Annotated in this window: 92 protein-coding genes and 2 pseudogenes (1 of these 94 only partly in view); 42 read left to right on the top strand and 52 right to left on the bottom strand. The window is 41.5% G+C overall.

Annotated elements, in window-relative coordinates:
* Both ACYRY3_RS42490 and ACYRY3_RS42495 read right to left on the bottom strand, forming a co-directional pair.
* On the bottom strand, positions 1–289 hold the 5' portion of the coding sequence (locus ACYRY3_RS42490; RefSeq protein ID WP_460207865.1) for a hypothetical protein. 272 nt of this gene lie to the left of the window's left edge; the window shows 289 of its 561 coding nt (coding positions 1–289); it begins with the start codon at positions 287–289; its stop codon lies beyond the left edge, outside the window.
* 1 nt (position 290) lies between these two features.
* On the bottom strand, positions 291–527 hold the full coding sequence (locus ACYRY3_RS42495; protein ID WP_460208299.1) for a DNA-directed RNA polymerase subunit omega: 237 nt from the start codon (positions 525–527) through the stop codon (positions 291–293).
* 205 nt (positions 528–732) lie between these two features.
* Between ACYRY3_RS42495 and ACYRY3_RS42500 the strand changes: the two genes are divergently transcribed.
* Positions 733–1,155, top strand: coding sequence for a fasciclin domain-containing protein (locus ACYRY3_RS42500; RefSeq protein ID WP_460207866.1), 423 nt, complete (start codon positions 733–735; stop codon positions 1,153–1,155).
* A gap of 190 nt (positions 1,156–1,345) precedes the next feature.
* Here ACYRY3_RS42500 and ACYRY3_RS42505 read toward each other — a convergent pair whose 3' ends face one another.
* The 3 genes from ACYRY3_RS42505 to ACYRY3_RS42515 all read right to left on the bottom strand — a co-directional run bounded on the left by ACYRY3_RS42505 (position 1,346) and on the right by ACYRY3_RS42515 (position 6,271).
* A complete protein-coding gene (locus ACYRY3_RS42505; protein WP_460207867.1) occupies positions 1,346–2,809 on the bottom strand; it encodes a glycoside hydrolase family 13 protein in 1,464 nt (487 codons plus the stop codon).
* Between the two features lie 154 nt (positions 2,810–2,963).
* Positions 2,964–4,706, bottom strand: a complete 1,743-nt coding sequence (locus ACYRY3_RS42510) for a ShlB/FhaC/HecB family hemolysin secretion/activation protein (protein WP_460208300.1) — start codon at positions 4,704–4,706, stop codon at positions 2,964–2,966.
* Positions 4,707–6,100: 1,394 nt separating this feature from the next.
* Positions 6,101–6,271, bottom strand: coding sequence for a hypothetical protein (locus tag ACYRY3_RS42515; protein ID WP_460207868.1), 171 nt, complete (start codon positions 6,269–6,271; stop codon positions 6,101–6,103).
* A gap of 57 nt (positions 6,272–6,328) precedes the next feature.
* On the opposite strand from ACYRY3_RS42515, the gene ACYRY3_RS42520 reads away from it, so the two are divergent.
* A complete protein-coding gene (locus ACYRY3_RS42520; protein WP_460207869.1) occupies positions 6,329–7,621 on the top strand; it encodes an RNA-guided endonuclease InsQ/TnpB family protein in 1,293 nt (430 codons plus the stop codon).
* A gap of 1 nt (position 7,622) precedes the next feature.
* Here ACYRY3_RS42520 and ACYRY3_RS42525 read toward each other — a convergent pair whose 3' ends face one another.
* A complete protein-coding gene (locus tag ACYRY3_RS42525; protein ID WP_460207870.1) occupies positions 7,623–8,675 on the bottom strand; it encodes a metal-dependent hydrolase in 1,053 nt (350 codons plus the stop codon).
* A gap of 991 nt (positions 8,676–9,666) precedes the next feature.
* Between ACYRY3_RS42525 and ACYRY3_RS42530 the strand changes: the two genes are divergently transcribed.
* On the top strand, positions 9,667–9,990 hold the full coding sequence (locus tag ACYRY3_RS42530; RefSeq protein ID WP_460207871.1) for a hypothetical protein: 324 nt from the start codon (positions 9,667–9,669) through the stop codon (positions 9,988–9,990).
* 435 nt (positions 9,991–10,425) lie between these two features.
* Entirely contained in the window at positions 10,426–15,867 is a 5,442-nt protein-coding gene (locus ACYRY3_RS42535) for a beta strand repeat-containing protein (RefSeq protein WP_460207872.1), read from the top strand.
* A 153-nt stretch (positions 15,868–16,020) separates the two neighbouring features.
* Here the strand turns inward: ACYRY3_RS42535 and ACYRY3_RS42540 are convergent.
* Positions 16,021–16,491, bottom strand: a pseudogene (locus tag ACYRY3_RS42540) (Uma2 family endonuclease); the annotation flags it as partial.
* Between the two features lie 79 nt (positions 16,492–16,570).
* Here ACYRY3_RS42540 and ACYRY3_RS42545 point away from each other — a divergent pair.
* Both ACYRY3_RS42545 and ACYRY3_RS42550 read left to right on the top strand, forming a co-directional pair.
* On the top strand, positions 16,571–16,888 hold the full coding sequence (locus ACYRY3_RS42545; RefSeq protein WP_460207873.1) for a hypothetical protein: 318 nt from the start codon (positions 16,571–16,573) through the stop codon (positions 16,886–16,888).
* Positions 16,885–17,262, top strand: coding sequence for a retroviral-like aspartic protease family protein (locus tag ACYRY3_RS42550; RefSeq protein ID WP_460207874.1), 378 nt, complete (start codon positions 16,885–16,887; stop codon positions 17,260–17,262). The genes ACYRY3_RS42545 and ACYRY3_RS42550 overlap by 4 nt, the downstream gene beginning before the upstream one ends.
* A 206-nt stretch (positions 17,263–17,468) precedes the next feature.
* Here the strand turns inward: ACYRY3_RS42550 and ACYRY3_RS42555 are convergent, their stop codons facing one another.
* The 4 genes from ACYRY3_RS42555 to ACYRY3_RS42570 all read right to left on the bottom strand — a co-directional run bounded on the left by ACYRY3_RS42555 (position 17,469) and on the right by ACYRY3_RS42570 (position 19,496).
* Complete coding sequence (locus ACYRY3_RS42555) at positions 17,469–18,290, bottom strand: Uma2 family endonuclease (protein ID WP_460207875.1); 822 nt, start codon at positions 18,288–18,290, stop codon at positions 17,469–17,471.
* Positions 18,291–18,512: 222 nt separating this feature from the next.
* Complete coding sequence (locus ACYRY3_RS42560) at positions 18,513–18,758, bottom strand: hypothetical protein (protein ID WP_460207876.1); 246 nt, start codon at positions 18,756–18,758, stop codon at positions 18,513–18,515.
* Positions 18,755–19,252: a hypothetical protein gene (locus ACYRY3_RS42565; protein WP_460207877.1), complete on the bottom strand. Its 498-nt coding sequence runs from the start codon at positions 19,250–19,252 to the stop codon at positions 18,755–18,757. The genes ACYRY3_RS42560 and ACYRY3_RS42565 overlap by 4 nt, the downstream gene beginning before the upstream one ends.
* Positions 19,253–19,295: 43 nt before the next feature.
* Positions 19,296–19,496, bottom strand: coding sequence for a hypothetical protein (locus ACYRY3_RS42570; RefSeq protein ID WP_460207878.1), 201 nt, complete (start codon positions 19,494–19,496; stop codon positions 19,296–19,298).
* Positions 19,497–20,099: 603 nt separating this feature from the next.
* On the opposite strand from ACYRY3_RS42570, the gene ACYRY3_RS42575 reads away from it, so the two are divergent.
* Entirely contained in the window at positions 20,100–22,808 is a 2,709-nt protein-coding gene (locus ACYRY3_RS42575; RefSeq protein ID WP_460207879.1) for a CHAT domain-containing protein, read from the top strand.
* On the opposite strand, the gene ACYRY3_RS42580 is transcribed toward ACYRY3_RS42575, so the two are convergent.
* Genes ACYRY3_RS42580 through ACYRY3_RS42590 form a run of 3 tightly spaced genes read right to left on the bottom strand, consistent with a single transcriptional unit; the run spans position 22,769 to position 26,223 of the window.
* Positions 22,769–23,545 (bottom strand): DUF928 domain-containing protein, encoded by a 777-nt coding sequence (locus ACYRY3_RS42580; RefSeq protein WP_460207880.1) that lies wholly within the window; start codon positions 23,543–23,545, stop codon positions 22,769–22,771. The two genes, ACYRY3_RS42575 and ACYRY3_RS42580, sit on opposite strands and share 40 nt — an antisense overlap.
* Positions 23,542–25,503: a sensor histidine kinase gene (locus ACYRY3_RS42585; protein ID WP_460207881.1), complete on the bottom strand. Its 1,962-nt coding sequence runs from the start codon at positions 25,501–25,503 to the stop codon at positions 23,542–23,544. The genes ACYRY3_RS42580 and ACYRY3_RS42585 overlap by 4 nt, the downstream gene beginning before the upstream one ends.
* Positions 25,504–25,515: 12 nt before the next feature.
* Positions 25,516–26,223, bottom strand: coding sequence for a response regulator (locus ACYRY3_RS42590; protein ID WP_460207882.1), 708 nt, complete (start codon positions 26,221–26,223; stop codon positions 25,516–25,518).
* 1,185 nt (positions 26,224–27,408) lie between these two features.
* Between ACYRY3_RS42590 and ACYRY3_RS42595 the strand changes: the two genes are divergently transcribed.
* The gene (locus ACYRY3_RS42595) at positions 27,409–29,169 is read left to right on the top strand and encodes a WD40 repeat domain-containing protein (protein WP_460208301.1); all 1,761 of its coding nucleotides are present in this window, start codon (positions 27,409–27,411) and stop codon (positions 29,167–29,169) included.
* 105 nt (positions 29,170–29,274) lie between these two features.
* Here the strand turns inward: ACYRY3_RS42595 and ACYRY3_RS42600 are convergent, their stop codons facing one another.
* The gene (locus tag ACYRY3_RS42600) at positions 29,275–30,021 is read right to left on the bottom strand and encodes a creatininase family protein (RefSeq protein WP_460207883.1); all 747 of its coding nucleotides are present in this window, start codon (positions 30,019–30,021) and stop codon (positions 29,275–29,277) included.
* Between the two features lie 6 nt (positions 30,022–30,027).
* Positions 30,028–30,300 carry a cupin domain-containing protein gene (locus ACYRY3_RS42605; RefSeq protein WP_460207884.1) on the bottom strand — a complete coding sequence of 91 codons (273 nt, stop codon included), beginning with the start codon at positions 30,298–30,300 and terminating at the stop codon, positions 30,028–30,030.
* Between the two features lie 51 nt (positions 30,301–30,351).
* Here ACYRY3_RS42605 and ACYRY3_RS42610 point away from each other — a divergent pair, with 51 nt between their 5' ends.
* The 8 genes from ACYRY3_RS42610 to ACYRY3_RS42645 all read left to right on the top strand — a co-directional run bounded on the left by ACYRY3_RS42610 (position 30,352) and on the right by ACYRY3_RS42645 (position 37,004).
* The gene (locus tag ACYRY3_RS42610) at positions 30,352–30,498 is read left to right on the top strand and encodes a hypothetical protein (RefSeq protein ID WP_460207885.1); all 147 of its coding nucleotides are present in this window, start codon (positions 30,352–30,354) and stop codon (positions 30,496–30,498) included.
* A gap of 179 nt (positions 30,499–30,677) precedes the next feature.
* Positions 30,678–31,358: a response regulator transcription factor gene (locus tag ACYRY3_RS42615; protein WP_460207886.1), complete on the top strand. Its 681-nt coding sequence runs from the start codon at positions 30,678–30,680 to the stop codon at positions 31,356–31,358.
* Between the two features lie 152 nt (positions 31,359–31,510).
* Entirely contained in the window at positions 31,511–32,485 is a 975-nt protein-coding gene (locus tag ACYRY3_RS42620) for a sodium-dependent bicarbonate transport family permease (protein ID WP_460207887.1), read from the top strand.
* A 3-nt stretch (positions 32,486–32,488) separates the two neighbouring features.
* Positions 32,489–33,112 (top strand): P-II family nitrogen regulator, encoded by a 624-nt coding sequence (locus ACYRY3_RS42625; protein ID WP_460207888.1) that lies wholly within the window; start codon positions 32,489–32,491, stop codon positions 33,110–33,112.
* Between the two features lie 49 nt (positions 33,113–33,161).
* Positions 33,162–33,836: a carbonic anhydrase gene (locus tag ACYRY3_RS42630; RefSeq protein WP_460208302.1), complete on the top strand. Its 675-nt coding sequence runs from the start codon at positions 33,162–33,164 to the stop codon at positions 33,834–33,836.
* A 139-nt stretch (positions 33,837–33,975) separates the two neighbouring features.
* On the top strand, positions 33,976–35,361 hold the full coding sequence (locus tag ACYRY3_RS42635; RefSeq protein WP_460207889.1) for a sensor histidine kinase: 1,386 nt from the start codon (positions 33,976–33,978) through the stop codon (positions 35,359–35,361).
* 112 nt (positions 35,362–35,473) lie between these two features.
* Positions 35,474–36,448: a sodium-dependent bicarbonate transport family permease gene (locus ACYRY3_RS42640; RefSeq protein WP_460207890.1), complete on the top strand. Its 975-nt coding sequence runs from the start codon at positions 35,474–35,476 to the stop codon at positions 36,446–36,448.
* A gap of 34 nt (positions 36,449–36,482) precedes the next feature.
* Entirely contained in the window at positions 36,483–37,004 is a 522-nt protein-coding gene (locus ACYRY3_RS42645) for a hypothetical protein (protein WP_460207891.1), read from the top strand.
* Between the two features lie 136 nt (positions 37,005–37,140).
* Here the strand turns inward: ACYRY3_RS42645 and ACYRY3_RS42650 are convergent, their stop codons facing one another.
* The gene (locus tag ACYRY3_RS42650; protein WP_460208303.1) at positions 37,141–37,500 is read right to left on the bottom strand and encodes a Mo-dependent nitrogenase C-terminal domain-containing protein; all 360 of its coding nucleotides are present in this window, start codon (positions 37,498–37,500) and stop codon (positions 37,141–37,143) included.
* A gap of 728 nt (positions 37,501–38,228) precedes the next feature.
* Entirely contained in the window at positions 38,229–39,011 is a 783-nt protein-coding gene (locus tag ACYRY3_RS42655; protein WP_460207892.1) for a Uma2 family endonuclease, read from the bottom strand.
* 129 nt (positions 39,012–39,140) lie between these two features.
* On the opposite strand from ACYRY3_RS42655, the gene ACYRY3_RS42660 reads away from it, so the two are divergent.
* Entirely contained in the window at positions 39,141–39,314 is a 174-nt protein-coding gene (locus tag ACYRY3_RS42660) for a hypothetical protein (protein ID WP_460207893.1), read from the top strand.
* Between the two features lie 539 nt (positions 39,315–39,853).
* Here ACYRY3_RS42660 and ACYRY3_RS42665 read toward each other — a convergent pair.
* A complete protein-coding gene (locus ACYRY3_RS42665) occupies positions 39,854–40,780 on the bottom strand; it encodes a glycosyltransferase family 2 protein (protein ID WP_460207894.1) in 927 nt (308 codons plus the stop codon).
* Between the two features lie 237 nt (positions 40,781–41,017).
* On the opposite strand from ACYRY3_RS42665, the gene ACYRY3_RS42670 reads away from it, so the two are divergent.
* A complete protein-coding gene (locus ACYRY3_RS42670; protein ID WP_460207895.1) occupies positions 41,018–41,170 on the top strand; it encodes a transposase in 153 nt (50 codons plus the stop codon).
* A gap of 561 nt (positions 41,171–41,731) precedes the next feature.
* Here ACYRY3_RS42670 and ACYRY3_RS42675 read toward each other — a convergent pair.
* Positions 41,732–42,331: pseudogene (locus ACYRY3_RS42675) on the bottom strand (TRCF domain-containing protein); the annotation flags it as partial.
* 948 nt (positions 42,332–43,279) lie between these two features.
* Between ACYRY3_RS42675 and ACYRY3_RS42680 the strand changes: the two are divergent.
* The 3 genes from ACYRY3_RS42680 to ACYRY3_RS42690 all read left to right on the top strand — a co-directional run bounded on the left by ACYRY3_RS42680 (position 43,280) and on the right by ACYRY3_RS42690 (position 49,155).
* A complete protein-coding gene (locus tag ACYRY3_RS42680) occupies positions 43,280–43,996 on the top strand; it encodes a hypothetical protein (protein ID WP_460207896.1) in 717 nt (238 codons plus the stop codon).
* Positions 43,997–44,016: 20 nt separating this feature from the next.
* Positions 44,017–45,174 (top strand): patatin-like phospholipase family protein, encoded by a 1,158-nt coding sequence (locus ACYRY3_RS42685; protein WP_460207897.1) that lies wholly within the window; start codon positions 44,017–44,019, stop codon positions 45,172–45,174.
* Between the two features lie 189 nt (positions 45,175–45,363).
* Positions 45,364–49,155: a TIR domain-containing protein gene (locus tag ACYRY3_RS42690; RefSeq protein WP_460207898.1), complete on the top strand. Its 3,792-nt coding sequence runs from the start codon at positions 45,364–45,366 to the stop codon at positions 49,153–49,155.
* 277 nt (positions 49,156–49,432) lie between these two features.
* Here ACYRY3_RS42690 and ACYRY3_RS42695 read toward each other — a convergent pair whose 3' ends face one another.
* The 3 genes from ACYRY3_RS42695 to ACYRY3_RS42705 all read right to left on the bottom strand — a co-directional run bounded on the left by ACYRY3_RS42695 (position 49,433) and on the right by ACYRY3_RS42705 (position 52,503).
* Entirely contained in the window at positions 49,433–50,728 is a 1,296-nt protein-coding gene (locus tag ACYRY3_RS42695) for a hypothetical protein (protein WP_460207899.1), read from the bottom strand.
* 417 nt (positions 50,729–51,145) lie between these two features.
* On the bottom strand, positions 51,146–51,859 hold the full coding sequence (locus tag ACYRY3_RS42700; RefSeq protein ID WP_460207900.1) for a hypothetical protein: 714 nt from the start codon (positions 51,857–51,859) through the stop codon (positions 51,146–51,148).
* Positions 51,860–51,903: 44 nt separating this feature from the next.
* Positions 51,904–52,503, bottom strand: a complete 600-nt coding sequence (locus ACYRY3_RS42705; RefSeq protein ID WP_460207901.1) for a hypothetical protein — start codon at positions 52,501–52,503, stop codon at positions 51,904–51,906.
* A gap of 575 nt (positions 52,504–53,078) precedes the next feature.
* Between ACYRY3_RS42705 and ACYRY3_RS42710 the strand changes: the two genes are divergently transcribed.
* Both ACYRY3_RS42710 and ACYRY3_RS42715 read left to right on the top strand, forming a co-directional pair.
* Positions 53,079–53,435, top strand: a complete 357-nt coding sequence (locus ACYRY3_RS42710) for a hypothetical protein (protein ID WP_460207902.1) — start codon at positions 53,079–53,081, stop codon at positions 53,433–53,435.
* A 118-nt stretch (positions 53,436–53,553) separates the two neighbouring features.
* Positions 53,554–54,825: a sensor histidine kinase gene (locus ACYRY3_RS42715; protein ID WP_460207903.1), complete on the top strand. Its 1,272-nt coding sequence runs from the start codon at positions 53,554–53,556 to the stop codon at positions 54,823–54,825.
* On the opposite strand, the gene ACYRY3_RS42720 is transcribed toward ACYRY3_RS42715, so the two are convergent.
* From ACYRY3_RS42720 to ACYRY3_RS42735, 4 genes are all read right to left on the bottom strand, one after another.
* Positions 54,822–55,526, bottom strand: coding sequence for a diacylglycerol/polyprenol kinase family protein (locus tag ACYRY3_RS42720; RefSeq protein WP_460207904.1), 705 nt, complete (start codon positions 55,524–55,526; stop codon positions 54,822–54,824). The genes ACYRY3_RS42715 and ACYRY3_RS42720 overlap by 4 nt on opposite strands.
* A 1-nt stretch (position 55,527) precedes the next feature.
* Positions 55,528–55,956, bottom strand: coding sequence for a DUF2358 domain-containing protein (locus tag ACYRY3_RS42725; RefSeq protein ID WP_460207905.1), 429 nt, complete (start codon positions 55,954–55,956; stop codon positions 55,528–55,530).
* Positions 55,957–55,971: 15 nt separating this feature from the next.
* Entirely contained in the window at positions 55,972–57,123 is a 1,152-nt protein-coding gene (locus tag ACYRY3_RS42730; protein ID WP_460207906.1) for a glycoside hydrolase family 10 protein, read from the bottom strand.
* 148 nt (positions 57,124–57,271) lie between these two features.
* Positions 57,272–58,087, bottom strand: a complete 816-nt coding sequence (locus ACYRY3_RS42735) for a DUF1206 domain-containing protein (RefSeq protein ID WP_460207907.1) — start codon at positions 58,085–58,087, stop codon at positions 57,272–57,274.
* Positions 58,088–58,499: 412 nt separating this feature from the next.
* Between ACYRY3_RS42735 and ACYRY3_RS42740 the strand changes: the two genes are divergently transcribed.
* The 3 genes from ACYRY3_RS42740 (at position 58,500) to ACYRY3_RS42750 (ending at position 61,488) form a co-directional block, all read left to right on the top strand.
* Entirely contained in the window at positions 58,500–59,363 is an 864-nt protein-coding gene (locus ACYRY3_RS42740; protein WP_460207908.1) for an alpha/beta fold hydrolase, read from the top strand.
* A gap of 611 nt (positions 59,364–59,974) precedes the next feature.
* Positions 59,975–60,433, top strand: coding sequence for a pentapeptide repeat-containing protein (locus ACYRY3_RS42745; protein ID WP_460207909.1), 459 nt, complete (start codon positions 59,975–59,977; stop codon positions 60,431–60,433).
* A gap of 605 nt (positions 60,434–61,038) precedes the next feature.
* Positions 61,039–61,488, top strand: coding sequence for a CAAD domain-containing protein (locus ACYRY3_RS42750; RefSeq protein ID WP_460207910.1), 450 nt, complete (start codon positions 61,039–61,041; stop codon positions 61,486–61,488).
* Positions 61,489–61,578: 90 nt separating this feature from the next.
* Here ACYRY3_RS42750 and ACYRY3_RS42755 read toward each other — a convergent pair whose 3' ends face one another.
* Both ACYRY3_RS42755 and ACYRY3_RS42760 read right to left on the bottom strand, forming a co-directional pair.
* The gene (locus ACYRY3_RS42755; RefSeq protein WP_460208304.1) at positions 61,579–62,592 is read right to left on the bottom strand and encodes an S-layer homology domain-containing protein; all 1,014 of its coding nucleotides are present in this window, start codon (positions 62,590–62,592) and stop codon (positions 61,579–61,581) included.
* A gap of 81 nt (positions 62,593–62,673) precedes the next feature.
* Positions 62,674–66,129: a hybrid sensor histidine kinase/response regulator gene (locus ACYRY3_RS42760; RefSeq protein WP_460207911.1), complete on the bottom strand. Its 3,456-nt coding sequence runs from the start codon at positions 66,127–66,129 to the stop codon at positions 62,674–62,676.
* A 1,001-nt stretch (positions 66,130–67,130) separates the two neighbouring features.
* Between ACYRY3_RS42760 and nifJ the strand changes: the two genes are divergently transcribed.
* Entirely contained in the window at positions 67,131–70,787 is a 3,657-nt protein-coding gene (nifJ, locus tag ACYRY3_RS42765; protein ID WP_460207912.1) for a pyruvate:ferredoxin (flavodoxin) oxidoreductase, read from the top strand.
* Positions 70,788–70,964: 177 nt separating this feature from the next.
* On the opposite strand, the gene ACYRY3_RS42770 is transcribed toward nifJ, so the two are convergent.
* The 8 genes from ACYRY3_RS42770 to ACYRY3_RS42805 form a co-directional block, all read right to left on the bottom strand.
* The gene (locus tag ACYRY3_RS42770; protein WP_460207913.1) at positions 70,965–71,177 is read right to left on the bottom strand and encodes a helix-turn-helix domain-containing protein; all 213 of its coding nucleotides are present in this window, start codon (positions 71,175–71,177) and stop codon (positions 70,965–70,967) included.
* Positions 71,178–71,435: 258 nt separating this feature from the next.
* Positions 71,436–71,597, bottom strand: a complete 162-nt coding sequence (locus ACYRY3_RS42775; RefSeq protein ID WP_460207914.1) for a hypothetical protein — start codon at positions 71,595–71,597, stop codon at positions 71,436–71,438.
* A gap of 812 nt (positions 71,598–72,409) precedes the next feature.
* Positions 72,410–73,732, bottom strand: a complete 1,323-nt coding sequence (locus tag ACYRY3_RS42780; RefSeq protein WP_460207915.1) for a YCF48-related protein — start codon at positions 73,730–73,732, stop codon at positions 72,410–72,412.
* Positions 73,733–73,771: 39 nt separating this feature from the next.
* Complete coding sequence (locus tag ACYRY3_RS42785) at positions 73,772–75,289, bottom strand: ferritin-like domain-containing protein (protein WP_460207916.1); 1,518 nt, start codon at positions 75,287–75,289, stop codon at positions 73,772–73,774.
* A 308-nt stretch (positions 75,290–75,597) separates the two neighbouring features.
* Entirely contained in the window at positions 75,598–77,661 is a 2,064-nt protein-coding gene (locus ACYRY3_RS42790) for a hypothetical protein (RefSeq protein ID WP_460207917.1), read from the bottom strand.
* Positions 77,662–77,682: 21 nt separating this feature from the next.
* On the bottom strand, positions 77,683–77,985 hold the full coding sequence (locus ACYRY3_RS42795) for a hypothetical protein (RefSeq protein WP_460207918.1): 303 nt from the start codon (positions 77,983–77,985) through the stop codon (positions 77,683–77,685).
* A gap of 15 nt (positions 77,986–78,000) precedes the next feature.
* Positions 78,001–78,150 (bottom strand): hypothetical protein, encoded by a 150-nt coding sequence (locus ACYRY3_RS42800; RefSeq protein ID WP_460207919.1) that lies wholly within the window; start codon positions 78,148–78,150, stop codon positions 78,001–78,003.
* 1,091 nt (positions 78,151–79,241) lie between these two features.
* Positions 79,242–79,589, bottom strand: a complete 348-nt coding sequence (locus ACYRY3_RS42805; protein WP_460207920.1) for a translation initiation factor — start codon at positions 79,587–79,589, stop codon at positions 79,242–79,244.
* Between the two features lie 104 nt (positions 79,590–79,693).
* Here ACYRY3_RS42805 and trpB point away from each other — a divergent pair, with 104 nt between their 5' ends.
* The 3 genes from trpB (at position 79,694) to ACYRY3_RS42820 (ending at position 82,455) form a co-directional block, all read left to right on the top strand.
* Positions 79,694–80,935: a tryptophan synthase subunit beta gene (gene trpB / locus ACYRY3_RS42810; RefSeq protein ID WP_460207921.1), complete on the top strand. Its 1,242-nt coding sequence runs from the start codon at positions 79,694–79,696 to the stop codon at positions 80,933–80,935.
* Between the two features lie 223 nt (positions 80,936–81,158).
* Positions 81,159–81,704, top strand: coding sequence for a CAP domain-containing protein (locus ACYRY3_RS42815; protein WP_460207922.1), 546 nt, complete (start codon positions 81,159–81,161; stop codon positions 81,702–81,704).
* Positions 81,705–81,831: 127 nt separating this feature from the next.
* Entirely contained in the window at positions 81,832–82,455 is a 624-nt protein-coding gene (locus ACYRY3_RS42820; protein ID WP_460207923.1) for a ribonuclease H-like domain-containing protein, read from the top strand.
* Between the two features lie 92 nt (positions 82,456–82,547).
* Here ACYRY3_RS42820 and ACYRY3_RS42825 read toward each other — a convergent pair whose 3' ends face one another.
* A complete protein-coding gene (locus tag ACYRY3_RS42825; protein ID WP_460207924.1) occupies positions 82,548–82,997 on the bottom strand; it encodes a rhodanese-like domain-containing protein in 450 nt (149 codons plus the stop codon).
* Positions 82,998–83,878: 881 nt separating this feature from the next.
* Here ACYRY3_RS42825 and ACYRY3_RS42830 point away from each other — a divergent pair.
* Both ACYRY3_RS42830 and ACYRY3_RS42835 read left to right on the top strand, forming a co-directional pair.
* Positions 83,879–86,161: a hypothetical protein gene (locus ACYRY3_RS42830; RefSeq protein WP_460207925.1), complete on the top strand. Its 2,283-nt coding sequence runs from the start codon at positions 83,879–83,881 to the stop codon at positions 86,159–86,161.
* Positions 86,158–86,454: a hypothetical protein gene (locus ACYRY3_RS42835; protein WP_460207926.1), complete on the top strand. Its 297-nt coding sequence runs from the start codon at positions 86,158–86,160 to the stop codon at positions 86,452–86,454. Before ACYRY3_RS42830 ends, ACYRY3_RS42835 begins: the two co-directional genes overlap by 4 nt.
* Positions 86,455–86,653: 199 nt before the next feature.
* Here the strand turns inward: ACYRY3_RS42835 and ACYRY3_RS42840 are convergent, their stop codons facing one another.
* Positions 86,654–87,178, bottom strand: a complete 525-nt coding sequence (locus ACYRY3_RS42840; RefSeq protein WP_460207927.1) for a hypothetical protein — start codon at positions 87,176–87,178, stop codon at positions 86,654–86,656.
* A 113-nt stretch (positions 87,179–87,291) separates the two neighbouring features.
* A complete protein-coding gene (gene pdxA, locus ACYRY3_RS42845) occupies positions 87,292–88,455 on the bottom strand; it encodes a 4-hydroxythreonine-4-phosphate dehydrogenase PdxA (RefSeq protein ID WP_460207928.1) in 1,164 nt (387 codons plus the stop codon).
* 130 nt (positions 88,456–88,585) lie between these two features.
* Here pdxA and petM point away from each other — a divergent pair, with 130 nt between their 5' ends.
* The 6 genes from petM (at position 88,586) to ACYRY3_RS42875 (ending at position 93,173) form a co-directional block, all read left to right on the top strand.
* On the top strand, positions 88,586–88,690 hold the full coding sequence (petM, locus tag ACYRY3_RS42850; protein ID WP_460207929.1) for a cytochrome b6-f complex subunit PetM: 105 nt from the start codon (positions 88,586–88,588) through the stop codon (positions 88,688–88,690).
* A gap of 170 nt (positions 88,691–88,860) precedes the next feature.
* On the top strand, positions 88,861–89,844 hold the full coding sequence (locus ACYRY3_RS42855) for an SDR family oxidoreductase (protein ID WP_460207930.1): 984 nt from the start codon (positions 88,861–88,863) through the stop codon (positions 89,842–89,844).
* A gap of 196 nt (positions 89,845–90,040) precedes the next feature.
* Positions 90,041–90,958 (top strand): NAD(+) kinase, encoded by a 918-nt coding sequence (locus tag ACYRY3_RS42860; RefSeq protein ID WP_460207931.1) that lies wholly within the window; start codon positions 90,041–90,043, stop codon positions 90,956–90,958.
* Positions 90,959–90,977: 19 nt separating this feature from the next.
* Positions 90,978–91,664, top strand: a complete 687-nt coding sequence (gene nblR, locus ACYRY3_RS42865; RefSeq protein WP_460207932.1) for a response regulator transcription factor NblR — start codon at positions 90,978–90,980, stop codon at positions 91,662–91,664.
* Between the two features lie 98 nt (positions 91,665–91,762).
* On the top strand, positions 91,763–92,308 hold the full coding sequence (locus tag ACYRY3_RS42870; protein ID WP_460207933.1) for a DUF192 domain-containing protein: 546 nt from the start codon (positions 91,763–91,765) through the stop codon (positions 92,306–92,308).
* Between the two features lie 673 nt (positions 92,309–92,981).
* Complete coding sequence (locus ACYRY3_RS42875; protein ID WP_460207934.1) at positions 92,982–93,173, top strand: DUF2949 domain-containing protein; 192 nt, start codon at positions 92,982–92,984, stop codon at positions 93,171–93,173.
* A gap of 352 nt (positions 93,174–93,525) precedes the next feature.
* On the opposite strand, the gene ACYRY3_RS42880 is transcribed toward ACYRY3_RS42875, so the two are convergent.
* Together ACYRY3_RS42880 and trpC are read right to left on the bottom strand one after the other, a co-directional pair.
* Positions 93,526–93,777, bottom strand: a complete 252-nt coding sequence (locus tag ACYRY3_RS42880; protein WP_460208305.1) for a DUF5340 domain-containing protein — start codon at positions 93,775–93,777, stop codon at positions 93,526–93,528.
* A gap of 86 nt (positions 93,778–93,863) precedes the next feature.
* A complete protein-coding gene (gene trpC, locus ACYRY3_RS42885; RefSeq protein WP_460207935.1) occupies positions 93,864–94,775 on the bottom strand; it encodes an indole-3-glycerol phosphate synthase TrpC in 912 nt (303 codons plus the stop codon).
* Between the two features lie 75 nt (positions 94,776–94,850).
* Between trpC and ACYRY3_RS42890 the strand changes: the two genes are divergently transcribed.
* Both ACYRY3_RS42890 and ACYRY3_RS42895 read left to right on the top strand, forming a co-directional pair.
* Positions 94,851–95,267 (top strand): DUF1824 family protein, encoded by a 417-nt coding sequence (locus tag ACYRY3_RS42890; RefSeq protein ID WP_460207936.1) that lies wholly within the window; start codon positions 94,851–94,853, stop codon positions 95,265–95,267.
* Between the two features lie 1,070 nt (positions 95,268–96,337).
* The gene (locus tag ACYRY3_RS42895; RefSeq protein ID WP_460207937.1) at positions 96,338–98,269 is read left to right on the top strand and encodes an ABC-F family ATP-binding cassette domain-containing protein; all 1,932 of its coding nucleotides are present in this window, start codon (positions 96,338–96,340) and stop codon (positions 98,267–98,269) included.
* A gap of 69 nt (positions 98,270–98,338) precedes the next feature.
* Here ACYRY3_RS42895 and ACYRY3_RS42900 read toward each other — a convergent pair whose 3' ends face one another.
* The 4 genes from ACYRY3_RS42900 to ACYRY3_RS42915 form a co-directional block, all read right to left on the bottom strand.
* Positions 98,339–98,878, bottom strand: coding sequence for a DOMON-like domain-containing protein (locus ACYRY3_RS42900; RefSeq protein WP_460207938.1), 540 nt, complete (start codon positions 98,876–98,878; stop codon positions 98,339–98,341).
* On the bottom strand, positions 98,875–100,038 hold the full coding sequence (locus ACYRY3_RS42905; protein ID WP_460207939.1) for a phosphotransferase enzyme family protein: 1,164 nt from the start codon (positions 100,036–100,038) through the stop codon (positions 98,875–98,877). Before ACYRY3_RS42905 ends, ACYRY3_RS42900 begins: the two co-directional genes overlap by 4 nt.
* A gap of 130 nt (positions 100,039–100,168) precedes the next feature.
* Positions 100,169–103,045 (bottom strand): beta-phosphoglucomutase, encoded by a 2,877-nt coding sequence (pgmB, locus tag ACYRY3_RS42910; protein ID WP_460207940.1) that lies wholly within the window; start codon positions 103,043–103,045, stop codon positions 100,169–100,171.
* Positions 103,046–103,160: 115 nt separating this feature from the next.
* Positions 103,161–105,575, bottom strand: coding sequence for a sucrose synthase (locus ACYRY3_RS42915; protein ID WP_460207941.1), 2,415 nt, complete (start codon positions 105,573–105,575; stop codon positions 103,161–103,163).
* A 423-nt stretch (positions 105,576–105,998) separates the two neighbouring features.
* Between ACYRY3_RS42915 and ACYRY3_RS42920 the strand changes: the two genes are divergently transcribed.
* Entirely contained in the window at positions 105,999–107,315 is a 1,317-nt protein-coding gene (locus ACYRY3_RS42920; RefSeq protein WP_460207942.1) for a hypothetical protein, read from the top strand.
* A 398-nt stretch (positions 107,316–107,713) separates the two neighbouring features.
* Entirely contained in the window at positions 107,714–109,030 is a 1,317-nt protein-coding gene (locus ACYRY3_RS42925; protein WP_460207943.1) for an HhoA/HhoB/HtrA family serine endopeptidase, read from the top strand.
* A gap of 14 nt (positions 109,031–109,044) precedes the next feature.
* Here the strand turns inward: ACYRY3_RS42925 and ACYRY3_RS42930 are convergent, their stop codons facing one another.
* The 6 genes from ACYRY3_RS42930 to ACYRY3_RS42955 all read right to left on the bottom strand — a co-directional run bounded on the left by ACYRY3_RS42930 (position 109,045) and on the right by ACYRY3_RS42955 (position 115,248).
* Positions 109,045–110,163: an AI-2E family transporter gene (locus tag ACYRY3_RS42930; RefSeq protein ID WP_460207944.1), complete on the bottom strand. Its 1,119-nt coding sequence runs from the start codon at positions 110,161–110,163 to the stop codon at positions 109,045–109,047.
* A 653-nt stretch (positions 110,164–110,816) separates the two neighbouring features.
* The gene (locus ACYRY3_RS42935; protein ID WP_460207945.1) at positions 110,817–112,229 is read right to left on the bottom strand and encodes a sensor histidine kinase; all 1,413 of its coding nucleotides are present in this window, start codon (positions 112,227–112,229) and stop codon (positions 110,817–110,819) included.
* A gap of 55 nt (positions 112,230–112,284) precedes the next feature.
* Positions 112,285–112,668, bottom strand: coding sequence for a response regulator transcription factor (locus ACYRY3_RS42940; protein WP_460207946.1), 384 nt, complete (start codon positions 112,666–112,668; stop codon positions 112,285–112,287).
* Positions 112,669–112,817: 149 nt separating this feature from the next.
* Positions 112,818–113,903 (bottom strand): hypothetical protein, encoded by a 1,086-nt coding sequence (locus ACYRY3_RS42945; RefSeq protein ID WP_460207947.1) that lies wholly within the window; start codon positions 113,901–113,903, stop codon positions 112,818–112,820.
* An 11-nt stretch (positions 113,904–113,914) separates the two neighbouring features.
* Positions 113,915–114,163 carry a hypothetical protein gene (locus tag ACYRY3_RS42950; protein WP_460207948.1) on the bottom strand — a complete coding sequence of 83 codons (249 nt, stop codon included), beginning with the start codon at positions 114,161–114,163 and terminating at the stop codon, positions 113,915–113,917.
* 314 nt (positions 114,164–114,477) lie between these two features.
* Positions 114,478–115,248, bottom strand: coding sequence for a hypothetical protein (locus tag ACYRY3_RS42955; RefSeq protein ID WP_460207949.1), 771 nt, complete (start codon positions 115,246–115,248; stop codon positions 114,478–114,480).
* Between the last annotated feature and the right edge of the window lie 95 nt (positions 115,249–115,343).

Genomic DNA, 115,343 nt, shown 5'->3' on the forward strand with positions numbered 1-115,343 from the left:
AAGTCAGCTTCCAATCCAAGCGAAAATTTGGCGCACGTCCTTTCACATAAAGGTGATATCGAATTAAGCGGCTGACCAAAGTGTTATTTTCGGCTCTTTTGCCAGTCTCTTTGCTTAGGTACTGGTTTTCCCGTGGCAAGTCTGGCACTTGCTTGTAAACGAGCTGCCATGCATCAGTGGCGCTGACCCTTTGAGCAGATACGGGTTGGAAACCTACGCTTAAACTCAAAACAATAGCACTAAATTGCGCGATCGCCCCAACCCAATGACTTCTCCCAACTCGCATCATGTTAGACTTCGCCGATAATTTCTGGTTGAGTCAGTTCATCGGACATCTCAATAATTGCCCGAAGCACTGGTTTCATCATGGCATCATCCGCACTGTCAAAGTCTTCATACCGCCGACGCTTAGCGCGATTTGCCACTTGAACCGTAATGCGATAGCGATTTGAAGCTGCACTAATGAGCTCCTCAGCACGATGCATGATCTGAGATTGAGTTGTCTCGAACTTGGAACGCTTTAGCATAATTCCTGGTTTTTTGGAAGTCATTATCTAAGTTTAGCAGCCGCGATCGGCAGTTATCAGTGAACAATCCCTTAATTATGGCTCTTCATTGGTCACTTTTGACCAAATTTACTTCGCAACACCTCCGTTGATAGAGGCTGAGACATTTTTGTCACTCTATAAATAGTCTGTAATATTACTCTAAAAATTAAGTAAAAGTCATCTCATGCCTAACCTTGTTGAAACTGCTTCTCAAGCCGGAAATTTCAGCAAACTTGTCAAGGCTGTGGAAGCAGCTGGACTGGTAGACACGCTGAACAGTCCCGGTCCCTTTACAGTTTTTGCACCTACTGATGAGGCATTTGCCAAGTTACCACAAGGAACTTTAGATGAGTTACTCAAAGATACCCATAAGCTCAAGAGGATTCTGGCATATCATGTCGCCTCTGGTGATGTTAGGTCTGACGACTTGATTCAAATTGACCATGCAGAAACATTAGAAGGGTCAGTTGTCGGAATCAACGCTACTCAGGGCAAGGTGAAAGTGAATGACGCCAATGTCCTCCAAACCGATATTCTTACCGACAATGGGGTGATTCACGCTATTGATGCAGTGTTAATTCCTACATTTGTTACTAGCGAAGCTTAAGTGATACTCCTCCCTAGCCCTCTGCTTATAGAAGCTTAAGTGATACTCCTCCCTAGCCCAGACCTTGTAAAGGAGAGGGAAATAGAACAGCGATCTTCCCCCCTTTATAAGGGGGGATTAAGGGGGGTAAATCCAACTTGTGTGTATACAGTTACCAAGAAGAGGGAATGAAATCTACAATATTCCCCCCTTAAGCAACGCCAAGAATGCAGCCGGAACGAGCAGGAAGAGTTAAAATAATTTCCTTAGTTTCGCCTTCTACATTCCACTCAAACTCAGCGGTGCCAAACAGCAGCTTGTTAGGTTGGGAACTCAAACTCTTAGCATCTACATTGCCTTTTGTGGGCGCAGTACCGGCATTCACCGCAACAATCAATTCTTCTGTTTCCAAAATCCGCGCAAAGACATAGAGTTCTCCTTGAGAGAACAAAACTTTGTATTCCCCTGTACGCAAACAAGGATAATTATGGCGTAGGGCAATGAGTTGGCGGTGTGTCTCAAAAATTTCTCTGTCCCAATTGGTTTCTAGAGGAAAGCCACGGCGAGAGTCTGGATCTATCGCCCCTGGTAAACCCACTTCATCGCCATAGTAGATACTTGGCGCACCAGGAAAGGTCAGTAACAGTAAAGTTGCTAATTCAACGCTTGGTTTATCACCTCCTGCGATGGTTAGCAATCTTGCTGTATCGTGACTCGCTAGCAAATTCAATTGCGCCAATGCGATTTCCCAAGGGTAAAGTTGCAGGAGATGCTGCATTTTTTCAGCGTACTCTTTGGCAAACAGTGGTGGATGGGGGTCGTAAGAACGTCCTTGTACTTGTTTCAACACTACGCGATCGCCAGCAGTAAAAGCAATTGTTGGCCCTGCAAACAAATAATTCATCACCCCGTCAAACTGGGTACCATCCAACCACTCACGGGCATCATGCCACACTTCACCCACAATATAAGCATCGGGATTAATTGCCTTAACGCGATCGCGAAATTCTTGCCAGAATCCAGGAGTTTTAATCTCAAATGGGACATCCAGACGCCAACCATCAATACCGAATTTAATCCAATATTCGGCAATTTCCATAATGTATTCCCGCACTTCCGGGTTATCATGGTTGAAAACTGGTAGTGCTCGATTGTTAGCCCAACCTTCATAGTTAGCAGGATATTCACCGTTATAAGGAGAAACGGGCCAATCGTGGATTTTGAACCAATTCACCCAAGGGGAATGAGGTCCATTTTCTAAAATATCGTGGAAAAAGAAAAAGCCTCGACTTGCGTGATTAAACACCCCATCCAAAACAACTTTAATATTACGCTCGTGGGCTGCATCTAGCAATTCCTTGAAAGCAGGGTTCCCCCCTAACATTGGGTCAACTTGATAATAATCGTGAGTATGGTAGCGGTGATTGCTTGCTGATTGAAAGATAGGGGTAAAGTAAATAGCATTAATTCCCAGATCCTGTAAATAATCTAACTGTTCCATCACACCCCATAAATCTCCACCCTTGTAACCTTGAAGTGTTGGCATAGCTTCCCATTCCTCCCAAGTGGCATTGCGTAACAGTCGCTTGCGGGGCTGTTTGCTTTTTGCAAAGCGATCTGGGAAAATTTGGTAAAAAACAGCGTGTTTAACCCAATCTGGTGTTTGAATCTGCATAATGACTCTGTATACTTCAACGCAATCCTTGCAGATCCCCGGTACTTGTGACTCACACTTGTGATAGAAAATTCTAATGGATAGTGGTTGGTAGTTAGTAGGTAGTGGTTAGTGGTAGCGTTCCTCGACTGGAGTCCCTGTTCCCCGTTCCCTTTTAAAATGGCTGATAACGCAATGAAAAGTAAAGCCCTTTCTCTTGCAGCGAGTCACCTTGGTTATCAACATCCATTAAAGGGATGCCATAATCCAAACGTAAGTTTAAACTCCGAGATGGTTGCCAAACTAACCCTAAACCCAGACCCGCGATTGTCTTTGGATCGGGATTAGCCCCCCGATTGTTCCAAACTGTACCAATATCGAAAAAAGGTGTTAACTGCAATGCATTGTAGCTAGATATTGGAGGAAAGCGAACTTCTAATGAACCTACTACGCCATTATCAGCAACAAGTTCATTCTGACGATATCCGCGCACTGTATCTAACCCCCCAATACTAAGTTTTTCCAAAGAGAGTAAAGAGTCTCCAGTCAATTGGGCGTTTAGTCGTGCTAGCAGTAAAGTTCTCGGTGATAGCCGGTGTACCCACTGAAATTGCCCCAGCCAGGAAAAAAATTGCCCATCAGTACCCGTATCGTTAATGGTGGCATCAAAAGCACCTATCCCCAGACTAAACTGAGAGCGTGCCGCTAAGACTGTATTGGCATTACGACTCACCCAATCTTGAGAAAATCGAATAACCGTAACTTTTGATTCGCCATTTTCCGGACCTTCTGAAAAGGAATAGGGAATATCATCAAGTATGAAGGTTTGATTTCGCCGCAAATCTAAGGATAAACCAAGCGCAAATTCACTTGCTGGAGACCGATATAAAGGTTGACGAAAATTTACGGAATAGGTTTGAGTTTCGCTTCTAATGTCTAAATCTTGGAAAGCGTCTTCAATAATCCGGCTGTCAGTGTTACTATATCGAAATCCAATAGTACCGTTTAAAGAATTTACAGGGATAGTGTAGTTAATATCGTACAGATTCAGACCTTCTGTTCTGCCATATTCGGCGTTGAAGCGATCGCCAAAACCGAGTACGTTATCATGGGCAATAAATACGCCTCCTTGTACAGAGCCAATACTGGGAGACTGAGTATTATCTATAAAGACTCCAGCGTGAAAGGCTGGCGCTTCTTGGACTCTCACCTGTAATATATTTTGACCGGGGGTGCTACCTGCGGTTAACTCGGCATTCACCCGACTAATAAGAGGATCGAGTTGTAGAAGTTGTAGCCCTTCTTCCAAACGCTTCTGGTTTAAAGGTTTTGAGGTGGCTCTTCGTAAACGCGATCGTACATATCCTGCTCGTAACCTATTCAATCCACTCAATTCGATGTTCTCTAATTCACCTTCAACAACTTGGATTTTCACAAATCCACTGCTGATATCTTGATTGTTTGGCAAAAATGCACCACTCGTAATATAATCATTGTCTATATACAATTGAGTAATAGCAGAACGCAATTGGAGCAATTCCTCAAAAGTTGCTTCTCCCTTCTTTTCCAAAGGTTCGATTAACTTCTTAATTTCGTCTTGTAAAACAGTACTTCCTATCACCTCAATCTTCTTAATAGGAATACGAATGCCCTGTGGAAAAGTAACATCCGGCGATTCTTGGGTAGGAGGAGTTTCAAGATTAGATTCTGGTGCTTGTGTAGGGGGTTCTTGAGGAAAGGGTCTTGGTGATTCGTTTGGTTGAGGAGTTATACGCTCAATTGTTTCAGGGGTTTCTGGTGGTATTGTGACTCCTGGTGGTACAGATTGAGCAAATACAGTGGAAGATAGGCAAACAAAGGTAGAAAGAAATATAGAAACGGACGTTACCAACCTTATATCTTTGCAACAGCCAGCCATTACAATATGCTGTCTTCGTCTTGACCTCAGATGCATGACAATATTATCCAACTGTAGACTCTCCTGTATCACTACCAACACTCTACAAGGAAAGGGACTGGATAGTACATTCGCTATTTCTGCTTAGTTAAGCGCAATTTTGAGAAGCATCGATTGCTGAAAACTGCACCTTAATACGGTTTGGATAAGACCAGAACCCGGATCGGAAACACAAGGTAGAGAGGCGCTGTTTGAAGCGTCTCTACACTCTTAATTTTTTACACATCAACCTGAACTGAACCCTATTGCCTACGGGCTAAGTTTTATGGTTCTTCAGTACTTGTTATTTTAGCATAATAAGTACTGAAGACCCAGTTTTATTAAAGATGGATGATATAAGCTATCAATATCATCATCAATAGAACTGTTAATTTCAAAAGAATTTCCATAATCACCACTTGAACTAGAAAAGTTTTTAGTTGTTAATAGTTGGTCATTGATTCCTTGCATTCCTGAAGATAACCATGCTGCCGATCTAGCAAAATCTGTATTGATACAATTAGATTGTCCTACCTCATATCTTGCACCATTACCTTATTGCAAAAATCAAACCCCAAAAAGCCGATCCCGATCGTAGGTAGGGCTATGCCGCACACTCCCTTATTGAGAAGGTGCAAGATGTCAGCTACCAAATCACAGCATTCTAGTATTGGTTATCTCCTAGCTTAAACTCTATTTGAGCCCCATCAAAATTCTATAAGATTTGTTGGTATATTTGAGATGTAAAGCGATTGGCGAACCCTGTACTTGGTGCTAACAGAAAAGCGATGGATGCAACAACAAGAACAGCTAAAAATTTGCTTTTTATCTTCATAATGACCTTTGTTGAAGTAAAGATTTTATTGCTTAATCTTTAGAAAAGCCAAATATTCAAGAATCTCTAAGATTCTAGTTTTCTTTGGTTTTCAGTCTAATGTTCGTTTGATTATTATCGTAGAGGAAGCTTTTGGCCGTTGCATTTACGGTTTCTGCTAATTAAAGTGCAACTATGGGAAGAAAAGATGGCTGAAAACTGCACTTATATGAATTTATAACTGTAATTACATATAACGATTTTAGATTTTTTAGGTAGGGCAATGTCGCACACCCCCTTATTGAGAAGGTGCAAAATCTCAGCTAAACGATTTTAGTAATTTTGACAAAAGACTAAGAACCGTTCTCATGAGTTAACTTTATTTGTGTCATCCTACTTAGTGTGCTTCCTTGCCCAGAAGTGCTAACCAAAATCAAGAATCCCTTGCTACTAACCACTAGAATTTAGCTTAATCCAAAAGAAGCCCTACATCTGACCGAAGGCAGTGTGGGATGAATTTTGGGCAATGACGAAAGCATCCCCGACCTATGTTAACCGTAGATTAACGCGTTCGGGGGGTGCTTGAGGAATTGCCAAGTTCTTTTGGTTGGGGTAGAGAGTCGATAAATTCTTCTATAACTTGAGTCATCGTTTTATCAACTTCTATAGCGTGACACCGTAATTTGTTTAATCTACGTTCGGAAAGCCGCAAGTTAAAATATTTTTTCTTCATGTCGTTATTTTGTCGTTACAGTGTGCTAGTATAAGTATAGCGAAGGAGGTGATTAGAGTGTTGAAAGCAATTAAAGTAAGACTGTACCCGACAACCGAAGTTGAAGTTGCACTAGCAAAATCTTTTGGTTGCGCTAGATGGTATTGGAACCATGCTTTAAATGCTTGTATTCAGCACTACGAACAAACTGGTAAATTATTATCAATGAAGATTTATAAGGGGATGCTGCCTCAGTTAAAGATTGAGTATCCTTGGTTAAAGACTGATTGCTACTCTTCTGTATTGCAATGTGTTGCCATCAATTTAAATAAGGCATACACAAACTTTTTTGAAGGTAGAGCTAAGTTCCCCAAGTTCAAGTCTAAGCATCACAGACAATCAATTCAGTATCCTCAAAACGTCACCATCATTGAGGACTGCTTAAATATCCCTAAGATTGGCGTAGTTAAAGCAGTTTTTCATAGAGAAATTAAAGGCGTTATCAAGACTGTTACAATCAGCAAAACACCTACAGACAAATACTTTGCGTCTATTCTGTGTGAGACAGAAGCTGCTGAAGGTACTCATTCAGGTCAGCATTCCGATCTTGGCGCTTCGCGTCGAGGAGGAAATGCTGACCCGAAGGGTAATAAAATTCTTGGGATTGACTTGGGGATTAAAGATTTTGCGATTGTCCACGATGGATCGGAAGTTACAAAATATTCAAATCCCAAGCATATTCAAAAGCACGAAAAAAATCTAGCTAGAAAACAACAAAAACTAGCCCGGAAGAAAAAAGGTAGTAAATCTCGTGCAAAAGCTAAAAAACTGGTAGCAAAGGTGTACGAACGTGTATCAAATTCCCGCCAAGATTTTTTACATAAGGTCAGTAAAAAATTGGCTGACGAAAGCAAAGTCATAACAGTTGAAAACCTTAACGTTAAGGGGATGGTACAGAACCGTAAGTTATCTAAATCTATTTCGGATGCTGGATGGGGAATGTTCGTTAATTTCTTAGATTATAAGCTACAGCGTCAAGACGGAAAGCTAATAGAAATTGACAGATTCTTCCCCAGTTCTAAGATGTGTTCAAGTTGCGGTCATCTTAAGTATGAGTTGCCACTAGATGTCAGGGAATGGGATTGCCCATCTTGTAAGACTCATCACGATCGAGATGGGAATGCAGCGTTAAACATCCGGAACGAAGGTATCCGAATACTGAACTCTCAGACTAGTTCTGAAGTCACTGGCGGAGGGAACCCCGTTACTGCTAGGTTAAAGCTGAATAAGACCCGCAAATTGCAAGATTTGAAGGCATCGGCTCATGAAACTAGAAGCCAACACTTACCGCGCAAGCGGAAGTGTGGGTAATTCACAATTTAAGCTCCCTACTTATGGTAACGATCCTTATAAATAATTGACCTGTGACGAATTGATTACCCAATTTCCGAACAACAAACCTAAGGGGTGCAGATTCCAGCTTAATTGACGATTCATTCAACTGAATAAAAGGGAATTGGTGAGGGTCAGGGATAAATTCTAGGTTTTCTGGGTCATCAATTGTTAACTCACCAGTGACAAATATTAGCGTTCTAGGAAGATCAAAACGGGTTAAGGATTCTTTTAAGTTTTCGTCATCCAAGGTTAATGACTCAACATTAGTAATGGCATTCTGACCCACATTAGCAGTAATCCGCTCGGTGACGATCTGACAATCTGGTTCGGTACCTGCTTTGTAAAGTTTGAGATCCCTAGACATGACCAGGAACCCCTGACCCTTTGGCTGGACTAGCAAAAAATCCTCCACAACTTTTCTCAACTCCCTTGGATGAAACCCTTGAATATGGGTAATTATGAGATGCTTTGACCCATGCTGATTATAAAACTGCTCAACTCCAGTGGTATGACCAATCAACCTATTCAAGTGTGTCATCATGCCACCACTAGAGTTGACGCTGATGCTAAACATCAGAATCAACAACAGTATTAACACCACAGCAGACTCAGCTGGGCTGCTAGTTTTGAGTCTAAATTTTCGGTTTCCAGGCCATCCGATTCTCACTTTTAAGGGCCAGAATAACTGACAGCCAGAAACGGTGAAAACGTCAGCGAAGTAGCCGAAGAAATAGCCGATATTCAAGGCATGAATGAAATCTACAGGCACATGAGTTAGTGCAACTACTGAATATGACACTATAGCCAATATACCGGAAGCAAGCAAGCTGTGAGTGGCACCCCTGTGAGGAAGCGTCTGCCTGAGGAAATGTGAAACCGGGAACAATATGCGACCTGCATAACTGGTGCTAATGTCTATGTCTGGAAGAAGCGAGGCAGCTGCACCAATCACAATTAATCTTGCATCAGCAGTGTCAAGAAAAAGACTTGTTGCTGTGGCGCTAATGAGTAAATGAGTAATTCCCATCATATACGATGCTTGTCTTCCTTGGGCAAAACCCTCAATGTATACAAAATCCCTATAAACAATCCTTTACCCGCACCAGTCACGATGTATATGCCAGGGTTATGTGTGAGCTATTCTGCTTACATATTGCACAGATACTCTCCATCCCACAACAATCTGATTGATTTAGACTATGCAAATTAGAAGCGCAACAGCTTACTCAGTGCGAGAAATTTCATGATTCTATATTCACCTTGCTTTACACTATAATCTCTACCATCTGGGGAAAGAGCAACTCTTAATGATGGTTTATGAGAAAACACTGTGCTTCTTCATTGAAAAGCTAAGTTAAATATTTGACAATTGATTTTGACTATAAATTAAGCATGATAGCCACAGAACTCCTATATACTTAGCACCTATACTACCATACTCTTGCTAAGTACGATCTCTCATATCTTGCACCATCACCTTATTGCAAAAATCAAAGCCCAAAAAGCCGATCCCGATCGTAGGTAGGGCTATGCCGCACACCTCCTCCCACAAAGAAGGTGCAAGATGTCAGTTTCCCTAATTATTTATATAAAGCTGAACAAGCCGGGAAAAGAAAGTTTTGTGCTAGCACTCTGCATAATTTGGAAACATCAACAGCACTTTTGGGCTTTCCATCTTGCATAAAAGTTCCCGGTCGATAGTATGCGATCGCCTATACCAGTTCTTTGAGAAATCTAAATTTTGGCTCCAATATATTGGCGTGTCGAGAGTGAAGACTAAAGAGAAATCAAGGAAGTAGTTAACTTAAGACTGAGAAATATTATTAAAATTTTTGAATTTATCCCGAAGGCAATAAATAACCATGTTTATACGTAATATAGCAATCCTAGAAGCATTTGTATAATTCTCTTTTCTTGATGCTCTTGGCGTCTTGGCAGATGATAATTTTTACCTATCAAATAGGGTTGTTATACACTGTTTTAATTTCTTTTGATAAGAATAAAAATTACACTGGGTTGCTATGAAGGATTTTTTGCCAATTCAATTGAGATTTCAAGCTCATATCTTGTTAATCTTAATAACGCTAACATTGCTACCGCTTTTTCTTGGAGCTTTTACACAGGTAAACGCTCAATCGGTTACAGAAGAAGTTGAAGTTCTATCGATTCCACCACAAGAAGCATATTTCATAGAAGATCGGACGCAAGAACCTTTTAATAGCAATGAGCCTACTTCATATCCGGATGAAAAATTGGATGATAACAATATACCACCAATGTATACGCCCAATGAGGTAGAAGAAAATACGGATACTCCTCCCACAAATGCCGATGAATTCAATTGAGCAAATTTGACAAGAAAGTATGTTTAATCAGGAGGGGAAACAAATATAGCAGATAAGTTATCTCTATCTCTTAGCAATAGTTGCTCTGCCATATTCGCTAGTTCATCCACTGCCAAGTCGGCTACTTTATAACTCTCTTTTGTACCGATTGCATTTTCCCTGCAGTAGGTGGTGTGTTAGATTGAAGGAATAAAGTAGGTTGAAATTTCCAGAAGAATTATTTTATAAAGTCTTAAAATAACATGATAATATTTAATTTTCTGGATTGTCAAACCTAAATAGCAAGATTTTAAATTCTCAAAAAGAAAATTCACTATTGTAAAAATTGCCAAACAAGAATTCAAATATGCACTTTTACGCATTCTCTAACAAGCTGTGTCATGGTATTTAATTAGAGCATAAGACTTAAAAAAATATAAAGATTTGTGATGTAGAATGTTACCACATCAGTTATTAGAAAGGGGACGCGATCGCTATTACTGGTTAAGACAAACAATTGGCATTGTAATGGGCATAGGAGCGATCGCAAAGTTGACCGTTGGAATTACAGCTCTCATCAGCCCAGCTTGTGCTCAAAGTAACATAGTACCGGACAATACACTAGGTTCAGAGGCATCCAGAGTCATAGTCAACTTTAATGGTACTTCTAATGAGGTAATTGCAGGTGGAGCGCAACGGGGACAAAATTTATTTCACAGTTTTCAAGAATTTAACATTGGCGAAAATCGAGGCGCTTACTTCTTTGTTTTCGATCCTAGCATCCAGAATATTTTGGCGCGGGTGACGGGAAGTAATCGCTCGGATATTTTAGGTATGTTGGGAACTCGTCAAGTCATTGGCAGTAATCTTGTGGGTTCCAATGCCAACCTATTTTTGATAAATCCCAATGGTATTGTTTTTGGAGAAAACGCTAGTCTAGATGTCGGTGCTTCGTTTATAGCGACAACTGCCAATGGGGTTCAATTTGGAAATCAAGGAAATTTTAGTGCGATAAACCCTCAGACGCCTGGGGTGTTAACGGTAAACCCTTCGGCTTTATTTTTTCACCAGATTAATCAGAATGGGACAATAGAAAATCGAGGATTATTGAGAGTTCGCGATGGCGAGAGTTTATTGCTTGCAGGCGGCAATGTTCGCTTAGATGGAGGTATTTTAGCGGCGTTGGGTGGGCGAATAGAGTTAGGCGGATTAGCAGATACAGGTAGTATAGGCTTAGATTTTGCAAGCCAAGGATTAAAATTACAATTTCCAGAAGTAGTGCAAAAAGCAAATGTTTCTCTGGTTAATAATTCGCTCGTTAATGTTTCGGCTGGTGGCGGTGGAGATGTAGCAATCAACGCTCAAAATTTAGATATTTTGGCGGGGAGCGACATTTTTACAGGAATTGATGGAAGTTTCGGCTCAGCAAATAATCAGGCGGGAGATATTACTATAAATGTTTCAGGCACTGTTAGGCTTGAATCTGATAGTTCTATTCGCAGCGATGTTAGTCCAGGTGAAACAGGTAATGGCGGCAATATAAACATCACATCTGCCTCGTTGTTCGTACTGGGCGATTCAAGTTTGATAAGCAGAACCTCTGGAGTTGGAAATGCTGGTAACATCAACATAAATGCTCGCGATCGCGTTGTATTTAGTGGTGATAACACGACTGTTGATAGTGGTGTCAGGTCAACTGGTAGGGGTGAGGGAGGTGATATCCTCATTTCCACTAATACCTTGGAAATGTCGGATGGCGCTCAATTAATAACTCCTGCACTTGGTGTTGGAAATGCTGGAAATATTGTAATTGAGGCACGCGATCGCATTTCTCTTACGGGTAATAGCGCAACCAACTTCAGCAATACAGCTATTTTTAGCAGTGTAGGGGGAAATGATAACCGACAAGCAGAGGGTCAAGGAGGTGATATTCGTATCTCTACCAATATCCTGGAACTCTCTAATGGTGCTCAAATGGCTTCTAGCACGTTTGGTATCGGCAATGCGGGCAATATCGTAATAGAGGGAGGCGATCGCGTAACATTTAAGGGCGATGATACTGGTGTTTTCAGCCGTGTGGAACAAACTGGCAAAGGAAAGGGAGGCGATATCCGCATCTCTACTAAAATTTTAGAATTATCTGATGATGCAACTCTCAATGCTAGTACCCTTAATTTTGGAGATGCAGGCAATATTTTGCTGGAAGCGCAAGATAGAGCTTCTTTTGATAATGCAAATGTTTTCAACAGTGTATGGGAACCAGCTGCTGGGAAGGGTGGAAATATTAATATCAAAACGGGGAACCTCTCTGTTACTAATAGAGCAGCACTCTCTACCACTACATATGGCAACGGCGATGCAGGAAATATCACGATTGAAGCTAGAGATAACGTTTCTTTAAGTAAGGGGGGGCGTTTGCTTAGTCAAGTAGAGGAAACAGGCATTGGTACGGGTGGAAATATTAGCATTTATACAAACTCCCTATTGTTAAATGTGGGGCAGCTAAATGCAGACACTCAGGGAAAAGGTAATGCAGGGAATATCATTATTAATGCACAGAATACTCTATCAGTAGATTCAGCAATTATTTCTAGCACTGTAGAAGAAACTGGTGATGGTAAAGGGGGAGACATCAGCATCTTCACTAGCTCTTTTAATCTTAAAGATGCAATTTTAACTACTGGTACCCTAGGAAAGGGTAGTGCAGGTAATGTTAGAATTAATGCGCTTAACTCTGTTTTTGTAGATACGGCAAATATTTTTAGCAGCGTGGAAACAGGAGCCACTGGACAGGGGGGAGATATTAATCTCTCTACTGGTACGCTTTCTTTAACAAATGGAGGAAGGTTAACATCTGGAACTTATGGAACGGGTAAGGCTGGCAATGTGATTGTTGAAGCACGCGATCGTGTATTGCTAGATGGTAGCGACCCTGATGAAAAAAATTTCAACAGTGCCATCTTTACGAGTGTGGGGGAAAATGGCATCGGACAAGGGGGAGATATTCGCATTGCCACAAGTATATTTTCTCTAACAAATGGAGCGCAACTGGTTGCTGTTACCAAAGGCAAAGGTAATGCAGGTAATGTTCAAATTCGTGCTACTGATGCTGTGAATATCGCTGGTAGCACTAATACTACTGGTCGTCCCAGTGCAATTTTGGCTTCTACAGAGTCCGATAATTCAGGAGGAAATATTACTGTTGATACTTCTGCTTTCCGCATTGCAGACGGCGCAGTTTTAGATAGTCGCACGATTTTCTCTGGAAATGGGGGTAACATTACTTTCAATACGAACTCTTTGGAGGCTCTTAACGGTGGGCAATTGCAGGCAAGTACTGATGGTAGCGGACAGGCTGGTAAGATAATTGTTAATGCTGACGCTAGCATCACTATTTCTGGTAGCGACCCACTTTTTTCTGAACGTGCAGATCTGTTACCAGATATTGGCTTTCGTTACAATCCCAACAGCGGCTTTTACAATCGTTCTATTGGCTCAGGTATTGCAGGTAACATCGAAGTTAATTCAGATTCTTTTTCTCTATTTAATGGGGGAAAAATTGAAACTAGTACATTTAGAGAAGGACGAGCAGGTAACGTTGCCATTAATGCGAGAAATCGCGTTACAATTGATGGTACAAGCGAAGACGAACGATTTCCTAGCGGTATTTTTAGCGAGATTTTCAATTCTCAAGTAGTGGGTAAAGGTAGCAACATTGCAATTCAAACTGGCTCACTTGCACTAACTAATGGCGCTCAACTAAGAGCTTCTACCTGGGGTCTAGGAAATGCAGGTAATATAACTATCGATGCCAAAAATGGAGTATCTTTTGCTGGAACCAGTAAGAATGGTAACTTGTTGAGTGGTCTATTTAGTACTGTCGAATTAACTGGGGAAGGTGACGGTGGTAATATTAGCATCCAAGCAGGTTCGGTATCAGTAACTAATGGGGCTCAACTTCAAACAGGTACTAGAAACAGAGGTAATGCTGGAAATATTTTGATTAATGGTCGTGATTTTGTTTTGTTTGATGGAATAAACCCAACAGGACAAATTCCTACTTCTGCCTTTACTAGTGTAGAGCGAACAGCAGTAGGTAAAGGTGGGAATATTGAGATAAATACAAGCCGTCTTTCCGTTGATAATGGGGCACAGGTGATTACAAGTAATAACGGTGGAAAAGGTAACGGTGGAAATATTCATATTGATGCAGCATTCCTATCTCTTACAGGGAATTCTCAACTTAGAGCTAGTACTCAAGGGGAAGGAGATGCGGGCAATATTTTTATCAATACTCGCGATCGCATATCATTGGATAAAGGAGCAATTATCTCAAATATTGTTGGCAATGTTTCTAATCCTGGACGTTTTGGTAACGGCAAAGGTGGAATAATTCGCATTGATACTGGTTCGCTATCGGTCGCTAATGGCGGTCAACTTCAAGCTAGTACTTTTGGAACAGGCGATGCTGGCGATATTATTATCAACGCTCGTGAAAACATATCCTTTGACGGCTTCCGAAGCTTTGAAGATAGTAGATTGAACAGTGCGGCTTTCAGTATTGTTGCGAATAATAGTACTGGCAATGGAGGTAATATTCGTGTTAATACAGAATCATTAGCTGTTACTAATGGAGCATTACTTAGCACTACTACCTTTGGACAAGGTAGAGCTGGAAATATTAATATTACTGCTCGAAATCGCATATTTTTGAATGGGAAGAATGATATAAGTGAGTTTTCGAGTGGACTGTATAGTGCAACTTTAAGGAATGCAAACGGACAAGGTGGTTCAATTAGCGTTAACGCTGATGCTTTTCAAATTACTAACGGTGCGGTAGTTAATGCTCAAACCGCCTCTGCTTTTCAAGGCGGTGATGTAACAATTAATTCTAATAGCTTTGAAGCCACCCAAGGCGGACAAATTATTACAACAGCAACTAATCAAGGGCAAGCTGGTAGTATTCGCCTGAATAGCGATCGCGTAATTCTCTCTGGTATTGATCCAACTTATCAACCATCACAGCAAGATAAAACATTTGAGAATCAAGGCGCAGCTAGCGGACTATTTGCCAACACAACCTCAACAGCTTCCGCTCGCGGTGGCAATATTCAAATAAATGCTAGGCAATTAAATGTGAGCGATCGCGCCCAAATCTCTGTTAACAGTCAAGGCAGTGGTGTTGCTGGTGAGATTAATGTTAATGCCAGTAGAGTTGAACTGAGAGACAACGCCAAAATCATCGCTGAAACAACATCCCAAGATGGTGGTAACATTTTCATTGATAATGCAAATTTACTGCTACTACGTCGTGGAAGCCTTGTGTCTGCAACCGCCGGAGAACAGGGCAATGGTGGTAACGTAAATATCAACTCAAAATTTATCATTGCCATTCCCAACGAAGACAGTGATATCAGAGCCAATGCCTTTGAAGGCAATGGTGGGAGAGTTCAAATTAACACTCAAGGAATATTTGGCACGGAATTTCGTTCCCAGGAAACAAAAGAAAGCGATATTACTGCTAGTTCGAGATTTGGTGTTTCTGGCATTATCAATATTAACGCCCCCGACAATAGTTCTATTCAAAACAACCTCGGCAAACTTCCCCAAGACGCCATCGACAGCAATACTCTTATCGCCAATAGTTGCATAGCCCGCAGAAATCAACAACAAAACGGTTCCTTCTTCATCACAGGTTCTGGTGGTTTACCAACACGCCCCGGTGATGCTTCACTTCCTTCCTATTCCACTGGAGATGTGCAACCAGTGTCTAGTGAAGTAGAGTCAACAAAATTACCTACACCAGAACGACCTTGGCAAATTGGCGACCCAATTATCGAACCATCTGGAGTATACCAACTGCCAAATGGGAAGCTTGTGCTTAGTAAAGAATGTTAATTTCTACAAAATTGATAAACAAGATTTAGACGCACTAGGTTGGACGTATGTTGACCAACAGATCGTGCGAACAGCAAGTGGGGATGTAAGATTTACAATCTATATTGATAAAGTTAAATTAGAAACTTACTGAAAGTTTTTTGGATAAAGCTGTTATATTTCATCTGGATTTATCCCCAATTGACGCAAACGCTCTGCTAACTGTTCTACTTTTCTTTTCGCTTCAGTTGCCTCTTGTTGAGCTTGTTGTGCCTCTTGTTTGGCAGCAATTGCTTCTTCGGAGGGTACAGGTATTAATTCACCGGTCTTATTCAACCATCGTAACCACAATCGTGGAATTCCACGAAATGACCCTTCCCACAATCCCAAACTTAAACCTATTTCTGGCATAAGCAAGCGTCCATCCGTCAAACTTATGGATCGATACTCACCATCTACTAAGCGAAATCCTTGAAGTTCATTCGTGTAACGACTAAAGATAACATAGTAAGGAACGTGCAAAATCCACTCATACACGAACCACTTGGTAGGAGGTTTATCGGGTTCGCTTTCAGTTTCTCCCAAATCTTCGTCTTCTGTACCAGAAGATAACAACTCAACCACAACAATCGGATTGACTTTTTCTAGCTAAGTTGAGCGCACTTCTGATAATACTAACGATATAAGAAATATTTAACTTGACACGATATTGTAGATGGAAAATATGAGCCAAATCAAGTCTAGTCGTGTTGTCCGTAGGGGAAGAATATTTCCCGAAATCCAGTGGACTCCTGAACAAGAAGCCGATTGGGAAGCTGATGGAGAAAAACTCTACCAGCGCTGCAAGCCGATTTTTGATAAGGTTAAATCGGAATTAATTGAAACTCACTACAACTGGTATGTTACCGTCGAACCAGAGAGTGGAGAATATTTTGTAGATAAAGATTTGTCAGCAGCTTGGCAGCAGTGTCGTGAAAAGCATCCTGGTAAGATACACCATACTTTCCGAATTAATGAGACTGGAGTTTGCGGTACAGTATGACGATTTCTGGGAAGTTTGGTGATGAGGAGGCGCTACTTTTTGAAATTGATTTGATAGCATCGGATGGATTAGAATTATCAGTTGATGCGATGTTGGATACGGGTTTTTCCGGCTGGTTGGCAATTGATAAACAAGATTTAGACGCACTAGGTTGGACGTATGTTGACCAACAAATCATGCGAACAGCAGGTGGGGATGTAAGATTTAAAATCTATATTGGTAAAGTTAAATTGGATGGTCAAGAATTGGATATTCCCGTTCATGTTGGTAAAGATTTAACTGAAATTTTACTAGGTCGTCAATGGCTCATAAATCGTAGGTTAGTTGTTGATATACCATCTGGTGAATTGACCTTGGGGGATGGTGCGAGTTGATTGTGCTCCTCTTTTTCTCTAGTTGACAAAAAGGCGACCCAATCATCGAAGCGACTGGTGTTTACCACCTGGATAACGGGCAACTCGTAATGAGTCGCGAATGTCACTAATTTGCCTTTTATACAAGCGATCGCTACATTGCTCTCATTTTAAGTAAAGCGATAAGTGAGCGATTACGGCTATACTGCCGAATCCCTATCAAATTGTTACTCCACTTCATCTAAATCTATGCCCAATTGGCGCAAGCGTTCTGCTAATTTTTCTGCTCTTCTTTTTGCTTCATCTGCTTCTTGTTTAGCTTGTTGTGCTTCTTGTTTAGCTTGTTGTGCTTCTTGTCTAGCAGCAGTTGCTTCTTCAGAAGGTTCAGGAATTAATTCACCATTCAAAGTCAACCATCGTAACCATAATCGTGGAATCCCTCGAAATGACCCCTCCCACAATCCCAAACTTAAACCTATCTCTGGCATCAGCAAGCGTCCATCTGTCAAATTCATCGATTGATACTCACTATCTACCAACCGAAATCCTTGAAGTTCATTCGTGTAACGACTAAAGATAACATAATAAGGAACTTGCAAAATCTTTTCATACACGAACCACTTAGTAGGCGGTTTATCAGCCTCACTTTCTCTTTCTCCCAAATCTTCGTCTTCCGTACCGGGAGATAACAACTCAACGACAACAGTGGGATTCACTTTTTCCTGCCAGGTTACATAGCTTAAACGTAAATCTTGCCCTTGATATAAACGTGAGATGCCCACAACACCAAACCAATCGGGACGTTTATACCATTGAGTATGCTGCACATCGTAGTAGAGATTCAGGTCAGCCGCGCTAAAAACTAGTTCTGGACTCCAGTGCAGTGGCATAAAAGTTAACATTAGTAGCAATGGCTGGAAGAAGTGAAATTCGTCTGGCAAACCCGGTTCCTCTGGATTGTCACTTGGTAGACCGTACATTGTCGGTAGTGTTTCGTCTACGGGAACTGGTCGTTGAGATTGAGAAATAAAGCGAGTTGGAGATGTCATAATGTAATCAGAGCGCTACTAGTCAAGAAAATCAAACAAGATGCTGCTCGTGATGTAGAGCAGATATGTTCATTATGACTAATGGTTTGCCTCACAACACTTTTTACTGCTTTACAAACCGATTTCAGCGAATCGCACTAGCCGTTATACTCCGCTTATCGCGCCTCCGGTAGTCCTTGTCAGATGAAAGGGCTCGGATGCTACCGGATTTGATATAACTCCCTAACGACACTCGCGGCTCAAAACTAATTGCCCTGAAGCCAACTTATACACGCCTTGCGGTTCCACAATTGGGTCACCTTTTTGCCACAAATGTGATGCACTATCTCTTGTGACACCACGCACATCGCCTGTGGAATAAGTTGAAATTGAAACATCCCCAGGGCGGTTGGGTAAACCACCAGAACCCGTAATTGTAAAGCTACCTTCGAGTTTGAAATTGCGGGCAATGCAACTATTGGCAATCAATGCATTTGTATCAATGGGGATTTGTGATAACTCGCTGAGATTGTTTTGGACAAAACTGGTATCGGGTGTGCTGATGATTCCAGAAGAAATACCACCACTGGCATTAATATCAACGCGATCGTTTCCATCCAGGGTGTCTGGATTCGTTCCCACAGGGGCAGGTTGATAGTTTTCACCAAAAAAGCATCCACTTGTGCTCCATTAGCAACAAAAAGAGATCCCGCAGTAATTTCAACATTACCTCCTGTACCCACTGCGTTCCCAACCACGTTGCTGAGTGCGCCGCTCAAGATTCGTCCATCTCGACTCGTACCATCAAATCGAACGATGTCGCGGGCTTTGACAATTACATTTCCAGCATTGCCTTGTCCCTCAGTGCTAGCTTCCAATCGTCCTCCGTTAGTTGCAAACAGAGAGCCTGTCGTAACTTCCACATTTCCGCCATCTCCCACAGCACCTTTTACCACCTCGGAAAAAAGCGTACTCGCACGCACTCCATCGGCGCTAGCACCATCTAATGAAACCGTATCGCGAGCATTAACAATGATATTGCCGATCGCTCAAAATCCCTCGAATCAACACATTACGGGTGACAGTGGAACCTTCCTCTCCCAAAGTTGTATCTGGTACAATCTGAGCAACAGCACTCATGTTGCTGACCAAGATTGTTCCTAAAATGGCAAAATAACCTGCTAAATTCTGCCACCAACTCTGAGTCAACCTATCCCTAGTTGTCACAAAATTATCTCCTCGATAACTAAGCGTAAATGGGCTTGTCTAATAATACCTGTATTCTCCATTCATTTACTTTGTGTTTCCTATTCTCTCTGCAGTTAATTAAATCCGTAATCTTTAAAAATCGGCTGATTTTTTGACATATTGCACCTTCTCAATGAGTGGTGGGCAGTGCCCACCCTACCGCTATACCAACTCTTTGTGAGGTTGCACCAAATTTCTTTTCTTTCTTTGTGCCCTTCGCGTCCTATGCGCTGGCACGCACGCTAAGCGCAAAGCGCACGCTCCGCGAACGCTATCGCGGTTCGTTATATAATTCGGCGCATCTTTATACAGAATTGGTATTAACGAGCATCATAAAAAAATTCTTGAAAAGATAATTCACTATTTCTGCCTGTAGATTTGCCAACTCCTGAATACTAGACAGCATAATTTTATTACAGATGTTGCAGTTTTCTGCAATTATTTATGCGTAATTTATTCTTGTTAAAGCTTTTGATACTCTATTAAGCTCGAGCTGTGTAGTTTGTAAAAAAAATTGACCTGATAGTTGTAAACACATAAAAAGCTGGTAATTTATATGTCATCTACTGCTGGAGTAAGCCTGTGCTAAGTTCCTATCGCAAGTCTACTCAAGGTCGATTCCTGGGAACGCTTTTTCTTCTCAGTCTCCTCTTTTGCTTGTCTTTTCCTCACGTTACCCAAAAAGTCACTGCCCAAACTCCCGACGCCAGCCAACTCGTGCAGCAAGGCATTGAGCGATACAAAGCCGGGGACTTTCGAGGCGCGATCGCACCCTGGCAAACAGCTCTAAATTTTTACAAGCAAAGCAACAACCAAAACAACGAAGCGATTGTCAGCGAAAATTTGGCAAGAGCTTATCAACAGTTAGGGGAGAGTGAAGAAGCACTCAGCTATTGGGAACGGGTTGCAAACTACCATCGCACCTCCAAAAACTGGCAACAATATGGGCGAATGCTGACCGAACAGGCACAAACTTATAGTAATTTGGGACAACCAGGGAAAGCGATCGCTTTATTATGTGGTGTACCTGACTCACAATCAAAATCTGACACAAAACCGCAAGAAGAATCAAATTGTTTGCAAGGAAGTGCTTTACAAATTGCCCGCCAGCAAAAAGATAAGCTTGGTGAAGTTGCTGCACTCGGAAGCTTGGGAGAAGCTTACCGTCTTAGGGGTAACTATGATGGCGCAATTAAGTATTTAGAGCATGCAGACAAAATTACCGAACCAGCTTATAAATCCAAAGTACTAAACAGTTTGGGTAATGCCTACTTGAATAAGGCACAACGGGAAAAAATTCGTGCTGATTCTGCACAACAATTGGGTATTTCCAAGGCTAACGAGTTTCAGAAAAATGCGATCGTTTTTTATCAAAAAGCATCGAACTCCTTTCAATCTAGCCTGCGCCTTGCCCACCAGCAAGATGATAAAGTCAGTCAAATGCAGGTACTGCTGAATTTAATCCAACTTGATTACCGTCTTCAAGATGGGAAAAATTCTACCTCCGCGTCCCTGAAATCAACACGGGAAAACTCCCTAACTGAGGCTCACTTACAAGAAGCTTTAGACTTGCTTGATAAATTACCTAATTCTCGAACTAAAATCTATGCCGCAATAGATTTAGCTAATTTACCTGAAAATTCAAAAGATTGGACATCGTCATTAATTCCATGCGCTTCAAAGCGAAGACTATCAGATTCACAAGCGAACTCACTGCTACTAAATGCTGTAAAAACTTCTCAAAGTTTGCAAGATTCTCGTTCTGAATCTTTTGCTTTTGGGTCCCTTGGTCATTTCTATGAATGTCGCCAAGAATACAAGCAGGCTTTAGAAGTCACTCAAAAGGCGTTGTGGTCAGCAGACCAGAAGTTGCAAGCTAGAGATAGTCTGTATTTGTGGGAGTGGCAAACCGGACGAATTTTGAAAGCCCAAGGTAAAGCTTCAGAAGCATTAGCAGCTTACGAACGAGCATACACACTTTTGGAACAAATTCGCAGCGATATTCTTTTAGCAGAGCGAGATTTACAGTTTGATTTTCAAGATGTCATTAAGCCTCTGTATCTAGAATTAGCTCAATTAAGGCTCGAAGAAGCTTCGTTACCATCTCTAGACAAGACCAAGCGCAAAGACCAACTCACTAGCGCACTCCAAACTATTGATTCATTAAAACTGGCAGAACTACAAAACTTCTTTGGCAATGACTGTGTATTAACGGCTATTAATGAAAAAAGTGTAGATGAACTACTAGGAAATAATACTGCCGTCTTTAGTTCTATTATCCTGAACAAAAATATCGCTATCCTGCTCAGTTTACCAAGTGGTGAAAGGAGGCTTGAGTGGGTAAAAGAAAGTCGTGAAAATGTTATAGAAGAAATCAAAAAATTTCGCCAAGGGCTTGAAGCTGAAATACTTAACCTAGTTCAATATAATACCGTTCACGGACAAAAGTTGTATGACTGGTTTATTCGTCCTTTTAAGGAGGATTTAAAGCGAGAACAGATAAAAACACTGGTTTTCGTCCAAGATGGTATTTTACGTACTATTCCGATGGCTGCACTTTATGACAAGGAGCAAAAAAAATTCCTCGTAGAAAATTACGATCTTGCCAACACTCCTAGTTTGAGTCTAACCGCTCCTAAAACACTACATCGTCAAGAAAACCGCGCTTTGATTTTGGGTCTTACCGAACAAGTTGAAGTGGATGGAAAAACCTATCCTGCTCTGTTCAATGTTGATTCAGAAATTACTGTACTGAAAACTAAATTTCCCAACAGCAAGCAGCTTCTTAATGAAGAATTTCATCTGGAAAAATTAAATCAAGAACTCAATAAAACAGTTTATCCGATTGTTCACATCGCCACTCACGCTCAGTTTGGTACCATTCCAGAAGATACCTTTATAGTCACTGGAAATAACGACAAAATCACTATCAATGAGTTAGAAACTCAACTCCGTCAAGTTAATGGTGGCTCTCGTGCGGTAGAGTTATTGGCGCTGACTGCTTGTGAAACAGCTTTGGGAGATGAACGCTCTGCTTTGGGTTTAGCTGGTATTGCCGTGCAAGCTGGGGTGAGAAGCGCTTTAGCAACTTTGTGGTCGGTTTCAGATGAATCGACGCTAAAGTTAATTACCGAGTTTTATGATGGTTTAAAATCAGGCATGAGTAAAGCTCAAGCTTTAAGTACAGCCCAGCGAAAATTAATCCAGGCTAAAAAAATAGAAGATATCAACGACCAATATGATAATCCCGCTTATTGGGCACCTTTCATTATGATTGGAAATTGGCTTTGACGGCTATTAACGATCTGTTTCAAATTGTCGATCCGTTTCTGCATTTCTTGATGTTGAGCAGATGGCAATGTCTTTGTTACATCTGGTTCTTCAAATTTAATCAAGTCTTGGAGGAGAGATGGAACTATCTTTGCTGGTGTCTTCTCCTCAGAAACTTTAAGGGCTTCATCTAAGGAATCATACCATAAGCCTGATTGGGCATATAATTCTGCTTTTTTTGCTCCATCTCTTGTAGCAGAAATTTGTCTTGACAAAGCAGGTTCCATTTCTACCACCTTAAATTCTGCCCTTTCCATTAAGTAACCTTGCGAACACTTAATAGCAACCTGCCAAATGTACTTTTTCCCGACAGTGAGTCCTGGTTGATTCTCTGGTAATGAGTACCTTTTAATTCCAGGAAAACTTTGCACTTGCACTGGTTCACCTATTTGTTTTGATGGTTGGTTATTTGAATCCAACTCATAAAGCCGGAAGTCTACCTGATAAGAATTAGACACAAACCAAGCGAAAGCAGGGTAACGAGAAGCTGTTTCTCCGGTATATTTCTTAGGAGCAAGAATTGTTAAGGGTATCTTATCTTCTGGGCATCCCCTTCCACCTCCTGTTCTAGAAGACTCACTAGGGGGTTTTTGATCGCGGGGGGGAATGTAACCCGCTATAGCTAAGGAAGCAGTAGTTAGAGATAAGCCTAGGACACAGCCAGTTACTAACCAGGGGTTTAGAAGTTGATTTCTCATAAGCTGCGTTGAAAACTTTTTGTTAAAAATCTCAATTTTTTCTGTAAATACGCTTTCAGCTTAAACTTAATAGTTTTGACCCAACTCTTGCTACCTGCAAAGGGCCAAGTTAACTCACATACAGTTCCTTTAGGCGCAGCACTTTCTCGGTTAAAATACCCTTCGAGTTGTTTCGCTAGGTCTTTACTATCTCTTGTTCCTTTACTTTCATAATTGGAACGAATACCCAATCCATTATCTTTAATCTTAAGACTATACCATCCTTGTTGTTTTGTTCCTACAGCAGATAAACGAGTCACTCCTTCAGCGTGTTTGCCAACATTACATAAAGCCTCTTCAAGAAATTGACAAAGTTCTCGCTTGCGTTCAATACTTAAGTATTGCTCCTCAAGGGGCTCAAAGGAGCGTACTTTGACTTTGAGAGTTTGAAAGTAAGGAAGGTTGCGCTCAATTGTACTAGTGTATACTTCATAGAATAGCTCGTGGATTGGGCGCTTTAAATCTATTTTTAAGCCACTCCCCAAACGGAGGCTTTCTTCTATATTCAGAATTTCTCTTGTTAAATATTCACCAATGTCTCTGATTTCTAAGTTAAGTGTTTTTAAGTTATTAAGTAGTTCTTCTTTTGATAAATCACGATTTTGTAAATCTCTTAATAATGCAGCTAAGGTTTGCAATGGTCCATTGTGAATTTCTGTAAATGCCATCTGGATGGTGCGCTGTCGTATAACAATTTGAGATTTCAGCGCTTGGTCATATTGATAGAAAGCTCTCAGAGCAAGATTTATTCCTAAAATTAACAAAATCGGTGTTACAGGAATCCATAATCCCCACAAAAGTAATATATAATAACTTATTGCAATTAAACAAACACTAGTTACACCAACAGCAAACAAATTTTGTCGCGGGGATTGCATCATCAAACCCAAATTAATGGCAATAAAACTCCAGCCCAATATCCATATGTATTCCCACCCGTCTGACAAAGTTTTTATTAATGGTCTTGAATCTACAACAGCACTGATAATTTGACTGACAACATGGGCATGAAATTCCACGCCATAAACTTTGCCGTGAAGTTGTAATCCCGCGATCGCTGAGGTATCGAACAAGTCAGGGGCGCTGATAGTCGTCATCCCAATCATGACAATGCGATCGCGTATCCAGTCTGACTGAAAATTTCCCGTTTTGATATCGTTGAGGGATACTGTTCTAAATCTTTCTTTGCCATTGCGAAAGTTGAGAAGAACTTGAACCCCTCCTGCATCAGCTCCCACATACCCCCCAAAGTTTGGCAAAAAGCGGGGAAGTTCTGTTGCTCCAAACCTCATTGCACGGGTGTCAACTCTCCCATTTGCAAGAGGAATACCTTTCTCGGATAAATAAGCTGCTGCTAAACGCAGAGGAAAAGAAAATTTATAATCATTTGGATTTTGGAGATTCGGTGTCCCAAGAAGAGCACGCCTGCATTTACTATCTCTATCTGGAATGATATCTGAAAAACCAACTTGTTCGGGAGGCAAATCTGGTATTGAGGAAAATTGCCCTGGTGGTAATACTTTTTCAATACCAATAATGTTTTTACTTTTCTTAAGGGCTTCAACGAGTTTAATATGACCGGGTTCAACTGGTATGTTTCTCGTAATATCAAGCCCGATCGCGATCGGTTTGTACTGCTGTAATTTCTCGGTAAGCCCAGCAATGTCTCTATCTGGTATCGGGTGTTTCCCTACACTGTTGATATCAGCTTCATTAATACCAACAATCAATATTCTTTCATCTACAGGTTCATAGGGACGCCAACTGAGAAAGGTATCAAGGGTTATCCACTCTAAAAATTGAAGCCAACCACTGAGACGAGCTATGATGACCAATAAAACTACAAACAGCCCTAACCGTCCTCCCCAACGCCAGATGGTAAATTTATTTCTTAATATCCTCCAAATATCTCGATACATATTATTGGAAACTTAATCAATTAACCCTTCCTCTCTAGCCCGAATTTCAGTTTCAATTCTGATATTCTTGCCATCTCTTTTACAGTCTTCAGGATATACACTCAAAACATCTTGAACCTTAGTCCAGTAATTACGTACCGTGCGTTCAGCCACAACCATTCTGTCGGAGATCGCCTTATCTGTTAATCCTTCTTCAAAAGCTAACCTGAGCAGTTCCAACCACTCTGGTTTAACTTCTATTCTTCTTCCTAAATCTCGCGTGTGGGTTCCTCCCTCAATAGCAAGGTGTATTCGCGTTAACATCTCTTGTTCGGAAAGCCCTTTATCAGCTACAGTGAATCCTCCTTGATGATTGTCTATCTCGTGTCTAATTCGTGCTAAAGCCTTAACGTAACTGCTTTGCACCATAAGATTAAGATTGGGATAGTTTTTCATTAACTTCTGAAGAAGTTGCAAACCCGTATCAATCTGGGCTGTCATCCCTGGCTTTTCCGGAATAGAAAGGTCTACAACCACGAGAGCGGGCTGAGAGTTTGATAACTGATGGATAGCATCTTGTGCTGTTTTAGCTGTGAGGAATTCAGCGGTAGGGTAATATTGTCGCAATATATCAAGGGTTCCACCTAAAATTAACTGGTGGTCATCTATAACAAAAAGTGTTAACTTTGTTCGCTGTGGTAAATCTTGGCTCATCCTCAAATTTTTCAAGTTTGTTGTCATTATTTTCTTTTGCCTAGCCTCGATCGCAACAGTAGATCCAGTATAATCCCTCATAATATCTGTAACTGAACCTTAATTTCACTAATGAATTGTTAAGATGTTTTGACTCAAGACTGTTAGTAGTTAGTGGTTAAATTTAGACAGCAGGAGCGTTCTAGCTACTAACTAGTAACAAATAACCACTAACAGCCTTCTTACAATACGTGTTTCTGATTGTAATGAAGAAATAAAAAGCAGTCCAGGCAGAAAACTGCACATTATCATGCCAAAGTTATCAATCTATTTTGCAGAAATTAAGAATGCAAGCTGAAGGGGGGTTTTTTATTGTTTAATTTAAGTAGAATATTTTGTTATAAAAATCCTACATGATTTATAAAATTGTAACAATGCTCGTTTAAATATCGGTGGTTCGTTTTTAGCCACTACTGCCAGTAGCCTAAAATTTGCAGATGGAACGGAGTTGAATGCAACTGCGCTTGAACGTACCCTCAGGGCGAATTGAACTTGGGAGTGTTGGGCGCATCCATATCAACCCTCTCTTCCAATCAAGGTCTAGACAGGTGGGATACTAGTATCACAAATTACCACAGACTGAGGGCTTGGTGCAAGACTCGCAAACAAAGTAAGAATCAAATTATCCTCCAGATAGTTGCTAAGTACAACAAAGTAGGTGCAAACCTGAGGATGGTTACGAGATCTATCCGCTATCCGGTAATAAAAAGTCAAATCATCAATAATTTAAGCTAAGTTGATTTCTTAACTTAGGGAACATAATTTTAGGCAAAAATGCTTCCTGAGAAACAGTATCTTGTACTTTTAGTTGCTAGAATTGACAACCATTAGATTCTTCTGTGGAGGTAAAACATATGGCACTGGCGTGTATTAGACGATTCCCAATAACAAGACATTTGGTATCTAAGTAAGTGGGTGACATTAAATCTAACTGTATTGGTCGTTATTTGTCCAAAGCCCTTTGCTCTAAACAAATGGCTCTTGACGAATGACGGAGGAAGACCTTCACGAGTGAAATTTATTTGTACCGAGCTACTTACTCTTACAAATGATTGTGTTAAATTAACTACTGGAATTACTGGCTCTTTAAAGAACCAAAGTTGATAAACTAACTAAGCAATTGCCCTGGCATAACATAAGGTAGGTATGCAACACTGCCCCACAGCAATGCAAATGGATTGGATTAGCTTACTCAAATCTCAACAAGCTGATTTCCTTCAACGAGTAAAAAAACCTAAGACTTACGACCTGTCTTTGTTAGAAAGTCAAGTTAAAGGGTGCCATAGTGAAATTATGGCATTTTGGGGCGAACCATTGGCAAAACTGCTGGAGACTGCTCGCCAACAAGCAGAAATTGTTGCCAAAAATCCCCCGCCGACACCGCCTGATTATCCTGACTCTCCTGATTGGGCAATACCTTTCCCAAAATACTTCGAGCAGCAAGCGGAAGATTTCCTCTTTAGGGAGCAAATTGTAGACCGTGTCATGAACGATCGCTTGCGGAAACAAATCAAAAAAGTTCCTCAAGACCCCTTAATTGGAATGGTTCTAGACGACGAAGGCAATTTACGTGGAGAGAGTAAATTTCCTTACAAGCTAGCTGCTAACCCTAAAGTAAGTATTCAAGTTTGTGTTGCTGATGGAGAAAGTTTTAATAGTATAAAAAAAGACAAAGTAAGATGGTCGGTGACTCAAGAAGATTTGAGAAACCATCAACTTATAGTGTTTCTGTGTCTATTTTATCCATTTACGGGTAAAAGAGGTTACGAAAAACAAGCAGTAATTGCAGGTTTTTTGCCCGCAGAACAACTGGAATTGGGCGAGCCAAAAATTTATTTAACCCCAAGTAACTTACTATACGCGGGGGGATTGAGTTGGTATTTGGAATCTCTAGTTGCCAAAAAAGACACAATACGGATACTCGACGATATTGTGATGGCAGAAACAACTCAAACTCTACCACCAGATCATCCCCTCAAAACCGTAGTGGGAGATTGGGAATGCTGGCAAACCCTCAAGGGGCACACCCGAGGAATTAATTGCCTTGCTTTTAGTTACAAAAGTCATCACGGTAACACTTCGCCTTTAGTCGCTAGTGGTAGCCGTGGAGAAACTAAGCTGTGGGATTTAACTAGGGGGGAGTTAGTAGGAACTTTATCAGAATACCCTTGGACTGTATCTGGGTTGGTAGATGAAGTGAATTCCCTCGCGTTCAGCCCAGATGGGCAAACTTTAGTAAGTGGGGGTGCAGACTCTACAATTAAAATTTGGCATACAGGGGCACAAGACCTGATAGATATCCTACACAAGCATAATGGGATGGTGCGGTGCGTTGCCTTTACCCCAGATGGACAAACAATTGCAACTGGGGGAGACGACAGGAAAATTATGTTTTGGGACTTGACACAGCGTCAGGTTGCTACCGCCCTATCTTTAGATGATACTGCTGCCCATTCCCTAGCTTTAAGCCCAGATGGCAGAACTCTCATCACAGGCAGCTACCGCAAAATTAAAGTGTGGCGCATCTTTTTTGAGAGAGAAAGTGCAACTTTTGACTCAGAGTTATTGCACTCGTTTACAGGTCATACCCACATTGTTCGTGCCCTAGCCATAAGTTCAGATGGCAAAATTTTGGTCAGCGGCAGCCGCGATAAAACGATTAAAATCTGGCAGTTAGAAACGGGAGAATTGCTCTGTACCCTTAATGGTCATAGGGATGGGGTCTATGCGATCGCATTAAGCCCCGATGGAAAAATCATTGCCAGTGGCAGTGCTGATAAGACCATCAAATTGTGGCATTTAGAAACAGGTGAACTACTGGGTACATTTACTGGTCATGGTCATACAGTGACAGCAGTTGCCTTCACGTCTTCAGGAGAACTTTTAGTAAGTGGAAGTTTGGATAAGACGATTAAAATTTGGCAGCGGACTTAGAACAAGACATGAGGTTAAGGCTCGCAAACGGATGTAATGGATAAACAATCTGTAGGGCTTACAGGTCAACTATCCAATACATCCGTTACCCATCTACTACCTAGTTCACTCTCCGTTTAAAAACTCCAGATAACCCTGACTCAGTTCCTTCACCGCCAATTCATAAAACTGCTGACCGTGTTCGGGTGTTGCTAAGGCAGGATTTGAACCCATTCTGCCATCTGGGTATCTTTGGCGAAAGTCCGTCGCACCATAAATTTTGTGTCCCCTGCCAACTTCCTCTGAAAGAGGCGCTTCCTTAATCGACTCTGGGTAGACGTATTGAGTAACGGCAACTTCACTTGGCGTTGCATGAGAACCTTCTTGGTCGCCATATAATTCTTTTGCTAGCCTGTAAACCGAACTGCACATAAACCAGTTAGCAATTTGGCATTGCACCTTATGGGCATTGGGAATTTGCAAGTCTTCTAAGTGAGCATAGGTTTCAGAAAAAGCTGCCTTGAGGGTAGCTATATTTCCCCCATGCCCATTAATAAAGTAAAACTTAGTAAAACCAGCTTTCACTAAAGATGTGGTGTAATCTCGCACCAATTGAATCATCGTGCTGGGGCGCAAGCTGATGGTGCCGGGAAAGGCAGTATGATGCAAAGCCATGCCAACGGGAATTGTCGGACCAACCATTGCGTGGGTTGCCTCTCCCACACCTTGGGCGATCGCTTCCGCACAAATCGCATCTGTGCCAATCAATCCTGTGGGTCCGTGTTGCTCGGTGGAACCTATGGGAAAAATCATCCCACGAGACTGCTGTAGATAAGCTTCGACTTCTTGCCAAGTACTTAAATGCAATAACATCTTTCTCTAATCAAAACAATAATGTTTTTTCACGTCGCTTCTAATTTCCCAAATGCAAGACATACCAGCTGGAAAAGTAACTAAATCACCTTTGCCCATTTGCACTGGCTGACCGCTATCAGGAGTAACAATGACATCGCCTTCTAAAAAATAGCAAGTTTCTTGTGTATCGTAACTCCAAGGAAAGGTAGAAGCTTCCTTAGTCCAAATTGACCATTTAAAGACACCTAACTCGTTCAATTCTTCTTGGCTGGGTTGATGCTGAATTTTAATTTCCATTTTTGTCAACTTCCCAAAAGGTGGATATTCAAAACTATAGGGGATGATGCTGTGCTATTCCGTTCTAAGGTTGGCAATAACGTTACAATTGGTTCTGGAGCGTTGGTTGTTGATGTTACTCTAGGCGACGGTATGAAAATACCAGATAATGCAGTGATTACAACGCAAGAACAAGCAGATGCACTGAAATCGGCGTAATTCGAGCAAAATTTCTGTGGTGGGAAGTTATGGCTATTCTCGTTTGAATTTCATAGATTGAAGCAACTTTGGTAGAGATGTTACGTGTAACATCTCTACATGTAGTATAGTTATGAGCTTTTTTAAAGCTAAGTAAAATTTAATACTAGATATAATCTAGAGAAGTAATATAAACTAATATGCGGATTTTACTAGTTGAAGATGAACCAGGGATTGCCCAATTTATTAGTCAGGGTCTTAGAGAAACAGGCTACGCTGTGGATGTTGCTCAAGATGGTGAAGAAGGGAGGGAATACATCTCCTCTGTTGAGTACGACATCATTATCTTGGACATCATGCTCCCAAATATTGACGGTTTAAAGCTATTAGGAGAGTTCCGGAGTCAGAAAGTTCAGACTCCTGTGTTGCTACTGACAGCACGGGATACTGTAGAGGACAGGGTGAAAGGTTTGGATCGAGGAGCTGATGACTATCTAGTCAAACCTTTTGCATTTTCCGAACTCCTTGCACGATTGCGAGCTTTACAACGTCGCCCTCCATTACAATTCGATACTACCCTACAAGTTGGTGATTTAACAATGGATCTTGTGACAAGAGAAGTTCAACGCGCAGGGCGTGTAATTGATTTGAGCCCGTTAGAATTTAAACTCCTAGAATATCTGTTGCGAAATTCCAATTCAGTACTTACCCGAACTCAAATAGGGGAGCATGTCTGGGACTTTGATTTTTACAGTGATTCCAATGTAGTCGATGTATATATCGGTTATCTTAGACGAAAAATAGACCGAGGTTTCGACCAACCACTACTCCATACAGTTAGAGGAGTAGGGTATTGCCTGAAATCTTGTTCGATTAGTTAATATTTCATCGTATGTATATTACTATGTTTACCGTAAATTTACCATTACTTTTTGCCTAAGAAAATTCTTAAATTTTTCTCACTGTTTTCTTAAGAAATGTCAACTAACCTTTAAACAGGTTATCAGAGGTTACATTTCTTAGGAGAAAATTTGTGGATAGCAGTTTAATTCTGTTTAATATTTTGAACCCACCAGTTTTATTCTTCTTTTTAGGAATGCTGGCGGTTTTTTTGAAATCTGACTTGGAAATTCCTCAACCCTTACCTAAGTTATTTTCTCTTTATTTACTTTTGGCAATTGGGTTTAAAGGAGGTTATGAACTAGAAGAAAGTGGGGTAAATTTGCAAATTGCCTTGACTCTCATAGCTGCTATTGTTATGGCTGTCATTGTTCCGATATACACTTTCTTGATTCTCAGACTCAAACTCGATCGTTATAATGCAGCTGCGATCGCAGCTACCTATGGTTCTATTAGTGCAGTCACTTTTATTACAGCAAGTTCGTTCCTGGATAAACTGCATATTTCTCATGGGGGACATATGGTAGCCGCCTTAGCGTTAATGGAATCTCCTGCTATCATCATCGGATTGATTTTAGTCCGATTATTTGCCCAGAAAAAAGAAGGTAACGAGGAGTTTTCTTGGGGAGAAGTGCTGCGAGAGGCTTTCTTAAATGCTTCTGTTTTTCTCTTGGTTGGAAGTCTAATTGTTGGAATCTTAAGAGGAGAAAAAGGTTGGGAAAAGATGCAACCTTTTACTCAAGGTATATTTTATGGTGCTCTCACTTTCTTTTTACTTGACATGGGATTGGTTGCTGCTAAAAGAATTAAGGATTTAAGCAAGACAGGTTCTTTCCTGATTGGCTTTTCTATCTTCATTCCAGTTGCCAATGCTATTCTAGGAATTTTGGTAGCAAAAGTTTTAGGTTTTGGCGAAGGAAATGGGCTTTTATTTGCGGTTTTATGTGCAAGTGCTTCCTATATTGCTGTTCCTGCAGCCATGAGATTAACAGTGCCCGAAGCCAATCCCAGTCTTTACGTTTCTATGGCATTAGCTTTAACTTTCCCTTTCAATATTATTGTGGGAATTCCTCGCTACTTAGAGATTATTAAGGTGCTTGGTGTATAAATCATGCAATTGGTAAACAAATTTGAAATCATTATCAGCACCTTAGAGCTTTATAAAGTGTTAGATATATTAGATTCAGTGAGAATTTCTGAGAACACGGTGATAGAAGATGTTTCAGGTAAAGGCGAGCGCGGTGTAATCTACAACGATTTGGGTCGAGAATATAGCAACAGTTATATTACAACTGTTTGCGCTTGTGAGAAACAAATGCATTATCTTTTAGGCGATATTTTACCTATTCTCAAAAAGATTGGCGGTGTTTGTCTAGTAACTGAGGCTAATTTGGTTTGTTCAGATAAAATATCCGATAACATAAATTTTGCGAGCATTGTTATGCAAGAAGTTAAAAGAGTAGAGATTATTCTCAACAGTTATCACATTGAAGACGCACTCAAAATTTTAGACAGCATCATGGTTTCTGGATATACTGTCCTAAAAAACACCTCTGGTAAAGGTGATAGAGGAATATCAGATTCAGATATAGACTATTCATTTAGCGGTAATTACATCATGACAGTTTGTACTAACGAACGACAATTGAACAATTTGATAGAAAAAATAACACCTCTTCTTAAGAAAGTGGGAGGTGTTTGTCTCGTGACTGATTCTAAGTGGGTTAGTCATTAATTCAATAAGTGTAAAAATTATTATCAACATGGTGAAACAAATGTCAGCAATGGCTATTAAACGTATTATTAGAGGACTGAACGAATTTCAAACGAACTATTTCACTGTTCATCAGGAATTATTTCGTCAGCTATCTCAAGAACAAACTCCTGAAATTCTCTTTATTACTTGTTCTGACTCCCGAATAGATCCAAATTTATTAACTCAAACTAAGCCGGGAGAACTATTTATTATTCGGAATATTGGCAATATCATTCCAGCACATGGAAGTGTCAATAGCAGCGAAGGAGCAGGGATTGAATATGCCGTTGCTGCGTTAAATATAAAGCATATTATTGTTTGCGGTCATTCTCACTGTGGCAGTATGAAAGGTCTCTTGCAACTGAATACTTTGCACGAGGAAATGCCCTTGGTTTACAACTGGTTAAAGCAACATGCAGAGTCTACTCGTCGTCTCTTGCGGGATAACTACAAAGACTACTCTAAAGAAGATTTGTTAAAAATTGCTGTAGAAGAAAATGTTTTAACTCAAATTGAAAACCTTGAAACTTATCCCGTTATTCGCTCAAAATTGCATGGGGGGAAATTATCTCTACACGCCTGGGTTTATGAGATTGAAACAGGAGAAATATTTGCTTATGATGCCAATAGTGGTAAATTTGTTCCTCTCAATTCCGATCCTTTTCCCGTTCCCGATCCTTTAGCTTGTTTGCAACCTAGATAGTTTTTTTAAAAGTAGTGTCATTAGTCCTTTGTCTTAAATAAAAAACGAATGACTAATGACTAAAAACGACTTCAGGAGTTACATTTATTTGTACCGACTTATTTATTGCCTGAAGTCTTGTATTATTAGTTTGATATCTATGTTTTTTCAATTCCGTAAAAGTACCATTAGGACACGCTTGACAGCTTGGTATATATTACTTTTAGGTTGTACGCTAGTCCTTTTCGGTACTTACCTCTATGTTCAATTGGAAAATAGCTTGCTGAGCCAATTAGATACAGCTTTGCAGGTCACCGCATCTGAAACCTTTGCAGAATTAACCGAGAAAAACGGTCATCCAGCCTTTCGGATAACAAAGCAATCTGAAGCTATTACCCGTCAGCTAAGTAATGCTGGCTTCGCTGTACGGTTACTGTCTCCTAGCGGTCAAGTCTGGGATGGCATTGGTAATTACCAAACTATACCATCCGTCATGCCAATAAAATCGGGTTATGTTAACTTGACCGAACACAACAGAATTTGGCGAGTTTACAGTCAACCACTCCCTTTGTCTCCAACACTAGGTTGGTTACAAGTTGCTCAATCTCTCAAACCAATTTCTGAAGCTTCTGAACATCTCCTGACTTTGATGCTTTTAAGTTGTCCTCTAATTTTATTAGTGGCTGGGTTTGGAGGATTATTTCTGGCTGAACGAGCGTTACGTCCTATCGATCGCATTATCCGCACAGCACGGGCAATCGGTCCGAATGATTTTACGCAGCGCATTGGTTATCAAGGTCCATCTGACGAAGTGGGACGGCTAGCTGTTACGATAGACAAGATGTTAGATCGTTTACAAGCCGCGTTTGAGCATGAACGACGATTTACAGCTGATGCATCTCACGAGTTACGCACGCCACTAACCGTTATTAAAGGACGAATTGGCGTTACCCTAAGTCGCTCTCGGACACCGGAAGAATATGAGAGTACCCTCCAAGACTTACAAACAGAGGTCGATCGCCTCATTCGTCTCGCCAATGGGTTGCTTTTTTTGAGTCGCTTAGAGCAGAGCGAACTGACTTATCAAGACAACTTTACTTCTATTGACTTGAGTAGCTTATTAGAAATTCTTGTAGAGCAAATTCAACCTCTAGCGGAAATTAAGAATATTACAATTGTTGCTAAAATTAGTTCTTCTCTTTACGTTAAGGGTTATTCCGACCACTTAACGAGTGTGTTTTTAAATTTGCTGGATAATGCCATTAAGTATACCCCAAATGAGGGTCAGGTTGTGGTGGAAGCACAAAAGGAATTGTTACAGGCTCGAATTGCTGTGACAAACACTGGTAGAGGAATTGAGCCACAGCATTTACCCCTTTTGTTCGATCGCTTCTATCGTATAGAGAGCGATCGCTCTCGCAGTAGCGGAGGATCGGGATTGGGATTGGCGATTGCCAATGAAATTGTTCGTCTGCATCATGGTGAGATTTCTGTCAAGAGCCAACTTAACCACTCCACAACTTTTACCGTAAATTTACCGCTTTGAAACGGAACTCCAATCCTAAGAAAATTCTTAAACTCTTCTCACTATTTTCTTAAGATTTATGAACTAATTTATAGAACAGTTCAGCAAAGTTTGCAACTCTTAGGAAAAAGCAATGGATGGAAGTCTAATCCTATTTAATATTTTAAACCCGCCAGTTCTATTCTTTTTTTTGGGAATGCTGGCGGTTTTTTTGAAATCTGACTTGGAAATTCCTCAACCCTTACCTAAGTTATTTTCCCTGTATTTACTTTTGGCGATTGGGTTTAAAGGAGGTTATGAACTTGCAGAGAGTGGTATGAACTTGCAGATTGCAATAACTCTCATAGCTGCTGTTGTCATGGCTTCAATCGTCCCAGTATATACCTTCTTTATTCTCAGGCTCAAACTTGACCATTACAATGCAGCAGCAATAGCAGCCACCTATGGTTCTATTAGTGCCGTCACTTTTATTACGGCTAGCTCTTTTCTAGAAAAACTTCATATTGCCTATGGGGGACACATGGTTGCTGCATTAGCTCTCATGGAATCTCCCGCTATCATTATCGGCTTAATTCTCGTGAGAGCATTTGCCCCTAAGACACAAGGTGATGAAAAGTTTTCTTGGGGTGAAGTGTTACGAGAAGCTTTCTTAAACGGTTCTGTCTTTCTCTTGGTTGGAAGTCTCATTGTTGGAATGCTTACAGGAGAAAAAGGTTGGGAAAAGTTACAACCCTTCACTCAAGGAATCTTTTATGGTGCTCTCACTTTTTTTCTACTTGATATGGGATTGGTTGCTGCTAGAAGAATTAAAGATTTAAGCAAAACAGGTTCTTTCCTCATTGCTTTTTCCATCTTCATTCCAGTTGCCAATGCTATTCTAGGAACTTTGATGGCAAAAGTTCTAGGCTTTGGGGAAGGAAATGGGCTCTTATTTGCAGTTTTATGTGCAAGTGCTTCCTATATTGCCGTTCCTGCAGCCATGAGATTAACAGTTCCCGAAGCCAATCCCAGTCTTTACGTTTCTATGGCGTTAGCTTTGACTTTTCCCTTCAACATTATTGTTGGAATTCCTCTCTATTTACAAATTCTTAAGCTTGTTGGTGTGTAAGTTACGCAATTTGTTAACTCAATAGAAAATATTTATGAAAGAATTGCAGGCATTTGAAGAAGAGCTAAAGTTTGAAAAATTGTTGAAACGTTCTCCTCAAATGTCCCTAGAAGCCATTGAAGAAAAGGTATCAGAGAAGGCAAATGAGATAGCTGAAGAGTATCAACGGAAAAGTAGTAATGCGATCGCCAACATTTTTGCAGATTTACTCAGTTTAATTGCTTTTGCAGGCGTTGTAGTGACCAACAAAAGAGGGATAGCGGCGGTTAAAACTCTTCTTAATGAGATTATCTACGGTTTGAGTGATAGCGCCAAGGCATTCATTATTATTCTATTCACAGATATTTTTGTAGGGTTCCATTCACCACATGGATGGGAAGTGATTTTAGAGAGTTTAGCAAGTCATCTAGGAGTTCCAGCAGATAGAAATGTTATTTTCCTCTTCATTGCAACATTCCCTGTGATTTTAGACACCATCTTTAAGTATTGGATTTTCCGATATCTGAACCAAATATCACCTTCAGCAGTGGCAACACTTAAAAATATGAATGAGTAAGGAATTTCAAAAATTCAGTTTCACTTTCGTCTGTGAAGGCGGATGAGAGGATGCCAAGCACCTAAAAATGTGAGTTATTCCCCCGATAGTTAATCGCCGACGTTGTCTGCTTTACTAATGTCCCTTTGAGAGCATCCTAGCAGTAGGAACGAATATCTTCACCGCACACATCTGCTAAATAACACAAAGCACGGAAACGCAAACCAACAAACTGGTCATAGAGCGGATTGAGTTTGCACAAAGGAGGAATATGGGCAATTTTACGACCAAAGAACATGATATCCCGTTCAAACGGACATTGAGCGGGGATCGCTTTGGCAATAAATCTTGCCAGTTCTTGATTCTGGATATTCAATGAATCAAGCGATTGACGCAATGGTTGCAGAAAATCAAACTTGGGTTTAGTCAATTGATTGCGATTTGCTATTTGCTCGTTTTCTACAGCAGGACTGACAAAGGCAGAAAAGAAGATACGTTCGTTGTTAGTTTCAAGCATAGTTGTAATCAGCCTCTCCTTAGAGGGATAAAGTAGTCGATGTTTTGTCATTTCCCAAACTACCTTTTGCAGCAGTTCTATTCATGCTTGCTCATAGCAGTATGGCAACACATCGCAGCAGCATTTACATAATTACTTACTGAGTAAATGCTCCAGACAATGTTATTAAAACTTACTGGGGTGTGAAAAACTGTCCAGCTTAATACAAAATTATTAAAACAATCTAAACGAGCTTTTTGAGCTTCTTAAATGCCGATATCGGTTACAGCGCTTTTATACTTAAAAGATAAACGGCTTTTGCTCAAACCAAACAGTACCTTGAGTTGTAAATTCTCCAACAAAATAACCGTTTTGCTCATACTTAGGCTATACTTTACTAGAATTTAGTATCAGGACAACTGATTCTAAGCTATTCCATAACTGGCGAATTGTAAGCTACGTTACAAAATGTAAAGGTATAAATAAATTAGATAAGTAAATATAACCAAGCAAATGTTTTTAAACGGAAAGCGATAAGCAAAGCTTGCTCGCTACGCGAGATCGCTCCTGCTACAAAGCTAACAGACTGAACACAGCGCAAGCAGCCGCTTATATGCATCTGGGAGTGGGAAAGACGATAATATGCGGATAAGAACAGTGGTGACGCTCAGGTAAAAAGGGAGATTTGGTGATGAAGAGGAGTTAATTTTTGAATATTAATGTACAAGTGTAGAAACAAAAATTTGTTCCTACTCTAAGGTATCGGGATCGACACCTAAAGAACGCAGTTTCTCCCTCAACTGTTGTACCTCTAATTCAGCCTGTTCGGCGCGTTGGCGTTCCTGTTCAGCACGTTGACGTTCCTGTTCGGCGCGTTGGCGTTCCTGTTCAGCGCGTTGACGTTGCTGTTCAGCACGTTCCTCAGCTTGTTGTCTTGCTATGACTTCTTGACGTAGCGCTTGTGCCAGTTCATCGGGTAAGAGTAACTTTTCTCCCGTATCCTCGCGATAAAATCCGATCAGCTTATCTTCTACTTGCAAGCGTAACTGTAACGGTTCGCTGCGGCTATCCTCAATCAATTCGTAACTTTCCCCTCGCAGACGATATCCCCTGAGTTTTTCTTCTATCCACTCTCCTTTCGGGTCAAATAACCAGTACTCCTTTACACCAAGTTGTTCGTATAAAGTTTTTTTCAATATTTGGTCAGTGTCTTTTGTTCCTGGTGAGGTCATTTCAAAAATCACACTCGGTACTTGACCTTCTTCCCAAATCTTATAACTGTCACGTCCACCAAGCGGCACATCAAATATTACCATCACATCTGGTGCTACTCTCAATTTGGGAAAACCTTGGGAATAAAACAGAAATTGGTTTCCCAACACGGTTGCTTGACGTGATGCTAAGTACTGTCGCAGAACTTCTAAGGTTGTTAACAACGAATACAGGTGGTCGTAAGTTTCTGCCACAGGTTCTCCATCTGCAGTTGGATAAAAGGGTTCTGTTTGTTGAGCAACTTTTACAATAGCTGTCATGTTTCTTAGTCCCGTTGTGGAACTATTGTAGATTTCTCATCTCATTCAATTTTAGATAAAAAATATATCCTTTGTTTAAAAAATAACAATCACTACAACAGGTGCAAAACTCATTTTTACCTATGTGTTATGAAGATTGCGATCGCTTTTTGTATGGATGGAAGCAATCCGATTCCCATACCTGCGGCATCTCAAGTTTCAATCTCGCAAGCAGGTTTCAGTTATTTGAAAGAAATATTGACCCATCTTGGTACTATAGACGATCGCTTGTTTCAATCCCGCAAGCGGTTTTCATTTGGTTGAAAGTTGCGATCGCACTGTGAACAAGTTTTTGAGCTAGGAGTTTCAATCCCGCAAGCGGGTTTCATTTGTTTGAAAGCTCGAAACAACATCAATCAACTGGTCTGACATCGTTTCTTTCAATCCCGCAACCAAGTTTCATTTGTTTGAAAGGGCAGCCGTGCATGGTAGTTTTCTCAATCGAAACCAGGTATTACTAGATTTAATTTCTGCTTACCAACCTCCCTACTGCTTGGGTCAAACCAAAGCTGGGCATCCGTGCCATCCACTATATGTAAAAAACAGTGTATGTCCCATGCAATTGTTGTCATGACTAAAACGTCTGGGCAGAGCAAAGTGCATACAACATAGACGTTTGTGAATGAAGTGGTAGCGCTAGCCTTTAGGGAGGCTACCTGCGGGAGCATCGCCTGAGTGCCAATAGGTTCATTATTACGTGTTAAAAGTTGAGTTTGCCAATGGCTCTTGTAGGTGGGTTAAATGCCAATGTCTCAAAATTGATATACCATTAAGATTGTTATAATCCATAAATACTAACCAGGTCAGGTAGTACTATGGGATTTGACAATTGACTCAAAAATTTCTTTCGTCTTAGCTCGAAAAGGAATATCTATTAGGATATAGAATAACCACTGTAAAGCAATAGAAAATTGACCGTGTTTGATAAAGACAAGTATGCGCTTTGGTGTTTCTAGTACCTGTTTATAAGGATGCTGATGAATCTGCTTATCAAATTCACTTTTCTTGAAAAGACTTTTGGGTAACAGCAGAACCGCAATTATCAAAGATTTGTAGTACTGGAGAATAGACCCTGACTTTAAGTTTTCATACAGATAATTCAAATCCCCGCCTAATCCTCTCCACATTCTTTCTTTAGAGGGAGCATTGAAGTGGTTTGCTTTCGCATATTCGGCATGAACTATTTTGTAACCATTCTTCTGAATCCTTCGCATGAATTCATGTTCATCACAAGCATAGCTGTTGAAGTATCGCAAATTCGTATCGAAGCGAAAGCGCTTAAAAATAGCTCGCCTGAATGACATAAAACTACCTGTTCCAGAAGTAGATGTTCCTTGAATCCAATCTCCACCGTACTGATAAACACATCCCCAAATAGCCGTGATGTCTGGGTCTCGATCGTAAAGTTTAACGAGCTCGTCAAGGCTATCGGGGAATAAACTAACATCATCATCAGTAAACACGATTATCTCTCCCCTCGCGTGAGCAATACCACGGTTTCTTGAAACGCATAATCCTTTGTTTTTTTCGTTGTGAAGAACATGAAGATTGCCCATTTTCTCCTTATAACTATTCAGCAAGTTCTGTGTATCATCTGTTGAACAGTCATTGACAACAACTATCTCATAATTGGAATAGCTAAGCTTTGCTAGTGCAGGAAGACTACAGTTGCATAAACTAGAAGCCCTGTTATAAGTTGACATGACAACAGACACTAATGGCTTTTCCATATCCTCTTTCCTTTTTCCTCTGTTTCCTAGTTATTCAGTTAAAAAAGCAAGGACGTATTCACCCAGGGCTATTTCATTCTAAATGTAAGAATTTTGTGATATAGTGCGGCGCGTTCACATTAGAGCGCATTTACTCCCATGAGCCAACTAGCGATAATTCGCAAAGAGTAGGAACGTCAAATCATCAAGCCTAGTTATACAGAAGTAAAAACTGAGACACGTTATTACATATCTTCATTGAGTGCAACAGCGCAAGAATTTAGCGCTTGCATCCGAGGATATTGGGGAGTTGAGAATAAAGTCCACGATGTTAGAGATGTCACACAAGGAGAAGATGACTCTAGGATTCGCACTAATCCTCTAACTCAGATTTTTGCTGTGTTCTCGTAACTTTGCCTCAATTTATATCGTTACCAGATGTTTGAAAACACGGCACCATCTCAAAGACTATGCTCGCTTGGTCTAGACACAGTCAAGCAAATTTTTAAAATGAAATAGCCCTGAATCCAATCACCGGATTCGACGATTGCTACCATTTTTTTACCTCAATTCTTACTAATTTGGTACAGATACTGATAGTTATTAATATGTCAACATGGATTAGTTTAATCTAGTTAGCTTTGATCGAGTTCAGTAGTTTTACTGGTTTTTTAAATCTTTACTCGATTTGCTGTTTCAGCCTTAGCATATTTAAGATGGGCCCGAGCTAGAATAAACTGAAATTCAGATATACAAAGTGATAACTTGCTTAAAGCAATTGAGATGGCTATTCCAGCAACGGCAATCGAACAGGCGCTCACCAAAGATACCCCTACGTTTTTCTAAGTTATTATTCATATTTTCTGTAATACTTGCTCACAAGTGGGAAGGCGTGGTGGGCTACGAAACTACGAAATAATCAATGGTGGGCAGTGCCCACCCTACTCCCACAAAGAAGGTGCAAGATGTCAGTTAAGCAAGAACTGCCTCTGGAACTGCGCCCTGCATCTTACCCAAAGCTTCAATCAACATTTGCAATTGTTGATCTGCCTTAACAACTGCTAATCCACGGACTGTGACTTTTCCAGGAGAATAAACAAACCGCGTTTTAAGGTTGTCCGGCAAATTCTCCGCCAATAAATTCCAGCCTGGTTCTTCCATCTGTGTTTCCAAAACGACGTGCTGCTTGTTTTCCGGTTTAATACGACTAAACCCTAAATTCCTTGCTAGTTGTTTCAGTTCCATCACCCGCAATAGTTGAGTTGCTGGTGTAGGAATTGCCCCAAATCGGTCATTCCATTCAGCAGCAATTTGCATTAACTCTTCCTTATTTTTTGCAGATGCCACCGCACGGTAAGCACTCATCTTTTGGTCTAAATCAGTTATGTAATCAGCTGGAATAAAGGCAGTGAGATTGAGGTCAATTTGCGTATCATCAACTTTAGGAATTTCTTGTCCCCTGATTTCACGGATAGCTTCTTCTAGCATTTCCATATATAAATCAAAACCAATTGCTTCCATTTGCCCTGATTGTTCTGCACCCAGCAAGTTACCCACACCGCGAATTTCCATGGGCGGTCAGCAACTGGCTCCGAGGGGAGTCCTGAGGGGGCGAGTTAGCCCCCTCGCGCACCCAGGACGCTACCCGACTACCACTCGCTCACTCCGCCATCACACCAATTCATCTCAAATTTCACCCAGAATTTTTCAAAGGTTGATCCACCACTCGCAACCAACCTGCTTTGCGTCAAATTTTTCTGACCTGATTCGTTTCAAGAGTACTAAAAAGCCCTTCTACCTACTTCAGGTTAGCCCTATCATTCACACCTCAATTTTCTTGAGTCAAAATACTCATTCCCGGCGGCTATATTTTGATCTTCTTTGATGTTGCTTTTTGCCTCAGGATAACATCATAGTTTCAAGCCATCATTTCACGTCCTATACACAGAGCGCCTTGCAGCCCTTGAATTAGTAGTTCATTTGTTCGCATTGAAAGGGCTGGCAGTGCCCACCCTACAAAATCAGAAGCTTTTTAAGCATCATCTTGCCATTGTGGTAAACTCAAAGTTTCAATCATATTGTCTGGGTCTGGTTACAAATCTTTTACTGCTAAGTAATCGTTCCAATGACAGAAAGGAGTTTTACGTATATATCATCAAAATCTGTTACTGTACTGTTTCCAACCCGTAAGATGGCACTGGTAAAAGCATAAAGTGGCAGTATGTGACAGTTTAATTATTAAGTTTTTGCAGTATAGTTGCTGCATAGTTGATGGCAAATAAGTAAATATACGGAAAAAAAGAAATATATAATTTTTACTTTCCGTAAGAAATACTATACCAGACAGCAAGTTGTTGGATTTAAACTGAGTTCTGGAAGGTTGCTAACGCCGATAACGCCTGTTCAAATAGCGTTAACTATGCCAAGTTACTGAGTTTTCCAATCATACATTCCTTCTGCCATCTCCAAATACCTTTAGTGGATATAAATCACTTGATGGAAAAACCCTTTAGGATTGCCATGTCAAACGGACTAATGGCACAAGCCATTCGAGTTCACTTCCCGGAAGACTTGTCCGGTGCTATGGGCGCTCTAGAACTCCATAGCCCGCGTCCTATTCTAGTAGTTGTGGGCGGTGCAAGTAAGATGAGTGAGGCTGACTACCGTCGTGTGAACTCATTATTTGTCAATGTTCTGGCTCCAGTGGCGGAAGAACTTGGTGCGTTTGTCATAGATGGTGGAACGGATTCTGGTGTCATGCAAATGATGGGGAGAGCTCGTGCTCAGACAACAGCGACATTTTCCTTGATTGGTGTAACTCCCGTTGGAAAAGTAGCGCTTCCCAATCAAATCCCCCCAACTGATGCTACACCGTTGGAACCGCACCACACTCACTTTGTGCTAGTTCCTGGTTCTAACTGGGGTGATGAATCGCCTTGGCTGGCGAAGATTGCAACTGTACTGGCAAAGGAAGCACCATCAGTCGCAGTAGTAGTTAATGGCGGGGAAATTACTAGGAAGGATGTCTTAGAGAACTTAAAAACCAATCGACCAGTGCTTGCTATTGCGGGAAGTGGGCGATTAGCTGATACACTGACCGCCGCGCTGCATGGGGACACTACTGATGAGCAGGCGAGAGAGTTAGTTGGTTCTGGGTTGATCCAAGCAATTGACTTGAAGGCGAGTTTTGATAGTGTGACTCAATTGATTAAGTTATATCTTGCACCAGCTATCTAAAAACTAATAAGGAGTTTGATATGTCTATCTACGAAAAAGCGAATAAAAAAACCGGACCCTATAAACTTCTGGCACTTGATGGTGGTGGCATCCGTGGGATGATTTCTCTTGAGGTGTTGGCGAAAATAGAGGATACCTTACGGGAAAGCTTGGGTGCTGACGACAAATTTGTCCTAGCCGATTACTTTGATTATATTGCAGGTACAAGTACGGGTGCCATTATCGCAAGTGCCCTCTCCTTGGGTATGCGTGTAGCACAGATTCAAGAATTTTATCGGGAAAGTGGTGAGAAGATGTTTGATAAGGCATTCATCCTCGAAATCCAGAGAATGATGCGCTATAAATACGGAGATGAAAAGCTCCGTGAAGAACTAAAGAAACAATTTGGAGAAGGCACTACTTTTGGTGACGAGCGTCTGAAAACCCTGTTGATGCTTGTCATGCGAAATGCTACGACAGACTCACCTTGGCCACTTTCCAACAACCCCTATGCAAAGTTTAACGACCCAGACAGCCCAGAATCTAATTTGAAACTTCCTCTTTGGCAGCTTGTCCGGGCAAGTACTGCCGCTCCAACCTTTTTTCAACCAGAGACAATTCGCTTAGGTAACAAGGAGTTTGTCTTTGTCGATGGCGGTGTGACTCCCTATAATAACCCAGCCTTCCAACTCTTCCTGATGGCTACTCTTGAACCCTACAACTTAAAGTGGCCCGCAGGTGAGGACAATATGCTTTTGGTGTCTGTCGGTACTGGTACAACTCCTAATATCGATCCAGAACTGAAAGCCGCCAATATGAACACGTTGTACAATGCTAAGAGCATCCCACTCGCACTTATGCTTGCCAGTCAGACACAACAGGATTTTCTGTGTCGTATTTTCGGTAAGTGTTTATTGGGAGACACTATTGACCAAGAGGTAGGTAACCTGCTGGAGACAAAGGGACCTCTAGAATCAAAGCTTTTCACCTACTTGCGCTATGACGTTGAACTGACTCGTAAGGGATTGGATGAGTTAGGTGGATTGAGCGATCTCAACCCAAAGGATGTCCAGGAAATGGATTCAGTGAAACATATTAGAGAGTTAGAGCGTATAGGAAAGGCTCTCGCCAAAAAAGTACAACCGCAGCACTTTGCTAAGTTTTTGCACGCACAAGCTGCCCTCACCGCAGTTAGTTAACCACGAGCATGTGAGTTTTCCATTTTTATAACATTACTCTCACCCTCTAACCTCGTTTTTCCCTTGGGAGAAGGGAAACAGTTTACCTCTCTGCCAACACGGGATAGAGGGGTGAGGGCTAAAAAAGATTGTATATTCCCAAATTTATTGATTTCTAAATGCTTTTACAGTAATTAGCGCTAGCAGTTAATGAAAAAATTTTTTGATGCTTTCATATCTTACGGACGAGTTGATAGTAAAGCGTTTGCAAAAAAGCTTCAAGCACGCTTGGACGAGTTTGGATTCAGAGTTTGGTTTGACTTCAATGACATTCCCCTAGCTGTAGATTTCCAGAATCAAATTGATGATGGTATCGAAAAGGCAAGTCATTTCTTGTTTATCATTAGCCCCCACTCAGTCAATTCACCCTATTGTCGCAAAGAAATTGAGCTAGCGATTAAGCTCAATAAACGCATTATCCCACTGTTACACGTTATGCAAATTAGCCAGGAAACCTGGCTGCAAAGAAACCCGAATTGTACGGAGCTTGATTGGGAGGCTTACAAGACGAAAGGGTTACATGATAGCTATCAGAATATGCACCCAATAATTCGCAAACTAAACTGGGTGTATTTCCAAGAGGATCAAGACGATTTTGAAAAATCCTTAGGGTATTTAATTGATGTACTCCGCTCTCATACTGATTATATAGAACAGCATACTAGGTTTTTAGCCAAAGCGTTAGAGTGGGAGCGAAATCAAAAACAAACGAACTACTTGTTAGTTGGAGAAGAAAAACAGCAGGCTGAATCTTGGCTGAAAATACGCTTTAAAGATGAGCAACCGCCTTGTATTCCTACCGATTTGCACTGTGAATATATCACCGAAAGTATCAAGAATGGAAATAACTTGATGACGATGGTGTTCCTGTCCTATGCTCATGAGGATAGGGCGGTGATGGAGAGGATTCGCTTGAGTTTGAGGCGAGAGAGCATTACAGTTTGGACGAATACAACAGATATTCAAACTGGGGAAGCTTTTGAAGAAGCGATTAAACGGGGAATTGAACAAGCAGATAATGTGGTTTATCTGCTTTCCCCTGGCTCAGTAAATTCTGCTTACTGTCAGTTTGAATTGAACTATGCTCTGTCGCTTAACAAGCGTATTATTCCCCTAAAGGTGCGAGAAATTGATTCTATGCAGGTACCGTTGGTACTGCGGGAATTGCACCATATCGATCTCACAGATAATATTAAGGAAGAGGATTATTCCCTTGATGAGAGTTATCTTTTAAAAACCATACATGAGGACGCGGCTTATTATAATGAGCAGAAAATTTTATTGACAAAAGCACTAAAATGGGAAAGACAGCACAATAATCCCAGCGTTCTGCTACGGGGGTATAACTTGCGGAGTGCAGAAGCTTGGTTGAAAGTGGCGCAAAAAAGGACGCAGCATCCACCTACAGCATTACAAGAAAAATTCATTACTGAAAGTCTGCAACAACCGCCACTAGAATCTTTAGATGTGTTTATTTCCTATTCCCGCGCTGACTCAGACTTGGCGAGAAAGCTCAATGATGCTTTACAGATGCAGGGGAAAACAACTTGGTTTGACCAAGAAAGTATTGCATCGGGATGTGATTTTCAGGAGGAGATTTATCGCGGAATTAAAACGAGCAGTAACTTTTTATTTCTTCTCTCACCGCGCTCAGTGTGTTCGCCTTACTGTAAGGATGAGGTAGAGTATGCAGCTAAGTTGAATAAACGCTTTGTGACGGTGCTGCATCGCGAGGTGAATTCTGGCGAGTTGCATCCAGAGTTAGCCAAGGTGCAGTGGATTGATTTTAATCAACAAGATTTTAATGCAAATTTTAATCAATTAGTTAGAACCCTCGACACAGATCGCGAACACGTCCACAGCCATAGCAAATGGTCCCAGCGAGCATTAGAGTGGGAACAGAAGGATAAAAGTCATGATTTGTTGTTGCGAGGAAGTGAGTTTGCGATCGCACAAAACTGGTTGCAAGAAACAGAAAAACACAAGAAAAAGCCAGCCCCGACTCAGTTGCAGAAGGTTTTTATTGAGGCGAGTTTAAATGCGATTGAAGCCGCACAGCAAGAAGAAAAACGCCGACAAAGCGAAATGCTGCGTTTACAGTCGGAGAAGGCAAAGGAAGCGGAAGCAAGACTAGCAGAACAGAAAAAAAGTGCCAAACGGCAAAAATTCTTTCTTGTTACTATTAGCATGGCATTAGTAGCTGCTGTTGGCTTTTTTATAAAGGCTGAAGAAGCTCGGCAAGCTCAACTTGACTCTGTAAGTCGATTTTCCTTACAACTTTCGCAGCAACATATTAAGTTTGATGCTCTACTTGAAGCTATTAGGGCAGGGAGCCAACTACAACAATTTCCAAACAACACAAACTCCGAAACTCGAAGTCTGGTTCTAACAGCTTTGCAGGCAGCAGTTTATGACGATAAGTTCACAGAGCACAATCGTTTAACAAAACATCACGGTACAGTCTATAGTGCAGCTTGGAACCGGGACAGTACGAAACTTGTGACAGCGAGCGGAGACAATACAATCAGACTTTGGAGTCAAGATGGTCAACCTATAGGGGTGAGTCAAGATAATAACTATGATATCACTAGCGTCAGTTTTAGTCCTGAGGGGAATGCTATTGTTTCTGGTGACGAGAACGGGACTATTAAACTCTGGAGTCAGAACGGAGAACTTCGCAAAACTTTTAAAGCTCATAAAGGTTCAGTATCGAGCGTAGCTTGGAGCCCTGATGGGAATACTATTCTCTCTGCCAGTAAAGACAAGAGTGTTAAACTCTGGAGTCAGGATGGAGTGTTCCGTCAAATTCTCACTGATTCTGAAAAAGGGCTCTCGATCGCCACTTTTAGCCCCGACGGCAAGACTATTGCAACAGCTAGTAATGATGGCACTATCCGACTTTGGGATCGAGATGCTAAGAAAAGTCGTACCATAAACGTGTGCAAGGATTGTGCTGTTTATAGTCTTAGTTTCAGTCCTGACGGGAAAAATATCGTTTCTGGTTCTGGTAACTCCAAGAAAAACTCTGAGAATACTGTAAAAATCTGGAGTACTCAGGGAAAACCTTACCAAACTATTCCAGTTGGCAAAACTCAAGTTTCGAGCATTGCTTGGAGTCCCGATGGGAATACGATCGCTGTTAACAGCAATTCCAATACTGTAACCCTGTTTACTAAAGAAGGGCAACTCCAGCAAATTCTCTTTGGTCATGAAGGTTCTATCAAGAGCGTCACATTCAGCCCTGACGGCAAGACAATTGTGACTACTAGTGAGGATAATACTGTCAAACTCTGGAGGAAGTCAGGTAAAACATTTAAACGTCTTGAGGTAGATACAACTCAAGTTTCTAATACTCACAAAGCTACTGCTGAGAGTCCTGATGGAAATACCATTGCTTATGTTGGTCAAAACAATAGCATCGAACTCAAGAACTTGAAGGGGGAGACACTTCAAACTCTGAAGGGACATACAAGTAAAATTTCTAGCCTGAGTTTCAGCCCTGACGGTAAAACCTTAGCCTCTGCTAGTTATGACAATACTGTTAAACTCTGGAGGAAAAAAGGCAACCTCTACGAAGACGAAACGGAACCCAAAACCTTGAGCGGGCATAAGGGTGATGTTTTAAGCGTCACTTTTAGCCCGGATGGAAATATTATTGCCTCTGGGAGTAGAGACCATACGGTGAAACTCTGGGACAACGAGGGAGAGCCACTCCAAACTTTAATTGGGCACGATGGGGCAGTCAATAGTCTTAGTTTTAGCCCTGACAGCAAAACCCTGACCTCCATAAGTGATGACGAATTGGCGATTGAATGGAATATACCTTCTTTAGAGCTAGAGCCGTTAATGAAAGATGCTTGCGATCGAGTGTGGAATTATCTGAAGTATAATGCCGCAGATAGCGATCGCGACCTCTGTAAAAACATTAGCAGCCAAAAATGATACTAAGGCTCACCGTGCCATCAAAGAAAAGTTGTACGGTTTTTAGTTAGGTGCAATACACACGGGCGGGCGATCGTTGGCATACGGTTGCTCGCCCTCACGTTGTCTTGATATCACTGCACTGGGTTCAAGTGATAAACGCTACATAAGTACTACTATGAGGGTTGGTACAGCGAGCTAAAAGCCTGGTTACTGCGATCGCAAACAGGCTTTTCAATATGACTTTACTCGTCAGTTGTCTGTGTGCCTTACCAGGCAAGAGGGAGACATTGTACCCTTACCGACGTACTGGTAACTTATCCACTACTTTTATTTTCTCTAGAGGGAACTTATCTAATAGCTCAGAAGCTTTGAATTGCTTTTCAATCACTAGATCCAGAGCCGGCCAAATGTACTCGTAATTGTAAGCATCTGCTTGATGCTTGCTTCCACCAAATTTTCTAAATAGATTGTCACTAAAATAAGTGGTGTCAGTCACTGCCTGATTGTGAACTGCAAATAAACCATTGGCTTTATCTGACAAAGAAAAATATATTTTCTTTTCTTCTGATTCTATGTAATCAAAATTAGATTTTTTGTTAAACAATGAAGGCTTATACCAAACTTTGGGTTTAACTAACTTATCATCGTCCCCGTGCAAAATTGCTACCGGAACATTAATACAATATCCTGTTCTCTTGATATCTACCGCTCCTGTTGTAAACTTAGACTTAAACAATTGTAAAACAAACATAACTGTTTTTGGAATACCTAAACTAGTACTTGGAGCAGGGTCAGCAACAACAATTTGTTTTGGATAAAATTTCGATTTATCTTTAGATTGATTATTGAGATAAGAAATCCAGCTTAGTGATAATAAACCGCCTAAAGAATGACCAAAAAGATAAAAATCAGTTTCTTCTATCTTGAAATTCGAGTCTTTGTGATGTAGCATTTGACAGGCTTCTTCAGTAGATTGAACTGCATTGCCAATCCATTGTAAAGGACTATCGAATAAACTAAATCTAACGGTGCGGATCAATTTAATTAAATGCTTTCCATATTTACGGTCAACAAAATAATATATTGTAGCTATAAGCCCAATAATCAAGGATAGAGCTAGAAAAAATCTTATATTGATTGCTGCCACAGTAATCTTTCTTAAAACTGATTTTACTCTTCCTTTTGAAATCAGTTTATATGTCTCTTCAATAAATTTGATAACTTCTGACAAATCTACTAAATCTTCCTTCTCTGATAACGTTTCATCCGTTTTAACATCATTTGGATAATTGCTCTTTTGGAAGTCAGGAAAGAATACATAATAACCTTTTTTTACTAGCTCTTGGAGATGCTGTTCGTAGAACTTTGGCATACATAAGGCAAAGCCATGCATATAAATTACAGCTTTGGTTTTTCCTTGTTCATCATAATATGGATTATTAGGAACATATAACTGAATAAAATTACTCTTAAGATGACTACCCGAGCGATAAATTTTATAGTTTGGCTTGTCTTCACATTCCCATTGAGATGTTTCTACTAGATAATCTGGAATGATAAGAGCATTGTTTGAGGTGATGGACTCGATCATGATTTGATTTTCCTTTTGAACACAATAATTTTCTTGTTTGAGACGCTATATTCTTAAAAATATAAATTTAGCGTCTACAATATTTTTTACAACCTGCTATTTAATAAGATTAATTCATGGCAAATTATCAACCATAGAGTATAAATACTGAAGTTATTATTTTCAATACATTAATTTGACTGTTGATTAATAGCTCAGGAAGTGATTTGCAATAATGGATTTTTAAGAAATAAATTATCCATTTTCTGGATGAGCGTCTTCGCCCGTTCTGTACGAGTGGTTGCCTAGAAGCACACACCACAAGAAAGTTTGACAGTTTTTTCTATTTGGAGCGATGATTATTGTTTAAATAAAAAAGCCAAACTAGATATGAAAAGTTTGGCTGTCAATTATGCAGATATAAAGTGAATTTGACTGTTAGACTTTATTTGCTAGTAAATTGGTGGAGTCCAAAGAAAAGGATGGTGTAGGTGAAACCGATACATTACTTTCCGTTACCATCAAACTTAGAATCATCAAAAACTCCGATAAAGTAGATGGTAAAGTTCCGAACTGGGACTGAGGAAGCGCATTTCCGAGAAAAGCAACCAGAGTACCTGCGAATAACCAGGGTAATTTGCGTTGAGAACGAACGAAGATTCCAATACCGATAAGCAGCATAAAGAAGGTGATTGCGATAGTTATAATTGGAATTCCAAGATTCGGATCGGTATAACGTACAATTCCTGTAAATTTAGTAAGTTCTAAAGTCGTGCCAATATATCTCCGAATAACATCTAAAATTCCCAGGCAAATAGCTAAAACCCAAGATAAACTCTGTATCATAGGGGTAGCCCAAGTCGCTCCTGCTCGATATGCTAAATTAACTCCAACTACAATCAGCAAAGGTAGAGAAAGGTAGTGAACCAAAAAGCGTATCTTGTTGAGATACAATAATAACTCTCCAGGTTGTAGAAAACTACCAGCAAACAGGACAGTGTTATCGTAGACAAGACTTGCTAACACAATTTGCACTAAAATAATAGCAAGGTTATTAGATTGACGCCACAAACGAATAGACCAACCTAGAAGTACCAAATCGGAAATGGCTAATAGTAAGTGCCCTATGGGATAAATTTGAGAAATCTGCATTTTTTAATCGTTATTAATACTTGACTGAAAAGTTTTCCCAGCTTTTATTGAAGAGATGCCAATTGTTTATCTTGATTTTGTTTGGCTAAGGCTTTAGAGTAAACCAACCAAGTAAAAATTGCTACACCAGCTTCAGTTCCTCCAATATCATGTAGAATGTGGAATAGAGCATTATAGGTTACATCATTCTGTCCAAATTTATCGAGTAAAAAGATAAAACCCAGATTAACTCCTACAGAAAAGAAGGGGAAAAGTAAAATTTTCCAGGTTCTAAGCAATTTATAGCCTCGGTATGTCAAAACAGTAAAAACTAGGGTCAGAGCAATATAAATTGGGGTTTTATAGGTTGAATTATTCTGTTCGTTTCCCAAGAGATATAAAATAGAGATGCCGAGTAAACTGAAAGCAAAAAATACATTCACAAAGTCTGTATATTTTGTAGTTTTCTCAACTAATCCGTCTGCCCACAACGCAAACGCTGAAATTAGAAAGAAGTAGAACATAAAATTCAACATAGCAAATTGGTTCTGGTAATACCAGCATTGAGTTACATGCCAACCAATTTCTGAGGCAATAGAAACCATGATAAAAGATAGTCCCAACTGTGAAGCAAAAATGGCTTTTGCAGACCATCCTAAAATCATTAGACTTTTATAAAAGACCCTCATTGCCAAAGGAACAAGAGCAAACGCAAGAATGTGAGGAACCTATCAAAACTTTTGGGACAGACCACTAGTCTGTGGGGATTCAGCCTAAAAAGCCTGCTAATAAAAGGTTTTGCATAAAATACAGCATAACGATACAGCAGTTAACATCGGGTGTTATAGGTAACAGTTAATGTTAGAATGATGGGAAACAACTTTTGCAACCGGACATGATATTAGGCGATAGGCAACACGTATGCAAGGATGCTTTCATCATTGGCTTATAGTGTAGCGACTTAAAGGGAAAACTCAGCTTACCTAAAACGTATCGACCTATACAAATAAATCTAAACTTCTGTAATAACTTATCTTCAAGCGTGGCAGGGTTAAATTAGCTCAAATTCTTAATAGCACTGTCGCTAGAGTAAAAATCCCGCTGGACGCTGCTTGAGCGGAGTTTGTTGTTGATTGAACGGAGTTTGATAAGTTATCTCTTAAGTTTTTCTTATCTTGCTATTCTTCACTTGCTAGTTCCCTGCCACTTTGAGCAAACTAGATAGAGCACATATTGCTGTTTGGTGTTATCTACAGGATGGCTGGAAGTCTTTGCCGTCAGGGTTGCATTCACCAAAACTCAATTGCTTTTCTTGTGTTTACTGAGCGGACGGTGTGAATTTATCAATATGGAACAACAAATTAAAGCAGAAATTGACCAACTATCCTCAGAGGCGCTAGTTATCTTGCTCTCCCAACTTTTACCTAACTGCATTGTACAGCCCCATGCTTTAGAAGTTAAACAAAATATCGCAGAGGAAGAATTAATTAATCAATTGAAGATAGACATTTCTAATTTGGATGTCGATGGCAAAGCGACGATCGCGAAAATGGTATTGAGACAATTAAAGAATGAAGTACTATTATTACTCCTTTAAGTTTCTTTATACAGAATATATATAGATTAACTCGTGTAATGGAAACATCCTCCTGATTATAGATTTGAACGATATCATTAGCATGATATTCAAATTTAAAGATATAGGAGGCTTTATAGTGGAGTTTTTGAAAAACTTTTTCTCAATAAATTTTATTCCTCACGGACACTGTTACCTTTGGAAACCAGAGTTAGTGTCCTTACACGTACTTTCAGACGTTCTGATTGCCCTTGCCTACTATTCAATCCCACTTACACTTGTATATTTTGTCCGTCAACGAGAAGATGTGCCATTCAAAAGTATTTTTCTCTTGTTTGGAGCCTTCATTGTTTCCTGCGGCACAACACATATTATGGAATTGTGGACCCTTTGGTACCCCATGTACTGGTTATCTGGAACCATCAAAGCCGTAACTGCCCTAGTTTCTTTCTATACTGCCATAACTCTAATACCTCTAGTTCCACAAGCACTTGCTCTTCCCAGCCCCGCCCAACTTGAAGCAGCAAATAAAGCTTTGCAGAAAGAAAATGTTGAACGTCAGAAAGCCGAGCAAGAGTTGCGACGGTACAAAGAACATTTAGAAGAACTTGTACAACAGCGTACCAATGAACTAGAAAAAGCGAACAAACAACTCCAGCAAGAGATTGTTCAACGCCAGCAGTCTCAAGACAAAATGGCAAAATTACTCAAAGAAGTAGAAAGTATAAACAAAGAATTAAATGATTTTGCTTATATAGTTTCTCACGATTTAAAAGCACCACTACGGGGAATTACTACATTATCTCAATGGCTACTAGAAGATTATAGCGATCGCCTCGATAAACAGGGTCAAGAGTTTATTAATCTTCTTATAAATAGAGTTCAAAAAATGCACAATCTTATAGAAGGAATCTTACAATATTCTAGAGTTGCGCGTGTTAAAGAAGAGATTCAACAAATTGATTTAGATCGATTAGTTACCGACGTTATTGAACTGCTCAACCCAAGTAACAATATACAAATAGAGGTAGTCAGTCAATTACCTGTCGTCTATTTTGAAAAAACAAAAATAGAACAGGTTTTTCAAAATTTATTAAGTAATGCCATAAAATTTACAGACAAATCAAAAGGAAAAATTATCATCGAATGCACTGATAATAATCTTTTCTGGCAATTCAGTGTTACCGATAATGGACAGGGAATTGAGGAGCAAAATTTTGACAAAATTTTTCACATCTTTCAAAAACTTTCTTCTCTCGATAACAACTCTGATGGTAGTGGAATTGGACTGGCTTTAGTCAAAAAAATTGTAGAGATGTATGATGGCAAAATTTGGGTAGAATCTGAAGTTGGAAAGGGTAGCACATTCTTTTTTACTTTGAAAAAAGAGCTACAAATCCAAGCAGCCTAAAGGAAATTTGCCACCGTAACAACTGCTACGGGAATTAAGATGTTGTCAACCTCTTTGGGGCTACATCCTTCAGCAACAGTAGCAATTAACGAGAGTAGAAAAATTCTCATAAAATTGAGTTGTTCTGGTAAGAGCAACCAAACAAAAAAGACACTGGCAGCGAAGGCAAACACAAACATCGAAAGGCTACCTTCCAAAGTTTTGTGACTCAAAATCGCGTACTTTATTTTTCCAAATCGAGAACCAACCATTGGCGCTATACCATCACCCCAACCAAGGGTTGCCATTGCGACAATGCCTGGAAAAGTTTTATAGAGTAGTGTACCGCAAAGAGCGCCGACAATCACAAAATAAAGTGGACCTTTGAGGAGTTCGCCCCTATCACCGGTGCGCGTCATGGTTTTAACAGCTTCATCATCTGGGGACGCAAACAGCCCTTTTTGTACAAGAAGAACTATCCACACCACGAAAACTGTCACATTTAAGTATTTTGACCAATGGGTATCATCGTAAAGAAACAAAAAACCGATGAGCGATCCTGCACCAATATGCACAATTTTACGGCTAATATCTTGGGGTAACCCAAACCTAATAACACACAAATTCAGCAGTGCTAGTAACCCAAACACGTAAACAAACGTCAGCACTGTGACTCCCAAATTTTCTAACAAGGGGCTGATATTTAAAGCGAAAGATAACATTTTAAATATCTCCTCCCTTACGAAAAAATTGCCGTAAAATCTCTCCTGGTTTGCGATCCCAAGTGTCAATATGCTCGTATATTAAACCATTTTGATTCAATTTGTAGGTCGAGTAGCCGTTAAAAAAGATTTTAGCTTTCCAAGGTAGGCGCAAAATACCGCGAACAGTCCACTTTGCTAAAATAAGGTCTTGGGCAGAATGTTCCACTTCATGTAAGTCGAAGAAAATTTGCGTAAAGAAGAGTTGGGCGTGAAATCGTAAAGTCCAAAAAATAATGCGATAGTTGAATTTTCCCTTGAATTTATTAACTGGGTCTTGAAAGTAAATATCTTGCGTGTAAATGCTGTAGGAAATATCCTTTTCAAACAATGTCGGCAAATCCCGTTTCAGGGTTTCAATGTTTTGCTCTACTTGCAATTGATATTCCACTCCATCCCCCAAACCCTAAATAAGATTTTTGAGAAAACCCACCAATCTCTGCCAAACAGAAAAAGGTTTCTTGCTCACTTTACCTTGATTTAGCTTAGATAGGGAAGGAAATACCGCAAACTGGGCATAGGGACCAAGCCGCAGTACTTTAGCCAGGGCATTATTGTTTTCTCGCAAACCTTCGTAAAAAAAGAAGACCTCGCCGGAAATACTATGAGTACGATTGTACTCAATTGCTTGTAACAAGTACTCTGGGCTAATCAGATAAGAACCTACTTTCATCAGAATTCCCGGTGCTAACTTTGGCAGTGTGACATCTGTAAACTGCTCGCTGACTAGCCTATCAATAATTCCCCTGTAGGCAGCAAAATCTCGCCGATAGATTTGTGGATGAATTGTATCTAATAAGCCCCTTTCCATCCAAGAGGGAGAATCTTGCAGGTATTCTTTATATGCCCAATCATAAATATTAGGAGCAATAGAGACTACCAGATTGGTATTCACTGCCTTAACTTCCTCGTAGAGGCGGGCTAGAAATTCAGTGAGAAGATTGGCACGCCATCGCAGCCATTGCCCATCTTTGGGATTCTTTGGTGGTTTTTCCCCAAACTGCTGATAGTATTGTTCTACAGTGTTGCGATCGTAACCACCTTCACAAGGCAAAGCAGGCAAGCGATCGTCACCTTGGATACCGTCAACATCATAATTTTTGACGATTTCCAACACTAAATTTAACATGAAACTTTGAACTTCTGGGTCAAAAGCATTCAGCCACTCAAATCCGTTTTTCTGAAGTAATTTGCCGTTACTATCAATGGCAGCCCATTCAGGTTTTTTTGCCAGCAGTAGTCCACCATTTAAGTTGTAGGAACTCGCAAATCCATATTCCAACCAAGGTATAACCTTTAGCCCAACCCGTCGCGCCTCAACAACTACTTCTGCCAAAGGATCGCGACCAGTAAAAAGCGGATTAATTTCTTTACCAAAAGTTTGTCCCATGACTTGACTGGGATACGTTGTCGTTCCTTTCGTCCAAACAACAGGAAAAACAACATTAAATCCTGTTTCAGCAAGGAATTCCATCGCTTCTGCAATATTTTGCTGGGAATGAAAAACTTTGCTATCAGTTGTTGTCAGCCAAACACCTCGTATCTCTGTTTTTGCCATTTATTTCCTGATTGTGTCGGGTGGGCACTAACGGTGTAAGGTGGGCAGTGCCCACCCTACAACAATCGGTAATTTGACAGCACTCAAGGGAGTAGTCGTGAAAATCTGACAGACCTACTAACCACTAACCACTAACCACTAACTACCCTCAACGCGTCATAACCCGACGATACCGCGCCTGAATAACCATGTAAATGCCATACGCAATTAACCCCAGGGCTACAATACCCAAAAGCCAAGGACCGTAGGGTTGCTGTTGTAGTGTTTGCAACGCCCGGTCTAAACCACCTGCTTTACTAGCATCAGACAAAGTGGCTGCTTGAATTAAAAACCAGCCAATAATGCAGAAAACTATACCCCTTGCTAGTAAACCAAATCTAGAAATACCCATGACTAACTTACGTTCTGAATCATCTAATTCAGTTAACTCCAGGTTTCGTCGAAATTTAGCGCTCAAAGCTTCATAAAACTCATAGAAACCTAAACCAATAATGAGTGCCCCCGCAGTTCCAACTAACCACTGACCAAAAGGCTGAGAAAGGAATCGTGCTGTCCAATCTTGTGTAGAATTACTATTACTTCTACTCCCAGAACCAAAGATAATTTGCAAAGCACTCCAAGCCAAACCTGTATATATCAACCCATTAAGCGCATAACCAAATCGTTGTGCCAAACCTTTGGCATCTGTTCCTTTATTTTCCGGGTCTTTGATTGCCTGTACAAACCGCAAAATAACATATCCTATTAACCCAATTGCCACTAAAGCAAGTAACAGTTTACCAAATGGTTGGTTAACAATTTCATGAAGAGCACCTTGAGTATCCGTTGTCCTACCGCCACTACCAAATGCCGCCTGTGCTGCCAATAGCCCAACGATCGCATAAACTACTCCTTTAGAGATATAACCGAATCGAGCTAGTTTCTCAATCCAATTAGAATGATGGCGTATTAGTTGTTGTGTCATACTATTTAAATAGTGTAATTATGGCTAAATATCTACCAAAATTACTTAATAACAACATCTATCAAAAGGAAAAGAAAGAGTTATAAATTAAGCCCCTTCAGTTTAGGACTATATGACAATTCCATCCGTGTAGAGAAGCGTCTACCCTAGTGCTAATAGATTATGGTGGCATTGCCCACCCTACACACTACTGCTACTAGATTGTAATGGGCAGTGTTCACCCTACTGCTACTAGATTGTGGTGGGCAGGGATCACCCTACATACTACATTACTAGAGATTTTTCGAGAATGATTTAGAATCTCTATAAGTGAGTTATTGTTATTTTGAATATATATAATTAAGAAATGTAAACTAGGATTTCGTATTTCAAATTCACACTTTTCACGGTCTATTTGAGTGGAGAAGTTATTATGTATGTTACACAAGAGACTTGGAAGCACGAGTATATTACGACAAATGGAATTAAACTGCACTATGTCACTCAGGGAGAAGGTCCTTTAATGTTGATGCTGCACGGATTTCCTGAGTTTTGGTATTCCTGGCGTCACCAAATTCCAGAATTTGCTAAGGAGTTTAAAGCTGTTGCTCTTGATTTGCGTGGATACAACGACAGTGATAAGCCAACAAATCAGTCAGCTTATGTGATGGATGAATTGGTGAGAGACATTGAGGGAGTTGTTAAGGGGCTGGGATACGAGAAGTGCGTTTTAGTTGGACATGATTGGGGCGGTATTATTGCCTGGAATTTCGCTTATGCTCATCCTGAAATGGTAGAGCGGTTAATTATACTCAATGTTCCTCACCCAGCAAAATTTGGTGAAGGTTTAAGAACCCCCCAACAGTTGCTACGTAGCTCCTATATATTCTTTTTTCAACTTCCTGGGCTACCTGAATTTACAATACAAGCGGCAGATTATCAACTGCTAGAAAATGCGTTTAAAGGGATGGCAGTTAACAAAAATGCTTTCACAAAAGCGGATATTGAGGCTTACAAAAATGCCGCAGCCAAACGTGGTGCCCTAACAGCAATGCTGAACTATTACCGCAATATTTTTCAGCAGAGAATCGTAAACCAGAGTTGGGGTGTTCTGGAAGTTCCAACATTAATGATTTGGGGAGAACAAGATACTGCGCTAGGTAAAGAACTCACCTATGGTACAGAAGCATATGTCAGGGATTTTCAAATCAGATACATTCCTAATAGCAGCCATTGGGTACAGCAGGAACAGCCTGAACTGGTCAGCCAGTATATGCGAGAGTTTTTAGCGGCTTAGAAGCTGATTGTCTGGCGGATAACTTTCCGGTGTCTGTCAGACAGCCTTATCACAAAGTATCTAAAAATCTCTTGCGATCCGGGCTCTTGTAGTCCGGGCTCTTAGGGATGCATACCCCACGTTGAATTTGGTTGCGCTACTTATCTGGAAAAGAGCAGGGCTGGCGTGTAGTTGACTTTGACAACTGCTGATGACGCAGTTTGACATCTGGCACATTATTGGGAATGCAACTCCAGAGCGATATGCAAATATTAATACAACTCTAGCAAGAGTACAGACAAGAAAACCTTGTACATCATTCTACCTAAGATGCAAAAGCAACTGCTGCAGAACACTAAAATTTACGTCTCATAACAGAAATTCATTAACAACCCAAGGCGGAATATGTCGCCGAGCAACAGGTGTTACTATCTTTCACAGTGATGGGTAATAGGGCGCATCAATCGATTAAAACCTCAAATCAAGAGTATTTATTAGCTATCACAGCTTAGACTGATTTACGTCACACCTTATTTGTGGCGTCAATCTATCGCCAGAAATAGTTTTTGCGAAGATAATAGGTTTGTGAGGAGAAAACAGAAGTGACTTGTAATAACAAGGGGGATAAGAATATGAAATTCAAGCTTTTAGGTGTTCTCGCGATCGCCGCGACTCCCCTGCTTGTATCGAGTTCCGTCAACGCAGCTAATCCACAGCACGTACAAAAACTACTGTCTACTGGAGAATGTACCAGTTGTGATTTGAAAGGTGCAAATCTCAGTGGTGCTCATTTGATTGGTGCCGACCTCAGAGATGCAAATCTTGAAGGTGCCAACTTGACAGATGCAAATCTTGAAGGCGCTGACCTAACAGGTGCAAATTTGGCAGGTGCCAATCTAACGTCAGCTTTTGCCACAAACGTTAACTTCAAGAAAGCGAATCTCAATAGAGTCAATTTTGCAGGGGCTAAAATTTACGATTCCAATGTTCATGGGGCGTCAATGAATGACCTCAATATTACCAACGCTGAAATCTTCAACACAGGCATTGGTATTGGGGGGGATTCTGCGGATATTCCTGATTGGAAATAGGCTGACCTCAACATAATGTCCTGTAAGCTTACCGATGGCTGGGATCTTGAAATACTCAACCCTCTGAGTTCGTAGTTACGCTTCAGAACCAAAGCATGACTGCGAACCAGACTTAAGTTATGGTCTCATAATTTACCTTTCCCGGCAAAAAGTATAATAAAATACTTATTTATGGTATAAAAACGAATAAAAATGCCTTAATTGGGAATTACAGCTTAAGATAACTTGAATATCAGGTAAAATCGGCATTTAGGTTTGTATAAATGAGAGGTGAAGCGGTTTTAGTACGATTTGAACTTAAAAGAGTAGGATTGTTGGTAGCTCATACGGTGTGGAACAACCCCAAGCTCAGGATTCTAGTTTCCTTGTAAAACAGGCTCTTGAATACTGACTTCAGTTTCTCCGTTTGAGTAATGACTGCTACTCTCTTTCTATCTTTCTACCCTGTAGTTGATGAACGACTGATGGAAGGGCAATTATGGTAGTAAACAACTAACGCTCTCTTTACCTCCCGAATCAGTTGTGTCGATGCCATTGGTGCATCGCCTAGTCAACAGCCTTTTGGTTGTAACTGTCCGGATAAAAGTAGATTAACTTTGAAAATTATGGAAGCGGAAATGCAACAACCGGAAATTGTGGAAACAAAGTCCTCAGAAACAACAGTGCCAAATATCAGCAACCAAACAGGAACCATAACCAAAGTCCAACCTCCCGTGCAATCTCAAGAGCAATGGCTAAAATATGGAGAACAAGTTTCCAGTATTTTGGCATCATTGCCCGAATACTTGGGCAGCTTTTTCAATAAATACAAACAACCCTTAATCAGCGTTGGTTTAATAGTTGCAGCGATTGTTTCTGTCAGGGTGGTTCTGGCAGTACTCGATGCTCTAAATGATATTCCTTTAGTAGCACCAACTTTTGAGTTGATTGGTATTGGTTATTCTGCTTGGTTTGTCTATCGGTATTTACTGAAAGCTTCAACTAGACAAGAGTTAACTAGCGAAATTGCAACACTCAAGTCACAAGTTGTAGGCAAAGAAACTTTAGAAAGTTAAGAGAAGGATAGTTAGTAGTTAGTGGTTATCAGTTAGTCGCTATTTGTTCTACTAACCACTATCCACTCACTACTAACAGTTTTCAGCCACTTATTGACCTAAAGTCACAACATTTTGAGACTTAACAGGTTGTAACCTTCCCATTTTTACTAAAGCTTGATGAATCATAGCAGCTACCTCAGCACGGGTAGCTTCTTTGTTTGGGGCAAAAAACTTTGCATCAGGATAGTTAACGACAATACTACTTTCAGTAGCAGCCGCTAGCTTGCCAACAGCATATTTAGGAATCTCTTGAGCGTCTTCATAAATACTTAAAACCTCTTTTGGGGAAGAAGGCTCTTTCAAATTTAACCCACTGGCAAGAGCAACTAAAACTTGTACCCGCGAAATTTTCTGCTGTGGTTTAAAGGTGTTATCAGGGTATCCTTTCAAAAATCCAGTATTAATGGCTTCATTAATGGCAGGAGATGCCCAATATTGTGCTGGTATATCTTTAAATGATATTTCTCTTGTGCTACTAACCTTTTTGTGAAAGGCTTGTTGCAAGATAGCAGCAAATTCAGCACGACTGACGGGCTGATTTGGTCTGAAAGAGTAATCGGGAAAGCCTTTAATGATTCCACGAGAAGAAAGAGTGTCAATAAAACGACGCCCCCAAAAGTCAGTAGGTATGTCCGTAAATGCAATTGGGGGTGGAATTGTTGGCAATCTTTCAGCTGGAATGACTGTACGATATTCTTCTACAGTAAAGATTTCGGAAGAAAATAACCAAGGTGCCTCCGTATATGGCGCTTGGTTTGGGGTTATGCTGCTAACTGGAGGTAACTCATCTTCAGGTGTTGCTTCCCCAGCTGGTAATGGATTTTGGGTAGGTTCAATGGCTGGTGGAACAACTTGTTGTGGAGTGAAAGTTGGGGAGGCTGAGGTGGTTGGCAATGGCAACTCTAGCCCGGTTATGTTCCAACTTGTATCTCCTTTACGGGAAAATGACCAAAATAAAATGACTCCAATAGTCGTAAAGGCAACTAAAATGCCAATAAACTCATCAAAGCCAAGGTTATGGGTTTGCGGTGACTTCGGATCGGAAGGAGGCATATTTGTTATGGAAATCTCAACCGATGATAGGCATTAATCATAAGACTACTGTTGCTCCTAATGCTAGAGCCTTAGTAAATATTAAATGAGCTACTGACTGTCAACCAAACTGGCGATCGCCCTTAGCAATTCATCTGGGTCTACAGGTTTGGAAATGTGCATTTGAAATCCTGCTGTAAGAGCTTGTTGTTGATTATACTCACCAGCATAAGCAGTTAGGGCTATTGCCGGAATTTGACTTCCCTGTTCTGGTGACGAAGCCCTTATCTGACGCAGGAGCATATAACCATCCATATTTGGCATTCCTATATCACAAACCAAAAGATCGGGCACCGATTTCCCGATGGCTGCAAGTGCTTCAGCTGCTGATTTTGTGACTGTGACGAACGATCCAGACTCCTCTAAAATAAAAGCAACTAATTCTCGAATATCCGCTTCGTCGTCAACTATCAAAATTCTCAATCCCTTAAGTGGTAAGTGGGGAGTAGGGTCGAAGGTTTCTTCATAAGGAGCGGAATGGGGATCGATAGAACTTAAAGCTTGAGACTGACAATTATTGTGAATAATTGGCAAGCTAACAGTAAATGTTGCCCCTAAATCTTCTCCCTGGCTGTGAGCTCTCACCGAACCGCCATGCATTTCCGTCAAATAACGAACAATGGCTAGCCCCAACCCCAGACCGCCAAATTTGCGGGTTGTGCTGCTGTTTTCTTGCCGGAAATACTCGAATACATGAGGTAAAAACTCCAGATTAATCCCTTTGCCGTTGTCTATAACGTGAATTTGGGCATGATGCCCAACTCGTTCTAACCGGACTTCAACTCGTCCTCCATTAGGTGTAAATTTGACAGCGTTTGAAAGTAAATTCCAAAAGACTTGCTGCAAGCGATTTGTATCTCCTGACACCAGCCCTATACTAGAGTCTAGAACAGTTTGTATCTGGATGCCTTTTGCCTCTGCTGCCAAATGTACTGTTTCGATTGCGGCTTCGATTATGGTGACTAAATTGACCGGGCAAACATTTAAAACCAACTTACCCCGTAAAATACGGGATACATCCAACAAGTCTTCGATCAGTTGTGCTTGTAACTTCGCATTGCGCTCAATCGTTTCCAAAGCACGGTTTGTGGCTTTTTCATCATACTTGCGCGTTCTCAACATTTTCGCCCAACCCAGTATGGGGTTGAGAGGCGATCGCAATTCGTGGGAAAGCACTGCTAAGAACTCATCTTTAATGTGGTTAGCGGATTCAGCTTCAGCGCGTGCAGCCCTTTCCCTTTCTAGCAACTGCATCCGTTCTTGCTCATCTTTTTTGCGTTGACTGATATCCGAAAAAGAAATGGCAATTCCATCATCTAGCTTAACTGCCATATTACGAAACCAGCCTAATATCCCGTCAGAGTCATAGGAAATTTCAATATCGTGTGGCTCCCCGGTTTCTACGACCCGTACATAACGGTCAAAAAGCTCGCTATTTTCATGGTTTCCCGGCATCACCTGTAATAATCTCTTACCAACTAGGCTTTCTGCAGGATGACCTAAAATTTCTGCTGCTTTCGGGTTAACATAAACCCACTCAAAATCAATAATTTTTTTAGCATCATTCCGTACACTTATCAGAACCGTAAAAGCGTCCAGAGACAATTCCTGAACAATTCGGAACCTTTGCTCGCTTTTACGTAACGCTATCTCTGTCTGTTTGCTTTCAGATATATCTATTGCGGCACCAGTGACACCAGTAATCTCGTTATTGGCATTTCGTAAAGGTTCTACCGTTAAATCGTAATACCAATCTTGATTAAACGCACTCAGCTTGATTTCTTGTCGTACCCCAACCCCAGTTTCCAGAACACGGCTTTTAATTTGTGTTAAAGCTTCTGCATGGGATCTGGGAATTAAGTCTGCATCCCGTTTACCCAACACATCATCCACTTTGTACCCAAAACTGGGGTTGTATATCCAGGTATAGCACAGGTTGCGATCTTGATGAAATACTGATATTGGCGAGGTTTTCAGAGCAACTCGCAATCGTTCTTCGCTTTGACGCAGCGCATCTTCCGCACGCTTGCGCTGGGTAATGTCCCGAAAGTAAATCGCCAGCCCTTTTTCAAAAGGACACGCACGAACTTCCAACCATATACCGTAAGGTGAATAAAATTCCTCAAAATTGACAGTTACTTGTTCGGTCAGCGATCGCCTGTATTCTCGCTCAAATTGGGTTCCAACTGTATCTGGGAACACTTCCCACATTTCCTTAAAGAGCAGTTCTTCTTGCGTTTTTTGCAGTAGATTTACTGCTTCGGTGTTGGCGTAGGTGTAGCGCCACTGGGAGTCAACTGCAACAAAGGCATCAGTGATACTCTCAAGAATACTGCCAATTTCCGCGTATACTGTTTCTGTCTTCACAGGTAACGGTTGCTTGCGGTGTACTGTCTCCTGACGCAATTTGATTAGCTTGGAATGTGCATCAATTCGTGCTAGCAGTTCGCGATTTGCCTGATTTAATGTTGATACATTTTTGCTAGAGTTGTGTTCTTGTTTAAAAGCACAAAGACTTGCCAATGCCATAGCAATATGGGTACCCAGGGTTTCCAAAAACCTGCGATAGTCGCTATCAAAGGCAAGATAAGGGCTTAGACCAGCAACAAGAAAGCCACTCGGATGTTCTTGTCCTGGGAAAGCAATTGGTAATACAAATGCCGAGTGAGATTGTACACCCCACGGTTCGCAGGGTAAGAAAGGAAAGCTGTTGTTGAGCCCTTCCACCAACTCGGGTAAACCCATGCGTGCTACTTTTGATAATGACCAAGGGCTCAGGCTGTCGTCTTCTCCCAAGTTGACTAACTGAGGGCTTGCTGGTGTACCAGGTTCCAAGTGAATGGTTTCTACCAGATACGCTTGTTCTTTTGGAGTATCAAGCAGATAGAGCAACGCAAAGGGAATGTCAGCCGGGTTGTTTGCCAAAACCTCTAGTGCAAGTACACAAACTTCCTCAGTTGTTTGGGCTGTAGCAATTCGGGCTACCAGTTCACTTTGAATGCGATGACGGCGTTTGTTTATAACTTGAAAAGTTGTTTCACGAACAGCGTTTAAAACACCCCCAACTGCACCAGACTCATCCCGCACCGGGGTGTAGCAGAAGGTAAAATAACATTCTTCCACAAAGCCTTTGCGATTTATCACAAGGAGTTGGTCTTCTAACCAGTTTGCCTGACCACTCGTTCTTACTCGCTCAAGACAAGAACTTATCGAATCCCAAATTTCTTGCCAACATTCACAACCTTTTTGTCCCAGACTCTTTGGATGCTTAGTACCAAGCAGAGGGAGAAACAAGTCATTGTAGAGCTGTGTGTAATCCGAACCCCATAAAATTTGCATTGGAAGTTTGGCAGCCAGGAGAATGCTCACTGCAACTCGCAAGCTTTGAGACCAATCAGCAACCGAACCAAGGGGTGTTTGTGACCAGTTGAACGTCCGCATGAGCGCCGCCATCTTGCTATCACCAGCAAATATGTCCTTAAGGGAAGTTGCTTGCTTTTGGGTCACTGTCCCCGCTCCTCATTGGGCAAGTATTCTGTCAAAGGGTCTGTTCTGCTATCTTTTGCCAGATTTAAATATGCTCCTAATATTTTCTCCCCCTCAATGTCAAGAGCAAAACGGTGACAAACTCTCCTAACAATCGGGAATCGGGAGAAAATAATTTTTGGAAAGCCATGAGCATTTCTCGATCGCACTGAAATTTTTTCTAGTTAAAAGCATAATTTATACTTTTGAAAAACAGTTATATGTCATAAGTAGGATTTTTCTTAAGTTAATTTTAGAAAAATTTAACTTATATAAAAAATTTATTAATTCATGCCTGCAGTATAACAACTCACTACTAACCTGTCACAGTTGGGTTGGAATATATAGTTTTGTTTGCGGGCTATGTATAAGTGCCGAGGCAATCCCGAACCTACACCCCTTCATAAAAAATGAAACTTCTGAAAGCCTTATAGCACAAGCATTTTCTTATATGAGTACATTATTAATTAACATTAAGCAATCCAGACACTTGAGTGGGATACTAATGATGGAAGATTGATTTCTTTTTCAAAAAGAGGAGAAAATGCATTTTTTATCGTATGGCTCGGAAGGAGACAAAATGTAAATTATAAATCTTGATTTTAGATTTTGTTTCATAAAAACAATGTCACAAGCTTTCCTATCTGTCGGTATTTCTGATTTTTACTTCTTGGCATATTCGGTAACTAAGCGAAATGGATAGAAAAATGCGGTAGTTATTTCTAAAAGCAACTGGTGTAGTTCTTAAATCAACCAAAGTTGTACTAGCTCAAGAAGAAAATAAAAGTTACATAAACCAGCATATGCAGATGACTTTTTAGTTATCAGTTAACAGCAAGCGCTCGTCATTTCAACAAAAAATAGACATATCAGAAATTGAAATGATGAGTAGAAAAAATCTTTATTTATATCTCCCCGCCTTTCATTGTGAAACTCAACTGATAACTGAACACTTTTGAAGGCAGTGAGCAAACAGGAGGAATATGAACAAAAACTTTGCAACGATAGACGGGAATGAAGCAGTTGCCCGTGTTGCTTACCGTATAAATGAAGTGATTGCCATTTATCCCATTACCCCCTCCTCTGCAATGGGAGAATGGGCTGATACCTGGTCATCTGAAGGTCGCCCCAACTTGTGGGGTACCGTTCCAAGCGTGATTGAAATGCAAAGTGAGGGCGGTGCAGCAGCAGCAGTGCATGGGGCATTGCAAACAGGTTCCCTCACAACGACCTTTACATCATCTCAGGGCTTACTGTTGATGATTCCCAACCTGTACAAAATTGCAGGTGAATTAACCAGCGCCGTTATCCATGTCGCAGCTCGCGCCTTAGCGACTCACGCCCTATCAATTTTTGGCGACCATAGCGATGTTATGGCAGCTCGTGCAACTGGCTTTGCCCTTTTGTGTTCAGCCTCGGTACAGGAAAGCCAAGATTTTGCTCTGATTGCTCAATCTGCCACCCTTCGCGCACGAGTGCCGTTTATGCATTTTTTTGACGGCTTCCGTACCTCCCATGAAATTCAGAAAGTTCAGCTATTAGAGGACAGCGACCTGAGAGCCCTCATTGATGAGGAATTGATATTGACCCACCGCGCTCGTGCTTTGACTCCAGACCGTCCCGTGTTGCGGGGAACCGCTCAAAACCCTGATATCTATTTTCAATCCCGCGAAAGTATTAACCTCTACTACAATGCCTGTCCCGACATTGTCCAACAAGTCATGAATCAATTTGGAGAATGCACGGGACGGTACTACCGCATCTTTGAATACCACGGTACACCTAATGCAGAACGGGTTATTGTTCTCATGGGTTCTGGTTGTGAGACAGTACATGAAACAGTGGATGATTTAAATGCCCGTGGCGAAAAAGTTGGTGTTGTTAAAGTTAGACTGTATCGTCCCTTTGATGTCAAACGATTTGTCGAAGTTTTACCTGCAACGGTCAAGGCGATCGCTGTTCTTGACCGTACTAAGGAGCCGGGTAGCGTTGGTGAACCGCTATATTTGGATATAGTCACCGCTCTCCACGAAGTTTGGGATGACGCCAGGGGTAGTGGCAGAGTTTCACCCCCTCCTAAAGTCGTCAGTGGTCGTTACGGTCTTTCTTCCAGAGAATTTACCCCAGCAATGGTGAGGGCAATCTTTAATAATCTTACCCTCACAGAAGTGAAAAACCACTTTACCGTTGGCATCAATGATGATGTGACTCACACGAGCCTAATTTATGACTCCAACTTCTCTATCGAACCTGATGATGTTGTGCGGGCAATGTTTTATGGGTTGGGTTCTGATGGCACGGTAGGTGCAAACAAAAACTCAATTAAGATTATTGGTGAAGAAACTGAGAATTACGCTCAAGGTTACTTTGTTTACGATTCCAAGAAATCTGGCTCTATAACTGTTTCACACCTGCGTTTTGGACCACAACCCATTCGCTCAACTTACTTAATTGACAAGGCAAACTTTATTGGTTGCCATCAATGGGTCTTTTTAGAACGCCTTGATGTCTTAAAAGCTGCTGTTTTTGGAGCAACTTTCCTGCTAAACAGCCCTCACGATCCCTATACTGTTTGGGAACATCTTCCTGTAAAAGTGCGCGAGCAAATTGTTAGCAAGCAACTCAAGTTTTACGTTATCAACGCTAACAAGGTGGCTTGCGAAAGTGGCATGGGAGGAAGGATTAACACCATCATGCAAGTGTGTTTCTTTGCCTTAGCAGGTGTTTTACCACAAGAGCAAGCGATCGCCAAAATTAAGCAAGCGATTGAAAAGACTTACGGAAAGAAAGGAGTAGACGTTGTCCGCACAAACTTGGAAGCTGTAGATCGAACTTTAGAAAACTTGCACGAAGTCCTTTGGAACAAGGTAGACAAAGGAGAATTTGCGACTTTATCTACCCCCTCTCTCCCTGCCTCCCCCTCCTCCCCCCTCCCCGTTACTGCTCCTGAATTCGTGCGAGAAGTCTTGGGCAAAATTATGTTATGGCAGGGTGATGAATTGCCTGTCAGCGCACTTCCGGTTGACGGTACTTATCCTACAGGTACTGCCAAGTGGGAAAAGCGCAATGTCGCACAAGAAATTCCTGTTTGGGATTCCGATGCCTGCGTGCAATGTAGCAAGTGTGTGATGGTTTGCCCTCATGGAGCAATTCGGAGTAAAATTTATCAAGAAAATGCCCTACTAAAAGCCCCTGAGACGTTTAAATCCACCAACACTAAGGATAAAGACTTTGCAGAACAAAAATTTACAATTCAAGTTGCTCCAGAAGATTGTACGGGGTGTAGTATCTGTGTAGATATGTGCCCTGCAAAGAGTAAATCCGTGCCGGGACGCAAGGCAATTAATATGGAGCCTCAATTGCCTTTGCGGGAGCAAGAGCGAGAAAATTGGAAGTTCTTTTTAAGTTTGCCAAATCCCGATCGCCGACAGCTCAAACTCACACAAATCCGCCAACAACAATTGCAAGAACCATTGTTTGAGTTTTCTGGTGCGTGTGCCGGTTGTGGTGAAACACCTTATTTAAAATTGCTGACACAACTGTTTGGCGATCGGGTCATGATTGCTAACGCTACTGGTTGTTCTTCAATCTATGGTGGAAACTTACCCACAACCCCTTGGACAAAAAACGCTGAAGGCAGAGGTCCTGCTTGGTCTAATAGCTTATTTGAAGATAATGCTGAATTTGGTTTTGGGTTTCGTCTCTCTCTAGATAAGCACGCTGAATTTGCCTCTGAACTCCTGCAACAATTGGGAAACAAAAAATGGGAGATAGGGAATGGGGAATTTGAGCCTTTAATTCCTAATGATTTGGTTGAGTCTATAGTAACTGCACGGCAAAGGTCAGAGGCAGACGTTTATCAACAACGGCAGCGAGTCGAACGTCTAAAGTCGTTGCTTCATCAGTTAACTAAGGTACACTCTTTAATTCCCGATTTCCCAATTTACGAGGCACAGCAACTCTTAGCACTGGCTGATTACTTAGTTAAGAAAAGTGTTTGGATAGTTGGCGGTGATGGATGGGCATATGATATTGACTTTGGCGGGCTCGATCATGTGCTTGCCAGTGGTCGCAATGTTAATATCTTGGTTATGGATACCGAAGTCTATTCAAACACGGGGGGACAATCTTCTAAAGCCACTCCACGGGCTGCGGTTGCTAAATTTGCCGCTAGTGGTAAACCAGCTGCCAAAAAAGACTTGGGGTTAATTGCAATGACATACGGGAATGTTTATGTAGCCAGTGTAGCCCTTGGTGCAAAAGATGAACATACCCTCAAAGCATTCCTAGAGGCAGAAGCTTACAATGGACCATCCCTGATTCTTGCTTACAGCCATTGTATTGCTCATGGTATTGACATGAGCACAGCTATGAATCACCAAAAAGGACTGGTAGACTCAGGTCGTTGGTTGCTATATCGATATAATCCCGATTTGCACAAACAGGGGAAAAATCCTTTGCAACTGGATATGCGTAAGCCCAAACAGTCCGTAGAACAGTCGATGTACCAAGAAAATCGTTTCAAGATGTTAACCAAGAGCAAACCCGCCCTTGCCAAACGTCTATTAGAAGAAGCACAAGCAGAAGTGGATGCTCGTTGGAAGATGTATGAATATTTGGCAGCACGTCCGGTGCAGTAATGACTTAGGACATTCATGGGCTCTGAAAGGTATTCGCTAGATAACAGCTTCTCAGGTACTAGCAGTTCATAGCATAAACTATGAACCGTTTGGTATTTTGTAGAGACGCGAAGTTTTACGTCTCTACACGTCTAAAATTTTCAGCAACAAACTTAACCAAAACACACCGCTGTGACACTACCTTGATGAAGTAAAAATATACTCTTGTAAATCGCTGCCTTTTATCTTCCAATCTTCACCGATCATCTTAGCTCTGAGCTTTCCCTCCAGAATAGCATCACGTAGGGTTTGTAGAGAACGCCCACTAAGCGCTTGAGCTTCTGAAAGCGTCAGAAGCGATTTAGATTCTATGGGAGAAATAAACAGTTTTTTGTTTCTATTAACAAGCATTTCAATCACCTACAACAAAAAATACTAAAGCTCTTTCAAATTTTTATTTTGGAACTTAGCAAATGTGCTTATATTATGAAATGGCAAAACTGATGGAAACAGAGACCGCGCTTTGTAGGTCTTCACAACTGTGAATCAACCTTTCATACTTACATCTACAACTGTTCAACAGCTGGTGCCGATCGCGCAGATATTGATAAACTCACCCATAACTAAGAAAGGATGAAGGATGAAGGATCAAGGATAAAATTTCATACTTCATACTTTATACTTCATACTTTCAATGGCAGGCTTCAGAGCATCTAAATTATATTCTGTCAAACTATTTAGTGTTTTAAAAGTAAAGGAACTATCAGTCAAGACAGAGTTTTCAAAGCCTGGGTTTTTAAAAGGAATGATGGAACTATTCACAGTTGGCATAATTACATTTCCTTTTACTAAACATGGTAAATTAAGGGAAAGTGCCAAAATTTGGGCAAAACAATCCCTTTACCCCAGTTATTTCAGCTTTTAGCAGAGTCATATTGTTGAGTATTAATCAGCGGTTTTCCAGTTGAGTGGAAACAGTCATTATATCCATCTCAATCTCGTGATGATTTCATCAACTAGGAATACACAAAGACTAAGTGTTAGCTCTGCTTAATTGACTGAAAGTAGGGTTTTTTAAGGCGTCTGAATTTTACATTTTTTAGGCTTTTAGACAAGCCATATACCAGCATATGACTATTTATATTAATATTACAAGCTTTTTTAGTAGTCTCTCATTTAGCAAATTGGCTACATTACTAGTTTCTTACTGAGAAAATTGGCTACACCAAAAAAGCGTTTTCTGTGATATAATATAAACTTTATTACATGAAGAGCACTCAAACTATCAACGTTATTGACTGGATATTGAGATAATATTGGTGGAAATTACGCTTGGGCTATTGTTCAAAAACCTTACAGATAGAAGTATTCTCTACCTCAAAATATTTAAAAGTATTGGTAGTAACAATTTGTAAAAAAACATAAAAGTAATATTTTTGACAGCATACAATTCATACATCGTTAGAACCTGACGCTGTTAACTTTGTGTCTTGAAAATAGCAATTGATACAATATGCTACATTCCGGCAAACCTCTGCCTCGACTTTAGGTGAAATAAACAAGAAATAAAGGGTAAGAATTGCCAAGCAAATAGCAAGACTCACCCTGAAATTTTTTCTTAGCGATCGTTTACTCGAGATTTGTTAATTCTTCAACCGAATTACCCGACTTTCTGCATTGCCATCTACAGTCAACCTATAAATAAAGATTCCAGGTTGCAAAGATTCACCCGCATCATTTTTACCGTCCCAGACAACTGATTTTTGACCAGCACTAGGATTACTTTCATCAACCAGGTTGCGAATATAAGCACCAAAATGATTCCAAATATCGAGGGTGACTTTTTGGGCATTCTCGGGTAACGTGTACTCAATCTTCACCGATTTCTCAAACTGCGCTGGCGCGTTTGTTGTCAGAAATCTTAAAGGTGCAACCCTCTCTACTAGAGACGCTGTTACTGGTGCATCAGAATACTTGTAAACAGTCTTACCTGAAGCATAACCGACAGTCACGGGATTACCATAAAATCGGAAGCGATTGATAAATTGTCCGATTTGGTTCGCATCTTGCCAATTTTGACCTCCATCTTTGGTTTCGCTGCTAAAACCTCCTTTAAAATTGGCATCTCCCCAACCGCCAACCCAACCGAGTTTCTCATCAACAAATCCTATACCTTCGAGGTTGGCATTCTCTTGAGGATCGTTGATGCGAAGTCTCTTCCAGGTTTTTCCGCCATCGGTTGTCTTGAGAATTGCACCTAGATTGAAATTTTCCAGAGAGACAAAACCAACCCTCTCATTGAGAAACTGAATTTTCCAACCCCATTCTCCTAAGGGGAAAGAGGAACTAATATCGGCAACTCGGTTTACCCAGGTTTTTCCCCCATCTTCTGTATAAAGAACCACTGGAATGACATTATCGCGAGTGGGATTAGTAATACTTTTGTCCGCTTTGCCACCAACAACCCAACCACAATCCTCATTAATGAAATAGTTATCGACTAAAAGTGTGGCATATTCGCTCATATCCCATGCCGTCCAAGTTGCCCCACCATCGACAGTCTTAACCATACGAGGAGGGCGGTCGGGAAAGTTAGTTCCCGAACCGTAAACAACCGATTCATTGACAACTGAAAGACCGCAAATCGCTGACGGGGCAAGTTTGGGAAGAATATTGTCTATTAACTGCCAATTTTGACCGCCATCAGTAGTAGAGTAGAGGCGTTTTCCTGCAGTCAAAGTTCCTACCCATCCCTTTAAGGCATTAGCAAAACCAACACACCTCAAGTAAATCCTATCCTGAAATTGTTGCTCCCAAGTATTGCCGCCATCGGTAGTTTTGATGATTTGACCATTGCTATTAACTGCCCAACCTACCTGAGGATCGATAAACCAAATATCATCAGTTCTCGAACTAGCGATTGGTGCATTTGTAGAAAACCATTGTAAGTTTGGAAAATTTGTCATGATAAATATTTCCTCTTGGTTATGGATACGGGATTTGGATTACTGGGGAAAATTACTATCTTTCCACTGCTTGAATAAGTTAATTCTTCCTTCTGTCCAAGGTCCAGCGGGAAGTAAGGGCATGGATTTGGAGGATACGGAGTCTAAAATTACATCTGCATTATTCTTCACAGTTTCATAATCATCAAGGTTGATGGGAAATCTAGGTTGCGATTTCATATGATCTACATCCATCGGAGAGAATAATTGAGAAATTCCGTTAGTCCATGTTCCCCCATTTGGTTTGAGAGAAATGGTATGGGCAATGTTCTTCACCGACACTGAAACTTCTGTTAAAGCTTGTCGCAATTGAGGATAGGATTGGGTCGTAGAGTCGTTAATGAGTGCGTCACAAGCTTGGGCAATTTCTTGCAGTCTTTCTTGGAAAAAGCTCCAAGCACTACTTATCTGCGGCAGCAGCTGCACATCGCTATAAAATTCAAAACTTGGCCCTGCATTCATGCCTGGAAATTCTTCGCCTGCTGGTAATTGAGTGATTGCTTTGGCTAAGGGAGAAATGCCAAAAGGCATGAGATTAATAAACGCACTCTTAAGAACATACATTTGTTCCTCATTCTCGTCAGTATGTGCAAAGAAACGGAGGAGTATTTGCAACATGACTTCATAAAGAGCAACGAAAATTTCTACTACATTGCGACTCAAGGGATCGGTAATGATGTTGGCACCAGGAGTTGTGTTATCTTGCTGAAGACTTAAGAGGGGATTTTCAATAACTGGACGAGTAGGTTGAAAATCAGGATCGTTCTGCAATTCTGTTAAATACTCTTGGCGAATTTTGGTGAATTTAGTAAAGTGACTGTCATCTCTTTGAGCAGGAGATCCTTCGCCCTGTACAATAATTAGATCGATCGCTTTTATTGCTGAATCTAAGTCTGTTACCTGGATCGTATCTCTAAAAATTCCCATTGCTTGAGCTTCGGGCGACCCAATAAATAGTTTTTGACCGATACTTTGAAAGCCTTGGCGGATTAGTCCGTAGAGTTCTCCAATGGTGTTATACTCAAGTTTTCTCGGAACTAATGGTTGTGGTAGTACTGCCAGAAGTCTTAGCAATTCTTCATCTCTAATTCTCTGGCAAAACTGAGTCCAATTGCCTTTTTGTTCTTCAGTATCAAAGTTATTTGGCAATTCAAAACAAATATAGCGGTTCAGCGTGGTTTCACTGAAAGGAGCGAGTTTGAATTGAAGTTTTAAACATGTATAGGTTTTAGCCTGGGGAAAATTTGCACGTCGAAAATATGGTGCTCCGCCTATGGCTGTAAGTAGATTGCTAACCAGTGCTAGATGAAGCATTTCCTGTACGGCAATTGCATTAATTGTCCGCCGCCACCTATTAATCTTATTTAATTGAGCTTGAGAAACTTTTTCATCTGTAGATTCTTTTAAACTGTAGGCAGTAAAAAGATACTGACAGGCAAGAGAATGTTCTAATTCCGACGCCTGTGAGAGAAGATAAAGTAAATCTTCCCTGGTTTTGACTTGATTTTCTTCACTCATCTTGGATACTCGGTAATAGCTCATAAATGATGGGTATTGGGTAATTGCACCCAATTAACAATTACCCACTACCGAAATTTAGGCGAGATGTTATCAGGCATGACTAGTACAAAAAGGCTGTTCGCGTAGCCTCTCGGGAGGAGAAGTATAAAGGCATTTGGATGAAAGTAACAGGTTTATACTGCAAGCTTTACAACGAGCGTGCATTTGTGAGCCTTATTTGCGCGGACGTGTACTAGCAGATTTATAGTGACAGTTGAATTAGACTACTCTGCTATCATCTATGACATCATTTGCCTGGATTATCGTTAATGCCTATTTATTAAGATATTAAGAGCATCAAGTCGAGCCTTGATAGCCTGTAACACCCCATTAGCTACATCTCGAGCTGACAGGGTTTGCAGCAACTGCTCTTGAACATGAACAGCACCTTGCACATCCTCTTGTTTCTCTAACCAATTGCTAAATCGGTCTACATAGTCTTTGTAGTCGATATGCCCAAGGGATCTAGCTGCCTTTGCTGGTTGCTCGGTCAAAGCAGCCGCAAATTCCTGACGCGCTTCCTCAATATCGGGAGAAATCACCTTGATTTTGGGATGATTCGGATCGTCTAAGTTCAAGATTTTGTACTCCTTCGCCATTGCGTTGGCTAGGGCTACCTCTGCATGGAAGGCAACTGAGCGATCGCTCAATTTTGCTGAGACTTCCCTTAAAGTATCGTTGCCTTTAGCAAGCACCCGGCTGCCATCAAATGTCAGAATACGTCCAACATCCTCAGAGAAAAAGTCCTGTGCTAAAAATTCTTCTTCGTAACTCCGTGGTGGCGCAACACGCAACCTCAATGGGTTGGAAACCAAGTCTTCTTCAGTATCCTCTTCGTGTAAGGCTACTTGAATAGTGTAGTAACCAGGTTCGGCAATTTCCCAACCACCCTTACCTACAGAAGCAAACAGGGATTCGTATGTTGACTCTCCAGGCATCAAGACACGGAGTTGGGTTTTCCAGCAATATTGAGCATAGGGAGAGAACTGACGAGCGGGTTGACCATCTTTCTTGATAATTACAATCATATGGTCGAGTTCGGACAGGAGTTTGTCACTGATGAGCTTGGGCTGGGATGAAATATTAGTTAGCTTCAACTCCAAGACCACTGGCTCTAGGAACTCGAACAGAGGTTGCTGACGGTTCACACGCAATTCCAACTTAAGTGATGGTTCAGGAGACAGGTTGAGCTGCTCAAAAGCGTGATTGTCAAACCAATTAGCATTTCCTTGCTGCACAAATCGGAAAGGAGCGTGCCGCATGAACAGCAGTTCTGCATCGCTGAACCGAAACTCAAATTTGCTGAAAAATTGCAATTCCTGTGCCCTGCCGTCCCCCTGGTATTTGCCATGGGGATAAAAGAAGGGATAGTTCATGAAACTCAATGCTTCCGGCTCGTTACTTAGGGGAATCCAAGGTTTTCCCCACGATGGCGGATGCTCCTTATCCCAAGAGTGAGCCAGATTGAACGCGTGTCCCATTTCATGAACAGCAGTCCAAAAACGCATCCGATTCACCCATGCAATTGGAGCAGGATCGCCGAGTGGTGGCTGCGAAATAAAACTATTGTAAAAGAGCGCTGTTCCTTGCCTGTGATTGGAACCAATGTCATCAAACATGATTCCACCTAAGCTTTCCCCCTCGTCATGAATAGATGCAAACAGAACCCACATTGACCATTGAGGTCTATTTGCAAACCGCGACCAGTGAATTTGCATGGCATCATGCATTTCATTGTTGCTCCACGTCGCATTTAGTCCCGGTGGCAGCCCAACGGGTGTATTCCCTCCTGACTTAGTGACGGCAAAGCCAGTTCGCTCGTACACGGTCTCAATAGTGAGCGTTTCCTGAACTAGTGTTGCAGGTCGGTTGGGATGAGCGTGAGTGTCAATTGCAGTTAGTGGCGTGATGCCTGCTTCAAAGTCGAACTCAAACTCCACCTCACGGAAGTGGGGTGATTTGTACTTATAGACAAAGGTGCGATTGGATACTCCTGCCACTGAAAAAGTGACTGCGGCACTGCGTTGGTCGGGAAACTGACTGCGTTGCACCTCAATCTTGACGTTTGTATAGGGGAAAGAAGCCGTGTCTCCATCCTTATACCAAATATCACCAGTCCACGAATTTAAGTCAGTCTGGGTAAGATTAGCAATCCAATGGGTTCTGAAGGCAATTGAAAAGAAAAATGTACCACTTGCTCTCATAAGTGGATAGCGTCCATCCACATCCAACCGCAACTCTTGGGAAGATGCTGGTTGCGGGATAGGAGTAGGATTGGGAAGATTTATCTCACTCCTCAACTCATACAGACCACTCACTAATTCGTCCATTTCAACTAACTCCTGTGAATTTCATAAGTATCTAAATTGCTGGTTTGATACATGGAAGACGATCTTGTTATCAGCAGTTATCGAAACCCCCAAATAGGTCGGAGCAGAAATTTCTAGAACAGTAGATTGCGCTAGCTTTCTATTTGGCAGCGTCACCTTTACGTTGACCAAGCCTTTTTGAACATTTGTTTCAAAAGAAGTTGCGAGTCCAATTTGAAATCTCGTTTTCACTTGCGATTGATGAAATACTTCTTCACAATTGACGTGAACGATCGTCTCATCATTTAAAAAACCATCTTGTAAAGCAATATGAAGTAAGATCATTAGACCTCTGGTTGGTTAAGTGGGAGTTGCTACCATCCCGAACACTTCTTGAGCGATTTGCTCCTCAGACCGTGCTCCCACGGTGCCATCAAAACACCAATAAACGCCCAAGAAAACGCAGCTTTCCAAATTATCTTGAATAGCTCTGTTAAGGATAAAGGCCATAGGAACCTTCCGACTAGGGGCTCCATTGGTATCCCTTCGCCATTCAACTTGTCAATGACAAAATCCTTAAACCAAGGTAGCGAGCATTCTCTTTTTGGAAGAAGCTTTGGCTCTGGTGCAATTATCCTTGCCAGTTGGTGTCCATATCCCGAAAGTCCTTAAAGAATGTTTTGCAAAGTAAAAAATCAACGATTTTAAGCTTTAGGAGTCTTGCAAAAATAACTTGAACGCTTTTGATGGGGAAGTAAAGCTAACAGCTTATTCCGAATTAAATTTGTACAACTTATTTTTACGTGATGCTTTAAGATATGAATCAAGGCTACACCTTTTTTTTTGGAAAAAGCTCGGTATTCGTAAAAATTCTTCACAAAATTGGGCGTTACCAGCACTTATACCAATCTTCATAAAGATGAGCTTAATATTACTTTATAAAAGCAATGGGAAGCTTACGCACTACGGTTGTTTGTTATCAAATATTAAGCTCAAGTCTACAGAGAATTGGTATTACGCATTGACCAAATTTTGATTGTGTGGGAGCCATAGTGCATAAGACATAAATCACCTCAACTCAGTAGAGTTTTGAAGCTAGAGAACATTAGTCTTCATAGCTGTGTTCTTAATTAGGTGTCAGTGAAATCAACTGATGCACTTAATAAAATGAAACGTTGGTTGTAGATTGCTGTAAACATTTTGCAGATGCAGTGCAATTACTCCACAAATACAGGGTATAGCTTTAGTTCGATGAATACCAATTTCCTGCAGTTAGCTAAGGTTTAACTTTACTTAATAACAAGACGGAATTATTGATTTATGAGTGTGCTGCTTTAACTCATATCTTGCACCACCGTTTTATTGAGAAAATAATAGGCTGAAAAGCTTATTATTACGTAGGGTGGGCACCGCCCACCACCCCTTTATTGAGAAGGTGCAAGATGTCAGTTTAATTGTTGTAAGTTGTGACTGGCTATATTTAAGAAGGTGGGCAGTGCCCGCCCTACTAACTATTGACTAGCCAGTTTAAGAAGGTGGGCAGTGCCCACTAATTAGTGTGAACAGTTACGTGTATTTGCGGTTAAAATACGTACATCAAATTAGCCACCACTGATTTTGGCTTTGTAACCCAGCTTAATCAAAATTTCGAGAATTTTCTGCTTGTGGTCGCCTTGAATTTCTATTGCGTTCTCTTTTACGGTACCACCTGTACCGCACTGAGTTTTTAGCTGTTTAAGTAAAGCCTGCAAGGTTTCGGAGTTTGTTTGAAAACCGGTAATCACAGTCACAGTTTTACCTTTTCGTCCAGCACGAGTCGCTTGCACGCGGAGGTTTTGCTTTTCAGGAGGAAGGTCGGGAGTTGCTCTTTCAAAAGCGGCGGAATTGCCGTTGCCAAATTCCTGATAGACAAAACGGTTTTCAGAGTTGTTGCGATTTGATGAAGACATAGAGCTATCTTTATTAAAGAACCGCCAAGACGCCAAGATCGCCAAGAGATGTTAGGATAAGGAGTCTTATATAATTATTGTCGTTCCGTAATTCTAGCTTGTCCGTGACTACTACTCCCCTATCTTCGGGTTCTCAATCATCTACTCAACTCCCCGACCCACTAGGACGCTTTGGTCGTTTTGGCGGTAAGTATGTTCCTGAAACGCTGATGCCTGCTCTTTCTGAATTGGAAGCCGCTTACCAGCAATATCGTAATGAGCAAAGTTTTCAAGCAGAACTGCAACAGTTATTGCAGGACTATGTGGGGCGTGCGACACCATTGTATTTTGCCGAACGCCTCACCGCACACTATGCTCGACCAGATGGTACTGGTCCGCAAATTTATTTAAAGCGTGAGGATTTAAATCATACTGGTGCTCACAAAATTAATAATGCCCTGGGTCAGGTACTGCTGGCAAAACGTATGGGCAAACAGAGAATTATCGCTGAAACAGGTGCCGGACAACACGGGGTAGCAACGGCTACAGTTTGTGCTCGTTTTGGCTTGCAATGCGTTATCTACATGGGCGTTCACGATATGGAACGTCAAGCTTTGAACGTTTTTAGAATGCGATTGATGGGTGCACAAGTGCGTCCGGTAGCGGCAGGAACCGGCACTTTAAAAGACGCTACGTCTGAGGCAATCCGCGATTGGGTCACGAATGTAGAAACAACCCACTACATTCTAGGTTCAGTTGCCGGACCCCATCCCTACCCAATGATTGTACGTGATTTCCACCAAGTGATCGGGCAGGAAACTCGCGCTCAAGCAATGTCGAAATGGGGCGGTTTGCCAGATATTGTGATGGCTTGTGTTGGTGGTGGTTCCAATGCAATGGGAATTTTCTACGAGTTTGTGAATGACCCGTCCGTGCGTTTGATTGGTATAGAAGCTGCTGGAGAAGGAGTTGATACTGATAAACACGCTGCTACTTTGACAAAGGGACGAGTTGGTGTTTTGCATGGTGCCATGAGCTACCTGTTGCAAAGTGAGGATGGGCAAGTGATTGAAGCTCATTCCATCAGTGCTGGGTTAGATTATCCCGGTGTAGGTCCGGAACACAGCTATTTGAAGGATTCGGGACGTGCTGAATATTACAGCGTGACGGACTCTGAGGCTTTGGCAGCATTTCAGCGACTTTCACGTTTGGAAGGAATTATTCCCGCTTTGGAAACGGCTCACGCTTTTGCCTACTTGGACACTCTGTGCCCTCAATTAAGCGGTAGCCCTCGAATTGTGATTAACAGTTCTGGCCGTGGTGATAAGGATGTGCAAACGGTAGCTAAGTATTTAAATCCTGCGTAATACATGACGGATGTAAGCCCCCCCAATCCCGCGATTCGGTACTTCATCCTTCATTTTTTAGGTAACGGCGCAATCCTAATATTGTAGTCAATTGCTCTTGACGCAGCGTCTCGGATATGCAAAGATTTTCCTCACCGCTTGAATACTGAAAACAATACAGGTATATCAAGAAACAAAAAACCAGGGATTGCGTCCGATAACCTTACATACCATCTAAGACTCCATGTTCCGACAAACTGCTTTTGGCATTGCTTTAAGTACGCTTGTCCTTGCCGGTGGATTATCGACTAGTTTAGTACCGGGTCACTCTTCTATCAAGAAAGCAACCCAAAATAAGTCGGTGTCATCTCCATCACGCCAGGTTGAATCATTTTATACTTTTAAAACGACTGATTTGGAAAAATCAGTTTTTGACCAAATTAATCGATATCGCACTTCTAAGGGTTTGCGAAAGCTGTCTTTAAATCCAAAAATTACTCGGCAAGCAAGGCTTCACAGTCAGAATATGGCTAGACGCAAAGTCCCATTTAGTCACCAGGGATTTGAAAGGAGAGTTCGCGCTATCCCCCTTCGCTACAAAAGTGCATCAGAAAACCTGGCTTTTAACCAAGGATATAACGATCCAGTTCAAGAAGCTGTGACAAGTTGGATTAAAAGCCCCGGACATCTGAAAAATATTAAGGGAAATTACAATCTGACTGGTATTGGTGTTGCTACCAATAGTCAAGGTGAAGTTTACCTGACACAAATTTTTGTTCGCAGTAGATAGGTGAAGGTTAGTAGCTAGTTGTTAGCAGTTGATGGTTAATAGAAAAATGTCTATCTACTTATGTATTAACTACTAACCACTAACTACTAACATATATATAACTATTCCACCTAACTCCCTCTGATTCATGGAAGATTTTCAGGTTTGCGATCGCGATCTTACTGAAGCTACTTTATCCCAGTATTTACAAGCGGATGAAATAGCGGTAGATACCGAAACAATGGGACTACTGCCACAACGCGATCGCTTGTGTCTTGTCCAATTATGTAACAGAGAGGGCAAGGTCACTGCAATCCGTATTGCCAAAGGACAAACCGAGGCTCCAAACTTAAAAAAACTTTTAGAGGCAACAACTGTCCTTAAAATATTTCACTTTGCGCGTTTTGACCTTGCCACAATACGTTACAACTTAGGTATTTACATTCAACCCGTTTTTTGCACCAAAATTGCCAGTAAGTTAGCCCGGACGTATACCCAACGCCACGGGCTAAAGGATTTAGTGCAAGAATTGGAAAAAGTAGAATTAGATAAAAGCGCTCAAAGTTCTGATTGGGGAAATGCTGCGAATTTATCAGAAGCTCAACTGAGTTACGCAGCCAATGATGTGCGTTACTTAATTAGTACGCGGGAAAAACTTGTAGATATGCTCAAACGAGAAGAACGCTACGACCTTGCAATGGAGTGCTTTCAGGCTTTACCAACTATAGTTTCCTTGGATTTGTTGCAATTCAAGGACGTGTTTGAACATTAATAAATGTGTCCTCCGTCATAAGTCATTTTTGCATCGCAAGTGACTCATGACAAAGGACAAAGGACAAAGGACTAATGACCAATGACTCTTGACTAACCTTTCTGCTGGGTTTCTGCGTGATTCTTCAAACGGTCTACAACGTTGTAGTCATCCGCACCAGCAGGAGTTCTGGATTCGATAACACCTTCGGTAGGACCGCCAACTGCCTTCCATGCTGCTAAACCACCTTTAAGTTCAGATACGTGGTAAAAGCCAGCGCTTCTCAATTGTTGTGCAGCTTCAGCAGTTTGTTCGTCGCTGTCACCGTAGACGTAGATATCACGGCTTTTTGCTAGAGATTGTGCTCTGTCTACCAATTGATCCATTGGAAACGCCATTGCACCCATGATATGACCTCTATTGTAGGCATTGCGCTCCCGCACATCCAGAATTGTGAAAGCAGGTTCACCCCATTCCAAACGAGACTTTAGAACATGAACATCAGACTGTGAGTCAATTGGTGGCTGTTGTGGAACAATGTTGTCTACTAGTTTGTTAGTCATGAGTATCCTCTGTAATATATTTAAACAATTTGCAAAAGCCTCTAGGCATGGACTTACATACAGGCATCACTTAAAACCTGTGTCTTTAACTAAATAAGCTAGGACAGCCTAATTTCTCTTTTTCCCCTCTACCCCCCTGGTTTCTCCAGACTCTGGAGAAACGACAGGCAAGAACTTTGTATTTTCTTCTTCGAGAAAGAGGTTGCCATAAACTTTAGAGACCCTCGACACTTTTGCAAGAATTTTCTGCACTGCACAAAATGTATCGAACAACATGGCTTCAATTGCTCTTTCTTGAGAATGAAGGTTCTAGATTTATGTCTAACGATAGACCAGCCACACAAAAGATCTATTTTTTTAACTCTTTGATTTTTTACAATTGTAAAATGTTAACTTGACTTTAAATTTTGGGAATTAGTTAGACAAAGATCGATGCTTTTCATTTAGGCATTACATAAATTTAGTGTTTTTGCAAGTCAATGAAACTAAATTTAGCAAATCAGCTAATTAAGAAGGCAGAAGTACGAGGGCAGAGGGCATTCGGGAATCCCCATAAATAAATTTAGGGGATTTAATAAAGTTACTACGTTTTTATTTTTATCCATAAATAAATTAAGGGGCTTTAAACCATATGGCAGATCACAGATGACTTACCTTTGTTTAAAAAATAAAAAATCTTACATAGCTGCCATCTGCCATCAGCAAGGCTGCCTTTCTTCCGGTAATTAAATTCAACTTCTTCTTTTTGTAGTAACATTTAGTTAAACATCGTGCTTTTTTCTTCACTCTGATAGACCCTTTTAAATTCAAATTTTTTTTATAAAAATAGACAAGGCATTCGGCTATACTCAGGCAAAGAGTTGCCGAATAGAATACAAAGTATGAAGGAACCAAACCGCCGTAGGTTTTTATTTGGGACAGTTTCAGCAATTTCTGGCGGTGTAATGGGAATATTCAATCGGGAAAACCGTACAGTGGCTGCGCCCGCAAACTCGCCACAAGAAACACCAAGTTTTTCCAGACAAGTTATCAAATTTGCCAATGGCATCTCCTTTGAACTAGTCACAGATAAGGATGAATTTCTTGGCATTGGTCAAATCAAAGCTGCAAACGTCCCATTGCGTAGTGGACGAAGACCAATGTTTGTTGAAATTTGTAATCCCAGCGCAGTGACTCTTTGCAATTACACGATAGCGCAACAGAATATTACAAATAATTTAGTTCAGCTGAAATTCTCCATGCATTACCGTGAAGGCGGTCTCATGGAGTGGATGGTTCATACTGTTCGGAACCGATACAACACAGCCAATTGGACTGCTGAACCTCAACCTGCTACTGATACAGTTCTATGGTTGGAAATTCGTCCGGTCATCCGTAGGATTGGCGATCGCAAATACGTGGGATTGAGTTATCAATATCGCTACCAAAGCCAAAGCATTCCTATTTACAAAATACTCGATCGCGGTACCTGGGAACTAGGTGGTCGTGCAGTGGGTAATGAGTTTTGGATGCGTAACTCTTTTGCACCTTCTATTGCGCCCATTAATTCAGTGGAAGAACTTTACTCTACCGAATGGTATCTGCCCTCTGCTGCAAATCCCAGCGTCTTTCAATTTATACCACTGCAAACTGCTTTACAAGGCTTTACCTTTACATCTGGGGAATTGGGTACGTTGGTGACTTGGGCAACAAAAGCCAGTCATATCCGTTCACTGTTTGAGAAACCACGGGGTGTGGATGAAATTATTCACTGGCATCAACATTGTGCTGATTTGAGCCAAGAATTTGTGACCTCACCGATGGAGGTACTGTGGGCACCAGGTAAACTCAATCGCGTTGAACGAACCAATGCTTACGAAGCAGTACGAGAATTAGTCCACGAAACGCTACATACTGACATCGGTATGCGTCGCGAACGGATAACCACTTACGGGCTGATTGAACAATGGGATAATGCTGATTTAAAACGTTACACCGAAGTGGCATTACCAAAACTACTAGAAGCCGGTGTAAAAATGGTTGGATTGGCAAACCATTTCCAAAATAATATGAATACTTTTGGCGTTGGTAATATGGCATGCACCATCGATCTAAAGGTAGCAGATTCAGTTGGTGAGGAAAATTTGCGGAATTTTTGTAATAAAGCAAAAGCTAGTGGTGCCATAGTTCAAATGTGGGGCAATACAGCTTTATCAACCTTTGGTCTCAAGCAATGGGATCGCAATGGTGCAAAAAATCGCATCGACTATTTACCGAAAGCAGGATCGATAATGGAGGCGATAGAGCTATCGTCAGATCCTTTTGTTCGTAACCCTTCCAATGCCATTGAAGCTGACCATTACACTCCAGTTTTCGCCGTACTAAATCTACGAGATCCGGTTATACGCGAATACTGGCTTCAGCGTTGGAAGGAGGCTCATGATGAAATTGGGCTTGAGGCTATTTTCCTAGATAGTTCAACCAATCTCTCTAGTGATAAATTCCACTTTATCCAACTTGCAGATGCTAGTTTGAGAAATGTAGCTGCCAATAATACGAAACAATTATTTACCTATCGTCCTGCAAATGAATCACCATCAGCAATTCTGTCGCAGTACCATGCCCACTTAAAATTGATGACAGAAATGCAAAAGATTGGCTATCACTACTGTGGGGAAGATATCGGCGTCTTCGGAATCCATCGAACTGGTCCGGGTCTTCTAGCTAAGCTAGAGCATTTGCCATTGTGGATGGATTGCCTAACTGATTTCGACATCCCGGCTTTACAGAAAGCAGCAGCCGATCCCAATGACATCTTTTTCCGTGGTTTAGCTTACCGGGTAATGTGGTATGTCTTTTGGGATATCAAGACCGACCAACTCAGCTTTAACTATGGCAGCGTGCGCGGTGATTTCGACAAACCCAACGATTGGCATATTTCGCTGTTTAAAGTCTTTAATAAGGTCAACGATTTCATGATTAACCGCGAGATTTTACCTAATGAAAATGGTGTTGTGTACCGCAGTGCAAACCAACAAGTTATTTGGACTTTCCAAAATTTGGATTTCCAGCTTCCTAGTCGTTCATTAGTGCGTGATGAGATTACGGGCAAAAGTTGGCAAACTCGTCTCCTGCAAGCTGTTAAACACCATGTTTATTACGTTACGACAAATTCAGATTTATGAGCGAACAATACCGTAGTTCTCACATTGTTTTGAAACCAGAAAAATATGAAGCTATAGCGCAGCTAGCAAATAATCAAGATCGCCCAATTTCTGAAGTTGCAACAGAGGTCGTGCGACTGGAACTGGAAACTCTTGAGCAAAGGAAACAGGGAAAAAAGGAATCCCTTGAACGTTTAAATCAGCGGCGTCTTGAATACCATCATCAACATGGTTTTTATCCGGGAGATCCAGTTGCTGAAGTACGAGCAGAACGGGAAAAACAAATTGATACGGTAATCAGAGAGGAACAATGAAGGTAAGTAGGATGACATAAATAAAGTTAACTCATGAGGGTCGTCCTTAGTTCTTTGTCATTCGTCATTAGTAAGGATGTTGGACAGTAATTTATTTACACCATTTCATGTTAATCATGATACTCATAAATTTGTAGAGACGCTTCAAACAGCGCGTCTCTACATCATCGATTCGTATTATCCTTTTCGTGAAACGAAATTAAGCTGCAGCCAGAACAAAATCAACGTCGTTTGTGCCGCTAGTTTCTGACTTACCAGATGTTAGTTTTTGACCATTAACTTCAACAGCAAAAGGTGTGCCATCTAGGGTGAGGTTGTAGTCAGTTTTGTCATTTGTGTATCCAACACTGGCAATCATTTTGCGACCTTGGTCTGTGTAGGCGAAAGCCAACATTTGATTCTTGTTTTGCTTGTTGTCTCGCGCCCAAATTACCATGTATTGTCTGCCTTGGTAATCAAATACTTTTGGTTGGCGATTGGGGACATAACGACCTGGATCGCCAAAACTTTTGTCTAGAAAATCTTGAACGGAACTGGGTTCTACAGTCGCATAAGCCACTTCTTCTGGAGAGGTTGGTTCGGCATCACCTTGATTTTCATCAACGACTTCTTCTTGACCGCGATTGCGGAAATAATCCACTGCTGCTTTAGTTCCTATTGCACCAACGGCAGCAACTCCGGCACCAATTAGTACGTTGCGAAGGAGGTTACTTCTATTAGTCATTCTTTCTCCTGTTGGCTAGAAGACTCCGTGGATAATCGTAACATTACTGGTTATCGTTGTTCATTTATTCAGTTTTTTTAATGTATAAGAAATGTAATATTCTCTTTTGATGATTAAACCATATGGTTATGAACTGCCTTCATCCTTTCAGATACTAAGAAAGCTGCAAGTTCTATTGCTGCTTTCATACTTGTAGCATCAGCAATTCCTTTACCTGCAATGTCAAATGCTGTGCCGTGGTCGGGGGATGTGCGAATGAAGGGCAGACCGATGGAAGTATTTACGGCTCGGTCAAATGCCATGAGTTTTACGGGAATTAAGCCTTGGTCGTGGTAAAGTGCAAGGTAGGCATCAGGAACATTTTGAACTTCGGGCTGTAGCGGATGGGCGCTAGTGTCTTGTGTCTGTCTGTGTCTGGATGTATCGGTAGTTGTCATTTTGCTGTTTCCATACCAGGCTTGACCGGGCTTAACCCACATTGTATCCGGTGGAATTGGACCATCGATTTGTAAGTTTGGGCGATTTTTACGCTCTTGTTCTATCCAAGGAATTAACCAATCTTGTTCTTCATTTCCCAGTTGTCCCTGTTCTCCACTGTGGGGATTTAAACCCGCGACTGCTATCCTGGCTTTGGTTAATCCAAAATCTTTTTCCAAGCACTCCACCAGTAAATCTAGTTTTTCTGTCATCAGCTGTGGTGTCAGCACTTGAGGAACCTGACTGAGGGGAATGTGTGTTGTTGCTAGCAGTGTGCGTAGTAACCACCCTGTATGGGGCGATCGCGCTACGAACAACATACCCACCCGTTGTGAACCCGATTTTTCTGCCAACAGTTCTGTTTGTCCTGGGTAGTTGTGTCCGGCTGCTTTCCATGCTGATTTCGCGATGGGTCCTGTCACAATACCATCAAATTGATCGGCAAGCGTATAGCTAATAGCTGCTTCCATATAACGGAAGCTTGCTGCACCACTGACAGCATTACCCTGACCGATAATAATGTTATCTTGATGGGAAACATCAGTCTCTATGTCAAGAATAGAAAGTTCTTCTGGATTGAGCAGGGGTTCTGAATTATCGGCAAGAGTGAGTTTAGTATAAGTTTTTACTAGTAAATCTTGGCTGCCTACCACCGTCACATCACAGTTTTTGCTCACTTCGGGAGCTGCTAAGGCTTTTAAAATCACCTCCGGACCAATTCCTGCTGGATCTCCTAAAGTCAGTGCTAGACGTGGGCGATATAGGGGTTTTGATGTGAAGTTTTCTTCTACTTGGTGCATGTTCGGAGTCCTAGTAACAGCTTGCCATCTAGCTTCACAATTGTTAACGTAAGTCTAATCCTACAGCAGAGCTTTCAGGCATCTGGTAGACTTAACTTAATTAAACAATTTGCAAAGGAGAATTAAGCGAATGGGCGGCGAAATGTTGAATGCGGCTCTATTGTCTTTTGGTCTCATCTTCGTAGGCTGGGCTCTGGGTACATTGTTACTAAAAATTCAAGGTGCAGAAGAGTAACCCCCTGTGAGGGATGGAGTATAAAGGAGAAAATGCAGCTATAACCTCAAAGTATGAGCTTTTTCATCCTTTATGCTTCATCCTGGATACTTTTATTTGTAAAGTTTTGTTTAGAGAGACGCTTCTGATAAGATTTTTTATAATAGGTTAAATTTTTGTTACAAAATCTCATGACATTATTAATAATCGGTGCCACCGGCACCTTGGGAAGACAAGTGGCTCGTCGTGCGATCGATGAGGGATATAAAGTTCGTTGTCTTGTCCGGAGTGCAAAGAAAGCCGCGTTTCTTAAAGAGTGGGGGGCAGAACTTGTACCGGGTTCGCTGTGTTACCCGGAGACACTAGGATCAGCCCTTGAGGGTGTAACAGCAATTATTGATGCGGCAACATCCCGTCCTACAGATTCCCTCAGTATCAGACAGGTAGACTGGGAAGGTAAGGTATCGCTGATACAAGCGGCACAAGCTGCAGGTGTAGAGCGTTTTATCTTTTTCTCCATACTGGATGCTGAGAAGTATCCAGACGTACCCTTGATGGAAATTAAGCGGTGTACAGAACTATTTTTGGCTGAATCCGGTTTGAACTACACCGTATTGCGCTTAGCTGGTTTCATGCAAGGCTTAATTGGTCAATATGGAATTCCCATATTAGAAGGACAGCCCGTGTGGGTGACGGGTCAATCTTCTCCCATTGCTTACATGGATACTCAAGACATTGCTAAATTCGCCATCAGGGCTTTGAAAGTCCCAGAGACAGAGAAGAAAACTTTTCCTGTCGTGGGAACTCGTGCTTGGAGTGCAGAAGAAATCATCAGTCTGTGCGAACGCCTCTCTGGAAAAGAAGCGAGGGTGTCGCGAATGCCAATTAATTTACTGCGTACCATGCGCCGTGCCCTACGCTTCTTCCAGTGGGGTTGGAATGTAGCAGATAGACTGGCTTTTACAGAAGTTTTGGCAAGTGGTAAGCCTTTGACTGCTCCAATGGATGAGGTTTACGCGACTTTTGGCTTAGAGCGACATGAAACCACAACGCTGGAAAGTTATTTGCAAGAGTACTTCAGCCGTATAATGAAAAAGCTCAAAGAGTTGGATTACGAAAAAACAAAAAAACAAAAAAACAAAAAATCTCCCTTTAAAAAAGTTAACAGTCAGTAGTAGAACCAGGTTCAATGCCTTGTTCACAGACAAGCAGGCGTAATGTTTTTTAACCTGCCCCCGTACAATAGTCACTGGTCATTGGTAGTTACACAAATGACCCTCATACAAATGACAAAGGACTTATATCAAAATAGTCCAAAATATGTAACGATTAACATAATGAAGCGCGTCGCTTAGAGTTGGATATTTGAGTGTGCCCAAAGCAGGCATTATATACAATGACGTAAAACCGATAGCGAGTCGGATCGCTATCGAATTGAAGGAAAAGTTCACCACTGCAGGCTGGGATGTTTGCGTCACAAGTGGTGTCGGTGGGATATTGGGCTATTCAACCCCTGAAAGCCCCGTATGTCACACTCCAATAGAAGGTCTAACACCACCTGGGTTTGACTCAGAAATGAGATTTGCAGTGGTGTTAGGAGGAGATGGCACAGTTCTAGCGGCTTCTCGTCTGGTCGCTCCCTGTGGTATTCCGATATTAACAGTCAACACAGGTCACATGGGGTTTTTGACAGAGACTTATCTGAATCAACTACCTCAAGCGGTGGAGCATCTTTTGACGGGTCAGTATGAAATTGAAGACAGAGTCATGCTCACCGTCAAAGTACTCCGGGGAGACACTATTCTTTGGGAAGCTCTTTGCCTCAATGAAATGGTGCTACATAGAGAACCTTTAACCTCTATGTGTCATTTTGAAATAGCAATTGGTCGTCATGCACCAGTTGATATTGCAGCGGATGGTGTGATTGTATCCACCCCCACTGGTTCTACAGCTTACTCGTTAAGTGCTGGTGGTCCAGTAGTGACTCCTGGTGTACCCGTGTTGCAACTTGTACCTATTTGTCCCCATTCTCTGGCCTCAAGGGCTTTGGTTTTCCCAGATAGCGAACCCGTTAATATCTGGCCAGTCAATACTCCTCGGTTGGTAATGGTGGTAGATGGTAATGGTGGGTGCTATGTTTTTCCAGAGGATAGGGTTTATTTGGAGCGCTCGCAATACAGCGCCCGATTTATCCGTTTGCAGCCTCCAGAGTTTTTCAAAATTTTACGCGAAAAATTAGGTTGGGGTTTGCCACATATCGCAAAACCTACGTCTGTGGAATTACCATAGACAAAAATCCCAAATTAATATGACAGTTGCTCATAATCCCTGTGTTTTAGTGATTGAAAGCGACGAAAGCCTCGCCAACCAGCTGGCTTTTGATTTGAAAGAAGCTGGTTATGAACCCCTTCTGGCTCATGATGGGGTCAGTGGAATGCAACACAGTCGCGAACGCCAACCTGCTTTGATTGTCATTGACCGGATGCTCGCAGGAGAGTCTGGGTTATCATTGTGTAAAAGTTTCAGAAACGCTGGAGCGCGATCGCCAGTTTTAGTTCTGATGGCACGTGATACAGTTGATGACCGTGTAGCTTGTTTGGAAGCAGGAGCCGATGATTACTTCCTCAAGCCGTACCGCTCTGAGGACTTTTTAAACCGTATTCGTCTGTACTTAAAACCAGATATCGATACCAGCGAACAATTACGCTTTGGTGATTTAGCTTTAGACATAGCAACTCGCCGTGTCATCTTAAACGGAAAAGCTATTGACCTAACGATGAAGGAATTTGAACTCCTCAAGTATCTTATGGAACATCCCCGTGAAGTGTTAACTCGCGAACAAATTTTAGAAAACGTTTGGGGTTACGACTTTATGGGAGAATCAAATGTTATTGAAGTCTATATTCGCTACTTACGTTTGAAAATAGAAGATGAAGGTCAAAAACGGTTGATTCAAACCGTGCGAGGCGTGGGTTACGTTTTGAGGGAATCTTAAAATAAGAATAGTTAGTAGTTAGTAGTTAGTACTATTTGTAGCTAACTACTAACCAATCACCACTAAACACCAACCACTAACTATTAATTAAACTTGTTATGAAAAATTGGCTATGCTTATTATCAATAGTTCTGAGTTTTTTGCTAGTGAGTTGTTCTACTCAAACACCAGCAACATCTCCCTCAGCAACGCCTAGTTCTCAAACTCAAGCACCAATGAATTTGGAACGTCAGCCACTCACAACGAATGCAGGTCAACAATTACCTATTTCAGCGGTTGCAATTGTTCCTAGTGGTACGAAGATTCAATTGGAAGTAGCGAAAACACCCCAACAGCAAGCAATGGGATTGATGTACCGACCCGCCTTACCCGATGACCGAGGTATGCTCTTTCAATTTCCGTCAGCATTTCAAGCCAGTTTCTGGATGAAGAATGTACCTGTTCCCCTGGATATGGTTTTTATACGGGACGGTATTGTTAAGTACATCGCTGCTTCCGTACCTCCCTGTACTACCAACCCTTGTCCTACTTACGGTCCTGAGACAGCAGTTAACCAAGTGATTGAACTGCGTTCAGGTCGTGCATCTGAGTTGGGTTTGAAAGTAGGCGATCGTGTCAAAATAGAATTTTTCAAACTTAAGTAGGTTGGTACAAATGAAGTTAACAGGATTTGGTTGTCCTTTGTTATTTGTCATTTGTCATTCGTAAAGGTCATAGTATCTTTACATTCCTTAACATAACTGCTTTTATTTCTGTCGTCAGTCATTCGTCATTAATAGGGTTTTGGGGCTGTTTACATTTCGTAACACAGTTTTATTTATTTCTGCCCGCTGATTTAGTGCTTTTGTCAATCATTGAGTATGTAAAGCACTTGTAAAAAAAGTATTACGTAAATGTAAAGAGTCCCATTCTAAGGCTAGCATTTGATACAATCCCATTCAGTAAGTGATGCTATCCTTAATGCCGGATGACAGATTTGACTTCAGGCTACAAAAGATATTCCTTAGGACGTAAGTGTAAAGTGTAGTCAATGAGGGAGTATTATCTAAGGAATCTTTCTTACTGCAGGTGTATTTAACTGGGGTACTGAAGTAAAAAGGATAAAGCTGACTTGAATAAGAATTGTGCTATTTGAAACTTAAAAAACAAATAGCTCCCAGGCGAGATCTAGTCTAAGTCTGGCTTTTCAGGAATATCAGAGAACCGACACCAAGTATTTACCATTGCACAAATAGCATCGCTTTATACAACGGTGGCGGAAAAATTTTGACTTGATATACTTAAGTACACTTAATTTTAAATTTGGGGGAAACAAGGGTGTCACCATCAACATACTCTAGGTTTATCCGGTTTCTACAGGAAGATCTAGCAATTTCAACAGCTTGCATCGCAGTTGCTCTTCGTCATCGGGAGCAAGACCCCGGTCCTTTGCCAATGATTCTTTGGCAGTATGGTTTGGTTACTATAGACCAGTTAGAACAAATCTATGACTGGTTAGAGACAGCATAGGTCTGATGAGCTCATTGAGGACAATCAACTATGCGAGATTTTCTCTGCCTTTTACAAAGGCTGATTCATAGCGAAATTTATCTGACTTATTCACACACATTAAATCTAGGAGCGGGCAAATCATTCGGCCCGCTTCGTTATTTGTATGGCAAGGTTAGGGGTTGGGGGCTAGCTGCACTTCCTTAGCTAAATATGGATGTTTAACAACTAACGACAGTTGCTTTAAGCTGGAAAGCACTTAAAGATGTCATGACCTTTTTAACGGAGTCAGTTAAGACCTAAGCATGGCTATCTCTACAATGGTAAGTACTAGTTGTCCAGTCTTGTCCACTGTTTAGCGAGTAGCTCGTTATCATTCAGGAGTAACAACTTGTTCGGTGTTAAGATGATTGAGCGACCAGCGATGATCTACCTCCACAGAAGATGATTGGCATGCTTGTTCAAGTTGCTTTTGTTGTGCGGCTGCTTTCCGGAGAGTAATAATGAGCTGACTTACCTGATTCCGTAAATTTGGGTTGCTGCTAGCTGCCATCATAGTTTGTCTTTCCAACAGTTGCAGTATGAGTTCGTAGTGGATAGGTGAAGGCAGAGGAATTTGCTCCATGTAGTTGGTTTTTGATTGCAATTTTTTAGTAGAGTTCAAAGTGGTTAGTTATTAAATGAATTGTTGCACAGGCAACAATGATTTGGTTAAAGACCTAGTTTTGCAGGTGATAAAGATTTAGCAAAGAGGTTGGTAATAGCTACGTCTGGATCTGGGTGTTTTACCAGAGACTCTCCGATGAGAACACCGGATACCCCAGCGCGTTCCACCAAGGCCAAATCCTTTGGGGTGTGCAATCCCGACTCGCTCACAACTAGAATATTTCGTTCTTGCAACACTTTGCCCCTTGCTGCTAAAAGTTCACATGTGGTGTGCAAATTAACAGAGAAATCCTCTAAATTGCGATTATTAATACCTACTAAAGTGACACCATCTATAGCCAATACGCGATCGAGTTCTTCCAGAGTATGAACCTCAATCAAAGCTGCCATCTTTAGGGTTTTGGCAATTTTAACGAAGTACTGTAAATCGCGATCGCCAAGTACTGCTGCAATCAACAATACTGCATCTGCACCCGTAACACGCGCCTTATACATTTGATAAGGATATATGACAAAATCCTTGCATAGCAACGGTAAATCTACGACGGCACGAACGCGAGCCAAATTCTCAAAGCTGCCTGAGAAAAATTTTTCGTCCGTAAGTACCGAAATACAACTAGCCCCGCTTTGACTGTATTTTAATGCAATCTCTACAGGGTCAAAATTTTCCCGTAAAACCCCTTTACTTGGAGAAGCTTTTTTTACCTCAGCTATCAATGCTGGTGTTGTTTTGCCTTGCTGCAGCGCTGCTACAAAGTCACGGGTTGGGGGTGCATCCATTACCTGACGCTGTAACTCTTGCAGCGAGACCTTTTCTCGCATTTGGTCAACTTCTTCTTCTTTATGCCAAACAATTTCCTCTAAGATGTTATTTGGTTGAGTATCAGGCAAAGCTACCTGATAGCGCATAGTAGAGACAGCAACAGATGGGTTGGGACGACGGCGACGGATTTGCATAATCTTAGTTATTAGTCATTAGTCATTAGTCATTAGTCGACAAATGACAAACCAAGGATAATAAATTCAATTAATATGACAAACAGAAAACAAAACAATATTAGCGTTCAAGAAGCCAAAAAAATTCTTAATAAATTCAACTGTGTTGATATTGCCCCCAAGCTCAAGGCAACAGAGAAAGCTTTAGTTCGTGAAGCTTTAACATTACTTGCCAGTATTTCTGATTACCAAATTTTAGGTATCTGTGCTGATACTGCCGAGGAAGGTATGCTGGCGATGAAAACATATTCCCACGCCTTTGGCTATGAACCACCAAGCAATTTACCTACACTTGAAGGTCCAGTGTACATCAAATTAAACGGTAAAAACGGCTTGTGCTACCTCGATTCTTACTCAGGGCACCATCGTGGAGTACTTGTATCCTGCCAGTCTTACCTACAAGGGGGAATCAACGAAATGTTCGGGCATTTACCTCTCGATTTGTTTGTTTAGTTAGTGGATAGTGGTTAGTAGTTAGTGGGAACAGTAGGGTGGGCACTGCCCACCTTTTCCATCATTTAAAGAATAATTTTTAATTTTAAAAACTGCAGAGTTACACAGAACCCAGAGAAGAGATAGAGGTTGAAGGTCTATAGTTTTAAGTAGGTGGGTGGGAATAAACGGAAATATATTACAAAATGTAAATATATCATCAAGCCTTACCAATAACGAATGACAAATGACTAAGGACGACCTTCTCCAGTGACGTTTTTTCATACTGACCTACACAGGAACTTGCAAATAAAAAAGTCTCCAATATTTCTTGTAGTGCGGGATTTGACGCCCGTCTCTGACAAGTGACGGGTGGGAACGCAATACTGCGTAGGTTTTGCATAAAAACACGCAATTACGTAGGTTGGGAACTCACTGCGTTGTGGGGGTTCCCCCCATTGAAGCAAGTGGCGTTTGAGGAACGAAACCCAACATTTATCGGCATTTGTTGGGTTTCGCACACGGTAAACCCAACCTACAATTTCTCTTAACCGAGCAGTGTAAGTGATTTGATTGTATTTTTTGATTATTTAGTATACCATACCTAAGGATATGTTTTGGCAACTACTTAGTCAGTAACTATACTTATTAATCTGACGATCTGTAGAGAAAAGGATTGGTAACAATACGGTTCAGATAACAGTCATCTTGCACCTTCTCAATAAGGACTGGTGAGAATTGCCCACCCCACGAAAGAATAAGCTCTTTGGTCTTTTATTTTCGCAATAAGGTAATGGTGCAGGATATAAGATAAGCAACTTCCAAATTAAAAAATATCCCACTTTTTCTTGTGGAATGTTGCTCTTAGCCGGTTCCATAGCCTGGGTGGGTGACGGCGCTATTCGGTTTTACGCTTCGCTCAACCCAACCTACAATAAATCTTAACCAAACTAAAAAGAGGTATAGATAGCAGATTTCGTTCGCAAGAGCAATCGACCGTCTGCGTTCATCTGCAGTTCCCAAACCCCTTGATGTACTACCCACCTGTAAAACTAAACTAACCAGCAACCAGCAACCACTAACAAAATTTTATGAGTCTTATTACACTACAATCAGTAAAAAAAGATTTTGGCATTAAGGAAATTCTCAAAGAGGCAAGTTTCAGCCTGGATGCGACGGATAAGGTTGGCTTGATTGGAACTAACGGTTCTGGCAAATCAACATTATTAAAAATGATTGCGGGACTAGAACCCGTTGATGGCGGTCAAATCATTGTCAACTCGGGGGCAAAAGCTATATATTTGCCTCAACAGCCAGACGTAGATGAAAATCACACAGTTTTAGAACAAGTTTTTGCTGATAGTGGCGAACAAATGTCTTTGGTGCGGGAGTATGAGGAACTTTCCGATAAATTAGCCCATGCACCAGAAGATAAACAACTTCTCTCGCGTTTATCCTCCATCATGCAGCGTATGGACGCGGTTGGTGCCTGGGAATTGGAAACAAATGCTAAGATCATTCTGTCACAGCTAGGAATCACCGACTTTAATGCTCTCGTTGGTACTCTATCTGGTGGTTATCGCAAACGCATTGCTTTAGCCGCAGCTTTGCTGTCAGAACCCGACTTGTTGCTCATGGATGAGCCAACAAACCATCTAGATGCTAACTCCGTAGAGTGGTTGCAGAGTTACTTGAATCGCTACCGTGGCGCACTCTTACTCATAACTCACGATCGCTATTTTTTGGATAAAGTTACCAATCGTATTATTGAAATTGACAGAGGAGACATTTATACCTACTCTGGTAACTACTCCTATTACTTAGAAAAAAAAGCACTATCTGAAGAATCTGCTGCTAGCACTCAACGCAAACATCAAGGCGTTTTGCGACGTGAATTGGAATGGCTAAAACGGGGACCAAAAGCCCGTAGTACTAAGCAGAAAGCCAGAATTGACCGCATTAGTGAAATGCAGGCAACTGAATTTAAACAAACTCAAGGTAAAGTTGATATTGCTACACCCGGTCGGCGGATTGGTAAAAAAGTTATTGAACTAAATAACGTCTCTAAGGCTTATGACGAACGAACCTTAATCAAAAATTTTTCCTACGAATTTAGTCCGGAAGACCGTATTGGTATCATTGGTGGTAATGGTGCGGGTAAATCCACTTTACTGGATATCATAACCGGACGCGTTCAACCAGATTCCGGTAATGTAGACATTGGCGCTACCATTCACATTGGTTACTTCGATCAACATTCTGAGGAATTGCTGTCAGCATTGAACGAAAATCAGCGAGTGATTGACTATATTAAAGAAGAAGGAGAATTTGTCAAAATTGCAGATGGAACAAGAATTACTGCTTCTCAAATGCTAGAGCGGTTTCTGTTTCCCGGTAATCAACAATATGCCCCAATTCACAAACTTTCTGGTGGTGAAAAACGACGGTTATTTCTATTGCGTGTTTTGATGAGTGCGCCAAATGTCCTCATCCTAGATGAACCTACAAATGATTTAGATGTGCAGACTTTGGCAGTTCTGGAGGACTATTTAGAAGATTTTTCCGGCTGTGTAATTGTTGTATCTCACGATCGCTATTTTCTAGATAGAACAACAGACACTATATTTGCTTTTGAAGAAGGCGGTAACATTCGGCAATATCCCGGTAACTATTCAGTTTATCTAGATTATAAGAAAGCAGAGGAAGAAAAACAGCAACAAATTGCGACTCCCAAGGATAAGCCGAAAAATACAGGGACAGTAGATACAACATCTCAATCTCAGTCTACTGAAACCAAAAAGAAGCGCAGGTTATCGAATTGGGAAAAGCGCGAATTTGAACAACTCGAAGGTAAAATTGCCCAGTTAGAAGCTGAAAAGGCAGAAACAGAGAAGGCGCTGACAAAAGTTCCTCCGGGTAATTACACTCAGGTACAAAAACTCTACGAACAGGTGGAAGTTATTAAGCAAGCAATTGATACAGCCACTGAGCGATGGTTGGAATTAGCTGAGATGGAATCGTAAATTAGGGCAAAGACTACCAGTTTTACCCCTTCCTAGCCCTCCCCTTATAAAAGGGGAGGAAATTGGATTTCACAACGAAATAATAAAACTGTCTCGTCGGTGAAAGTCAGCTTCTATTCCTTGATGAGTCAACGCCCAATAGGACATTATACCGTTTTGTTGTTTGATAACGGCAGCAATGGCAAGCTCAAGGGTTCGATCTGCTGGGACAATTTTATCTAAATCGATATTCACGACAAGTGCTAAACCGTCTGATAGATACTGCATGCTAAACGGAAGTGCTGTAAAGGCTGCTTCCTCTTGCATTCCTTGACGATAAGCATCAAAGCGATAGACATTCCAATCTCCATTAGGGGAGAGGTTAAATTCCCAGTAGGAATCGGAATTCTGGATGGCAAGGAAGAACTCGAAACAAGTTTCTTGCCAAAGTTCGTGCTTTCGTTCTGGTGTGTCTGATAGTGGGGAAAACGCAATTTCTTTTAGGTCGCCAAGAAGCGCGTACTGGATAGTGAATTGATTCTCATATCGGGCGATATTGCCTGCAATTTTTACATTGGGTAAGGCATCTTGAGAGGGAAAAGGTTGCAGGGAAAATGTTTGTTCCTTCATTTGATATCCTGAAGAATATTGCGAATTGTTGTTTCCTGGGATTCAATGCTCTCGGTAAGCTTAAATTGGACAAGTGCCCTCGCAAGGTTGTGTTCTGGATGTTTGACTTTGAAGTATACGTTTCCTGCTAAATAATCAGTAAAAAATCTCAGCCCTAACTCAAAGGCAATCAGACGGATTGCATCATACATATAATAATAGTCATGCTCTGTCAGAAACTCCTTTGCTACAGAGACATAGCCCTGAAGAATTTCCCGACACAAATCGGTGTCAAAATAAACCAGTTCCCAATTGTTGGTTTCTTCGCCAGCAAGATTGCAGCCCGATCGCAGGCAGTCACCGATGTCATAATGTACTAGTCCCGGCTTAACTGTGTCGAGGTCTATCATGCTGACAGCTTGCTGAGTCACAGTGTCAAACATAACATTGTTGATTTTGGGATCGCCATGCATGAGGCGTAGTGGTAACTCACCATTGGCTTTCGCATTTTCCAGGACGTTTGCCCTGGCTTTGCTCTTGCTAACAAACTGCAAGCAATAATTAACTTCAGCGAGGCAGTCCCTTGGGGGAGTTGACCCTGTTGAAGGGATTGGTGTAGTGTTGCCAAGGTTGGTTTTTGCAAGAACCAAGTCGTAGTGCTGAAGGTAAAGTGGCGTGATGTGGAACCCTTCTAGTGTATCGGCAAGTTTTTCAGAAGGTAGGTCACTGATAAGGTTGTGGAACATACCCAAGGCATAACCGATTTCCTTGGCATATTCCATCTTGTGTATGGTATCAAAGGACTGGGTGTTGTCAATAAAGCTGATTGCCCGCCAGAAAGATCCATTATCATCCTGCCAGTAATCTTGAGCATTTTGAGTCAACAATACAAGCGGCACTTCCCAACGGCGGTTGAGGGGCTGAGTTTGCAAGCGGTAGCGAATATGCTCAGTTAAGGTACGCATATTCTGCATGATAAGTTGAGGTTGACGAAACACAGAAGTGTTGATGCGTTGCAGGACAAAATACTGTGACTCTGCCGAATCCAGAGTGACCAGAAATGTATCGTTGATATTGCCATTTCCAAATGCTTTAATACCTGTTACTTTTCCCCTAAGGGCGAAGCGCGAGGCAATGTCAATAAGATTGTCCTCATTCTGTGTTCTAAGTTCTTCTATCATGTTTGTGTTAGACCTCCGATATTTCCTTCGCCATTGTACGAAGGCGGTAGGAGACATCTTAGCCTAAGTTTTCTCAAACGAAGCCCCATGCCTATCGACATGGGGAAGGTCAACTACTTATCTCAAACGGTTACTTCTCAACGGAATTCAATTTATCTTGCAGTTCTGACCACCGGACACCTTCCAAACTGGGTAAGACAACATCGGCTGCCCCAACTCGTTCCGCAGGACCCAGCCCTACTGCTAGCATATCAGCCGCAAGAGCTGCCTCAATTCCTGCCGCCGCATCTTCTACGACGACACACTGTTGTGGTTTCAGCCCCAACTGTTCGGCAGCAAACAAAAACAGATCGGGTGCTGGCTTGGGTTTTTGCACGCTGTAACCATCAGCGATAATATCAATGCGCGAGCTAATACCCAGTTTCTCGATAACTGTGCGAGCATTTTTGCTAGCTGAACCAAGGGCTATCTTAATGCCAGCCTTTCTTAATTCATCTAACAATGACACAGCCCCAGGTAACAAATCTGCTGCCGTCATATTTTGGATGAAGTCTACATAATAGTTATTCTTGCGTTCCATCATCTCCTGAAGTTGTTCTTCAGAGTACTGCCGTTGGCTGCCAATTATCAAAAGCAGCGAATCGCGACGGGAGACACCGCGTAGCGCTTCATTGGCTTCTCGATTAAAAGGCAACCCCTCTTCATCTGCCAGCTTTTGCCAACCTAAGTAGTGGTACTCTGCCGTATCTGTGAGAACACCATCTAAATCAAAAATGACTCCACGAATATCATGCATGGTCTCTTTTCCATCAGATCGCAAATCAAAATCGTGCCACTTACCGTGCCACATCAGTTTAAATTTCAGACGTTTCCAACCGGGTGGCAAGTGGGGCTTGGATGTTGGTGCATCTCCTGCCAGTTGGACACCACCAAATCCCAAAATCACTGCTTGCCAAACACCGCCGGCACTTGCCCCGTGAATTCCTTCATGGGCGTTACCTCGGACATCTTCTATATCAACCAACGCCGCCTGCATAAACCGTTCGTATGCCTCTTTTGGGTTGCCTATGTCTGAAGCTAAGATGGCGTGAATGGCGGGTCCGAGGGATGAACCATAAGTGATGTCAGTACGGGGTGCGTAGTAGTCCCAGTTTTTTTGCAATATTTCTTGAGTGTAGGGAAATTCCTGTGACTGTCGCATCAAGTAGAGAAGCATCAACACATCTGGCTGTTTTAGTACTTGACGCTTGTTAGCACCCTCAATACCCAAGATACTTTGCATTGATTTGGTGCGTGGTTCGTAGTCAGCCAAGTTGATATCTTCTAATTTAAAGAATCCCTCATACTGCTCGATTAACCCTGTTGATGGGTCGTAGGGAAGCCATATATTTGTGATAATATCTTTCCACCGTGATAGACGCCCGGAGGTGAGTTGCAGTTTTTGCGTAAGTTCTTTGGCTTGGTCTGGGTAGGTGTTAGACAGCCACTCGTGTATAAAGAGCGCTTTCTCCAAGTTCCATTGTACCATCCGGTTTGTAAAAGCGTTGTTATCTGAGTGTTCGTGGTACTCATCTGCTCCAATGACCTCACGAATCTCATACCGTTCGTACTTGGTGTTATACTCAACTCGGCTACCCCAAAAGACGGCAGTATCTAGGATAATCTCAGCACCACAGTCCCGCATCCACTCGTGGTCGTTTGTTGATTGCCAGTAGTACCAGACAGCATAGACAACATCAGCACTAATGTGAATTTCGCGATCGCGACACCAAATCCTGATGTCTTCGCCATAAAAATCGTTGGGAGGCAACCAACGGGGTGTTACTTCATCCCCCGTGTCAGCACTTTCCCAAGAATACATTGCCCCCTTATATCCGTAATGAGATGCTTTGCGCCGTGCTCCATTGAGGGTATGGTAACGATAGGACAGCAAGTTCCGCGCAAGTGCTGGCTGTGTATATATGAAGAAGGGAAGAATAAAAATTTCTGTATCCCAGAAGACGTGACCCCGGTAGCCAAAACCTGAAAGAGTTTTTGCGGCAATGCTCACCTTATCATCATGCTGTGCGGCACAAATGAGCAATTGGAAAAGATTGTAACGAACAGCAAGTTGAGCTTTGGTATCCCCTTCTATCAATATGTCACTTTTCTCCCAAGCTTCATCCCATGCTTGTTCGTGAGCTTTCAGCAGTTCTGAGTAACCAGGTAACCCAGCCAGTTTTTCACCAGTTGCCTCAACAGGGTTTTCCACATCCCTAGATGTAAAAACAGTTACAAATTTATCAACTGTGACAGTTGTTCCTGCCCCTGCTTGGAAGGTAGTGATAAAGGTTGGGTAGCCTGGTGGATTGGTCACTTGCACCGCAGCATCAATTCCCGATACTTTGATTCCAGCAGCCATACCCAGTTCAATGCGACTGCTGCGGGTGCGGAGTTGCAACCAACTTCCCTTGTCTGTCTTGCCTTGATCTAGCCATTCCCAATGGTTAAAACCCTGATTTTCAGGATAGCCGTTGATGCTAGCTTGAACTTCAATCAAACCTTCAAAATCTACAGGTGTTACTTGGCACCGCAGCACCAACACGTGTTCGTCTGCTAGGCTGGCAAAGCGTTCAAAATGAATATCTACTGTCTTCCCACTGGGGCTACGCCAGCGAATGCTGCGACTGAGCAAGCCACGGCGTAAGTCTAACTGTCGCTCGTAGCTGAGTATTTCACCGCGTTCCAAACGGAAGCGCTCGCCATCAACAGTCACAACCAGTGGTATCCAATCAGGACAATTAGCCAGTTCAGTATAAACAATAGGAACGTTATCGTAAACCCCGTGGATAAAGGTTGCTGGTTGAGCACGAGTATAACCCTCCTCAAAGGTACCTCGTGTACCTAAATAACCGTTGCCAATTGTGAAAACGGTTTCTCTGTGGTGAACTTTGTTGGGATTAAACTGGGTTTCGACTAATATCCAGTCCTTATAAATAAACTCCTGAGTCAGATCGATTGTATCCATCGGCGCTGCCTTTTCTATTGCGTGGTTAGTGGTTAGTTGTTGGTAGTTAGCAATTAGTGATAATGTACAGACGCTTTCAATAGAGCGCGTCTGTACGATTACCAATCCCTGTTTTTTAACGATGCATATGTTGTTCTAAAATTTTTTCAGATCTTGGTTTATAGAGCAGATGGAACAAAGTTTCCAGATACCGCCCCCTCGCTTCACTGTTTTCCTTGTTGACAAAGTTCCAAAAACTGTAGAGTTTGGCAAGCAATAATAACTGCTTGGTATGTAACTCCCAGTTATATTTATTACGGATACGCTGAATTACCCACTCTGATATTTTATACCAGTGTTCGGGTTGGGTATTACACAGATCGATAAAATTGCTGATTATCTTGGCTGTTCCATCTAAATCTGTGGGGTTGAGATGAAATTCATTTTCCCCATCTTCAATGATTTCGAGAGAACCTCCAAATTGGGTGGCAAAACACGGTAAACCGCAACTCATGGCTTCAAGAATTGTTCTACCCAAAGCTTCAAAACGGGCAAAGTGAACAAAAATTCCCTCACTGTCTGCAATTGTGCGGTAAGCCTCCCCAACCTCAGCCAAGGGAATGTGCATACCTACCCAGCGAATGTTCCCTTGGAGGTTATGCTCGTTAATAATATTGTGGAGCCGTTCGATTTCTCCTGCTTCTTCTGGGTTTGTAGCTTGTTGTGGGTGTAGTTTGTCAGAGAGAATAATCAAGTTGCAGCGTTTTTGTAACTCTTGACTTCTACCAAAGCATTCTATCAAACCAGCAAGATTATCGTTAGGGGTGACACTACCAACGGCAAAAATTGGTCTTTTGCTTGTGTTCTCTAAATGACCGAGAATTTGCGGGTCTTCACGGGTAAAGAGCAAGTCTTTAACTCGATTGTGAAAGCTGGGATCGCGGTTTTCTTTGCGCTCGTATGGGAAAAAGATGCTTTCATTGACTCCTGGTGGCACCATGTTGAATTTGGGGCTAAACAGGTCAATCCCATCAACCACGTGATACAACTCGGGCATCGTAAAATGTTTGTAGGACTCGTACTGACCCATTGTGTCAGGCGTCCCCACTATTTCCTGATAGGTAGATGTGACAATGAAGTCTGCTGCATTCATCCCGATTAAATCGGCGGTGTATTGGGCTGAGAAGTGGTAATTGTCCTCTAGGTCTTGCCAATACAGATTACTAAACAGGTGTTTGGGCTTTTCTAAAGAGTGGGCTATGTTACACTGAGTTGATTTGAGACGGCGTGCTAGGAGAAAGGCAACTAAATTACCATCACTGTAGTTACCAATAATAAGATCGGGTTTGCCTCGAAATTGTGCGAGTAATTCTCTTTCTGCATCCAGGGCAAATGTTTCCAGATAAGGCCAAATTTCAAATCTCGTAATCCAGTTTTGCGTAACATTGGAATTGTTGAAGTCTGTGAAAGGAACGCGCAAAATCCACGCATTTTCCGTACCTTGAACTTTTTCCAGGCGCAGGTTACACTGTGTCCCTTCACAGTTAGGAATAAGACGGGTAAGTATAATAACTTGGGGTTGGATGCCAAGGACATCAAGCCCAGCAAGTTGAATTTCTTCCCGCAGTTTGTTTTCTAAACTGCGAGCTTGTTCGAGAACGTAGACGACTTGACCTGCTGTTTCAGGTCTTCCCATGACTCCTTCCTGTGCAATCCAACCATGTACGGACACGAGGACAACACGAAAGACGGAGGGCACGCGGGCAACAAAGGCTTCTAAAATAGCAGGTTCGGCAGTGTCAATCAGTCGGTTGAGAAGCGCTAGGGTATCAAGAACACGGGATGCTGTGTTTCCCCAACCGGGTTCAAAACCCAGTTCTTGCAGGTCATAGCGGAATTTTTCGTAGGGTTCGCTAGGATGAAGAGCACTCAAAAAATTAATGGCTTGTCTAAGTTGTTGAGTGAGTTGAGCCCCTGAGAGAATGCGACCATTGATGAGTAGAGGAATACCATCGTATTGGCGTCGGCGTAGAACATCGTACATGACCTCCAACCAATATTCGGGGTCTGTCAGCATTTGATTGCACAAGTACCGATTGAGAAAACCCAGACCTTGACCAATATTTCTGGGATCGCTGATTTTAGGAGAACCGTGGTAAAAAGGACGGAAGTCTATTTCTAGAATTTGGGGATGATAGCGGTTCACTCTGCGATCGCGCACGTTCAGCAGTTCTTGTGGTGTCATTTGCTCGAAGCTTGTCATGTTTGCTCCCAATCGCCAAGCTTCTTGGACGCCAATCCTCGGTCTGATGAGAAACCAGGCACTTTCCTCTTCTAGGATAATTTCATGAGTATAGTGAATGAGTTTGCCTAGAGATGAGGAGTGGAAAAAGTAAGCAGGCTTTTGCGATTGCTCAGAGTAGTCAGCAAAAGCTTGCAGAATCTCGGTTCTCAGGAAGTACTTCTTACCTGAAGCACTTAGTTCATAAACCAACTGACGCAGAGCCGTTTTCTCATCACTGTTTAAGACAGTTTGAACTAGTTCATGCATAGCAAACTCCTGATTTTTAGCTAGAGCGCGACCTCATTTTTTCCCTTAAAATAAGTACATTTCCTTTATGACGTTTCCATAGAGGTTCACCCCCTACGTTAGCGCATATCTTGCTTAGGGATCAGCTCTAACATTAAGGTCTTGAGTGCTCAAAACAATCTGCTAAAGGTCGGATCGCTTACTAGTTAAGTAGGTGGGCAGGATTAAATATCACTATATTGAGAGGTCATTAGTCATTTGTCTTGAGCAAAGGACTAATCACAAAGAATGACCCTGACGCTTTTCACTTGATTTGTACCGACTTACTTATCAGTTATCGGAGAACAGTCATTAATTTCCCATAAATAGATAGAATTGTAGGGAATTTAAATAACTTGCAGTAAGAGCACCCAACTTTATGGGTAAACTTTTGTTGCAAAATAGATGCTTTTACTCCAAAATATGACTCTCAATCGCAGACTGGACACCTTCTCTCTAGCTGCTTTGCTGGTGTCTGCACATTACGGTTTGGGATTTCTCCTAGGAACTGCTGAGAAATCTCTAAATCTTGGATTTGCTGGCAGTCTCTATGCTGTATCCCTCGGTTTCGGTACAATTGCCCTCCTAGGGCTAGCAAAATTTTATTGGACACAAACGGAGCAAATCTGGACTTTGCTCGGTTCTTCTTATGGAAGCGGAGTAAAAATCTTCGTGGGGATAATGTCTTGGGCTTCCTTAATTGGGATCGAAGCTGTCCAATTAATTTCTGGAGCCTTTATTCTCAAAGTCTTTGGGATACCCACTCTGCCGACGATGATTGTTTTAGCTACCCTGTTTGCAATTATTTCTTTACTACCCGTAGAGAAAGCAAGCGGGATATTGCGAGGATTACTGGTTCTCAATTTCTTGGCTCTCATTTATGGGCTGTGGGTGCTCCACGGGTTTCCTGAGTATGTGCGCTCGCCCCTAGAGTTGGTAAATTCACTCCAGCATGAGAGTATACCAACAACAGTAGGTATATCACTGTCCACAATCCTGCTGGTGCTTATCGATATGAAGTATCAGCAATATATTATTCGGGCAAAAGACGTACAAAGTCTGTATCTGGGTTGTTTGTTGGCAGGAATTTTGTTATTGTTACTCGCTTTGTTACCCTCAACCGTTGTGGTAGCGGCTCAAAAAGCTGGAATCTTATCTGCGGGTATCAGCGGTAAAGAAACCCTTCCCTTCATCCTATCTTGGATTGGTGGTGGGGCTGACAAACCCTTAGGTATGGCTCTGATTGTGTCTTTGTTGCTTCCGGCATTGGGAATCGGTAGCAGCATATTACGAGTACAAAGGAAAACTATCTTTGATTTTAATATTGTGCCTGCCTCTAACGGTTATCAGTTGTTAGTGACTGTTGGAAACGCTCTGTTTGGTTTAGCCGTTGCATTGAAAGGCGGTGAAATTGTCAATCTGATTGTTGCTTTTTATGCTGCCTATGTTGGAGCCGTGATTGTTCCTTTTGTTGCCTACTTGATTGCTCAAACAGGGCGCTATACATTTTCCAAAACAAGTGTCAAGTTATCTTTAATTGCAAGTAGTTCCTCTTGTATAATTGTATTAATTATTACTCTTTTTCGTCCAAGCTTCATAGTATTTGGTAATCCCGAACTCAATATTATGGGAATAGGAATTCTCTTTGGAACCTTATTTTTGTTAGCTGGTGAAATCATAGAAAAATATTTCCCAGCATCCAAGGTCGGAGAAGAAGCGTAAACCTCTTCTGCTTCCGCAAAACCCTAGTGCCATTCCCATATTACCTCTAAGGTGGTGGTGTAAAAGTCTGAAATAGTTCACCCCACCTCGCCCCTCCTTATCAAGAGGAGGGTACTAGAGCTGCGATTTCCCTCCTCGATCGAGGGGGGTAAATCTAACTTGTGTACCGCCTCGAAGTTGAGAAAGAGGTAGAAGTAGTTTTTTGTGGTTAATTACAGATATCAATCATAAAATTTGATATTTTTGACCGCATTCTTAAGACTAGATAAAAGTAGTTAAAACCCTATCTATTTTACTCTCATAAACTGCCTTTTGACAGATGTCAATCAGCAATAAGAAATTAAAATAAAGGAAGCAAGAATATAGAAAGACATGATTTTTTAGGTAAAGAAAGTTTTATGAAAACAATACGTCAAAACGCAAATCTAGATAGCTCTGTTTCTCATGTATCGCCTTCAAGCCGACAGTCTATCAAACAAAAAATAGCTGTTCGAGTTAAAAACACGAATGCAAGCAACTTGTCGGGAAAGAAACCTGTTACTCACTGGTTGCTGCCATTAATGGGAGTAGGAATAGCATTTTTGAGTGGCTGTTCAACAATTCCTTCTAGAAATATTCAGTCTTTGCAAGAAACTGCCCAAGCGGTGCAAGAAACAGGAAATCAAAATAACCGCTCTCTGACACCAACTCCTGAAGATACTAATTTTGTAGTAGCAGTTGTCAATAAGGTAGAACCAGCAGTAGTACAAATCAACACCGAGCGAACTGTTAGAAATCAAGTGCCGGAAGCATTGAATGACCCGTTTTTCCAACGTTTTTTTGGGGAGAGGTTACCAGTACAACCCCAAGAGAGAGTTGTACGGGGTCTTGGTTCTGGTTTTGTGATTAGTTCTAATGGTCAAATTATTACTAATGCTCACGTTGTCAATAACGCTGATACAGTAACGGTGTCATTTTCCGATGGTCGCACTGTGGAAGGTAAAGTATTGGGACAAGATACTGTGACTGATATTGCAGTTGTCCAAGTTCCTGGCAATAACCTGCCAACTGTGGAACTGGGCAATTCTCAGCGCGTCCAACCAGGACAGTGGGCGATCGCTATTGGTAATCCCTTAGGTTTGCAAGAAACTGTGACAGTAGGTGTTGTCAGTGCGACAGAACGTTCTGCTAGCGATATCGGTGTTTCGGATCGACGTATGGGCTTTATTCAAACCGATGCAGCAATTAATCCAGGCAACTCTGGTGGACCTTTGTTGAATGCTCGCGGTCAAGTGATTGGTGTCAATACGGCTATTATTAGTGGTGCTCAAGGAATCGGCTTTGCAATTCCCATTGATACCGCTCAACGAATTGCCCAAGAACTGATTGCGACAGGTAGAGTTGAACATCCTTATTTAGGTATCCAGATGACTCCTTTAACACCTGAACTCAAGCAACGGATTAACAATAGCCCTAACAGTAATATTCGGGTACAGGCAGACCAAGGTATTCTGATTGTTCGTGTTGTTCCTGGTTCTCCGGCTGACAGGGCAGGGCTGCGTGCAGGAGATATCATCCAAGAAGTCAACAATCAACCTATCACTACGACCGATCTATTGCAGCAAATAGTAGAAAAAAGTGGCGTTGGTAGTACTTTGCAAATAGAACTGCAACGCAGTGGCAGGAATTTACAAGTCGCAGTACAACCAGGACCCCTACCAGCAACTAACGAATAGTTAGTTGTTGGTGGTTAGTGGTGAGATGTGCCAACGGTTTTACCTTCAACAGTCTCGTTAAATTTGTGGTTATCTTCGTTTTCTGCTTTTTGGTTCCGCTTATCTTTGATTCCTTCTTGCCAGTTGTTAAGCACATCCTTAACCAAAATTTCTTTAATCGCAATTTGGAAGACAATCACTAAGGGGATGGCAAGGAATAATCCTAAGAATCCGAAAAATTGGGCGAAAACTACAACAGCTAATATGGTCACTGCAGGCAGCAGTGACACCTGAGACTTCATAACCAAAGGCACAACAATCAAGCTTTCAACCTGCTGTATTCCAAAGTACAATGCTACGACTGCAGCAGCTTTCCAAGGTGCATCTAATAGTGCCAGCAGTAGAGGTGGTATTAAACTCAATGTCGGACCAACATTGGGAATGAATTCTAGCAATCCTGCCAAAAGTGCATTTACTAATGGAAGTCTTACCCCTAGAATTAACAATCCAACATAGCTTAAGCAAGCAATCAGGAACATAGTTAGGAGTGTTCCTTTTATCCAACCTACTAAAGAGGTTTCACACTCAGAAAGAATTTCATCAATTCTACGACGGTAAAATGCAGGAAATAGCAGTATAAATCCCTGTCTGTATGGAGCAGGGTCTGTCAAGAGCATAATGGTTAAAACCAAGAACAGCAAGAACGTTAAAACAATATTCAGCGACCTGCCGAGTAAGGCAAAAAAGTTGTTGACTAGCTGATTTAACCAACTTTGTAATCCTTGAGTCAGAGTTCTAAGCCCGCGAACGTTCTCTAACAATTGTTCTGGAATTGCATTTTGCAACCAATTATTCCATGTCCGCATTCTTTCTAAGGCGTTAGGTGCAAAGTCGGAAAATTGTTGCAATTGGTCAACAATTTGTGGTGCAATCAATGCAAAAAAGCTTGCTACAATAGTCAGTAAAAGACCAAATGATATGGCGATTGCAATACCTCTTTTTATCCGGAACTTTTGTAAAAATAGCACAAGCTGGTTTAGAACTGTTGCCAAAACTACAGATGCAAACACCACTAAAACAACTTGCCGGATTTGCCACAAAATATAAAGAGATACGATTAGGGCAAATAACCCCATCCATTGCCCAAAACGCACAATTCTACCTCCAATTTTTGCTATTGCAGCAATGATGCTGAGTTTTTATGCTTTTAAATTAACTGTGTCTTCTCCCATAACAAAGTCTCTAAAGGGGTAATTCAGGAAAGCCAAAAGTTAAAGTTTAGCTTTGTCGCGTGGGCTAGTACAAAAAGGTTGTTCGCGTAGCGTCTCCTCTGGAGAAGTATGAAGGCATTTGGATGAAAGTAAAAGGCTTACACTGCAAGCTTAACAACAAGCGTGCAATGGTAGCCTTATTGCCGCTGATGTGTATTATTGTCATTTTGTGTATAAATTTTTGCGTTTATGTAGGGGAAGTTATTGACCGCCAACTTGACCAACGAAAATATTGATGGTGGGCACTGCCCACCCTAAACATTCTCCATTTTAAAAAATTATTTAATAAAATTTAATATTATCTATATAGATAGATAAAATAATTTTATAAATAAGTAAGCTATACAGTAAACTAACTTTTCTAAATGAAAAGAAGGAGTTGCTGTGAAAAACAACCGTCCTAGCAATACTATAATCAATGCTGTTGTACTAGTTGTAGCAATCTTTGCTATATATCTTGCAGGTAATTTTATTTTTTCAATATACCAGAATACAAAATAACAAGCCGCTCGATAAATCTCTCATTTGTTATGGAATTACAAGGGTAAATAAATGGTGAAAGTTGCTCCTTCACCAAACTTACTACTTGCCGTAATGCTACCTCCATGAGCTTCTATGATACGCTTTGAGATCGCCAAACCCAACCCAACTCCCCGACCTTTACGAGAGCGATCGGCAGTATAAAATTGTTCAAAAATGTGTGGGAGATCCTTTTCTTTAATCCCAAGTCCGCGATCGCTAATTGTGAGAACTGCCTGCTTGCCGTCTTTGTACCCAGTGATAGATATTTGAGAACCAGAGGATGAGTGCTTGATGGCGTTATCCAAAAGATTGAGAAAAGCTTGCAACAGCCGCTCTGAGTCGCCCTGTATCTGCATATCTGCTACATTAACCTGTGCTGAGATTTGGGAATTTTGCATTCGCGATTCCACGGCTCTTACAGCACGCTCAATGAGGCGGTGTAATGGTACGGTTTGCTGTTCTAAGACTGTGACACCTGCTTCCAATCGTCCCAAATTTAGGAGATCGTCAATCAACCGTGATAACCGTTTGGTTTCATCTTCTACACTTTGAAAGAAGCGATCGCGTACTTTAGGATCTGAAGCTGCGCCACTGCGAAGCGCTTCAACAGTTACCAAGACATTACTAATGGGGGTACGGAGTTCATGAGATACGTTTGCCAGAAAAACTCTGCGTTCTTGATCCAAAGACGCCAAACGTTCGCTCATGCGATTGAGTTCCAGTGCGAGCTGGTCTAATTCGTTACTTTGACGAATCTGAAGCTTGTCTCCAAAATGCCCGCTCCCCAATTGGATTGCGAAATTTCTCATTGTTTCGATGGGGTGGGACAAGCTACGAGCTAACCACTCACTAATCAAAGCACAGAGGACAAGTGTGAAAATAAGAGTCCCCATGATTGTGCCAACTATTGTGGTAAATTGCCTTTGAAATTGTTTTAACGTGACTGACATCCTCAATGCACCCAACCTTTGACCATTGCGGACAATGGGTCGAGCAATGTACAATCTGTCATCGTTGGTTAAAACACCTTTTGCTACTCCTTTGACTGCTACACCTTGCACGGCTTGGCTCATCCCAGGTATTTCTAACCAGTTTTGTATTTGTCTGTCTAGCAATGGGCTAGATGTAGCAAGAAGCTTACCTTTAGTGTCAAAAACTCGTATGGTTATACTTTCAGCTGCACCGTAACGTTGCACAAGGACATCTACTCGTTTGAGGTCTTGTTTTTCTAAGGCATCAGCCATGCTCTCACCAATAGCAGTACTCCAGTTTTCCAAATCAGCCTGCCTCGCTCTATTAAAGTAGGCATGGAACGACCAGAGAATGTACCCTCCCATAAGGGAGGTTGCCAAAGCAGTTAGTAGTAAGTACGTGCTCAGTAGTTTGGTGTGAATGGAATTTTTTTTTATTTGAGGTATCCAGCCCATTTAAAAAATTTAAAATTAGTGCATTTAAAATTTTATGAGATCCGGGCTGCGAGTGTTACCTAGACTCGGAGTTTTTCTCAGAGCGACGACGCAAGACAGCTTTGATGCGTGCTAGTAGTTCGCGGGTATTGAAGGGTTTTGTCACGTAATCATCTGCACCAGCTTCTAGACCCCAAATTTTATCAATGTCTTGGTCTTTAGCAGTCAGCATGACAATTGGCACATCAGAAAACGCCCGAATTCGCCAGCAAACCTCCATGCCATCCACTTCTGGCAGCATTATATCTAACAGAATGACATCTGGCACTTGCTTGTGAAACTGTTTGATAGCGTTATGACCATCTGCTGCTGTCGAGACGGTGTAGCCTTCTTTTTGTAAAGTGTAGGAAAGGCTTTCCCTTAGAGGTTCTTCATCATCAACCAGTAAGACGTGTGCCATTTCTGTTCAACATTATCTAACCCACTAGATTCTAAGTATACCCTAATATAAGTTTTTATACATCCTTCTGAAGATACAAAATTGCTTGTAATTCGTAATTCGTAATTAAGTATATACGAATTACGAATTATTAATGAGAAATTACCGAACTACTTTGCTTTGACTCTACCTAAATCCCAAGTGTAACAACCCAGCTTGTCCGGAACTCTAGAAAATCTCCCAATGCGATGACCTCTAGAAAGCTCGTTATGCACCGCAGTTTTTATTTCTCTTAGTTGTTCAGCGTTTATTTCTCCATACAATCCTACAATTACATCAGCTACGCTGAAGATTTTTCCTGAATTCCTTTGCAATAGTATGGAGATGGCATCAATCAGAAACTTACCCTCAAACTCGGGTAACATTGGTACTCTTCTTGCCTTGGGTAGCAAAAAGGGTTTCTTCTTTTTAGGTTTTACAGTTTTAGATTTAGCTTTACCGTCCTGTGGGGTAACCAAACTTATATCTAGAGTGTAGCAACCGGGTTCTTCAGGAACAGCTGACCAATAACCTTTTTCTTTACCATGCGTCAAAGAGGATTGTACCCTACTTTTGACCACTTTAAATACACTTGACTCTAAATCTCCATAGAGCGATCGCACGATAAAATCTATGTGACAAACTGTCCCCATATTTTCTTGCAATATTTTTTCAATTGCTTCCAGTCGTGGAAGACCTTGAAACTGGGGTTGCATTGGAACATCGGAGCCAGGAAAAGAGCTACGATCGCTTTCTAAAAGTGTTTCCTGTCTTGGGGTTGTCACAGAAGGAACTGCAACTGCATTTTCTGTGTCTTGCGCTCCGTCTTCATCCAAATCTATCTCTAGCTGAACATTGTCTTTTAATTCAAGCTGGATGGATGGTTCCTGTCCAAAGTGAGAGAGATTCTGCGGTATCCGTTCTAAATGCGAGTTTTCCCTAGAAGGAGTAGGAGGAAAGGACAAGGACACTTGCGTAGTGGGAGAAGCCCCGTTTAGCAAAGTGTTCGGTAGCGTCTCAACAATAGCTGTTTGGTTATCTCGTACCCCAGGAAGCACATGGTTGGACAATAACGCTTCCACGTGAGTCAGTTGCGATCGCGCTTGAGTGGATAAACGCTCGTATTCTTCCACAAGAGCTGCATAGTAGTCTCTTAATTCCAGCAGTGGTTCAATCAAGGCTTGTGGAGGGGGTTCTAAATGTGGTTTTGTCATCATATTGTTTTAAATCAACCCAATTCAGTATCAGATTTATAAGTCATTGGTACAGGTTTAGCTTTTTTGGAGGGCTTCATCAGCGATTTTTTAGGTGCTTGAGGAGGGCGGCATTGTTCGCAATACAGAGGGCGAGGTCCAAAGGTCTCCCGCTTTGTAGAGGTACCGCACTCTTTACAGACAAAATTGAAGACCCGTGTATGAATCAGTCTTTTATGTGCTCTAACAGTGTATTCTCTAACGTTGATTACTTTGCTTACCATAGTCTTGAGTTGTGATTTTTGTCCTATCAATGTAGCCATTGGAGCAGGGTAAATTGCATTCTGTACATTGCCAGTAGCAAGTTTTTGCCATTGCTCGCCTAGCTGTGAGGTTTACAAACAAATCCTGGATTGACCGGGATTTAATGTATTTCTCCCCAAGCGGGGATAGATGCTCAAGGAAGTTATCCTTTTTGGGAGCAACAGACCAGTTACTGCTCCAGCAGACTCGTTACTGTTACTACTGTTAACGCTTCATCTTGATGACTCAGCACTTTAGGGGGTCAAACCAGTCCTTTTCGCGTATAGTCCTCAGGTTATAGCAGAAAGGCAACGCGAAAGCGCCTCTGTAAGCCTGAGATACTCAACGCGAGTGGGTCGCGAAAACGCCTAAAAAGGGCAGAACCCATGCTGAAGAACGCACCTAGCAGAAAGCTTGTCCAAACTTTGAAGAAGGCTTTCTTCACGCTGTCTTCGATCGGATCGGTACTTTTGATGAACACCTGCAAACCATCTAAAACAACGTCTACCGGGCACTTGACGGTACGCTTGGTCAAAACACGAAACACTTGAGAGCATTTTGTGTAGAGGAGCGTGCCTAAATCACTTCCTCGAACCTTAACATTCCGTCGAGCGTTGTGTATGACGTGAAATACACCTCTCCAAAATTGGTGTAACTCATTCCCGTGACGCTTCATCAGAAGCAGCCCCAGGACGAAATCAATTTGTGAGGTGCAAGCAACGTTAACAGCAACGGACACTTTGTCAAAGCGCTTGACTACAGTTTTCAGAGCTTTGACTACCACTCTCTGATAAAACTGGTTTAACTTACTGCAATTGCGCTTGAAATGCTTTTTGTCACCAATTTTGATGGGGGTAGACAAGTCTATATAAATAACCTTATCAATATTTATCAGTAACCGCAAGATCGCGATGTCAAACAAACTTTTAACGCAACCTTGATTCCAAATGCCGACGAGGAGACAACCAAGACATTTGACGACTTCAGACAAAACACTTATCTGTCGATCTGCAACGTCTTTAACAACATACCAACATCCTACTTTGTTTTCTGCTTCCTTAACCATCTTGGTGTCACCTCCTTAACACACGTATTAAATTTATTCTTCGACAATCAAGGACTCAAACATGAGGTTTAGACAAATTTACTACAATCCGGTAG

Source organism: Scytonema sp. NUACC21, assembly GCF_054684315.1.

Bases quoted from the DNA above. Each gene is read 5' to 3' on its own strand.
- ACYRY3_RS42495 (WP_460208299.1), bottom strand. From the start codon at position 527: ATGCTAAAGCGTTCCAAGTTCGAGACAACTCAATCTCAGATCATGCAT.
- ACYRY3_RS42500 (WP_460207866.1), top strand. From the start codon at position 733: ATGCCTAACCTTGTTGAAACTGCTTCTCAAGCCGGAAATTTCAGCAAA.
- ACYRY3_RS42505 (WP_460207867.1), bottom strand. From the start codon at position 2,809: ATGCAGATTCAAACACCAGATTGGGTTAAACACGCTGTTTTTTACCAA.
- ACYRY3_RS42510 (WP_460208300.1), bottom strand. From the start codon at position 4,706: ATGGCTGGCTGTTGCAAAGATATAAGGTTGGTAACGTCCGTTTCTATA.
- ACYRY3_RS42515 (WP_460207868.1), bottom strand. From the start codon at position 6,271: ATGAAGAAAAAATATTTTAACTTGCGGCTTTCCGAACGTAGATTAAAC.
- ACYRY3_RS42525 (WP_460207870.1), bottom strand. From the start codon at position 8,675: ATGATGGGAATTACTCATTTACTCATTAGCGCCACAGCAACAAGTCTT.
- ACYRY3_RS42530 (WP_460207871.1), top strand. From the start codon at position 9,667: ATGAAGGATTTTTTGCCAATTCAATTGAGATTTCAAGCTCATATCTTG.
- ACYRY3_RS42535 (WP_460207872.1), top strand. From the start codon at position 10,426: ATGTTACCACATCAGTTATTAGAAAGGGGACGCGATCGCTATTACTGG.
- ACYRY3_RS42545 (WP_460207873.1), top strand. From the start codon at position 16,571: ATGAGCCAAATCAAGTCTAGTCGTGTTGTCCGTAGGGGAAGAATATTT.
- ACYRY3_RS42550 (WP_460207874.1), top strand. From the start codon at position 16,885: ATGACGATTTCTGGGAAGTTTGGTGATGAGGAGGCGCTACTTTTTGAA.
- ACYRY3_RS42555 (WP_460207875.1), bottom strand. From the start codon at position 18,290: ATGACATCTCCAACTCGCTTTATTTCTCAATCTCAACGACCAGTTCCC.
- ACYRY3_RS42580 (WP_460207880.1), bottom strand. From the start codon at position 23,545: ATGAGAAATCAACTTCTAAACCCCTGGTTAGTAACTGGCTGTGTCCTA.
- ACYRY3_RS42585 (WP_460207881.1), bottom strand. From the start codon at position 25,503: ATGTATCGAGATATTTGGAGGATATTAAGAAATAAATTTACCATCTGG.
- ACYRY3_RS42590 (WP_460207882.1), bottom strand. From the start codon at position 26,223: ATGACAACAAACTTGAAAAATTTGAGGATGAGCCAAGATTTACCACAG.
- ACYRY3_RS42595 (WP_460208301.1), top strand. From the start codon at position 27,409: ATGGATTGGATTAGCTTACTCAAATCTCAACAAGCTGATTTCCTTCAA.
- ACYRY3_RS42600 (WP_460207883.1), bottom strand. From the start codon at position 30,021: ATGTTATTGCATTTAAGTACTTGGCAAGAAGTCGAAGCTTATCTACAG.
- ACYRY3_RS42605 (WP_460207884.1), bottom strand. From the start codon at position 30,300: ATGGAAATTAAAATTCAGCATCAACCCAGCCAAGAAGAATTGAACGAG.
- ACYRY3_RS42615 (WP_460207886.1), top strand. From the start codon at position 30,678: ATGCGGATTTTACTAGTTGAAGATGAACCAGGGATTGCCCAATTTATT.
- ACYRY3_RS42625 (WP_460207888.1), top strand. From the start codon at position 32,489: ATGCAATTGGTAAACAAATTTGAAATCATTATCAGCACCTTAGAGCTT.
- ACYRY3_RS42630 (WP_460208302.1), top strand. From the start codon at position 33,162: ATGGCTATTAAACGTATTATTAGAGGACTGAACGAATTTCAAACGAAC.
- ACYRY3_RS42635 (WP_460207889.1), top strand. From the start codon at position 33,976: ATGTTTTTTCAATTCCGTAAAAGTACCATTAGGACACGCTTGACAGCT.
- ACYRY3_RS42640 (WP_460207890.1), top strand. From the start codon at position 35,474: ATGGATGGAAGTCTAATCCTATTTAATATTTTAAACCCGCCAGTTCTA.
- ACYRY3_RS42645 (WP_460207891.1), top strand. From the start codon at position 36,483: ATGAAAGAATTGCAGGCATTTGAAGAAGAGCTAAAGTTTGAAAAATTG.
- ACYRY3_RS42650 (WP_460208303.1), bottom strand. From the start codon at position 37,500: ATGCTTGAAACTAACAACGAACGTATCTTCTTTTCTGCCTTTGTCAGT.
- ACYRY3_RS42655 (WP_460207892.1), bottom strand. From the start codon at position 39,011: ATGACAGCTATTGTAAAAGTTGCTCAACAAACAGAACCCTTTTATCCA.
- ACYRY3_RS42660 (WP_460207893.1), top strand. From the start codon at position 39,141: ATGAAGATTGCGATCGCTTTTTGTATGGATGGAAGCAATCCGATTCCC.
- ACYRY3_RS42665 (WP_460207894.1), bottom strand. From the start codon at position 40,780: ATGGAAAAGCCATTAGTGTCTGTTGTCATGTCAACTTATAACAGGGCT.
- ACYRY3_RS42680 (WP_460207896.1), top strand. From the start codon at position 43,280: ATGTCAAACGGACTAATGGCACAAGCCATTCGAGTTCACTTCCCGGAA.
- ACYRY3_RS42685 (WP_460207897.1), top strand. From the start codon at position 44,017: ATGTCTATCTACGAAAAAGCGAATAAAAAAACCGGACCCTATAAACTT.
- ACYRY3_RS42690 (WP_460207898.1), top strand. From the start codon at position 45,364: ATGAAAAAATTTTTTGATGCTTTCATATCTTACGGACGAGTTGATAGT.
- ACYRY3_RS42695 (WP_460207899.1), bottom strand. From the start codon at position 50,728: ATGATCGAGTCCATCACCTCAAACAATGCTCTTATCATTCCAGATTAT.
- ACYRY3_RS42700 (WP_460207900.1), bottom strand. From the start codon at position 51,859: ATGCAGATTTCTCAAATTTATCCCATAGGGCACTTACTATTAGCCATT.
- ACYRY3_RS42705 (WP_460207901.1), bottom strand. From the start codon at position 52,503: ATGATTTTAGGATGGTCTGCAAAAGCCATTTTTGCTTCACAGTTGGGA.
- ACYRY3_RS42720 (WP_460207904.1), bottom strand. From the start codon at position 55,526: ATGTTATCTTTCGCTTTAAATATCAGCCCCTTGTTAGAAAATTTGGGA.
- ACYRY3_RS42730 (WP_460207906.1), bottom strand. From the start codon at position 57,123: ATGGCAAAAACAGAGATACGAGGTGTTTGGCTGACAACAACTGATAGC.
- ACYRY3_RS42735 (WP_460207907.1), bottom strand. From the start codon at position 58,087: ATGACACAACAACTAATACGCCATCATTCTAATTGGATTGAGAAACTA.
- ACYRY3_RS42740 (WP_460207908.1), top strand. From the start codon at position 58,500: ATGTATGTTACACAAGAGACTTGGAAGCACGAGTATATTACGACAAAT.
- ACYRY3_RS42745 (WP_460207909.1), top strand. From the start codon at position 59,975: ATGAAATTCAAGCTTTTAGGTGTTCTCGCGATCGCCGCGACTCCCCTG.
- ACYRY3_RS42750 (WP_460207910.1), top strand. From the start codon at position 61,039: ATGGAAGCGGAAATGCAACAACCGGAAATTGTGGAAACAAAGTCCTCA.
- nifJ (WP_460207912.1), top strand. From the start codon at position 67,131: ATGAACAAAAACTTTGCAACGATAGACGGGAATGAAGCAGTTGCCCGT.
- ACYRY3_RS42770 (WP_460207913.1), bottom strand. From the start codon at position 71,177: ATGCTTGTTAATAGAAACAAAAAACTGTTTATTTCTCCCATAGAATCT.
- ACYRY3_RS42775 (WP_460207914.1), bottom strand. From the start codon at position 71,597: ATGCCAACTGTGAATAGTTCCATCATTCCTTTTAAAAACCCAGGCTTT.
- ACYRY3_RS42780 (WP_460207915.1), bottom strand. From the start codon at position 73,732: ATGACAAATTTTCCAAACTTACAATGGTTTTCTACAAATGCACCAATC.
- ACYRY3_RS42785 (WP_460207916.1), bottom strand. From the start codon at position 75,289: ATGAGTGAAGAAAATCAAGTCAAAACCAGGGAAGATTTACTTTATCTT.
- ACYRY3_RS42790 (WP_460207917.1), bottom strand. From the start codon at position 77,661: ATGGACGAATTAGTGAGTGGTCTGTATGAGTTGAGGAGTGAGATAAAT.
- ACYRY3_RS42795 (WP_460207918.1), bottom strand. From the start codon at position 77,985: ATGATCTTACTTCATATTGCTTTACAAGATGGTTTTTTAAATGATGAG.
- ACYRY3_RS42800 (WP_460207919.1), bottom strand. From the start codon at position 78,150: ATGGCCTTTATCCTTAACAGAGCTATTCAAGATAATTTGGAAAGCTGC.
- ACYRY3_RS42805 (WP_460207920.1), bottom strand. From the start codon at position 79,589: ATGTCTTCATCAAATCGCAACAACTCTGAAAACCGTTTTGTCTATCAG.
- ACYRY3_RS42815 (WP_460207922.1), top strand. From the start codon at position 81,159: ATGTTCCGACAAACTGCTTTTGGCATTGCTTTAAGTACGCTTGTCCTT.
- ACYRY3_RS42820 (WP_460207923.1), top strand. From the start codon at position 81,832: ATGGAAGATTTTCAGGTTTGCGATCGCGATCTTACTGAAGCTACTTTA.
- ACYRY3_RS42825 (WP_460207924.1), bottom strand. From the start codon at position 82,997: ATGACTAACAAACTAGTAGACAACATTGTTCCACAACAGCCACCAATT.
- ACYRY3_RS42830 (WP_460207925.1), top strand. From the start codon at position 83,879: ATGAAGGAACCAAACCGCCGTAGGTTTTTATTTGGGACAGTTTCAGCA.
- ACYRY3_RS42835 (WP_460207926.1), top strand. From the start codon at position 86,158: ATGAGCGAACAATACCGTAGTTCTCACATTGTTTTGAAACCAGAAAAA.
- ACYRY3_RS42840 (WP_460207927.1), bottom strand. From the start codon at position 87,178: ATGACTAATAGAAGTAACCTCCTTCGCAACGTACTAATTGGTGCCGGA.
- pdxA (WP_460207928.1), bottom strand. From the start codon at position 88,455: ATGCACCAAGTAGAAGAAAACTTCACATCAAAACCCCTATATCGCCCA.
- petM (WP_460207929.1), top strand. From the start codon at position 88,586: ATGGGCGGCGAAATGTTGAATGCGGCTCTATTGTCTTTTGGTCTCATC.
- ACYRY3_RS42855 (WP_460207930.1), top strand. From the start codon at position 88,861: ATGACATTATTAATAATCGGTGCCACCGGCACCTTGGGAAGACAAGTG.
- nblR (WP_460207932.1), top strand. From the start codon at position 90,978: ATGACAGTTGCTCATAATCCCTGTGTTTTAGTGATTGAAAGCGACGAA.
- ACYRY3_RS42870 (WP_460207933.1), top strand. From the start codon at position 91,763: ATGAAAAATTGGCTATGCTTATTATCAATAGTTCTGAGTTTTTTGCTA.
- ACYRY3_RS42880 (WP_460208305.1), bottom strand. From the start codon at position 93,777: ATGGAGCAAATTCCTCTGCCTTCACCTATCCACTACGAACTCATACTG.
- trpC (WP_460207935.1), bottom strand. From the start codon at position 94,775: ATGCAAATCCGTCGCCGTCGTCCCAACCCATCTGTTGCTGTCTCTACT.
- ACYRY3_RS42890 (WP_460207936.1), top strand. From the start codon at position 94,851: ATGACAAACAGAAAACAAAACAATATTAGCGTTCAAGAAGCCAAAAAA.
- ACYRY3_RS42895 (WP_460207937.1), top strand. From the start codon at position 96,338: ATGAGTCTTATTACACTACAATCAGTAAAAAAAGATTTTGGCATTAAG.
- ACYRY3_RS42900 (WP_460207938.1), bottom strand. From the start codon at position 98,878: ATGAAGGAACAAACATTTTCCCTGCAACCTTTTCCCTCTCAAGATGCC.
- ACYRY3_RS42905 (WP_460207939.1), bottom strand. From the start codon at position 100,038: ATGATAGAAGAACTTAGAACACAGAATGAGGACAATCTTATTGACATT.
- pgmB (WP_460207940.1), bottom strand. From the start codon at position 103,045: ATGGATACAATCGATCTGACTCAGGAGTTTATTTATAAGGACTGGATA.
- ACYRY3_RS42915 (WP_460207941.1), bottom strand. From the start codon at position 105,575: ATGCATGAACTAGTTCAAACTGTCTTAAACAGTGATGAGAAAACGGCT.
- ACYRY3_RS42920 (WP_460207942.1), top strand. From the start codon at position 105,999: ATGCTTTTACTCCAAAATATGACTCTCAATCGCAGACTGGACACCTTC.
- ACYRY3_RS42925 (WP_460207943.1), top strand. From the start codon at position 107,714: ATGAAAACAATACGTCAAAACGCAAATCTAGATAGCTCTGTTTCTCAT.
- ACYRY3_RS42935 (WP_460207945.1), bottom strand. From the start codon at position 112,229: ATGGGCTGGATACCTCAAATAAAAAAAAATTCCATTCACACCAAACTA.
- ACYRY3_RS42940 (WP_460207946.1), bottom strand. From the start codon at position 112,668: ATGGCACACGTCTTACTGGTTGATGATGAAGAACCTCTAAGGGAAAGC.
- ACYRY3_RS42945 (WP_460207947.1), bottom strand. From the start codon at position 113,903: ATGATGACAAAACCACATTTAGAACCCCCTCCACAAGCCTTGATTGAA.
- ACYRY3_RS42950 (WP_460207948.1), bottom strand. From the start codon at position 114,163: ATGGTAAGCAAAGTAATCAACGTTAGAGAATACACTGTTAGAGCACAT.
- ACYRY3_RS42955 (WP_460207949.1), bottom strand. From the start codon at position 115,248: ATGGTTAAGGAAGCAGAAAACAAAGTAGGATGTTGGTATGTTGTTAAA.